The sequence below is a fragment of the Massilia alkalitolerans DSM 17462 genome (assembly GCF_000427785.1).
GTDB classification, from domain to species: Bacteria; Pseudomonadota; Gammaproteobacteria; order Burkholderiales; family Burkholderiaceae_D; genus Telluria; species Telluria alkalitolerans.
On record NZ_ATYR01000006.1, the window covers coordinates 113,179 to 227,306 of the forward strand.

Sequence of the window (114,128 nt, forward strand, 5' to 3'; positions counted from 1 at the left end):
GGCGGCTACTTCATGATCGGCGTCAAGGAGCACGAGGCGACCGTCCACGTGCTGAACGATGCACTGCAGCGCAATGCCGACATCCTGGCGCTCGGCGTCCAGGAATCATTATGGGACATGAATACCGAGGCGGCGCGCGCGCTGGTTGATTCCTTCGTACGCGACCCCACCATCGTGCGCGTCGAAGTGCACGACCTGGCACAGGCCAAATTCATCAAGCGCGACAGTCCAGTACCTTCAGGTGCGCACTTGTACCGCACCGAGCGCGAAGTGGTAGTGCGCGGCCAGAAGATCGGTCACGTGGTGATCGAGATGAGCGACCATCATTTTCAGGACGAGCTGCGCGCCAAGCAACGCAACTATGCGCTGGTGCTGGCGATCCAGCTGGGCGTGTCGCTGCTCCTGATCGCGCTCCTGATCCGGCGCCGCCTGCTGTCGCCGCTGCGCACCCTCACCGGTTTCTCCGACCGGCTGGCCCGCGGCGATTTCGATACCCCGCTGGCGCTGCCGGTCGACGACGAGCTGGGGCGCCTGGGCGGCCAGATGGAGCGCATGCGCACGGCGATCGGCCAGCTGTTCGCCGACATCGGCCGGCGCGAGGAGCAGTTCCGGACCATCGTCGCCCAGGTGCCGGGCGCCGTGTTCCGTGCGCGCCCGGGCGGGCACATCGACTTCGTCAGCGAGGCCATCGAGGAGATATCGGGCTACCCGGCCGAGCGCTTCATGCTGGCCACCACCGACGACTGGGCCAACATCATCCATCCCGAGGACCGCCGCATGCAGCGCCATGCGGCGAAGGACGCGCTGGCGGCCGGCAGTGCTTACGAGATCGAATACCGCATCATCGACGCCGGCGGCATCGAGCGCTGGGTGCTCGAGAGCGGCCAGCCGCAGGGCGAGTGGGGCAGCGAGGAATTCCGGGTCGACGGCATCATCTACGACATCAGCGAGCGCAAGCATGACGAAATGCGCATCGAGGCCCTGCTCACCGAGCAGGGTGCGATCCTGGACAACGTCATGTTCGGCGTGCTGTTCGTGCGCGAGCGCCGCATCGTCTCGGCCAACCGGCGCGCCGAGGCGCTGTTCGGCTACGGCGAGGCCGAGCTGGCGGGCCGGTCGACCGAGCTCCTGTTCCCGGGGCGCGCCGAATACGAGCGCCTGTGGCTGGAACAGTATCCGAAGATCGCGGGCGGTCTGGATGCCGGCGAGGAGATCCAGTTCCGGCGCCGCGACGGTAGCAGCTTCTGGCTCCTGGTGAGCGGCTGCGCGCTGGACAGCGCGCGCCCGAACGAGGGCAGCATCTGGGTGTTCGCCGACATCACCGAGCGCAAGCAGGCCGAGGAAAAGCTGCGCCTGTCAGCCACGGTGCTCGAGCACATCGCCGATGCCGTCACGGTGCTCGACGTGCACGGCCGCATCCGCGCCATCAATCCCGCCTTCACCCAGATCACCGGCTACACGGAAATGGAAGCGCTCGGCCAGCAATCGAGCCTGACGCGCCCCGGCGGCGACGACGAGCCGTTCTACCGGCAGATGTGGCAGGACCTGCTGGAGGCCGGCTTCTGGCGCGGCGAGCGCTGGGAGAAGCGCAAGAACGGCGAGGCCTACCTGGAGTGGCTGACGGTATCGAGCGTGCGCGACGACGATGACCAGGTCACGCACTACGTCTGCGTGTTCAGCGACATCACCGAGGTCAAGGAGTCGCAGGACAAGCTCGACCACCTGGCCCACCACGATCCGCTCACCGCGCTGCCGAACCGGCTGCTGTTCCACGACCGCCTGCAGCATGCGATGGTCCGCTGCGCGCGCGCAGGCCAGCAGCTGGCGGTGCTGTTCATCGACCTGGACCGCTTCAAGAACGTCAACGACACCCTCGGCCACCACGTGGGCGACCTGCTCCTCAAGCAGGTCGCCGGGCAGCTGACCGCCTGCCTGCGCGAGGGCGATACGCTGGCGCGCCTGGGCGGCGACGAATTCATCGTGCTGCTGGAAGACGTCGGCGGTCCAGGCGCCGCCCACGTGGCCGAGAAGCTGATGGCCCTGTTCGAGCAGCCGCTCACCGTGTCGGGCTACGAACTGTTCGTCACCGGCAGCGTCGGCATCAGCCTGTTCCCGCAGGATGCGACCGACCTGAACATGTTGATCCGCAACGCCGATGTCGCCATGTACCAGGCCAAGGCGCGCGGCCGCAACGGCTACCAGTTCTACGCGCCCTCGATGAGCGGCGAGGGCGCCATGCGCCTGCGCCTGGAGTCGCTGCTGCGCCGCGCGATCGAGAAGGGCGAGATCTTCCTCGAGTACCAGCCCCAGGTCGAGATCGACACCGGGCGCCTGGTCGGCGTCGAAGCCCTGGTGCGCTGGGACAGCCCGGAACTGGGCAGGGTGGCGCCGGTGCGCTTCATCCCGGTGGCCGAGGACACCGGCTTCATCAGCCAGCTGGGCCAGTGGGTGCTGGCCGAGGCCTGTTCCCAGATGCGGCGCTGGGACCGGGCCGGCCTGTCGGTGCCGAAGATGGCGGTCAACCTGTCGGTGCGCCAGTTCGAGCGCGGCAGCATCGCGCCGGTGGTGGCCGCGGTGCTGCAGGAAACCGGCCTGGCAGCGGCACGGCTGCAGCTGGAGGTGACCGAGTCGGTCATCATGAACACGTCCGACGCGCTGCAGCACATCAACGACCTGCGTGCGGTCGGCGTCGGGCTGGCGATCGACGATTTCGGCACCGGCTATTCCTCGCTGGCCTACCTGAGCCAGCTGCCGGTGCAGACCCTGAAGATCGACCGCAGCTTCATCCAGGACATCCTGGTCGACGCCAACGACGAGGCGATCGCGGTGGCCGTCATCCAGCTCGGCAAGAGCCTGAACCTGTCGGTAGTGGCCGAGGGCGTGGAAAACGAAGAACAGGCCGCCTTCCTGCTGCGGCACGGCTGCCGCCAGGCCCAGGGCTACCTCTACAGCCGGCCGGTCGCGGCTGGCGATATACTGTCGCGCTGGGGGCGGACACAAGCACATGGACACGATCGATCGAACCAAGAAGCCGGCGCAGCCGAAGGAAGCGACGCCTGAGAAAGGCCGCAAGCCCACACGCGGGCGCCGCCGTTTCCTGCTGGGCGGCCTGCTCGCCGGCGGCGCCATGCTGGTCGGCTGGGGCGTGCAGCCGCCGCGCCAGCGCCTGCATGCATCGCGCCCGCTGGCGCTGGGCGGCGACACGGTCGGCCTGAACGGCTGGATCGCCATCGCGCCCGACGGCGCGGTCTCGGTGGTGGTGCCGCGCAGCGAGATGGGGCAGGGCGTGCATACCGCGCTGCCGATGCTGGTGGCCGAGGAGCTCGACCTGCCCTTGTCCAGCGTGCGCATCGCACAGGCCCCGATCGACAAGATCTTCGCCAACCTCACGGTGCTGCGCGAGAACCTGCCTTTCCACCCCGACGACAGCGGCAGCACGCGCCAGGGCGCGCAGTGGCTGATGGCCAAGCTCGGACGCGAGCTGGGCATCATGTTCACCGGCGGCTCGACCAGCGTCAAGGATGCCTGGCTGCCGATGCGCGAGGCCGGCGCGGTGGCGCGCGCCATGCTGCTCAAGGCGGCGGCAGAACAGTGGAAGGCGCCGGTCGCACGCCTGCGTACCGAGGACGGTTTCGTCCTGCATCCCGACGGGCGCCGCGCCGGCTACGGCGCGCTGGCGCCTCATGCGGCGCGGGTCGGCGCCGGCATCGGGGCCGGCGACGTGCGCCTGAAGGAGCCGCGCGACTTCCGCCTGATCGGCCAGCCCGCGGGGCGCCTGGACAGCCGCGCCAAGGCCGACGGCAGCGCGCGCTTCGGCATCGATGCGCGCGTGCCCGGCATGGTGTACGCGGCCGTGAAGATGGCGCCGGTGATCGGCGCCACCCTCACCAAGCACGAAGGCAAGGCGGTGGAGTCCATGCCCGGCGTGCTGCAGGTGGTGCCGATGCCGGGCCTGATGGACGAACGCAGCGGCCTCGGCGTGGGCGTGGCCGTGGTGGCCACCAGCTGGTGGCAGGCGCACCAGGCCGTGCAGGCGCTCCCGGTCACGTGGCAGGTCGGCGACAGCAGCAGGCTCTCCAGCGAATCCGTGTTCGAGGACTTCGAGCGCGCCCTCGAGGACGAAAGCGGCTACGTCTACCATGAGGCGGGCAGCCAGGACGTGGACGGGGTGGCGCTCACGGTGACGGCCGAGTACCGTGCGCCTTATCTCGCGCATGCGGCCATGGAGCCGGTCAACTGCACCGCCCAGGTCGAGTACGTCCAGGGGCGCGCCAGGGTGCGCCTGTGGGCCTCGACCCAGGTGCCGAGCATCGCGGTGGACGTGGCGGCGCGCGTGGCCGGCGTCGAGCGCGAGGACGTGAGCATCGAGGTGCTGCTGCTGGGCGGCGGCTTCGGACGCCGGCTGGAAGCCGACATGGTGGCGCAGGCGGTGACGGTCGCCATCGCCATGCACGGGAAACCGGTCCAGCTCATCTGGAGCCGGGAGGACGACACCACCCACGACGTCTACCGCCCGGCAGCGCTGGCGCGCTTCCGCGCCCACCTCGACGCCAGGGGGGAGATCCTGGCCTGGGACAATAAATCCGCCAGCGGCGCCATCGGCCACCAGTACTTCCCGCGCAACCTCGGGCTGCCGGGCGTGGGGCCGGACAAGACCACGGCCGAAGGCGAATACGACATGCAGTATGCGATCGCCAACCAGCGCATCGCCCACGTGATCGTCGACAGTCCTGTGCCGCTCGGCTACTGGCGCTCGGTCGGGCATTCGCACAATGCCTTCTTCAAGGAGGCTTTTCTGGACGAGGTGGGGCATGCCGCGGGGCGCGACCCGGTCGCATTGCGGCGCGCGCTCCTGCGTGGGCACCCGGGCGCGCTCGCGACCCTGGACGCCGCGGTGGCCAAGGCGGGCCAGCCGGCGGCAGGGCGCGCGCATGGCGTGGCGCTGCACCGGTCCTTCGGCAGCACGGTGGCCCAGGTGGCCGAGGTCTCGGTCGAAGGCAAGCAGATCCGCGTGCATCGCGTGGTGTGCGCGATCGACTGCGGCCTGGCGGTGAACCCGAATATCATCGCCCAGCAGGTGGAGTCCGGCGTGCTGTTCGGGCTGTCGGCCGCGCTGCACGGGGAGATCACGATCAAGGATGGGCGGGTGGAGCAGTCGAATTTCGGCGACTATCCGGTCGTGCGCATGAGCGAGGCGCCGGTGGTGGAAGCCATCGTGATGCCCAGCATGGCGCATCCGGAAGGCGTGGGCGAGCCGGCGGTGCCGCCGGTCGCGCCGGCGGTGGCGGCGGCTGTGTTCAAGCTGACCGGGCAGCGGCTGCGCAGCCTGCCGCTGCGTTTATCTTAATTAAGTACCGAGCAGGACCCGCAGGTTGCAGTCGCGCTGCCAGGTGCGGCGTTCCTCGCTGGACGCGGCCAGGCGCGCCAGTTCTTCCGGCGTGGTCTCGGCCTGGGCCTGCACCAGGCGGTCGGCCACGGCGCCGTCGGGCAGCATGGTGCCGAAGAACGCGACCGTGTCGCCGCGCTGCACCAGCAGGGTCGGGAAGTTTTCCACGTCGAGGTCGCCCACGATGTCGGCCTGGTCCTCGATGTCGATCCAGACGAAGGTCTTGTCGAGGTGGCGCAGGGCCAGTTCCTCGAAGGTGGCGCGGTAGGACGAGCAGGTGCCGCACCAGGCGGCGCACAGGCAGGCGACCGTCAGGGCGTCGCCCGCTATCGCGGCGGCGATGTGCTCGCGGTTGTCGGAATCCAGGGTCAGGCTTTGCATGAGCCGGATTGTACCGTGTGTTCACGGGGGAATGTGCGCTCCAGGCCCCCGGCCGTGGCCAGGCCCCCGGCCGAGCAGGTAAAATACCGGCATGTCCACGATTCTCGCCATTGAAACCTCGTCCGAGCTCGCCTCCTGCGCGCTATTGAACGGGGACCACGTCATCGCCCGTTCCACCGCCGGCGTGCGCACCCATTCGCAATCGGTCCTGCCGATGGTGCAGGAATTGCTGCGCGAAGCCGGCTTGGGCCTGTCCGACTGCGACGCGATCGCCTTCGGCGCCGGCCCCGGCTCCTTCACCGGCGTACGCACCGCCTGCGGCGTGGCCCAGGGCCTGGCCTTCGGCGCGAATCTCCTGGTGTTGCCGCTGGTGACGCTGGAGGCGATGGCCGAAGCCTGCCGCGCCCGTACCGGGGCGAACGAGGTGCTGGCGGTGCTGGACGCGCGCATGGGCGAAGTCTACTGGGCACAGTACCGGCACGATGCCGCGCGCGGCGCCTGGATCGAGGTCGCCGCGCCGGCGCTGTGCGCCCCGCAAGATCTGGCGCCGCTGCCGGCCGCGGGCCTGGCCGCCTGCGGCAACGGGTTCTCGGCTTACCCGGAAGCGTTTGCCGGCAAGGCCTTCGCGGAGGGCGCGCTGGACGACATCCTGCCGCACGCGCGCGAACTGGCGCTGCTGGGCGCACCGGCCCTGGCCGCCGGCCTGGGCGTGCCGCCGGCCCAGGCCCAGCCGCTCTACCTGCGCAACAAGGTGGCCTACACCAGCGCCGAGCGCCAGGCCATCAATGCCGCGAAGGCCGGGGCATGACGGTCGTGCAAGAGCTCTCCAGCTTGACGTTCGCGCCGATGCTGGCTGCCGACGTGGACGAGGTGCATGCGCTCGAATGCAGCGTGTTCCCGCATCCCTGGAGCCGCGCCAACTTCAGCGAGTCGCTCGCCAGCGGCTATGACGCCTGGACCGCGCGCGACGCGCAAGGCCAGCTGGCCGGCTACTACCTGCTCATGTATGCGGTCGACGAGGCCCACCTGCTCGACGTGGCGGTGGCTGCCGGACGCCAGGGCCGGGGGCTGGGGCGCCACCTGCTGGAGCGGATCGGCGCGCGCGCCCGCGAGCAGGGCATGGCGTCCATCTTGCTCGAGGTGCGCCCGTCCAACGAGCGCGCGCTCGCCGTCTACCGCCGCTACGGCTACCGCGAGATCGGCCGCCGCAAGGGCTACTATCCGGCGCACGGCGGGCAGCGCGAGGATGCCATCGTGATGAGGATCGATTTGTGAACCGCGCAGTGAAGCACATCGGTGACCGCGACGCGGCCTTCCTGGCCGAGATGGGCATCGGCCCGCTCTGGAGTTTGCGCGCCGCGCCGGAGGCGCCGGTAGAAGCGGCGCCGCAAGCCGAGCCGGAACCCGCGCCGGCCGTGCTGGCGCAAGCTGCGCCGTCGGCGCCGGCGCCGGCCCAGCCCTTGGCGCCGCCCCCGATGCCGCGCCAGGTCGCCGAACCGGCGGCCCGCCAGGCATGGACGCCGCCGCCGCGTGAGGACAGCGCCTGGGGCGTCGAGCCCGAACCGGAACGCCTTGACGTCTCCAGCATGGACTGGACCGCCCTGCGCCAGGCCGTCGCCAGTTGCCGCCATTGCAGCGCCTGCAGCGAAGGCCGCAAGCCGGTGTTTGGCGCCGGCGCGCGCCAGGCGCGCTGGCTGGTCGCCGCCGGCACCGCCAGCGCGGCGGACGAAAAGGCCGGCCAGCCGCTGACCGGCGAGCCGGGCAAGCTGCTCGACAACATGCTGGCGGCGGTCGGCATGTCGCGCGAGGCCGATGTCTATGTGACTCCGCTGGTGAAATGCCGTCCCGCCAACGCCAAGGGCGGCGACCGCGCCCCGACCCCGGAAGAAGTGGCGGCCTGCCGCCCCTTCCTGGAGCGCGAGCGCGAACTGACGGGGGCCGGCCTGGTGCTGACCCTGGGCCAGGTGGCCATCGACGGCCTGCTCGGCAAGCCGCTTTCCGAACCGCTGGCCGGTTCGCGCGGCAAGGTCCACCGGCTCGGCGAGGTGCCTCTGGTGGCGACCCTGCATCCGGGCGAACTGCTGCGGCGCGGGGCCGACAAGGCGCTGGCCTGGGCGGACCTGTGCCGGGCCAGGGCGGCAGCAGATGGACGCGCCGGCTGACACCTACCAGCAAGGCTTCCACCGCCGCTGGGGCCACCTGCGGCGCGCCCGGGTGCGGGCGCTGGCCTGGCTGCTCGACGCGCCCGACCTGCTCGATGCGAACGATCCGCAGTGGGCCGGCCGCATCGCCACCGTCGGACCGGTAGGGCCGGATGTCGCCGACTGGCTCAAACGCCTCGACTACGATCCCACCTTGCTCGACGAAGCGCTGGGCGCGAAGATGCATACGCGCCTCGGCCTGTATGCCGAAAAGCTGATGGCCTTCTATTTCGAGCAGCATGGACGCCTGGTCGCCCACGGCCTGCAGGTGCGCGCCAGCCGCAACGACACCATCGGCGAATTCGACTTCCTGCTGGAAGACGGGCCGGATGCGGTCGAGCACATCGAGTTCGCGACGAAATTTTATCTATTGGATGGGGAAGGGGGGCAGCAATTCGATGCCCTGGTCGGCCCCAACCTGGCCGACAGCCTGGGCCTCAAGATGCGCAAGGTCTTCGAGCGCCAGCTCAGCCTGGGCGGGCATCCGGCTGCGCAGGCCCTGCTGCCGCGGCCGGTGTCGCGGGCGCGTGCGCTGGTCAAGGGCTGGCTGTTCTATCCGTCCGGTTCCTGGCCCGCGATGCGCGGGATCGCCGCCGGCCACTGCCGCGGCTTCTGGTGCGCGCTGGACGAGATCGAGGGCCTGGCCGGGGAGGAATTCCTGATGCTGCCGCGCCTGCAGTGGCTGGCGCCGTTTCGCGCCGCCTCGGCCACCTGGATGCTGAACCGCGCCCAACTGCATGCCGAGCTGTCGGCCCAGTTCGAGACCTCGTCCACGCCGGTGCTGGTCGCGGCGGTGCGCCATACGCCGGGGCAGATCGAGGAGATCGAGCGCGGCTTCATCGTGCCGAACGACTGGCGCGAACGCGCCGCGGCGCGCAGGATGGTGAAGACGGTTTAGCGGTGATACGTATCACATATGCTTTAGTGCTCTGTGATACGTAGGATGAATCAGTGTTTTTCCTCGCCGATCAGCGCCAGCGAATCGTGCTCGCGCTGGTTGGCCGCATGGCGGCGTCCGATGAAGTACATGATGCCTGCCACCGACAGGCCGAACATGACGATGATGATGTCCAGGTCCAGGTTCAGCGTGATCATGATGGCGTACAGGGCCAGCATGGTCAGGATCGACAGGTTCTCGTTGAAGTTCTGCACCGCGATCGAGTGGCCGGCGCTCATCAATACGTGGCCGCGGTGCTGCAGCAGCGCATTCATCGGCACCACGAAGAAGCCCGACAGGAAGCCGATCAGGGCCAGCAGCGGGTAGGCCAGGTTCACCGTGGTCACGAAGACCATGCTGCACACGACCAGGCCCATGATGATCCCGAGCGGGATCACGGTGAGCGATTTGCGCAGCGGGATCATGCGCGCCGCCATCGCCGCGCCCAGCGCGACGCCGATCGCGACCACGCCGATCAGGTTGGTGGCCTTGTCCAGCGGCATGTGCAGCGAGCGCTCGGCCCATTTCAGCACGATGAACTGCAGGGTCGCGCCGGCGCCCCAGAACAGGGTGGTGACGGCCAGCGAGATCTGGCCCAGCTTGTCGCGCCACAGGGTGGCCGAGCAGTTGGCGAAGTCGGCGATCAGCTTGGCCGGGTTGCGCTCCTGGTGCTCGTAGCGGGCGCCGGTATCGGGAATGCGCAGGTTGAACAGGGCCGCCAGGATGTAGACGCCGACCACCACCGCCATCGCCGCTTCGGCGCCGGTGCTCACGCCCGGCAGGTCCAGGCCAAGGAGGAAGTTGGAGCCGCGCTCGCTCACCAGGGTGCCGCCGGCCACGGTGCCGAGGATGATCGACATGACGGTTAGGCCTTCGATCCAGCCGTTGGCGGGAACGAGCTTCTCGGGCGGCAGCAGTTCGGTCAGGATGCCGTACTTGGCGGGCGAGTAGACCGCCGCGCCGAAGCCGACCACGGCATAGGCGAGCAGGGGGTGCACGCTCAGGAACATCAGCGCGCAGCCGGAAATCTTGATCAGGTTCGCGATGAACATCACGCGCCCCTTGGGCAGCGAATCGGCGAAGGCGCCGACGAAAGCGGCCAGCAGCACGTAGAACAGGACGAATGACAGCTTCAGCAGTGGTGTCAGCGAAGCCGGGGCGTTCATCGACGTCAGCAGACTGATTGCGACAAAGAGGAGCGCATTGTCTGCCAGCGACGAGAAGAACTGCGCCGCCATGATGGTATAAAAGCCACGATTCATTCGAAAAGAGTAAAAACTGGTTCGAGTTGCTTTATACCATGAATGCCCCTTGCGCCAAAAGAAAACCCGGCATGTCAAAAGCGCTGCCGCGCCCGGTCCGGTAAAATAGACCCTTTCCCGCACCGCGGCCAATTCGCCGGTTTTCGCCATGCCACGCCCGCTTTCCGCCACCATCCACCTCGACTCGATGCAGCACAACCTGCAGCGCGCGCGCATGGAAGCGCCGCATGCGAAGATCTGGGCGGTCGTCAAGGCCAACGCCTACGGACACGGGCTGGAGCGCGGCATGCGCGGCTTCGCCCAGGCCGACGGCCTGGCCCTGGTCGAGACCGAAGGCGCCCTGTGGCTGCGGCAGAATGGCTGGACCAAGCCGATCCTGCTGCTCGAGGGGATCTTCGACGCCTCGGATGTGCCGATGCTGGCCGAGCACAACATCAATAGCGCGGTGCATAACATCGAGCAGATCAAGATGCTGGAATACACCCGGCATTTCCGCCCGATCGACGTGCACCTGAAGATGAATACGGGGATGAACCGCCTGGGCTTCACGCCAGGCGAGTACGAGGCGGCCTACCGGCGCCTGCGCGCCATCCCCGACGTGCGCCACATCACCCACATGACCCACTTCGCCAATGCCGACGAGCTGGAACACCCGCACCTGACCATCGCCGAGCAGGTGCGCCGCTTCCAGTATGGCGCGGGCGAGCTGCCGGGCGAGCGCAGCCTGTCGAATTCCGGCGGGGTGCTGCACCAGGGCGAGCTCGGCGAGGCCCTGAAGAACGACTGGGTCCGCCCCGGCATCATGCTGTACGGCGGCACCCCGGGCGGCCGCTCGGCCCTCGATTATGGCCTGCTGCCGACCATGACCCTGCGCTCCGAGGTCATCGGCATCCAGCACATCGAGGCCGGGGACACGGTCGGCTACGGCAGCCGCTTCGAGGCGACCGGCCCGATGACGATCGGCGTGGTGGCCTGCGGCTATGCCGACGGCTACCCGCGCCATGCGCCGCACGGCACGCAGGTCGTCGTGGACGGCGTGCGCACCACGCTGGTGGGCCGGGTCTCGATGGACATGATGACGGTCGATCTGACCCCGGTCGCCAATGCCAGGGTCGGCAGCAAGGTGACGCTCTGGGGCGACGGCCTGCCGATCGACGAGGTGGCTCACGCCGCCGGCACGATCGGCTATGAACTGATGTGCGCACTCGCCCCGCGGGTGCGCGTCCTGGAAGGAAGAATGGGAACCGATGGCTAAGACACGCACCTCTTATGTTTGCAGCGAGTGCGGCGCGACCTCCGCCCGCTGGTCCGGTCAGTGTCCGGACTGCAAGGCATGGAACACGATGGTCGAAACCGTCGCCGAGCCGCAGGGCGTGAACCGCATGTCGCAGACCGCGCACAAGGCGCTGGCGCAGACCGCGCCGGTGCTGTCCCTGAAGGACATCGATGCCCTGGACGTGCCGCGCTTCGGCACCGGCATCGAGGAATTCGACCGCGTGCTGGGCGGCGGCCTCGTGGCCGGCGGCGTGGTGCTGATCGGCGGCGACCCCGGCATCGGCAAGTCGACCCTGCTGCTGCAGGCGCTGGCCAACCTGGCGGCGACCCGCAACACTTTATATGTGAGCGGCGAGGAATCGGGCGCCCAGATCGCGCTGCGCGCGCGCCGCCTGTCGGTGGATTCGGCCGAGCTCAAGCTGCAGGCCGAGATCCAGCTGGAAAAGATCCTCGGCACGCTGGCCGACCTGAAACCCGAAGTGGCGGTGATCGACTCGATCCAGACCCTGTATTCGGACGCGCTCACCTCGGCCCCGGGCTCGGTTGCCCAGGTGCGCGAATGCGCGGCCCAGCTCACCCGGGTGGCCAAGCAGACCGGCGTGACCATCATCCTGGTCGGCCACGTGACCAAGGAGGGCGCGCTGGCCGGTCCGCGCGTGCTCGAGCACATCGTCGATACCGTGCTCTATTTTGAAGGCGACACCCAGAGCAGCTTCCGCCTGGTGCGCGCCATCAAGAACCGCTTCGGCGCGGTGAACGAGCTGGGTGTGTTCGCCATGACGGAAAAGGGGTTGAAGGGCGTCTCGAACCCCTCGGCGCTGTTCCTGTCGCAGCACGACAGCCAGGTGCCGGGTTCCTGCGTGATGGTGACCCAGGAGGGCACGCGCCCGCTGCTGGTCGAGATCCAGGCCCTGGTCGACGCCAGCCACTTGCCGAATGCACGTCGACTGTCGGTCGGCCTGGAGCAGAATCGCCTGGCAATGCTGCTCGCGGTGCTGCACCGCCATGCCGGTATCGCGGCTTTCGACCAGGACGTGTTCATCAATGCGGTGGGCGGGGTGAAGATCACCGAGCCGGCGGCCGACCTGGCCGTGCTCCTGGCGATCAATTCGTCGATGCGCAACAAACCGCTGCCGCGCGGGCTGGTGGTGTTCGGCGAAGTCGGCCTGGCCGGCGAAATCCGGCCGGCGCCGCGCGGGCAGGAGCGCCTGCGCGAAGCGGCCAAGCTGGGCTTCTCGATCGCGGTGATCCCGAAAGGGAACGTGCCCAAGCAGAAGATCGAGGGCATGACCATCATCGCTGTCGAGCGCATCGACCAGGCCTTCACCAAGCTGCGGGAGCTCGACTGAGTACTTATAATACTGCCTGGCTCATCCTTAATAGTGTCTAACGTGTTCAACGAACAAAGAAAATCCGAACGCAAGGTGCTGCGCGTGCGTGCGCGCGTGGCCATGGAAGGCACGGCGCCCGTCAGCGGCCGCACCAGCGATCTCGGCGCCAATGGCGTCAGCATCAACCTGCCGGACCCGCTGCTGGTCGGGCAGACCGGCCAGCTCAGCTTCGACCTGCTGGTCGACGGCAACATCGTGCCCATCAGCGCCCGCGCCAAGGCGCTGTATTGCATTTTCAGCAATGGCGAATTCAAGGTCGGCTTCCAGTTCCTGCACCTGGAACTGGCGGCGATGACGGCGGTGGCACGCTTTTTACGCTGATCGGATCAGGCGCCACAATACAAAGCGGCGAGCGCCCATTGGGCCTCGCCGCTTTTTCGCCGTATGACATGACCCGGTGATCCGGGTCGACACTATTCGTGATAGTGATCGTGCAGCTTTTCCGAGCCCCCACGGATCTCTTGCCAGATCTCGAAGGCGACCAGCCCGGCCAGGCCGCTGAGTATGCCAAACACCATAACGCTGAACATAAACACTAACGCTTTTCAGCATCCCCTCCCTGTGAAGAACACACTTCCAGCTTAGCAGAGGGCGGCGTATTTACAAGGGCGCAGGTTGGCCGGGCAGATGAATAATTTCATATCGTCCGGCAGTGTGTGACAGGACTGCCGGACTGCGGCAAGATAGCGCCACCGGCTGGATTATTACATCTGTCATCAACTTGTCATATTCGGCCAGTAGACTTCGCAGCGTCAATGAAACGGGACCCGTCCCGGACCTCTCTAAAGGATCCATCATGCGCATGAAGCATCTGTTCGTCTCCGTCGCCATCGCCGCCTCCAGCATCGCTGCCAGCGCCCAGGCCGCCAATATCACCGGCGCCGGCGCGACCTTCCCCTACCCGGTCTACGCGAAATGGGCCGAGCTGTACCAGAAGGCATCGGGCATCGGCCTGAACTACCAGTCGGTCGGTTCGGGCGCGGGCATCAAGCAGATCAAGGCCAGGACCGTGAACTTCGGCGCCTCCGACATGCCGCTGCCGGCCGCCGAGCTGAACGCCGCCGGCCTGTTCCAGTTCCCGGCCATCATGGGTGGCGTGGTCCCGATCATCAACCTGCCGGGCGTGGCCCCGGGCCAGGTGCGCCTCTCGGGCGCCGTTCTCGCCGACATCTACCTGGGCAAGATCACCAAGTGGAACGCGCCGCAGATCGCCGCGCTGAACCCGGGCGTCAAGCTCCCTGGCGACGACATCACCGTGGTGCGCCGCGCCGACAGCTCGGGCACCTCGTTCCTGTTCACCGACTACCTGGCGCAGGTCAGCCCGGAATGGAAGTCGAAGATCGGCGCCGGCACCGCGGTGAAGTGGGCGGTGGGCGTGGGCGGCAAGGGCAATGAGGGCGTGGCCGCCAACGTGCAGCGCATCAAGGGCTCGATCGGCTACGTCGAGTGGGCCTACGCCAAGAAAAACCGCATGCAGCACACCCAGCTGCAGAACAAGGACGGCGTCTTCCTGCAACCGAGCGACGACGCCTTCAAGGCTGCCGCCGCCGGCGCCAACTGGGCCGGCACCCCGGGCTTCGCCGTGGTGCTGACCAACCAGGCGGGCAAGGCGAGCTGGCCGATCACCGGCGCCTCCTACATCCTGATGCACAAGACCCAGCCGAACGCCGCGACCGCCAAGGAAGTGCTGAAGTTCTTCGACTGGGCCTACAAGAACGGCGGCGCCGCAGCCAGCGACCTGGACTACGTGCCGATGCCGGACAGCGTGACCAAGCTGGTGCAGGATGCCTGGCGCGCCAACCTGAAGGACGCTGCTGGCAAGGCGGTCTGGTAAATCACCCTCGATAAGAAGCGCCAGGGGAAGGGCCGGCAGATTCCGGCCCTTCCGTTTGCCAGAAAGATTGACAAAAATCTATGAGCGTACAACCATCCGCCACGCTGCAGGACCTGGCCGATCCGGCAGCGGTCGATGCAGCCCACCAGTCCGAGGCACTGCGCAAGACCATGCGCAAGCAGCGCATGCAGGACTTCTTCTTCCACAAGATCACGCTGCTGTTCGCGGCTTCGGTCCTCCTGGTGCTGGTCGGGATCATCGTCTCGCTCGCCATCGGCGCGGCGCCGGCTTTCAAGGAGTTCGGCGCCGGCTTCATTTCACGCGTGGAATGGGATCCGGTGGGCGACCAGTTCGGCGCCATGATCGCGATCTGGGGCACGCTCGCCACCTCGATCATCGCCTTGGCGGTGGCCTTCCCGATCAGCTTCGGCATCGCCCTGTTCCTGACCGAGATCTGCCCGGTGTGGCTGCGCCGCCCGATGGGCACCGCGGTCGAGCTGCTGGCCGGCGTGCCTTCCATCATCTACGGCATGTGGGGCCTGTTCGTGTTCGCGCCGCTGTTCGCCGACCACGTCCAGCCGCTGCTGAAAAATACCATCGGCCAGCTGCCGGTGATCGGCCAGCTGTTCCAGGGCCCGACCATGGGCATCGGCATCCTGACCGCCGGCCTGATCCTGGCAATCATGATCATCCCCTTTATTGCCTCGGTGATGCGCGACGTGTTCGAGATCGTCCCCACCGTCCTCAAGGAATCGGCGTATGGCCTCGGCTGCACCAAGTGGGAAGTCGTGCGCAAGGTGGTGCTGCCCTATACCCGCAACGGCGTGGTGGGCGGCGTCATGCTGGGCCTGGGCCGCGCGCTGGGCGAGACCATGGCCGTCACTTTTGTGATCGGCAATGCCCATGACCTGTCCTGGTCGCTATTCTCGGCCGGTAACTCGATTTCCTCGACCCTCGCCAACGAATTCGCCGAGGCCGCCACGCCGCTGCACTCGTCCTCGCTGTTCGCCCTGGCCCTGATCCTGTTCGCCATCACCTTCATCGTGCTGTCGGCAGCCAAGCTGATGCTGGTCGGGATGAACCGCAAGGAAGGCACCAAATAATGACTACCACTGCAAAGAACCCGGTCTACCGCAGGCGCCTGCTGGCGCACCGCGTCGGCATCGTCCTGTCGATCCTGGCCATGGGCATCGGCCTGGCCTTCCTGGCCTGGATCCTGGCGACCCTCCTGATCAACGGCCTCGGCGCGCTGTCGTGGAACATGTTCACGGCCGATACCCCGGCCCCGGGCAGCGAAGGCGGCGGCCTGCGCAACGCCATCGTCGGCAGCCTGATGATGGTCGGCCTGTCGACCGCGGTCAGCACCCCGATCGGCATCCTGGCCGGCATCTACCTGGCCGAATACGGCGAGAACAACCGCTTCGCCCAGGTGACGCGTTTTGTCACCGACATCATGCTGTCGGCGCCCTCGATCGTGATCGGCCTGTTCGTCTACGCGCTCTACGTCGCCAACGTGCAGCACTTCTCGGGCTATGCCGGCAGTATCGCGCTCTCGCTGATCGCGATTCCGGTGGTGGTGCGCACCACCGACAACATGCTGCGCCTGGTGCCGAACAGCCTGCTCGAGGCGGCCTACGCCCTGGGCGCCCCCCACTGGAAGGTGGCGATGACGGTGCGCCTGCGCGCCGTGAAGGCCGGCGTCGTCACCGGCGTGCTGCTGGCCGTGGCCCGCATTTCGGGCGAAACCGCGCCGCTGCTGTTCACCGCCCTGAACAACCAGTTCTACAGCAACGACATGAACGCGCCGATGGCCAACCTGCCGGTGGTGATCTTCCAGTTCGCGATGAGCCCCTATGACGACTGGCGTTCGCTGGCCTGGGGCGGCGCGCTGCTGGTGACCTTTACCGTGCTGCTGCTGAACATCCTGTCGCGGACCCTGTTCAGCCAGAAGACTCCGCGCTAATCTACCTTTAAAAAGTGATGACCCAAGCTATGCAAAACCAGGTGCCGACCGCTGCCAAAAGCAAAACGATCGAGATCTCCGGCCTGAACTTCTTCTACGGTAAGACGCAGAGCCTGAAAGACGTGTCGCTCGACATCCACGACAAGCAGGTCACGGCCTTCATCGGGCCCTCGGGCTGCGGCAAGTCGACCCTGCTGCGTACCCTGAACCGCATGTACGATCTGTATCCGGGGCAGCGTGCGGAAGGGTCGATTCAATACCGAGGCCGCAATATTCTCGAACCGGGCGTCGACGTGAACATGCTGCGCGCCAAGGTCGGCATGGTGTTCCAGAAGCCGACCCCGTTCCCGATGTCGATCTACGACAACATCGCCTTCGGCGTGCGCCTGTACGAGAACCTCTCGAAAGGCGAAATGGACGAGCGCGTCGAATGGGCGCTCAAGAAAGCGGCCCTGTGGGAGGAAGCCAAGGACAAGCTGAACAAGAGCGGCCTGTCGCTGTCCGGCGGCCAGCAGCAGCGCCTGTGCATCGCCCGCGGCGTTGCGGTGAAGCCGGACGTGCTGCTGCTGGACGAGCCGACCTCGGCGCTGGACCCGATCTCGACCGCCAAGATCGAGGAACTGATCAGCGAACTGAAGCGGGACTACACGATCACCATCGTGACCCACAACATGCAGCAGGCCGCGCGCTGTTCCGACTATACCGCCTACATGTATCTTGGCGAGCTGGTCGAATTCGGCGAAACTGACCAGATCTTCATGAATCCGGGCCGTAAAGAGACGCAGGATTACATCACGGGCCGTTTCGGTTAAGGTTTTTCGGTTATACCTAAAAGATTAACAGGGCCTCGTGCAAGCGTAGCGAGCGGAAGGAGTGGTGTCCGAGAAGCGCAGCCGTACTTACGGTACGGCGAGCATCGCAGGGCGCCAATCCGACGCGCAGTAGCTTGCGCGAGGTCCCACCACAGGAGAGTTTTATGACGGGCGAGCATTCATCCAAGCAGTACGACCAGGAGCTGGAAGCGATTCGTTCCAAGGTCCTGCTGATGGGCGGCATGGTGGAAACCGCGTTCGACGAGGCGATGGAAGCCTTCCGCGCCGGCGATGCGGCGCGCGCCGAGCGCGTGATCGCCGACGACCACGCGGTCAACCAGCTCGAAGTGCAGCTCGACGACGCCTGCAGCCACCTGATCGTGCGCCGCCAGCCGACCGCGAACGACCTGCGCACCGTGATGGCGACCATCAAGGTCATCACCGACCTGGAACGCATCGGCGACGAGGCCACCAAGATCGCGCGCAGCACCAAGAGCCTGCACGAACGCGGCGGCGGCTCCTTCGCCCACTACGACACCGTGCGCACCATCGCGCGCGCCGCCTCGGACATGCTGCACGGCGCGCTGGATGCCTTCGCGCGCCTGGACGGCAAGCAGGCACTGGAACTGATCGCGGCCGACGAAGTAATCAACCACGAGTTCCGCACCATCATGCGCAACGTGATCACCTTCATGATGGAAGACCCGCGCACGATCTCGTCGGCGCTGGACACGCTGTGGGTGGCCAAGGCCATCGAGCGCATCGGCGACCACGCCAAGAACATCGCCGAATACGTCATCTACGTGGTGGAAGGCCGCGACATCCGCCACAGCAAGCCGGCACCGACCGAACAGGCGGGCGTCTAAGCATGGCGGACAACACGAGCGTCCTGGTGGTCGAAGACGAACCCGCGATCGTCGAGCTGGTGAAGTATTCGCTGCGCGAAGCGGGCTGGGACATCCGCAGCGCCGACACCGTGGGCAGCGCCTGGGACAGCATCACGCGCGGCAAGCCCGACCTGGTGCTGCTGGACTGGATGCTGCCCGACCAGAGCGGCCTGCGCCTGCTGTCGCGCCTGCGCGGCGACCGCGATTTCCAGGAAATCCCGGTCATCATGCTGACCGCCAAGAGCATGGAAGAAGACAAGCTGGCCGGCCTGAACACGGGCGCCGACGACTACGTCACCAAGCCGTTCTCGCCGCGCGAACTGCTGGCCCGGAGCCGCGCGCTGCTGCGCCGCAAGAGCCCGCACCTGGCCGAGGCGCCGCTGCGCGCCGGGACCGTGGTGCTGGACCCGAACAGCTGCACCGTGACGGTCGAGAACCAGCAGATCGAGATCGGCAATGCCGAATACAAGCTGCTCAAGTTCCTGCTGGCGCACCGCGAGCGCGTGTTCTCGCGCGCCCAGCTGCTCGACAAGGTATGGGGCGACCATGCCGTGATCGAGGAGCGCACGGTGGACGTGCATGTGCTGCGGCTGCGCAAGGCGCTCAGGAGCGCCGATGGCCTGATCCGCACCGTGCGCAGCGTCGGCTACATGCTGTCCGAGAAGTAAAGGGCTTCGATGCGCTCGATGAATCCGAAGCTGCTGTTCTGGGTGCCGGCGATCCTGCGCCTGGGCCTGCTGTTCGCCGTGGCCGGCATCGTCTGGTGGATGGCGAGCCTGGTCGAGGCCCTGGTCTTCGCCCTGGCGGCGCTGGTGATCGCGCTGTTCGTCCAGTTGCGCTACCTGCACGAGCTGGGCGAATGGCTGGACGACCCGCACTCGAGCCGGCTGCCGGACGGCTGGGGCGCCTGGACCGACGTGTTCGCGCGCCTGTACCGCCTGCGGCGCGAGGACGAGCGCCTCCAGGCCGAGATGGCCGAATGGCTGGCGCGCTTCCGCCAGGCCATGCAGATGCTGCCGGAAGGCGTGGCGATCATGGACGACGTCCTGTTCCTCGAATGGTGCAACGAGGCGGCCGAGCGCCACCTGGGCCTGACCATGGCGCGCGACAAGGGCCTGCGCGTGACCAACCTGGTGCGCCACCCCGAATTCATCGACTACGTGATCCTGGGCCGCTACGAGCAGCCGCTCACCTTGTCCTTCCGCGGCCGCAAGCTCGAGTGCCGCATCATCCCGTTCGAAAACCGGCGCCAGATCCTGGTCACGCACGACGCCACCGATACCGAGCGCATCGAAGCGATGCGCCGCGACTTCATCGCCAACGCCTCGCACGAGCTGCGCACGCCGCTGACGGTGATCGTCGGCTTCCTCGAGATCGCGATGTCCGATCCGGGCCTGGACGTGGCCACGCGCACCGCGCACCTGGAGCTGATGACCGAGCAGGCGCACCGCATGCAGCGCCTGATCGGCGACATGCTGACCCTGTCGCGCCTGGAGTCGGACGAGTTCCCGTTCAAGCGCGAGCGGGTGGACATGCGCGCGCTGGTCGACTCGGTGGCGGCCGAAGCGCGCGCCCTGTCGGGCGGCCGGCACGGGGTCGAGGTCGTGTTCGACGGACCGGACGTGATGGGCAGCCTGGAAGAGCTGCGCAGCGCCTTTGCCAACCTGGCGTCGAATGCGGTGCGCTACTCGCCGAACGGCGGCAGCATCCGGCTGGCCTGGAGCCGTGGACCGGACGATCTGCGCTTCACGGTGACGGACAGCGGCATCGGGATCGAGCCGATCCATATCTCACGGCTGACCGAGCGCTTCTACCGGGTCGACAAGAGCCGTTCGCGCGAGACCCAGGGAACGGGACTGGGGCTGGCGATCGTCAAGCACGTGCTGCTGCGCCACGGCGGGCGACTGCAGATCAGTTCGGTGCCGGGGCAGGGCAGTACCTTCACGGCGGTGTTGCCGAATACCTCGCTGCCGGGTTAAGCCATGGGGGCAGAGTCGCAACTCGACTCTGCCCCGCATTGCTGTGGTCGCGGTACAATCGTGCTTCGTTCCCTCAAGCACCCCATATGTTCTCTCGCCGTAGCTCCCTGATCGCCTGCGCCGCGCTGTTCCTGAGCGCCTGCGGCAGCACCCCGACCCAGCCTCCCGCAACACCCGTTGCCCAGCAGGTGACGCCGCCCCCGCCGCCACGTAAAGTGAAGATCGGCCTGGCCCTCGGCGGCGGCGCCGCCCGCGGCTTCGCCCACATCGGCGTCATCAAGGCGCTCGAAGCCCAGGGCATCGTGCCCGAGATCGTGGTCGGTACCAGTGCCGGCTCGGTGGTCGGCTCCCTGTATGCCTCCGGCCTGAACGGCTTCGCGCTGCAAAAGACCGCGCTGGCCATGGACGAGGCCACGATCTCCGACTGGGCGCTGCCGCTGTTCGGCAAGTCGACCGGTGTGCTCAAGGGCGAGGCGCTGCAGAGCTACATCAACAAGGCGGTCAACAACGTGCCGATGGAGCGCCTGAAGATCCGCTTCGGCGCCGTCGCCACCGACCTCAAGACCGGCCAGCCGATCCTGTTCAACAAGGGCAATACCGGCATGGCCGTGCGCGCCTCCTCGGCGGTGCCGAGCGTGTTCCAGCCGGTGAAGATCGGCGCCAAGACCTATGTCGACGGCGGCCTGGTCGCGCCGGTGCCGGTCAAGTTCGCCAAGGACATGGGCGCCGAGTTCATCATCGCGGTGAACATCTCCAGCGCCACCGAAGGTGCCGCCACCGCCAGCTCGCTTGACGTCCTGATGCAGACCTTCAGCATCATGGGTCAGCGCCTGAATCACTTCGAGCTGAAGGAAGCCGACATCGTCATCACGCCGAACCTCGGCAACATGGGCAGCGCCGACTTCAGCAACCGCAACCTGGCGATCCTCGCCGGCGAGCAGGCGGCGGCAGCCGTCATGCCGCAGATCAAGGCCAAGCTCAAGGCCAAGCAGCAAGGACAATAAAGGAACCAAGATGAACACCAAGCCTTATCTTACCCTCGAAGACGTCAAGAAGATCGCCCTAGGGGCCGAAGCCGAAGCGCTGCGCAACAACTGGGCGGTGGCGTTTGCCATCGTCGACGATGGCGGACACCTGCTGTGGTTCCAGCGCCTCGACGGCGTGCCGCCGATCTCCTCGCACCTTGCTCCCGCCAAGGCCCGCACCGCAGCGCTGGGACGCCGCGAGTCGCGCATCTACGAAGAGATCATCAACAACGGCCGCGTGTCCTTCCTGTCGGCGCCGGAACTGGAAGGCATGCTGGAAGGTGGCGTGCCGGTGGTGGTCGACGGCCACGTGATCGGTGCGGTGGGCGTGTCGGGCGTGAAGTCGACCGAGGACGCGCAGATCGCCAAAGCCGGCATCGCAGCCCTGACCGGCGAATAAGCGCCGAACTTGTCACTTTGCTGCGAGGAGAGGGCACCTGCGGGTGCCCTTTCTTTTTATTTCGCAAAAGCAGCAAAACATGGTTTGCGCGCCGCTTTCGCTCACGTTTCGGCAAAATCGGCGCCACTTTTGTAGAATTGCTGCATTGCCGAATAGGTCGATTCCGCGCTATAATTCGGAAGTTTAACCATTCACACATTTGCCGTAGCGCCTACCCACCATCCCTCATTCAACTAGATGTCCAGCTACCGGCAGGCAGTCTCCGCCCGGGTTTGTTGGATGCCGGTCTGACGTGGCGAAGCTACGGTAACTTTATTGGGAGTTACCCTTGCCGCCATTTTTTTCTGGCCCAGCCGTCCCGGCCATCCTGGCCCTCGCTGACGGAACGATTTTCAAAGGAGTTTCCATTGGAGCCACCGGTCACACGACCGGCGAAGTGGTGTTCAACACCGCGATTACCGGCTACCAGGAAATCCTCACCGACCCCAGCTATTCGCGTCAGATCGTTACCCTGACGTACCCGCACATCGGCAACTACGGCGTCAACCCGGCCGACGTCGAGGCCTCCAAGGTCCACGCCGCCGGCCTGATCATCCGTGACCTGCCGCTGCTGGCATCGAATTTCCGTTCCACCCAGTCGCTGTCGGACTACCTGAAGCAAGAAAACGTGGTCGCCATCGCCGGCATCGACACCCGCAAGCTGACCCGCATCCTGCGCGAGAAGGGCGCGCAAGCCGGCGCCATCCTCACCGGCATCCAGGGCAAGGAGCCGCTGGAAACCCAGGCGCTGGAACTGGCGCGTTCCTTCCCGGGCCTGGCGGGCATGGACCTGGCCAAGGTCGTGTCCGTGAAAGAACCCTATGTGTTCACCGAGACCGAGTGGAAGCTCGGCGAAGGCTTCGGCAAGCAGGACAATCCCCAATACCACGTGGTCGCCTTTGACTACGGCGTCAAGCGCAACATCCTGCGCATGCTGGCCGAGCGCGGCTGCAAGGTGACCGTGCTGCCGGCCCAGGCGACCGCCGCCGACGCGCTGGCGCTCAATCCTGACGGCATCTTCCTGGCCAACGGTCCGGGCGACCCCGAGCCTTGCGACTATGCGATCAAGGCAAGCGCGGAGCTGATCGAGAAGGGCATCCCGACTTTCGGCATCTGCCTCGGCCACCAGATCATGGCGCTGGCCTCCGGCGCCAAGACCATGAAGATGAAGTTCGGCCACCATGGCGCCAACCACCCGGTGCAGGATCTGGATTCGAAGAAGGTCCTGATCACCTCGCAGAACCACGGCTTCGCGGTCGACCCGGAGACCCTCCCGGCCAACTGCCGCGTCACCCACGTGTCGCTGTTCGACGGTTCGTTGCAGGGCTTCGAGCGTACCGACAAGCCAGCCTTCTGCTTCCAGGGCCACCCGGAAGCCTCGCCCGGCCCGACCGACGTCGCCTACCTGTTTGACCGCTTCATCGGCCTGATGCAAGCAGCGGAGAAAAAGTAAATGCCAAAACGTAGTGATATCAAAAGCATCCTGATCATCGGCGCGGGGCCGATCGTCATCGGCCAGGCGGTCGAATTCGACTACTCGGGCGCCCAGGCCTGCAAGGCCTTGCGCGAGGAAGGCTACAAGGTCATCCTGGTCAACTCGAACCCGGCGACCATCATGACCGACCCGGAAACGGCGGACGTCACCTACATCGAGCCGATCACCTGGAAGGTCGTCGAGCGCATCATCGCCAAGGAGCGTCCGGACGCGATCCTGCCGACCATGGGCGGCCAGACCGCGCTGAACTGCGCGCTCGACCTGCACCACAACGGCGTGCTGGAAAAATACAAGGTCGAGCTGATCGGCGCGACCCCGGAAGCGATCGACAAGGCCGAGGACCGTTCCAAGTTCAAGGATGCGATGACCAAGATCGGCCTCGGTTCGGCGCGCTCGGGCGTGGCGCACTCGATGGAAGAGTCGTGGGCGGTGCAGCGCGAGCTGGGCTTCCCGACCATCATCCGTCCGTCCTTCACCATGGGCGGCAGTGGCGGCGGCATCGCCTATAACGAAGAAGAATTCGAAGCGATCTGCAAGCGCGGCCTGGAAGCCTCGCCGACCAACGAACTGCTGATCGAAGAGTCCCTGCTCGGCTGGAAAGAGTACGAGATGGAAGTCGTCCGCGACAAGAAGGACAACTGCATCATCATCTGCTCGATCGAAAACCTGGATCCGATGGGCGTCCACACCGGCGACTCGATCACCGTCGCGCCGGCGCAGACGCTGACCGACAAGGAATACCAGATCATGCGCAACGCGTCGATCAACGTGCTGCGCGAGATCGGCGTCGACACCGGCGGCTCGAACGTGCAGTTCGCGATCAACCCGAAGGACGGCCGCATGATCGTCATCGAGATGAACCCGCGCGTGTCGCGTTCCTCGGCGCTGGCCTCGAAAGCCACCGGCTTCCCGATCGCCAAGGTGGCGGCCAAGCTGGCAGTGGGCTTCACGCTGGACGAGCTGCGCAACGAGATCACCGGCGGCGCGACCCCGGCCAGTTTTGAACCGTCGATCGATTACGTCGTCACCAAGATCCCGCGCTTCACGTTTGAAAAATTCCCGACCGCGGACAAGCACCTGACGACCCAGATGAAATCGGTGGGCGAGGTGATGGCCATGGGCCGCACCTTCCAGGAATCCTTCCAGAAGGCCCTGCGCGGCCTGGAAGTGGGCGTGGACGGCCTGAACGAGAAGACCCGCGACCGCGAGAAGATCGAAGAGGAACTCGGCGAGCCGGGCCCGGAGCGCATCTGGTACGTGGGTGACGCATTCGCCCAGGGCTTCACCCTGGAAGAGGTGCACAACCTGACCAAGATCGATCCGTGGTTCCTGGTGCAGATCAAGGAGATCGTCGACATCGAGCTGTGGCTGGATCACCAGAAGCTCGAGAGCCTGGACAAGCCGCTGCTGTACAAGCTGAAGCAGAAGGGCTTCTCGGACCGCCGCCTGGCCTTCCTGATGCAGACCACGCCGCAAGCCGTGCGCGCGCGCCGCCATGAGCTGGGCATTCGTCCGGTGTACAAGCGCGTCGACACCTGCGCCGCCGAGTTCGCGACCAACACGGCCTACATGTACTCGACCTACGACGAGGAGTGCGAGTCCAACCCGACCGACAAGAAGAAGATCATGGTGCTGGGCGGTGGCCCGAACCGTATCGGCCAGGGCATCGAATTCGACTACTGCTGCGTGCACGCGGCCCTCGCGATGCGCGAGGACGGCTACGAGACCATCATGGTCAACTGCAACCCGGAGACCGTGTCGACCGACTACGACACCTCGGACCGCCTGTACTTCGAATCGCTGACCCTGGAAGACGTGCTGGAAATCGTCGACCTGGAAAAGCCGGAAGGCGTGATCGTCCAGTACGGCGGCCAGACCCCGCTGAAGCTGGCGCTCGACCTCGAAGCCAACGGCGTGCCGATCATCGGCACCTCGCCGGACATGATCGACGCGGCCGAAGACCGCGAGCGCTTCCAGCAGCTGCTGCAAAAGCTCGGCCTGCGCCAGCCGCCGAACCGCACCGCGCGCACCGAAGCCGACGCCCTGGCGCTGGCCGACGAGATCGGCTACCCGCTGGTGGTGCGTCCGTCCTACGTGCTGGGCGGCCGCGCCATGGAGATCGTCCACGAGCAGCGCGACCTCGAGCGCTACATGCGCGAAGCGGTCAAGGTCTCGCACGATTCCCCGGTGCTGCTGGACCGCTTCCTGAACGACGCCATCGAAGTCGACGTCGACTGCATCTCGGACGGCGAAGCCACCTTCATCGGCGGCGTGATGGAGCACATCGAACAGGCCGGCGTGCACTCGGGCGACTCGGCCTGCTCGCTGCCGCCGTACTCGCTGTCGCCGGAAACCATCGCCGAGCTGAAGCACCAGACCTCGCTGATGGCCAAGGCCCTGAACGTGGTCGGCCTGATGAACGTGCAGTTCGCGATCCAGCAGTCGGAAGAGGGCGGCAAGACCGTGGATACCGTCTTTGTTCTGGAAGTGAACCCGCGCGCATCGCGCACCGTGCCTTTCGTGTCGAAGGCGACCGGCCTGCAGCTGGCCAAGATCGCAGCGCGCTGCATGGTGGGCCAGACCCTGGCCCAGCAGGGCATCACCAAGGAGGTGACCCCGCCGTTCTACAGCGTCAAGGAAGTCGTGTTCCCGTTCGTGAAGTTCCCGGGCGTCGATACCATCCTCGGCCCGGAAATGAAGTCGACCGGCGAAGTGATGGGCGTGGGCGAGACCTTCGGCGAAGCTTTCGTGAAGTCGCAGCTGGCGGCCGGCATCAACCTGCCGACCAAGGGCACGGTTTTCCTGTCGGTGAAGGGTGCGGACAAGCCGCGCGCCGTCTCCGTGGCGCGCGAACTGGTGGCGCTGGGCTTCTCGCTGGTGGCCACCAAGGGCACCGCGGCCGTCATCGAAGCGGCCGGCATCCCGGTGCGCCAGGTGAACAAGGTGCTGGAAGGCCGTCCGCACGTGGTCGACATGATCAAGAACCGCGAAATCGTCATGGTGGTGAACACCGTGGAAGAGAAGCGTTCGGCGATCACCGACTCGCGCACCATCCGTACCTCGGCCCTGCAGTCGCGCGTGGTCACCTATACGACCATCGCCGGCGCGGAAGCCGCGATCGAGGGCATGCGTCACCTGGACGAGCTGCGCGTCTACGATTTACAAGGTCTCCATAAAACCTTAAACTAAGCAGCACGTAGTACCAACGCAACCACAGAGCTCGCGCGGCAAGCGTCGCGCGCCTCTGTGGTTTTGGTTTGGTACGTCCAATCACGAAACAACGTAGAGCGACATGAACACTACCGTACCACTGACCAAATACGGCGCCGAACTCCTGAAGGAAGAGCTGCACCAGCTCAAGACCAAGGAGCGCCGTAACGTGATCGATGCGATCGCCGAAGCGCGCTCGCACGGCGACCTGTCGGAAAATGCCGAATACGATGCAGCGAAAGAGCGCCAGGCCTTCGTCGAAGGCCGCATCGCGGAACTCGAGGGCAAGCTGAGCGCCGCCCAGATCATCGATCCGGCCACGCTGGATGCGGAAGGCCGCGTCGTGTTCGCCTCGACCGTGGACCTGGAAGACCTGGAAAACGGCCAGAAGGTGAGCTACCAGATCGTCGGCCTCGACGAAGCCGACATCAAGCTGAACAAGGTGTCGGTGACCTCGCCGATCGCCCGCGCCCTGATCGGCAAGTATGCCGGCGACGTGGTGGAAGTGCAGGCCCCGTCGGGCCCGCGCGAATACGAAATCCTCGAAGTCCGCTACGTCTGATGCCGGACAGCCGTCCCGCAGCGCCGTCCCGATCCGCTTCCCGCGTTTCCCGTATCGCAGCCGCCCGGCTGCTGGTGGCGGTGCTGTGGGCGGGGACGCTGTGGGCGCTCGGTTATATCGCGGCGCCGGCGGTGTTCGCGGCGGTGCCTGGTGCGGTGGCTGGCGATGTCGTCGCCGTTCTGTTGCACCGCCTGGGCTGGGTCTCGCTCGGCTGTGCGGCCGCGATGCTGGTGCTGGTGCGACTGTCCGGCGATCTCGATGCCGGACGGCGGCGCTTATTGAACCTGCTGGTGCTGGCGATGCTGGCCTGCGCGCTGGTGATGTGGATTGGACTGCAGCCGGGCATGGCGCAGATGCGCGAACTGGCGGGCCCGGGCGGGGTGAGGGCGTCGCCGCACTGGACGCAGTTCGCCGTAATGCATGGGGTGTCGCAGCTGTTCCACGTCATTGAAAGCGTACTTGCTGCGGTGCTGGTGCTCAAGAGCCGCGGACCGTCAGCTTAGAAGGCTGAGGTCAGATCCGATCCGGCACGCGTAAAAAAACCGGGTCGCCCCGGTTTCCGCTCGGCGCGTGCCATCACTTGTTCAGTGAATTCTTCTTGGTGGAAGTCTGACGCGGTTTGGCGCGCTTGATGTTGCCGCCCGCCGTTACGCGCTCGTTTCCTTTCAGCATGACCTTGGTGACGCTCGGCTTCTTGGTGCCGCTGGCGCTGGCCTTGACGATGGTGACTTCACGCATGCCCTTGCCGGCCTTGCTGCTGCGTTCCTTGACGGCTTCCTTCTTCGGACGGTAGAGCACCAGCAGCTTGCCGATGTGCTGGACAGGCGCCGCGTCGAGTTCCGCGCAAATCTGTTCATACATGGCGATGCGGGCTTCGCGGTCGTCGCCGAACACGCGCACCTTGATCAGGCCGTGCGCGTCGAGGCTGGAAGCGATTTCCTTCATGACCGATTCGGTCAGGCCGGATTCGCCGATCATGACGACTGGGTTGAGTCCGTGTGCTTCGGCGCGCAGTGCGCTGCGCTCGGCCGGAGTGAGTTTAAGCATAATAATTTTTTGGATTACCTTTAAAAGCAGTATTCTACGCGAATGGCCAAGAACAAATTAAACAAAAACTGGTTGCATGACCATATTAATGACCCGTACGTCAAATTGGCCCAGAAAGAGGGCTACCGCGCCCGCGCCGCCTACAAGCTCAAGGAAATCGACGAAAGCGAAAAACTGATCAAGCCGGGCCAGGTCATTGTCGACCTCGGCTGCACCCCGGGCAGCTGGGCCCAGTACACCCGGCGCAAGCTGGCCGGCGCAGATGGCGGCGGTATCCGCGGCACCATCATCGGGCTGGACATGCTGCCGATGGAACCCATCGCTGATGTTCAGTATATCCAGGGGGATTTCCGCGAAGAGGAAGTGCTGGCCCAGCTCGACGAGCTGCTGGAGGGGCGCAAGGCCGACCTGGTGCTGTCCGACATGGCCCCGAACCTGTCCGGGATTCCGACCGCCGATGCGGCGCGGATGGAACACTTAATCGACTTGGCAATTGAGTTTTCGCAAATGCACATGAAACCAGGGGGCGCATTGCTGGTGAAGTGCTTTAAAGATATGGGATTTACCCAGATACTGGAAAAGTTTCGTACCGAATTCAAGACCGTCAAGCAGGTCAAACCCAAAGCCAGCCGGGACAAATCCTCGGAAATTTTCCTGCTTGGACGCGGTCTGAAGAATCCAGCAGACTAAAAAGCGAGTCGGATGAGCGTTTTGCTCTTGATATTCGGCGCGGCAACCGCACATCAGCCGCGTGAGGCTGGCTGCGCGACGCTCTGCGTGGCCAGTCTGGCATGAAAAAATGGCATTTCAGCACTATTCCCGTACGTCGCGTGGCGGCGTCGGCTTATTGCGGTTAAAATCGTCATACTGAAATCGGTAGAGATGCAATCCGCATCGGAGGAGTTTTCGTGAATAATATGTTTTCCAAATCCGCCATCTGGGTGGTCGTTGCGCTGCTGTTGTTCATGCTGTTCAAGCAGTTCGACAACCACAGCGTCGCCGGCGGCAGCAAGACCATCGCTTATTCCGAGCTTCTCGATGAGGTGAAGGCGCGTCGCATCAAGGACGTCGTGATCGAGGGCTCCAACATCACCGCGACCCGGAGCGACGACACCAAGGTGCGCGCCACCGCGACCATCCTCGACCGCGGCCTGATCGGCGACCTGCGCGAAAACGGCGTGCGCTTCGACGTGAAGCCGCCGGAGGAGCCTTCGTTCCTGCAGCAGGTGTTCATCTCCTGGTTCCCGATGCTGCTCCTGATCGGCGTGTGGGTCTTCTTCATGCGACAGATGCAGGGCGGCGGCAAGGGCGGCGCGTTCTCCTTCGGCAAGTCGAAGGCGCGCATGCTCGATGAAACCAACAACACCGTCACCTTCGCCGACGTCGCCGGTTGCGACGAAGCGAAAGAAGAAGTGTCGGAAATCGTCGACTTCCTGAAAGACCCGACCAAGTTCCAGAAGCTGGGCGGCCGTATCCCGCGCGGCGTGCTGATGGTCGGTCCGCCGGGTACCGGTAAAACCCTGCTGGCCCGCGCCATCGCCGGCGAAGCCAAGGTGCCGTTCTTCTCGATCTCCGGTTCCGACTTCGTCGAGATGTTCGTCGGCGTCGGTGCGTCGCGCGTTCGCGACATGTTCGAGAACGCCAAGAAGCATTCGCCCTGCATCATCTTCATCGACGAGATCGACGCCGTCGGCCGCCATCGTGGCGCCGGCATGGGCGGCGGCAACGACGAACGTGAACAGACCCTGAACCAGCTGCTGGTCGAGATGGACGGCTTCGAAGCCTCCTCGGGCGTCATCGTGATCGCCGCGACCAACCGCGCCGACGTGCTCGACAAGGCACTGCTGCGTCCGGGCCGTTTCGACCGCCAGGTGATGGTGGGCCTGCCGGACATCCGCGGCCGCGAGCAGATCCTGAACGTGCACATGCGCAAGGTGCCGATTGGTACCGACGTCAAGGCCGACATCCTGGCGCGCGGCACCCCGGGCTTCTCGGGCGCCGACCTGGCCAACCTGGTCAACGAGGCAGCGCTGTTCGCGGCACGCCGCAGCAAGCGCCTGGTCGAGATGATCGACTTCGAAGACGCCAAGGACAAGATCTACATGGGGCCGGAGCGCAAGTCGATGGTCATGCGCGAGGAAGAACGCCGCAACACGGCCTACCACGAGTCGGGCCACGCGGTGATCGCCAAGCTGCTGCCGAAGGCCGACCCGGTGCACAAGGTCACGATCATGCCGCGCGGTTACGCCCTCGGCCTGACCTGGCAGCTGCCTGAACATGACGCCTTGTCCGGTTACAAGGACAAGATGCTGGAAGAAATCTCGATCCTGTTCGGCGGCCGTATCGCCGAAGAGATCTTCGTCGGCCAGATGTCCACCGGCGCGTCGAACGACTTCGCCCGCGCCACCAAGCTGGCCCGTTCGATGGTGACCCGCTTCGGCATGTCCGAGAGCATGGGCGTGATGGTCTACGAAGACAGCGAGAACGAAGGCTTCTTCGGCGGCGCCACCAAGACCATCTCGGAAGCGACGCAGCAGAAGGTCGATGCCGAGATCCGTAACATCCTCGACACGCAGTACGCCCTGGCGCGCCGCCTGTTGGAGGAGAACCGCGACAAGGTCGAGATGATGACCAAGGCGCTGCTCGACTGGGAAACCATCGACGCCGAGCAGATCAACGACATCATGGCCGGCCGCGAGCCGCGCCAGCCGAAAGCCGGCCTGTTGACCAAGCGTAACCCGCCGGGCGACAGCGGTGGTGGCGTGGCGCCGAACGCCACCGCACCGGCCTGATGTGATCGCCTAGTTTTCCCCAAGCAAAAGGCATCCGCTGGATGCCTTTTGTACGTTAACGCCTTCCCAATTCTCACCATGTCCAAGAATTTGCAATGCGGCCAGTACAGCTTCGCGCTGGAAGGCCGGGATGCCGTCCGTCCGGTTGTGATGGGCATCCTCAACGTCACCCCCGATTCCTTCTCCGACGGCGGCCGTTACCAGGGGCTCGAGTTTGCGCTGTCGCATGCCGAGGAAATGATCCGCGACGGCGCCACCATGATCGATATCGGCGGCGAATCGACCCGTCCGGGCTCGCCCAGCGTGCCGGTGGCCGAAGAGCTCGCGCGTGTGCTGCCGACCCTGTATGCGCTGCGCAGCCTCGATTGCGCACTGTCGGTCGATACCTGCAAGCCGGAAGTCATGCGTGAGGCGATCATCGCCGGCGCCGACATGATCAACGACATCAACGGCTTCCGTGCGCCGGGCGCCATCGAGGCGGTGCGCGACAGCGATTGCGGGCTGTGCGTGATGCACATGCAGGCCACGCCGCAGACCATGCAGCAGGCCCCGGCATACCATGACGTCGTGCGCGAGGTGATCGATTTCCTCAGGGAGCGCGTGGATACCCTGGAGCGCGCCGGCATCGCCCGGGACCGCATCTGCATCGATCCGGGCTTCGGCTTCGGCAAGACCGTCGAGCACAACTATGCGTTGCTGCGCCAGTTGGGCCGTATCCGCGACGAGCTCGGCCTGCCGGTGCTGGCCGGGCTGTCGCGCAAGTCCATGGTGGGCGCCGTCACGGGTCGGCCGGTGGAAGAGCGCATGGCGGGCAGCGTCGGCGGGGCATTGGCTGCGGTAGCGCATGGCGCTAAAATTGTGCGTGTGCATGATGTAGCAGAGACGGTTGATGCCTTAAAGGTATGGCTCGCTGGAACTCAAGATTAAAACGCTAAGGTTAAAACCTGGAAAGAGTAAAAGAATGGCACGGAAATATTTCGGTACGGATGGTGTTCGCGGCCTCGTGGGGGTCGCGCCGATTACCCCCGAATTCGTCATGCGCCTCGGCTATGCTGCCGGCACGGTGCTGGCCAAGGGCGGGAAGTCGACCAGCGGCCGTCCGGTCGTCCTGATCGGCAAGGACACCCGTATTTCCGGCTATATGCTGGAAGCTGCGCTGGAAGCGGGCTTCTCGGCGGCGGGCGTGGACGTGATGCTGGCCGGCCCGATGCCGACCCCGGCCATCGCCTACCTGACCCGTGCGCTGCGCCTGCAGGCCGGCGTCGTGATCTCGGCGTCGCACAATCCTTTCCAGGACAACGGTATCAAGTTCTTCTCGCAGCACGGTACCAAGCTGCCGGACGCGGTGGAACTGGAAATCGAAGACGCGATCGACCAGCCGATGGGCTGCGTGCCTTCGGACAAGCTGGGCCGCGCCACCCGCCTGCGCGATGCCCAGGGCCGCTACATCGAGTTCTGCAAGAGCACCTTCCCGAACGAGCTGGACCTGCGCGGCCTCAAGATCGTGGTCGACAGCGCCAACGGCGCGGCCTACAACATCGCCCCGCACGTGTTCCACGAACTGGGCGCCGAAGTCGTGTCGATCGGTGCGACGCCTGACGGCTTCAACATCAACGCCGGGGTCGGCGCCACCGCGCCGAAAGCGCTGTCGGAAGCGGTGGTGGCCAACAAGGCCGACCTCGGTATCGCGCTGGACGGCGACGCCGACCGCCTGATCATGGTCGACGCCACCGGCCGCGTCTACAACGGCGACGAGCTGCTCTACCTGATGGTGCGCGACCGCATGTCGACCGGTCCGGTGGCGGGCGCCGTCGGCACCCTGATGACCAATATGGCGCTGGAAGTGGCGTTCAAGCAGATGGGCGTCGGCTTCGCGCGCGCCAAGGTCGGCGACCGCTACGTGCTGGAAGTGATGCAGGAGCGCGGCTGGCTGTTCGGCGGCGAAAGCTCGGGCCACCTGCTGGCGCTGGACAAGCACACCACCGGCGACGGCATCGTGTCGGCGCTGCAGGTGCTGTCGGCGCTCAAGCGCAGCGGCAAGTCGCTGGCCGACTGCTGCAGCGAACTGACGCTCTACCCCCAGACCCTGATCAACAAGAAGGTCGCGCCGGGCTTCGACTGGACCACGAACCAAGCCGTGGTGGCCGAAAAGGAAGCGGTCGAGCGCGAGCTGGGCGAAACCGGCCGCGTGCTGATCCGCGCCTCGGGCACCGAACCCCTGATCCGTGTCATGGTCGAGGCCAAGGAAGCCGATCTGGCCGAAAACATGGCGCGCCGTATCGCCGACAAGCTGGCCGCCTGAGTTCGTGCGCCCGCAGGGGGCAGCGCAATTTGACGCGCCCTCGTTGCGGGAGTATCATCAGTACCACATCGGAGTGTAGCGCAGCCCGGTAGCGCACCTGGTTTGGGACCAGGGGGTCCAAGGTTCGAATCCTTGTACTCCGACCAAAGCTTCCTCCACGGGCTGTCGTTCGACAGCCCGTTTCATTTCCGGCCGCTTGCGCGTGCCGTCTGAACTGCCCATAGCTCAGTTGGATAGAGCATCAGCCTTCTAAGCTGAGGGTCGCTGGTTCGAACCCAGCTGGGCAGGCCATCCGTCGCGTGACTACTTTTTTTTCGGATCGCATGCTTTTCCTGACTGTTCCCTATGCCGAGAAGGATGAAGCGAAGGCGCTCGGCGCCCGCTGGAATCCCACCAAACGCCGCTGGTATGTCCCCGACGGTGTCGCCGCCGCCCCCTTCGCCAAATGGGCCGGGCAGGGCGCCGACAGCCCACTTGGCGGCGCCGCCGCACCCACGGGCCGCGTCGACAGCTACCAGGGCAAGACCGTGACCGGCACCAACTACGTCGCGCTCGCGCACGACTGCAATCCCTTCGAGGCCTGCCCGCAGTGCACGGCGGCCTTGCTCGGCACCGAGTGGCAGAAGGCGCGCCAGCACCTGGCCGGCCTGGTCGCCAAGCTGTAGTCTCCGCAGGCGGATACAGGCAAGCGAACGCCGTTCGCAGCGCTGCCGTGTTAACGTTCCGGCAGCAGCGCATGCCGTCCCGGGGTGCGCGCTTCCGGAGACCGACCATGCCGTTCGCTCGACTGTTCCAGTACCCACTTTTTTGCGCCCGTCTGTCGATCCTGCTGGCCGCGCTGTGCGTCACGGTCCCGGCCCACGCCGATGCGACCGCCACGCCGGCCCCGGGCGAGTCCTTCCGGCTGCAGCTGGCGGCGGACGGCGCACCGGCGCCGGAAGCGGCGGATGCAAATACGGGCACCGTGCAGTTCATCGGCACGGCCACGGTCATCATCCGCTTCCAGGGCTTCACGATCCTTACCGATCCCAACTTCCTGCACAAGGGCGACCACGTCCATCTCGGCTATGGGCTGACCTCGGAACGCAAGACCAACCCGGCCATCCGCTTCGAAGAACTGCCGCCGATCGACCTGGTCGTGCTGTCGCATTTCCATGGCGACCATTTTGACCAGCTGGTGCAGGAAAAGCTCAACCGCGCCACGCCCATCGTCACCACCAAGGAGGGCGGCGAGCGGCTCAAGCGCCTGGGATTCACGCGCATCTTCGGCCTGAGCAGCTGGGACCGGCTCGAGGTCGGCAAGGGCGCCTCGCGCCTGCGCGTGACGGCCACGCCCGGACGCCACGGCCCGGCGGGCGTCGCGGTGCTGCTGCCCAAGGTGATGGGTTCGGTGCTCGATTTCGGCGCCAATCCAGATGTGCCGGACTACCGCATGTACATCAGCGGCGACACCCTGGTCTACGACGACATCCGCGCCATCCCGCAGCGCTTCCCGAACATCGACCTGGCCTTGCTGCACCTGGGCGGCACCCGCATCCTCGGCGTCGTGAAAGTCACGATGGACGGCAAGGACGGCGTGCGCATGATGCAGGTCGTGCGTCCGAAGAAGACCGTGCCGATCCACTACAACGACTACGACGTGTTCAAGTCGCCGCTCGAGGACTTCGCGCGCGAAGTCAAGGCAGCCGGCCTGGAGAAGGACGTCATCTACCTCGCCCACGGCGAAACCTACACCTTCAGCCGGGTACAGCGCTAGCAGGGCGGGCCGCGCGGGCCCGACCTGCTTCAATCGTGCGCGCTCGCCTTGCTGCTGAGTAAACGCTATGATGCCAGCCTGACAATAATCGCTTTCCGGCCACGGCATGCATCGAGCGCAAGACTCCAGTCCGAACGACCCCCTTGCGCTGCGCGACCGGCGGCTGGTCGCCGGCATTGCGGTCTCGGCGTTGCTGCATGGCCTGCTGTTGTCGCTGCAGTTCGGCGTCCCTGGCTTCGATGCCGGTCCGGGCGGGCCGATCCAGGTCACGCTGGCGCCTCCGCCGCCCCCGCCCGCAGGTCTACCGGAAACGCCCCCTGCGCCGCTGCCGGACTCCGGCGCGGCGCCGCCGCTGCCGCCGCCTGCGGCTCCCGCTGTCGTCGCGCCGCCTGCCAGCGGACTGCGGCTGGTCGACCCGCGTCCCCGGCCGGCCCCGCCCGTGCAGCCGGCACAGGCGGCCAAGCCGAAGCCCAGGCCGAAACCGGCGCGCCGGCCGGCCAGGCTGCGCACGCCGCCGGCACCGCCCCTGATTGCCTCGACGCAGGATGACGCCAGTTTCGCGGTGGCGCCGCCGCCACTGCTGGACATCGAACCGGACCTGCAAGCGGGTGTGCCCGATGGCGAGCCGGAGGCAAAGCCGGAGCCGGACGAGACGGCGATCGCGGCGCGTGTGGAGCAGGACGCCAGGCAGGAAGCCGAGCGCCGGCGCGAAGCAGCAGAGGCCGACGCGGCCCGTATCGCCGCCGCCGAGGAGCAGCGGCGCCTCGATGCCGAAGCCGAACGCTCCCTGCGCGAAGAGCAGGAACGGCTTGCGGCACAGGCGGCGGAACAGGAGCGGCTCGCCGCCCAGCGTGAACGCGCGCTGCTGGCCGAGCGCGAGGCCGCGCAGGTGCAGGAACAACGCCGGGCCGAGCAGCAACAGGCAGACCAGCAGCTGGCCGAGCGCCGCCAGGCCGAGCAGCGCGCCCTCGAACAGCGGCAAGCCGAGCAACTGGCAGCCGAGCAGCGGCAAGCCGAGCAGCTCGCGGCCGAGCGGGCGCGGATCGCCCGCCAGCAAGTGGAGGAGCGCGAGCGTGCTGAAGCCGAACAGCAGCGCCAGGCACAGCTGCGCGAGCGCGACGAGGCATTGGCCCGGCAGGCCGAGCAGCAGCGCGCGGCCGAGCGGCTTGCCGCCGAGCGCCTCGCGGCGGAACAGCTGGCGCGCCGCCAGGCCGAGGCAGCCGAGCGCCAGCGCGCCGAGGAACTGGCGCAGCGCCAGGCCGCCGAAGATGCAGCGCGGCGGCTCGCCGAGGAGGCGGGACGCCGGATCGCGGCCGAGCGCCAGCAGGGATTGCCGGGGCAGGGCAGCGGCAGCCCCGGCCCGGGCGGCCCGGGAAGCGGGCGAAGGGATGGGGCTATGCCGGCGGGCAGCGTGCCCGGCAGCGCCATGGCCAGCCGCGCGCGCGAACTGCTGCGCGGCCTGAACATCCCGAACGTGGCGCCGCCGCCGGCACGGCCGGAGGACGCGCCCGGCGCGCGCCGGGTGCTGGCCGACGGCGCCGAACGCGACGTGCCGCTGCGCCTGTATGTCGACAGCGTACGCCAGAAGCTGGAACGTACCGCGGTCCTCGGCGGCGCCCGGTTCTCGCAGCGCGAGGTCCGGATCGACCCCCTGGTCAGCCTGACGCTGCGCAGCGACGGCAGCGTCGACGACGTGACCATCGTGCGCTCGAGCGGCCGCGCCGACATGGACGATGCGGTACGCCGCTTCGTCCAGCTCAATGCGCGTTACGCCGCCTTCCCGCCGAACGTCGCGGCGCGCTTCGATATCATCGAAATCCGCCGTGTGTGGCGCTTTGCCGACGGTCTGAAGTTACTGGAGGAAATTCGCTGAGCCTTTGCGCAGCCGCTGTTTGATCAGCTACAAAGCCAAGCCTGATGGACACCGTACGCTGGACTGGACCGTTCAAGTATGACGTCTATTTTTGATAGGCAACAATCATGGCTGCGATTTGTTCAGTTGCAATATCGGGTTACCGGCGACTTGTGCTGGTACTGAGCTTTTTCATTCTGCTGCCGGGTTGCACCACCGGCATCCAGTTCGCCGGTAGCGGCCAGGACGGCAGCAGCGATGCGCCGCCCACCGAGATCATCACCGAGCAGCTCATCGAGAGCGAGCGGCGCGCGCTGGCCGAGCTGTCCCGGCAAGACCTCTCGCCGCTCATCGTGGCCAACCCTGCGCCGTACACCATCGGCCAGGGCGACGTGCTGTCGATCGTCGTGTGGGACCACCCGGAGCTCGCCGGCAGCGGCATGACCGCTGCCACCGCCGCCCTCGACAGCGGCACGGCGTCGCCCAGCGCGGTCCAGCCCGGGTTTGCGGTCGATCACATGGGACGCATCCAGTTTCCGCTGATCGGCCTGCTGCACGTCGAGGGCCAGACCGAGGAGCAGGCCAGGGCGCTGCTGACCAAGAAGCTGGCGCGCTACATCGCCCAGCCCAGCCTCACCCTGCGTGTGCAGTCCTACCGCAGCAAGCGGGTCTACATCGACGGCGAAGTCAAGGCCCCCGGCCTGCAGGCCATCAACGACATTCCCATGACCCTGGTCGAGGCGCTGAACCGCGCCGGCGGCATGCTCCCAAGCGCCGACCAGAGCCGCATCATGATCGAACGCGGGCCCAGCCGCTACATGGTCAACCTGCGCGACCTGGTGCAGAAGGGCGTCAACCCCGGCACCGTGCTGCTCCGGCATGGCGACGTGGTGCGTGTCCATTCGCGCGACGAAAGCAAGGTCTTCGTCTCCGGCGAGGTCGTCCAGCCGCGCGCGCTCACCATGCACAACGGCCGCCTGACCCTGAACGAGGCGCTCGGCGAGAGCGGCGGCGTCAGTCCCCTGAGCGGCGATGCGCGCCAGATCTACGTGGTGCGCAAGACGCCCGAGCGAACCCGCGTGTTCCAGCTCGATGCGCGCGTGAGCGGCGCGCTGGCGATGGCCGAATCCTTCGAGCTGCGGCCGAAGGACGTCGTCTACGTCGCCGCATCGCCGCTGGCGAACTGGAACCGTCACCTGAGCCTGTTGTTCCCGGGCGCACTGACCAACGCGGTCGGCGTGACGACCCGTCCCTGAACATCCGATCCCGAGCAAGGCCGCTACCATGAGCAATCCAGCCGACGCCCACCCGCTGACCCACATCTCGCACAGCCCGCCCGTGCTGTCGGTGCCCTTCGACCCGCGGCCGCCCGAGCCCCTGCCGGAAGAGTCTACCGTCGACCTGAAGGGCTATTTCAACACGCTGTACGACAGCCGCTGGCTGATCGGCAGCATCACCGCCTTCATCACCGTGGTGGCGGTCCTGTACGCGCTCGTCGCCAAGCCGGTGTTCGAGGCCAACCTCATGATCCACGTCGAAGAGGAAAGCCCGAACGCGTCCAAGAACATCCTGAGCGAGGCCTCGTCCCTGTTCGAGACCAAGAAGGCGGCCATCGCCGAGATGGAGCTGCTGCGTTCGCGCATGGTGGTGTCGCGGGCGGTCGACAACCTCCAGCTCTACATCGAAGTCCAGCCGAAATACTTCCCGGTGGCCGGCTTCTGGTTCGCCAACCAGAACGCCGGCAACCTGTCCACCCCCGGCCTGTTCGGCTACGGGGGCTACGTCTGGGGCGGCGAGAAGGCGGACGTCTCGGTGTTCGAGGTGCCCGATTCCTGGCTCAACCGCGAATTCGTGCTGACGGCGCGCGCCGGCAACCGCTACCGCTTTTCCGGCGGCGGGCAGCGGCTGGCCTTCGACGGGACGGTGGGACAGCGCTACCGGGTGCCGCTGCCGGACGGCATGCTCGAGATCAAGGTGGACAGCCTGTACGCGAACCCGGGTGCGCGCTTCCGCATCAAGCGCAAGTCGCGCCTGAGTACGATCCAGGCCATCCAGCGTTCGATGGTGATCACCGAGCAGGGCAAGCAGTCGGGCGTGATCGAAGTCAAGCTGCAGGGCGAGAACTCGGCAAGCATCAACAACCTGCTGAGCGAGATCGGGCGCGAGTACATGCGCCAGAACCTGGCGCGCAAGACCGAGGAAGCCGAGAAGTCGCTGGCCTTCCTCAACCAGCAGCTGCCCATCCTGAAGCGCCAGCTGGAACAGTCCGAAGACCGCTACAACCAGTTCCGCAATGCGCACGGCACCGTCGACCTGCGCGAGGAAGCCCGCATGAGTCTGGCGCAAGCGGCGGCGGCGCGCACCCGGCGCATGGAACTCAATCACAAGAAAACCGAGCTGCTGGCGCGCTTCACCGAAGACCATCCGGTGGTGATGGCGATCAACCGCCAGCGCAAGGAAGTCGACGCGGAGATCGATGCCATCGCCAGCCGCATCCGGACGCTGCCGGTGATGGAACAGGACGAAGCGCGCCTGACGCGCGACATCAAGGTCAACACCGACCTGTACACGGCGCTGTCGAACACGGCGCAGCAGCTGCGCCTGATTTCCGTCGGCCGGGTCAGCAACGTGCGCCTGGTCGATGCGCCGATCGCACCGGAAAAACCGATCAAGCCGAACCGCCCCCTGATCGTCGCGATGGCGGTCGTGACCGGGCTGTTCCTCGGCACCCTGATCGCCTTCACCCGCAAGGCCATGCGCGGCGGGATCGACGATCCGCAGAAGATCGAACGGATGCTGCGCGCACGGGTCGTGTACGCCTCGATCCCGCACAGCGTCAACCAGGAAAAGCTGATGCGCAAATCCAAGCCGGACGGCGTGCTGCCGCTACTGGCCCAGATCCTGCCGGAAGACCCGGCGGTCGAGAGCCTGCGCAGCTTCCGCGCGGCGCTGCAGTTCTCGATGCCGCACTTCAAGAACAACGTGGTCATGATGGCGGGCCCGACGCGCGACCTCGGCAAGTCCTTCATTGCCGCGAACTTCGCGGCGGTGATGGCGGCCAGCGGCAAGCGCGTGCTGCTGGTCGATGCCGACATGCGTAACGGGCACCTGCACCGCTACTTCGGCATCGACCGCCGCAAGGGGCTGTCGCGGGCCATCGCCGGCGGCGCTACCGTGGACGAGGTCATCCACCACAACGTGCTGGAGCGGCTCGATTTCATCCCGACCGGCGAATTGCCGACCAACCGGGCCGAATTCCTCCTGCACCTGAACTTCGGCACCCTGCTCGAGACGGTCAGCCCGCAATACGACCTGGTGCTGATCGACGCGCCGCCCTTGCTGGCGGTGGCCGACGCCCTGATCATCGGCGCGCACGCGGGAGCCGTGTTCCTAGTGACCCGCTCCGCCGTGACCACCGAAGGCCAGATCAACGAGTCGATCAAGCGCCTGAACCACGCGGGGATCTCGCCGCGGGGCGTGCTGTTCAACGACATGGCGCTGCGGCTGGGCGACTACAGCTCCCAGTACGGCAACGGACCGCAGCTCGCCTACGTCGCCTGAGCGGCGGCAGCTGCCTGGCAATCAGGATCGATGGGCGCAAGGCGCCCATCGTCATGCTCTCTTCGTCAAGTCGGCGCCTGCGTGCCTTCACGGCCGCCGTTTCCGGCATGCTGCCCGCGCCATCTGATGTCTGAGACCTGACGCGCCCAAGCAAGCGCGCATCATCAGCATGCACCCGCCCGGCATGCCGTCCTGAACACCCCAGGTACGTCAAGACGAAACAGGCTGCAGGCTAGCGTCTGGCGCGCCCAATCGCCTTGAAGCAGCGTCCACCAGGCGCGCAAGCGCGATACGACAGCGGCTAGCTGCGTGCTGCGCGGCTGGCAAGCCAGCTCGGCCACTTGGCCTGTTATCGGGAATATTATTGGGAATACTACCGGCAGAGGGGCCGCGTGGAAAAGGACGGCTGGGATCGCTTGTCCCGGCGTATCACCGGCCTTGCGGCGCGCTGCCGCGCGAAGATCTGCCGCTGGGCTGGCGAGCCAGCCGGGGTATCGACTCGCCTGCATTCCAAGCAGGGCAGGCCACGCGTGTGGTCTTGATGACGGGAGCTTGCTGAGGTGACCTGCAGCGTTCAGGCGAACTTGGCGAGCTTGCGGCGGCCAGAGCTGCGCATGTCGTGGTACGCCGCCGCACTGCAGGCCGCAGGCGGCGCCGTACCCTTTACTCCGAGCCGGTCAGTCCGGCGACAAGGCGACCCGCACCGGTTTCGCGCGCGGGCTCAAGAGCAGGTTCTTCAGGGCATTCCGGATGCGGATGGTATGCCGCTCGAACAGCAGGTAGAACATGTACGCGGCCAGCACCAGGGCGCAGAGGAGGACGACATACCACAGGAAGTCGGTGGCGGCGTTCGGGTCGAGTTGGCCACGGCCGAAGAACTGTTGTCCGAGGTGGCGCATCAGGTAGATGACCGGAACGTGGACGACGTAGAGCGAGAACGAAAACTCCGAGAAGAAAACGGCAACCCGGTTGGTCCGAACATAGGCGGGCGCTGTCGTGTCGACCGCTTGCTGGAACGAGGCCAGCAGGAGCAGGAAGGGAATGCTGCAGATGATGTCCTGCACAAAGGAGGCCGGCACCAGATCGTCGTTGCTGCCCCGCAGCCGGTAATAGACGAACAGCGCCACCGTCACCACCAGCAGCAGCGCCTGGAAGGCCTTGCCGCAGTCGATACGGATGCGCGAGAAGGCGGCGCCGAGGAGCCAGACCGTGAAGTACAGCGAGATCATGTCGCGCAGCGTCGCCAGCAGCAGGATCAGGGCGGCGGCGGCGGCGGCGCGGCGCAGTACGCCGCCGCCGGCGATCACGAGCAGCAGCAGGGGAAACTGGATGTAGTACCAGGTCTCGTGCGCAAGGCTCCACAGCGGATAATTGCCGCCGAACTCAGGCACCGTCACGGTCTGTAGGCCCAACAGGTTGCCGGCGAGCGCGGCCGCCGAGAATTCGTTGCCCGGGTTGAAGTCGATCGGGCCGGGCGCGGCAGCACCGATGACCAGGCCGACGCCCAGGCTCAGCAGCAGGGTCGGCAGCAGGACGGTCCAGAGCCGGGTGAAACGGTCGATCGCATAATGGGCGAGCGCCTGCGGTTTGCCCAAGCGGTTCATCAGGCTGCCGCCCACCAGCCAGCCGCTGATGAGGAAGAACACGACCACGGCCTGGTGGGCGAGACCGGTGATGAAGGCCAGGCCCATGTAGGCAAGCGACGGGTCTTCGAGCGTGCGCAAGCCGGGATAGAGTTCGGCGCGCAGGTGCGCTGCCGCGACCTGCAGGGCGGCCAGGCCGCGCAGGGCGGAAATGAGCAGCGACTGCATCGCGTTCTCGCCGAGGGGTGCCCGTGCTTGCCAATGCATCGAGGGGAAGGAAACCATGTGTCTCTCCATTGGTAGAAAATTGCTAGCCGCATGTGTCCCAGGAATAAGGATGCGCCTTGCCGGACAGCGCCAGCGCGACCTTGATCATCCAGTAACCGACATGCGCTGATTGCATCAGCGAGGCCGACGCGAAGAACAGCAGCACCGCGCACCAGGCTGCGACCGGGCCCGGTACGACGCCGTGCGGTTCGGCCTGGTACACGGTGCCGAGGCTGGCGCAGGCCCCGAGCAGCCAGCCGGCGGCCGCCTCCGCGACCGCATGCTCGTCGTGCCGGACCAGCGCGACGGCCATCACGAGCCCCAGCGCCAGCCCGGCGCCGGCGGCCGCCAGGCCGGCGCGGCGTCCGGCCGGACGGCACAGCAGGTAGCCGAGCACCGGGTACACCGCGGTCACGCCCGCCGCATGGCCGCTGAACGCCTTGAAATCGAGCACCGCAATGTCGATGCCCCAGCCCATGTAGGCGATCTTGCTGCCGCCGACGAGCGCGATGGTCCCCCCGTACAGGAGCGTCCAGGCGGCCGCGGCGCGCCAGGCGCGGGCGGCCAGCAGCCAGGCGCCGGCCGCCACGGCCAGCGGCAGCGTCAGTTCGATGTCGCCGAGGTGCAGCAGCTGCATCGCAAGCCCACCGCTTCAGCGCACGATGGCGGCCAGCGTGTGCGCCAGGATGCGCACATCGCCCCAGAACGTGCGTTCCCGTACGTAGCGCACGTAATAGTCGAGCTTGACCGGCAGCACGGCTTCGACGTAGGCACGTTCAGGATCGGCTGAGCGCGCCAGGATCGCGTTCTCGTCCTTGTAGCGGATGGCGGCCCAGTCGGTAATGCCGGGTGCGACCGACAGCACCAGGCGCCGCTGCTCGGGCGGATAGCAGTCGACGTAGCGCGGCACTTCCGGACGCGGCCCTACCAGGCTCATGCTGCCTTGGACGACGTTCCACAGCTGGGGCAGTTCATCGAGCTTGTAGTGGCGCAGGAAGCGGCCGGCGCGGGTCACGCGCGGATCCGCGCCGACGGTCAGCTGGGGGCCGTCCACGGGACGCTGGCGCATGGTGCGGAACTTGTAGATCGTGAATAGCCGGCCGCCGCGGCCGACACGCTGCTGGCGGTACAGCACCGGCCCCGGCGAATCGAGCCAGATCCAGAGTGCGATCAGGAGCAGCATGGGGGCCAGCAGGAGCAGGCCCGCGCTCGCGCCCAGCAGGTCGAAGGCCCGCTTGCTCATGACAGCAGCTCGTGCAGCGCCGCGACCACCCGGTCCTGGTCGGCGTCCAGCATGCGGGTGTACAGCGGCAGCGAGATCATGGTTTCGTAGCTGGCCTCGGCGACCGGGAAGGCTTCGGGATTCAGGCCGCAGCTGTCGCGCCAGTAGGGCTGGCGGTGGAGGGGAATAAAGTGCACGCTGGTGCCGATGCCGCGTTCCGCCAGTTCGTTGATGAGCGCGTCGCGGTCGATGGGGGCGCCGTCCTGCAGCCGGACCACGTACAGGTGCCAGGCATGGGTGCTGCCGAATGCAGGATGCGCCGGCAACTGCAGCGGCAGCCCGGCCAGGGCTTCGTCGTAGCGGTGCGCCAGCCAGCTGCGGCGCTGCTGGAAGCGGTCGATCTTGCGCAGCTGCTCGATGCCGATCGCCGAGGCGATGTCGGTCAGGTTGTACTTGAAGCCGGCCGCGACCACCTCGTAGAACCAGGCCGGCACCCGCGAGGTGTAGCGGTCGAAGGCGTCGCGGTTGATGCCATGCAGGCGCATGGTGCGCATGCGTGCGGCCAGCTCGGCATCGCGGGTGACCACCATGCCGCCTTCGCCGGTGGTCATGGTCTTGTTGGCATAGAAGCTGAAGACGGTGATGTCGCTGTCGAGGGTGCCTACCAGCCTGCCGTCGAGCCGGGTGGGGAAGGCGTGCGCGGCGTCTTCGATGACGCGCAGGCCATGGCGCGCGGCCAGCGCCAGGATGGCGTCCATGTCGCAGGCCAGGCCGGCATAGTGCACCGGCATCACGGCGCGGGTGCGCGGGGTGATCGCCGCGGCGACGGCGGACGGCGAGATGTTCAGGGTGACGGGATCGACGTCCACCAGCACCGGACGGGCGCCGAGGTAGCGCACGACTTCGGCGGTGGCGGTGAAGGTCATGGTGGGGACGATGACCTCGTCGCCCGGACCGATGCCCACGCTCTCGAGCGCCAGGTGCAGGCCGGCGGTGGCGGAATTGACCGAGATCGCCTGCACGTCGCCGCCCAGGTAGGACTGGAATTCCTGTTCGAAGCGGCGCGTGGTCGGCCCCGTCGTCACCCAGCCGGAACGCAGGCAGGTTTCGACGGCACGGATTTCTTCGTCGCCGATGTCGGGTAGCGCAAAGGGGAGGAAGGTCCGCGGAATGTTGTCGAGCGGATCAGGGTTCGATTGCGCGACAGCCTGTGCCTGTTCAGCCATGGGAAACCTCGTGTGCGAAAGTGGTCAGGAAGCGTTGTCCGAGGACGGGATAAGTCAGGTTGGCCAGGGCGTGGGCGCGGCCGCGCTCGCCCAGCGCGCGCCGTTCGCTTCTGGACAGGGCCAGCAGGGACGCCAGGCCGTCGGCGACAGCGCGCGGATTCTCCGGCGCCACGGTCAGGCCGCAACCCGCCTCCAGCACCGGGTCGTTGCCGGCTTCCACCGCGTGCAGCACCGGGCAGCCGCCCATCATGTAGTCGATCAGTTTGTTCGGCGCGATGCCGAAGCGGTACAGGGGCTGGCGTTGCCAGCCGAGGTAGGCGATGTCGATCAGCGCCATCAGGGCCGGGATCTGGGCCTTCGGGATGGGCGGCGCGAAATACAGGTCCGCAAGGCCGAGCTCGCGTGCGCGCCGCTCGAGCCGGGCCTTCTCGGGCCCATCGCCCACCAGCACGAAGGCCAGCGGCTTGTCCTTGAGGAGGGCGGCGGCATCGAGCAGGGTGTCGAGCGCATTCGCCAGCCCGTGGCTGCCGGCGTAGCCGACCACCGTGCGGCCCTGGGCGCGCAGGCCGGCGAGCAGGGCGTCGAGTTCCTCGGGCAGGGCCGGCGGCGCGACCAGCCATTCGCTTGGGTCGGTGCCGTTCGGGATCACGTGCAGCTTGTGCGGCGCCATGCCGCGCGCCTCGAGATGCTCTCGCACCTTGGGCAGGATCGATACGACCGTATCGGCGTGGCGGCAGGCGTAGTCCTCGGCCGCCTGCAGCAGCCGGATGAAGGGATGGTGGCGCGAGAAGCCGCCCAGTTCCATCGGCGACAGCGGCCACAGGTCATGCACCTCGTGCAGCAGGCGCGCCCGGGCGAGGCGTGCGATCCGGTGCGCCGGCCAGATGTCGAGCGGATAGGTGCTGGAGGCGATCACGACCTGCGGCGCCACTTCGCGCACCAGCGCGGGCGCTTCACGCCACAGGCGCGCCACGAAAGCGGCCATGTTGCGCACCCGCGCCAGGCCGTTGCCGTGGTAGGGCGGCGTGGCGAACCAGGTGTAGTCGATGCCGTCGATGGTTTCGTCGCGCCGGCTGCGTCCCGCCATGCCTGGGGCGCGGGCGCGCACGTGGGCGTGGCTGGCCGCCACGATCCGTACCCGGTGCCCGAGCCGCACCCACTCGCGTGCGAGGTAGTAGGGCCGGTATTCCATGCCGTGGTGGACCGAGCCGGCGTAGTGGTTGATCAGGAGGATGTTCATGGTGGTGTCGGGAAATGCGTCTCAGGCGCGCCAGGCCATTTCTTCGACCAGCCGGCGCACGTTGCAGCGCGTGCTTTCGACCCAGTTGGTTTCCCACTGCACCGGGTGGGTGAGCAGGCAGATGTGCTGGTACTTCCCGAGCGCGTCGAACGGCGACAGCGGGTAGTAGTAGACCGGGTGCTTGCGGTCGCTGATGTAGAGGTCGAAGCAGCGCAGCAGCTCGGCATCGTAGGATTCGCATTCGATGCCGCAGCGGCGGCGCAATGCGTCGTCGCGCAGGAGCTCGTGGTTGATGACCTTCAGGCGGCGGTTGGCGAAATCGCCGTGGCTCGCCACCGTCGTGAGGGGCAAACCTAGGCGCTCGACGATCCGGCTGACGTTGCGGGCGAACAGTTCGCGGATTTCGGGAAAGCGCTGGCGCACCGCCTCGGCACTGCGCAGGCGGTGGCGCTTGGCGAAATCTGCCACTTCTTCGTAGTGGTAGCTGGCCTCGCTGCCGGCGGCCTCGATCTCGCGCATGAAACCGTAGTCCAGTGTGCAGAGCCGGAAGTAATAGCTCGCACGGACGCCATGGCGCGATTCGATGGCGAACATCTTCTTGGCGGTACGCAGGTCGCTGTCGATGTCGTGCCGGTGCACGAAGCTGCGCGGCATGGGATGGCCCTGGGCGCGGTCCTTGTCATGCGACTGGCGGAAGAATTCGCGCACCGACAGCTGGGCATAGCCGGCGCTGGAGACCTCGCGCACGAGGGTGTCGTATTCGCCGAGCCGGCTCGGCATCAGGTAGTCCGCGTAGACGCGGTTGAGCATGGCGTTCATTGCGGGCTCATTGCAAGTGATAGCTGGCGCGGTAAGGGCGGAAGCCCAGGATGGTCTTGAAGTTGCGGAGCCCGGGCTGGGCGCCGAAGAACGTGTCGTACATGACGTAGCGGACCTTGCCGGCGTCGATCAGCCGGCAGATCGCTTCGCTTAGAAGCAGGTGCATGATGCCGTCGTTATTGCGGATTCCCATCATTTGGGAAAACGAGGCGAAATTCCCGTAAACGCCCAGGGTGGCATAGGCGACGAGTTTTCCTTGCGGGCTCAACACGCCCCAATAATGGAAATGTTGTCGACGATCGAAACGCTCCTGCTTTTCCAGGTAGTGCCCGTCCATTTTCCGGCCTTGCCGGACATCGAGGCTGGTATTGATCTCGTGGATATCGTCGACATAATCGTTACGATCGATTTCGCGCACCACATACCCACGGCTGCGGGCCCGCTTGGCGTGATAGCCGCCCTGGTTCTTGCCCTTGATGTGGTCCAGGTAGGCGTCGCGGTTCGGAAAAGGCGCCAGGTCGACCAGGGCGGCGCCAATGGTTTTATGGCGGATGATCTTGAAACGCGGATGTGGTTTCGTGTAATTGCGATACGTCGCCTTGATATCGACCGGATCGATCTGCTGCGAGAAATAGAGCCGCGCACGCGGCAGTTTCATTACCTCGAGAAACGTATTGTAGTGTTGCAAGAACATAGACGCTCTCATATTTCTTTGATAACTAGACAATACGGCCGATGCTGCCGGTCCTTTTTAACCTACGATAAAACCCTGGCTTTGGAATCAATCGATTCAGCGAATTGGATGGGCGGATAGATTGCTTTTTTTAAACAGTTTTTTTCGATGCGGACGGGGAGACTGCAAATCGGCATAAAACGCGATTAATTTGGCTTCTTCGTTTTCCCAGTTGTAGTGGGCGAGGACGGCGTGGCGGCCGTTGGCGCCCATGGCGCGCGCCTGGCGCGGATGGCTGGCAAGGTGGTCGATCGCGGCTGCGATCGCCGCCGGGTCGCGCGGATCGACGCACAGGCCGCAGCGGCTGCCCTCGACGATGTCGCGCCAGAGCGGGAAGTCGGAAGCGATCACCGGGATGCCCGCAGCCATGTATTCGAACATCTTGACCGGCAGGGCGTCACGGTAGCTGGCGGTCGGCAGCAGGGTGACCAGGCCGGCGAAGGCGCGCCCCATGACGCCGGCGATCCCGACCCGGTCGAGGTGGCCGAGCGCATCGACACGGCGCCAGCCGGGGTGGCGCCTGACCTCGGCCTCCAGCTCGGCCTCGGCAAAGCTGCCGGCCAATGCCAGCCGCGCCGGCGAGCGCAGCAGGGCGCATGCCTGGACCAGCTCGCGAACGCCGCGGATCGCGGAGATGCTGCCGACGTAGCAGAAACTGTCACGCACCGGGGCGTCCGATGCCGGCCCCATGAACTCCTCGGCGCGCGGATAGTTGTTGACGTCCACCACCAGGGCATTGTGCGCGGCCAGGCGATCGCGGATGGTCGGGGTCGCCGCCAGCACCCCGTCGAAGCGGCGCAGCGCGCCGGCTTCGAGCATGCCGTAGGCGCGCGACAGCAGGCGTGCGCTGCGCGGCGACAGGTAGGGCTTGTCGAGCAGCTGGTTGGGCACGTCCTCGTGGGCGTCGAACACCACTTTGCGGCCGCCGAGGACGAGGCGCAGGCCGACCGGAATCAGCTCGGGATCGTGCAGCTGGTAGACCTCGGCATCGAGCGCCAGCGCCGCCCGGCCGACCCGGCGGGTGGCGAGCAGCATGCGTTCGCGCCGGCCGGAAGGGCGTCCGACATCGACGATCCGGATGCCGTCGCGGCAGGCGTCGCCGAGGCCGTCGGCCACGACCAGGGAAACCTCATGCCCGTGGCTGGCGAGGCTGCGGCACTGCTTCACGAAGATCCGCGTATCGAAACGCGGATGTGCCGAGCTCAGGTGCACGATGCGTGCCATGTTTCCTCACATACGAAAAAGGCGCGCAGGCGCTTGCGCCAGGACGGCGGCACGGGCAGGGGGCGCGGCGTCGCGAGGATCGGCCTGCCGCACCCCGGCCTCATGCGCCCGACTTTCATGCCGCCTTGTCGCCGGCCTGCTCGGCAACGCGTTCGTCCCGCAGCTGCGCCATTCCGTCGGCCAGCGCCTGCACCACGCGGTGCGCGCTCGGGCGGTCGAGGTAGGGCCCCATCGGCAGGCTCAGCACTTCGTGCGCCAGGCTGGCCGCCACCGGGCAGCCGCCCGGGCTGGCCCACTGTGCATAGGCCGGCTGGCGGTCGATCGGCACCGGGTAGTGCACCGCGGTCGGGATGCCGGCCGCGTGCAGGACTTCCTGCAGCCGTACGCGCCGGGGCACCAGGACCGTGTACTGTGCATACACGCTGGTCCGGTCTGGCCGGCAGCCGACCGGCTCGAGCATATTATCGGGCTCACCCGCGAGCGTGCTCGCGAGCATGTCGTCGTAGCAGGCGGCGGCGCGCTGGCGTTGCTCGATTTCCCATTCGAAACGCTCGAGCTTGGCCAGCACGATGGCGCACTGCAGGGTGTCCATGCGGCCGCCCACGCCGATGCGGGTATGCACGTAGCGGCGCGACTGCCCGTGCACGCGGATTTCGCGCATGGCGGCGGCCAGGGCGTCGTCGCTGGTGAAGATGGCGCCGCCGTCGCCATAGCAGCCGAGCGGCTTGCTGGGGAAGAAGCTGGTGCAGCCGATGGTCGACAGGTTGCAGCTCCTGCGGCCGCGGTAGGTGGCGCCGAAACTCTGGGCCGCATCTTCGATCACGGCCAGGCCGTGGCGCTCGGCGATGGCGTTGATCTCGCCCATGTCGGCCGGCTGGCCGTACAGCGATACCGGAATGATGGCGCGGGTGCGCGGCGTGATGCGCGCCTCGAGCAGGCGGTGGTCGAGGTTGCAAGTGCCGGCCTCGACGTCCACGAACACCGGGGTCGCGCCCAGCAGCACGATCGCTTCGGCGGTGGCGATGAAGGAAAACGGCGTGGTGATGACTTCGTCGCCGGGCTTGATGCCGAGCGCCATCAGCGAGATCACCAGGGCCTCGGTGCCGGAAGACACGGTGATGCAGTGGCGTGCGCCAGTAAAGCCGGCGAGGCGGCCTTCCAGTTCGGCCACTTCCGGCCCCATGATGTACTGGCCGTGCTCGAGGACCGCCCCGATGCGTGCGTTGATCAGCTCGCGGGAAGCGAGGTATTGCGACTTGAGGTCGATGAAATCCATGGGGTCCTCGTCAGGGTTGGAGGGCGGCGCGTTCGAGGTGGCAGGCCCCGTCGTGCAGCACGTACAGGTCGCCGGTGTGGGGGCAGCGGGCTTCGGCTTCGACCTTGCCCCCGGCGGCGGGCAGGGGAAGGTCGAGGCGTTCGCCGAACCGGCTGATCCAGCCGATCTGGCGCGCCGGCACCCCGGCCACCAGGGCAAACGCGGGCACGTCGCGGTTGACGACGGCCCCGGCCGCAACGAAGGCGTATTCGCCGACCGTGACGCCGCACACGATGGTGGCATTGGCGCCGATGGTGGCGCCGCGCCGCACCAGGGTGCGCCGGTATTCGTGCTTGCGGGGCACCGCCGCGCGCGGGTTGTAGACGTTGGTGAACACCATGCTCGGGCCACAGAACACTTCGTCTTCGAGCGTGACGGCGTCATAGATCGAGACATTGTTCTGGACCTTGACCTGGTTGCCGAGCACGACGTCGTTGCCGACATACACGTTCTGGCCCAGCGAGCAGTCTTCGCCGACACGGGCGCCGGCGCAGACGTGGGCGAAGTGCCAGACCCGGGTGCCGTCGCCGAGGGCGGCGCCGTGGTCGACGATGGCGCTGGAATGAATAACGATGGCCATGATCAATACTCCAGCGGCAGGGCGATGCGTTTGCCGTCGCGCGCCGAACGGTAGGCCGCCACCAGCACCTCGAGCGACTTCAGGCCTTCGCGCCCGTCGGTTTCCGGCTCGGCCTCGCCGCGCAGCACCTTGATCACGTTGTCGTAGTAGAGCGGGTGGCCGAAGCCGTAGACCGAGGTGGTCTGGTAGCTGGCTTCCTTGACGCGTTCATCGTCCGGATCGGGCGTGGCGAATTCCCACTGCTGCACCTCGTTGACGGCGACGCCGCCGATGCGTGCGGTGCCGTGCTCGCCGAGGATGGTGATCGAGCCTTCCATGTTGTGCGGGTAGGTCAGCATGGTGACGTTCATCGAACCGAGCGCGCCGTTGCGCCAGCGCACACTGATGACGCCGGTATCCTCGACCTCGATGTCGCGCGCCAGGGTGGCGGTATAGGCCTGCAGGCTCTCCACCGGGCCGACGATCCAGTCGATCAGGTCGACGTAGTGGCTGGCCTGGTTCATGAAGGCGCCGCCGTCGAATTCCCAGGTGCCGCGCCATTTGGCGCTGTTGTAATACTCGTCCGGGCGGGTCCAGAACACGTTCAGGTTGACCATGTAGATGCGCCCGAAGCGTTTCTTTTCCACTGCGCTCTTGAGCAGCTGCAGGGTGGCGTTGCGGCGGTTCTGCTTGACGACGAACAGGCGCACCCCCGCGGCGTCGGCCGCCGCGACCATGGCCTTGCCGTCTTCCCAGCGCGTGGCCATCGGCTTTTCGGTGATGACGTGGCGGCCGGCGCGCGCCACCTGGATCGCCTGCTGGGGGTGCAGCCCGGACGGGGTGCAGAGCACGAAGGCGTCCGCTTCGCACTCGGCCAGCATGCGGTCCAGGCTGCGCCAGGCGCGGGCGCCGGTGGCGCCTGCCGCGCTGTCGAGGGCGCGCGGGTCGACGTCGCACACCCCGACCAGTTCGGCACGGTCATGGTGTTCGCGGATGGCATTCATGTGGTTCTTCGCTATGCGGCCGCAGCCGACCAGGGCGAAGCGGATCTTGCGGTCGAGGATGGCAGGGGGGTAGGAACGCATCGTGTTCTCCGGCTTGTTCGGTGTGTGGTTGCCTTGATTCCGTGACGTGGGGCTGTTGCTGGCCTGGTGCTGCGGGCGAGCCTCAGGCCTTGACGACGTTCGGCAAGCGTTCGATGTAGACGCCGCGGGTGTCGACGATCAGGTTGGCGTACTGGCGCACCAGCTCGTAGTCGAAGGCGCTGTGGGCGGTGGCCACCAGCACCACGTCGTAGGAGGCGATCGCGTTCGGGCTCAGGGGAACGCTGGAGAGCTCGAAGCGGTGCTCGCGCATGCGCGGGAAGACCGGCACGTGCGGGTCGGAGTAGTCGACGGTGGCGCCCTTGCGTCGCAGGATCTCCATCAGGGCCACCGAGGGCGACTCGCGCATGTCCTCGACGTCTTTCTTGTAGGCGATGCCGAGCACCAGCACGCGGCTGCCCATGATCGAACGCCCGCGCTCGTTCAGGGCGTCGGCCACCTTGCTGATCACCCAGTGCGGCATGTCGCTGTTGATCTCGCCGGCCAGTTCGATGAAGCGGGTGTGGACGCCGTATTCGCGCGCCTTCCAGGTAAGGTAGAAAGGGTCGATCGGGATGCAGTGTCCGCCCAGGCCGGGGCCCGGATAGTAGGGCGTGAAGCCGAAGGGCTTGGTGGCGGCGGCGCGGATCACCTCGTGGATGTCGATGCCCATGCGGTCGGCGATGATCTTCATCTCGTTGACCAGGCCGATGTTGACGGCGCGGTGGATGTTCTCGAGCAGCTTGGTCAGTTCGGCCGCGCGGGTCGAGCTGACCGGGACCACGCGGTCCACCGCGGCCCGGTACAGGGCCAGGCCGGCTTCCAGGCATTCCGGGGTGGAGCCGCCGCACACCTTCGGAATGGTGCGGGTCTGGAAATGCGGGTTGCCCGGGTCTTCGCGCTCGGGCGAGAACACCAGGAACAGGTCGCGCCCGACGGTGAAGCCGCGCGACTCCAGGCGCGGGCGCAGTTCTTCCTCGGTGGTGCCGGGATAGGTGGTGCTCTCCAACGACACCACCTGGCCTTCGCGCACATAGGGCAGCAGGGCGCCGACGGTACCGAGCACATAGGACAGGTCGGGCTCGCGGAAGGCGTTCAGCGGGGTCGGTACGCAGATGATCAGGGCGTCGGCCTCGCCGGCGCGGGTGAAGTCGGCGGTGGCTTCGAAGCCGAGCTCGCGCGCCGAGCCGATCGCCCTGGCGTCGATGTGCTTGATGTAGCTCTCCCCGCGGTTCAGGCGTTCGACCTTTTCGGTATCGATGTCGATGCCCAGCACCTTGAAGCCTTGCGCCGCATAGCAGAGGGTCAAGGGCAGGCCGACGTAGCCGAGGCCGACAATGCCGATGACGGCGGTACGGTCCTGCAGCTTGGCCAGCAGCTGCTCCAGGTGAGGGGAGGTGTTCTCGTCGCGCATGTGTTTCCTCGTCGGTGACAGTGGGGGGTACGGGTTCAGATCCGGAACGGCACGAACTTCTTGATCAGGCTCGGCGCTTGGGTATCCGCCACCAGGGGCGGCGCCGTCACCGGCGAGGTGGGCACGTATTCGGCGACGATGGCCTTGACCATCGATTCGATCGTGCCGCGCTCGTGGGTTTCGCAGGCCATCATCAGGCAGGTGATGCAGGTTTCCAGCACACTGGGGCGCAGCGCGCTTTCCTTCATGCGCATGATGCGTGGGTGCTCGCTCGGGAAGACGGTGCCCTCGGTGAGCAGTTCCTCGTGCAGCTTTTCGCCGGGGAACAGGCCAACGAACTGGACCTCGATGTCGCCGCGCGGGTTCTGCGGCGACCGTTCGGTGAGCCCGGACATGGCGATCATGGTGCGGGCCAGGTCGACGATCTTGACCGGCTCGCCCATGTCGAGCACGAACACGTCGCCGCCCTTGGCCATGGCGCCGGCCTGGATCACCAGCTGGGCCGCCTCGGCGATCAGCATGAAATAGCGCGACACCTCGGGGTGGGTGATGGTCAGCGGGCCGCCGCGGGCGATCTGGCGCTGGAACAGGGGGATGACAGAGCCGGACGAACCGAGCACGTTGCCGAAGCGGACCATGCAGAAGGTCGTGTGGGCGCCGTGGCGTACGGCCGCCGCCTGGAAGATCAGCTCGGCGATGCGCTTGCTGGCGCCCATGATGTTCGTCGGGCGTACCGCCTTGTCGCTCGAGATCAGCACGCAGGTTTCGACCTTGTGCTGGGCCGCGGCGCTGGCCACGACCTGGGCGCCGATCACGTTGTTGCGCAGCCCTTCGACGATATTGGCCTCGACCAGGGGCACGTGCTTGTAGGCGGCGGCGTGGTAGATGGTGTTGACCTTGCCGTCGCGCAGGACGCGCTCGACCAGTTCGCTGTTGCAGACCGAACCCAGGTGGGCGTGGATGGCCAGCCCCGGGAAGCGCGCGGCCAGCTCCTGGCGGATGGTGTAGAGCGCGTACTCGGAGTGGTCGAGCAGGTGCAGCTCTAGCGGGGTCAGCGTGACGATCTGGCGGCACAGCTCGCTGCCGATCGACCCGCCGGCGCCGGTGACGAGCACGCTCTTGCCGCGGACGCAGCGGGCGAACAGGTCGAGCCGCGGCGGCACCGGGGCTCGCCCGAGCAGGTCCTCGAACTTGAGTTCGCGGATCGTGCCTTGCGCCGGCGGCCGGTCGTCGGCCAGGTCGACCAGGCGGCTCAGGATCTTGACCGGTACCCCGGCCTGGCCGAGGCGCTGCATGATGTCGCGCAGGCGCTCCGGCGACACCGAGGGCAGGGCGATCACGATCGTGCGGATGCCCTGCGAAGCCACCAGCTCGGCCAGGCGAGCGGTATTGAACACGCGCAGGCCGGCGATGGTGCGTTCGTTCAGGGCGCGCTTGTCGTCGAAGAAGCAGACCGGACGGTATTCGTCGCTGTGGCGCATCGCCTGCACCAGGCGCGCACCGGCATCGCCGGCGCCGTAGACGGCCACCGCATCGGATGCGCCGGCGCGCCGCCCGCCGTGGGCGCGCAGCAGGTTTCGCAGGCCGATACGGGAAATGACGACATACGAGAAAACCACGAACCAGTAAATGGCCAGCGCGCTGCGCGGAAAGCGCGGCTCGTTCATGATGATTAATACGACATACACGCACAAAATGGCGAATGCGAGTGCGGCGCCGGTAAAACTCAATAAACGCTGGTCGATGAAACGAATAACCGCCCGGTATAAATCAGATACCGAAAATGCGGCAATGGTGACCACGGCCACCAGCGCATACGACGCGGGACCAAAATTCTGTGCAAGCTGTAAATCGCCACCCCGTAATATCATCGCGATCAGAAAACAGACCGGCAATGCCAGGAGGTCGCAGCCCACCATCAGGGCGATTTTACTGGTGCGGCTCATCGACACCATCCGTACGCAAAGCTGGCTGAAAAGATCGGATCTGAAATTGGACATGGCAATCCGCTGCGGTTAGGAATTAATGAAAGCCTAGAGAAACTCGGGCGCGGCAATGCATAAAACGAGATAATCCGGTCATTATCCAGAAAGGAAACAAGTAAATAAAAAGAAGTTTTGTAAATTTATTATCAGGCGGCTACTACTAATGGAGTTTGACCTGACTCAACGGCGGCAAGTGAATTAATTCGAAAAGACTTGAAAATGAAAATAGGAAATGAAAATAGGAAATAAATCACCTATTTCATTTCCATTGATTATTTAATTGATGAGCGGAACTGCTGAGCAGACAGGGGCGTGCGCAGGCCACGCGGACGGTCGCCGGCGCGGCAGAAAGAGGAGGGGAAGGGACGACGCGCCGGCAAGGCGGCGCGTCGGAAAGGGCGGAAGCGCCGCCGGCCGGGCCGGCAGCGGGTTCAGGCGCCCGGGCGGCCCGGGCGCGGTTGCGGTGCCATAAGCGGCACCGTGATCTGCTCGTTCAGGCGCAGGAACTTGAAGCCGGCCAGCACCTGGCCAGGCTTGCCCTCGCGCGCATTTCGGGCCTCGCGCTCGGCGGCGCGGGCAATGAAGGAGTCGAACGTCTCTTCGCGCACCTGCGGCGCCTGCGAGTGCAGGAAGCGCCGCTCGCCGTCCGGGCCCAGCACCACCAGGCCGACGTGCGAGGCCCAGTATTCGCCGTTGCGGGTCGAGATCACGTTCACGAAGTCGCCTTCCTGCAGCTGGGCGGCGATCGCCGCCACGCCTTCCTTGGGCACGTAGGCCTGGCGGCTGCTCTCGACCGGGATGTCGCGCACTGTGTTGTGGCGGGTCCGCAGGAAGCGTGCGCGGTCCACCGTCATCGCATACGAGGGGCCGCCTGGTCCGGCCAGCTCGGCGCTGACGTCGGTCACCAGCCAGCGGTTGGCCACGTTCCAGTCCATCTCGGTGTAGTGGTTGCGGGTGGCCACGCCGATCACGCCGTCGCGGTAGCGGATCCGCTGCAGCATCCAGAAGAATTCTTCCCAGGACTGCGACAGGGCCATCGCGTAGGTGTGTTCGGCGAAGACCACGCAGTCGCTTTCCTTCAGGCTGAACAGCGGCAGGTCGTCGTGTACCTCATACGGAAACTCGCCCAGCAGGTGCAGCGAATACGGCTGCCCGAGGTTCTTGCGGCCGATCGCGGCGATCCGCTTGCGCAAGTCGGGTTCGGCCGTGTGGATGTGGGCGATATAGCGGCCCGCTTCCTGCGGCGTCATCTGGTAGATCTGCTTCTGCAGCACGGCGGCCAGCGGCAGCTCGGCTGCCGGCGTGCCCGGCTTGGCGGAAGACTGCGGAGTCGGAGGAGCGCTGGCGCAGCCGGCGAGGGCGGCGCCGGCAAGCAGCAGGCTGCTGAGGCGGATGGCAATAGGCATTTGCAAAAAAGAGACACTTAAGACGATGAAGGTGCAGCCACGCTACTCCTGCGCCCGCGTAAAAGGGAATGAAATTTTGTTCATTCACTATAACTTCATCGACGTTCGAATATGTACATTCCTGGAAGTTATATAAAGGCGAACACAAGTGATTATTCATCAAGCTTGACATCATCAATACTCCCGACCATGGCAGAAAGTTGCCTACCAGTTGCATACCAATAGCTATAATCTCAGGAGAGACGTCATGTTCAAGCAGAAGCCGCTCGCAGCGGCCGTTTCGTTGGCCGTTTGGAGTCTGGCCGCCGCGTCCGCCGTCGCGCAGGACGCACCGTCGGGACAAATCCAGACCGTCGAGGTCACCGGTATTCGCGCCTCGATGGCCAAGTCGCTGGCCGTCAAGCGCGATTCTTCCGCCAACGTCGAGGTGATCACCGCCGAAGACGTGGGCAAGATGCCGGACAAGAACCTGGCAGACTCGCTGCAGCGTCTCGCCGGCGTGGCCGTGCGCACCGACTACGACGAGGCCGAAAAAGTCGCGATGCGCGGCTCCAACCCGGACCATACCCTGATCCTGTTCAACGGTCACACCGTCTCGGGCGGCGACTGGTACTTCGCCGACCAGCTCTCGAGCAGCCGTTCGACCAGCCTGTCGCTGATGCCTTCGACGGTCCTGAACCAGGCTGTCGTCTACAAGACCTCGCAGGCCAACATCGTCGACGGCGGCATGGCCGGCACCATCAACGTGTCCACCCGCAAGCCGCTGGCGCAGAAGGAGCGCCTGACCGGCGTCGTCAACCTCGGCGCCGTGTACTCGCAGCTGCCGAGCAAGGCCGCGCACGACACCAACGCCTCGATCAACTGGAAGAACGAGTCGAACACCTTCGGCTTCATCCTGCAGGGCTTCGCCGAGAAGCGCCACTCGCGCCGCGATTCGGCTTCGCGCTTCGCCTACTCGGGCGGCAGCGGCTGGGATGTGATCAACACCAGCACCATGAAGGGCATCACCGACGAATCCCTGGCCGGCACCGGCTACAAGGCCTCGGACCTGGAAGGCGTGCGCATCCCGGGTTCGATGAGCATGGAATACGTGGAAGGCGTGCGTGACCGCAAGGGCGGCATGTTCTCGGCGCAGTTCAAGCCGAACAACGACCTCGACATGACCATGACCGGCTTCCATTCGGAGATGAAGGCGAATAACTTCGGCCGCCTGAATGCCGGCGCCATGTTCAGCATGCTGCGCGGCCTGGGCGGGGCGCAGGGCGTCGCCACGCCGACCGACTCGAACGGCCAGCGCGTCTACGCGCAGATCAAGAACCCGGTGATCGTCACCGAGCGCACCATGTACGGCCACGAGCTGAAGGTGCTGAAGGCGGCCGACATCGTCTACCCGGCCGGCACCACCCCGCAGTACATCGGCGAGACCGAAGGCGCCTACCGCGACGGCGCCAAGGCCAGCAGCGCCTTCCTCGACCTCGACGTGAAATACCGCGTCAGCCCGGACCTGACGGTCAAGGCGCTGCTGTCGGCCACCAAGGGCGTCGGCGAGACCGCGCTCGACCAGGGCCTGACCTATACCCGCTACGGCACCGGCGTGTCCTATGCGCTGGGCAGCCTGTACGACGCCCCGTTCGTCAAGTGGTATGGTACCGGCCCGAACGTCCCGGGCCGCAACGCCGACGGCAGCGGCTACGTGCTGACCGGCCGCGCCGCCTCGGGCGTGACCACCAACGACCGCGAGAAGAGCATCAACCTTGATGCCGAGTACAAGCTCGACACGACCTACGTCAAGTCGCTCGAGTTCGGCGTGCGCCACGCCGACCACCGCCGCGACAGCGCCCGCCGCTTCCCGCAGCTGCGCAGTGGCGACCTGAACGCCAACGCACCAACCGGCGCCTTCAACTTCCAGCCGATCCCGGCGGACTTCGGCGCCGACCTGGACGGCCCGGCAGGCTGGGACAACACCAGCTGGACCCTGACTCCGGACGCGCTGAAGGCCTATTTCGCGGCCAACTACAAGCCGACCAACTCGGAATGGGAGCGCCGCGTCTCGACCGAACTCGACATGCGCGAGCGCCAGAGCTCCGGCTACCTGATGGCCAACCTGGAAGGCGAACGCTGGTCGGGTAACGTGGGCCTGCGCTACGTGCGCACCCAGGTCAACGCCAACGTGCCGTCGCCGCTCCCGGCAGGCACCTGCCCGCGCACCGAACCGGGCAAGCCGGCGACCACCTGCGCCGCCGTCCCAGGCGCGATCACCACCGCCAGCGACGGCGTGCAGTACTACGACGGCGTGCCGTTCAATCCGCTCGCCGGCGTGATGTACTTCAAGCAGGCCAAGGAAAGCAAGTTCAACAACCTGCTGCCGAGCCTGAACCTGCGCTACGAGCTGACCAAGGACCAGATCCTGCGCTTCGGCGCCAGCAAGACCATCTCGCGCCAGAACTACAACATCCTGGGCGCCGGCTACGGTTCGCCGGCCTGCACCGACGGCTTCTGCCAAGTCACCGGCCCGAACCCGAACCTGGAGCCGCTGTTCGCGAAGAACCTGGACCTTTCGTACGCCTGGTACTTCGCGCGTCGTTCGATGGTGGGCGTGAACCTGTTCGCCTCGAACATCACCGGCTATCCGAAGACCGGCGTGGCCGGCCAGGACACCGTGCAGCTGCTCGACCCGCGTGACAACGTCATCAAGAACTTCGCGGTGAACTCGGCCTCGCAGCAGGGTGCGCGCATCCGCGGCATCGAGCTGATGTACGAGCAGCCGTTCGGCAGTACGCCGTTCGGCTTCACCTCGAACGTCAGCCGTGCCAAGACCGAAGTGGATGACGGCCGTCCGATGGTGGGCGCCTCCGAGTATGCGGCCAACCTGGGCGTGTACTTCGAGAACGACACCGTGTCGGCGCGACTGGTCGCCAACTACCGCAGCGAGTACGTCAACACCTCGACCGCGCCGGCGCCGAACGCCAACAGCCAGGGCCTGTCGACCATCAACGGCATCCTGATGCCGGTGGCGCCGACCATGGCCGCGCCGGTGACCACGCTGGCCTTCAACGCGAGCTACAACCTGCGTCCGGACCTGGTGCTCTCGTTCGATGCGACCAACCTGACCAACGTGAAGCGCGCCTACTACCGCTACAGCGAAGCGGAGCAGCAGAAGCTGGACGTCTCTGGCCGCATCTTCTACCTGAATCTGAAGTACCGCTTCTGATTCCGGCCTAGTCTGATCAAAGGGGAGCTTCGGCTCCCCTTTTTTTATCCGCGGCGCCGCGGGCTTCCACTGGGGCCCGCCGCCCTGTAGGAGACGGCCTATCGAACAATGTGCGGCACCTAACGGTGGGTCCGGCAGCCCATCGTTATCATGGGAACCGTCTGAGTGAGGCACCTGTGCGACAAGCGCACGGTACCGACAGCTCAACAGGTTAGCCGGTCGCCTCGAGGACCGGCACCAATTTCGGGCCACGCCCCAGGCGTCGGCCCCCAACGGAAGTGGAGGTCGCCATGTCCGAGATCAAGCAGCCACCCAAGCACCTGGTTCGTGAATACCTCGAGCGCCGTGCGCGGGACAGCGCACCACCGCCGACGCCGGAGGAAATCCGCCGCCAGCTCGGCTGGGGAATGCTGATGCCCTCCGATCTCAAGATGGGGACCAACCGCTCCTGATCCCGCGCCGCGCCGCGGCTCACCACCGTCCACCAGGAGACACTCATGACCAGAAAGATCGGCAGCAAACACGAGGCACAACACCGCGGCAAGAAGGAGCGCCAGGAGATCCGCCGTACCAACATCGCGCGCGAAGCCGTCAAGATGGCCGAAGCCCGCGCCAAGTACCGCAACCAGGTCAAGGGCCGCCCGCAGATGGACCTGTCGGCATCGGCCTGAGTTTTACCGAAGCAGTTTGCCCAACTGGCCCGCCTCCTCACAGGCGGGCTTTTTTTCGCCTCGCCATTCGCCCGCCGCGCCGCCGTCCGCCGAATACTTCGCCATTCACCGCCGCCATACCGCCATTCACCGAAAGGCGCTTCCACTGCATGTTGCTGTTCCGGTATCGTGTGTCCATACAGTCCACACACGAGGAGTCACGCATCATGCATACCGAAGAAGCGTACCGCTGGCGCAAGCAGGCCGTCCTGGGCCTGGTCCTGATCGCCGTCGGCACCATCATCCTGCTAGACCGCATGTACTACATCGACGCCGGCGCCTACTGGCGCTACTGGCCAATGCTGCTGGTCGTGGTCGGCATCACCCAGACCATCGGCTATCCGAGCCCGCGCGAATTCGGCAGCGGCCTGTGGATGGTCTTCATCGGCCTGTGGCTGTTCGCCTGCTTCAACCATGTATTCGGCCTGACTTTCGGTAACAGCTGGCCACTGTTCATCCTGGCCTGGGGCGTGGAACTGGTGTTCCAGCCACTGGTCGCCCGCCGTTTCGCCCAGCAGCAGTCGGCCCTCAAGGGAATGGAGCATCAACATGAAGGATAATTTCCAGTCGAAGGGCGTCACCAGCCAGGTCGTGCTCGGCCTGCTCGTGATCCTGATGGGCCTGTTGTTTCTGCTCGATAACCTCGACCTCATCGAGATCCGTCGCGTCCTGACGTTCTGGCCGATGGTGTTCATCATCGCCGGCACCGTGAAGCTGTGCGACACCCAGAGCCGCAACGGCCAGCTGCTGGGCGGCGGCCTGATCGGGCTCGGCGTCCTGATGATCCTGGACCGGATGGACATCATCGACTTCAACATCCGTACCCTGTGGCCGCTGTTCCTGATCGGCGCCGGCGCCTTTGTGCTGTACAAGGCCCTGGATGCGCGCCGTTCCGGATCGACGGCGTCGCTGAAGGACGGGGCCGGTCCGGGAAGCGACGTGGTCGACGTGGCCGCCATCCTGGGCGGATTCGAACGCCGCGTCACGACGCAGAACTTCCGCGGCGGCGAGATCACGGCGGTGATGGGCGGCTGCTCGCTCGACATGCGCACCGCCTCGATCCAGGACGAAGCCGTGATCAACGTGTTCGCGTTCTGGGGCGGCGTCACGCTCAAGTGCCCGCCCGACTGGACCGTCGTGCTGCAGGGCACCCCGATCATGGGCGGTTTCGAGGAAAAGACCGCGACCCCGCCGCACAGCCAGAAGCGCCTGATCATCCGCGGCTACGCGATCATGGGCGGCGTCGAGGTACGCAACTGATGGTGCTGGCGCGGCGCGGCAGCGCGCTCTACCTGCTGGCCTGGCTGATGCTGGGCCTGTTGCTGGCAGGGCTGATCAATGCCGCCACCGGCGCGGGGGCCGGCGCCAGCCTGCTGTTCGCGCTGCCGCTCACGCTGTTCTACGCGGTCGCCTGCGGTTTCTCCAGCTACTACCTGTGCCGCGCCTTTCCGCTGGCGCAGCGTCCACTCGGGGCGGTGCTCTCGGTATTCTTTTTCAGCGGCCTGAGCGCGGCGCTGCTGTGGTGCGCGGCGGGCAGTGCCTGGGCTGCCGTGTGCCGGCTGCTGCTGGACGAAGGCGAAGCGGTCGGGTTCACCCGGCCGTTCGCGGCCTTGATGCTGGGGATCGGGATGCTGCTGTACTGGATGACGGCGGTGGCGCAGCTGCTGGCGCTGGAATTCGAGCGCGCGCGCCGCGCCGAGACGCGCGAGCTGGAATCGCGCCTGCTGGCGCAGGACGCGGAGCTGCGCATGCTGCGCACCCAGATCGATCCGCACTTCCTGTTCAACAGCCTGAACTCGATCAGCGCGCTGACGGCGATCGACCCGGGCCGGGCGCGCGACATGACCCTGCAACTGGCGGGCTTCTTCCGCCAGACGCTCGGACTGGAAGCGCACCGCAAGGTGCGCCTGCGTGAGGAGCTGGTGCTGGTCGAGCGCTTCCTGGCGATCGAAGGGGTACGCTTCGGCCCGCGCCTGCGCTTCGAGCACAGTGTGGGCGAGGGTGCGCAGGAATGCCTGCTGCCGCCGATGATCCTGCAGCCGCTGGTGGAGAACGCGGTCAAGCACGGGATCGGCGGACTGCTTGAAGGAGGTAGCATACGCCTGCTTGCCGAGCGCTCCGGTTCGCTGTTGCGGATCCGGGTTGAAAACGATGCGGACCCGGATGAAACGGGAACGAAGGAAGGCAAGGGCATCGGCCTGGTGAACGTGCGCCAGCGCCTGGCGGCGGCCTATGGCAGGGACGGCAGCGTGCACTGGGCACGCGAGGACAATCTATTCCGGGTGGAGTTGGTGCTGCCCGCGGAGACGGAGGAGAAGTAAGCGATGCGAGTACTGATCGTCGACGACGAACACCTGGCGCGCGCGCTGCTGCGCGAATACCTGGCCGGCCATCCGGACATCGAGGTCGTGGGCGAATGCGCGAACGGCTTCGAGGCCGTCAAGGCCATCGGCGAGCTCGATCCGGAGCTGGTCTTCCTCGACATCCAGATGCCCAAGCTGGACGGCTTCGAGGTGGTGGAACTGGCCGGCAGCAAGCCAACCTATATTTTCGCCACCGCCTACGACCAGTACGCGCTGAAGGCCTTCGAGGTGCACGCGATCGACTACCTGCTCAAGCCCTTCAGCCGCGAGCGGCTGGGGCAGGCGCTGGACCATGCGCGCAGCCGCCGGCCGCAGCCGCAGCAGCTGGAGGCGGTGGTGCAGGATGCCGCCCAGCGGCGCGGCTACCTGGAGCGGGTCCTGATCAAGGACGGGGCGCGGGTGCACGTGGTGCCAAGCAGCAGCATCGACTACATCGAGGCGCAGGACGACTACGTGCAGGTGACGGCGGGAGGCAAGGCCTGGCTGAAGAACCAGCGCCTGTCCGAACTCGAGGCCCAGCTCGACCCGCAGGTATTCATCCGCATCCACCGCTCCTACATCGCCAACCTCGGATCGATTGCGCGTATCGAACCGGCCAGCAAGGACAACCATTGCGCCGTGCTGAAGGATGGGACGAAACTGCCGATCAGCCGCAGCGGATACCAGAAGCTGCGCGAGATGATGCGCTAGGGCGCGGCAGCGTCCACTTCCCACCAGGCCGGCAGCAGGGCGCGCACCTCCGGACGACCAAAGCGGTCGTCGATCAGCCAGACCACGCCACGGTCCGTCTCGGTGCGAATCACGCGCCCGGCGGCCTGGACCACCTTCTGCATGCCGGGATAGAGATAGGTGTAGTCGTAGCCGGCCCCGAACATCGCCTGCATCCGCTCGCGCAGCTGCTCGTTCACCGGGTTCACCTGGGGCAGGCCGAGCGTGGCGACGAAAGCCCCGATCAGGCGCTCGCCCGGCAGGTCGATGCCTTCGCCGAAGGAGCCGCCCAATACCGCGAAGCCGACGCCGCGTCCGCCAGGGGTAAAGCGTTCGAGGAAGGCGGCGCGTTCCGGCTCGCTCATGCGCCGCTCCTGGCGCCAGCTGGGGACCTCCGGATGGCGTGCCTGGAGTTCCTCCAGCACCTGCTCCAGGTAATCGAAGCTGCTGAAGAAGGCCAGGTAGTTGCCGGGACGTTCGACATACTGGCGCGCGATCAGGTCCGCGATCGGCCGCAGCGAGGCAGCGCGACGCTGGTAGCGGGTCGAGATGCCGCCCGCGACGTGGACCTCGAGCTGGCTGGCGGAAAACGGCGAGGCGACGTCGGCCCAGGCGGTGTCAAGCGGCATGCCGAGCAGGTCGCAGAAGTAGTGCCAGGGACTGAGGGTGGCCGAGAACAGCGTCACCGAGCGGGCCAGCGCGAAGCGCGGCGCCAGGAAGGGCGCCGGCACCACGTTGCGGATGCTGATGGTCGAATCCTTGATGCCGGCACGCGCCAGGTCGCACAGCGAATGCTCGCCGAAGGATTCGGCCAGGCGCAGGAAGGCCAGGGCGTCGAAATGGAAGCGCTGCAGTTCCGGGTCGAGCGGACCGGGGACCTCCACCAGGAAGTCGTTCACGGTGCTGGTGGCGTTCTGCAGCGCGTCCAGCAGCCTGGCCGGCACCTCGGGCAGGACCTGGTAGGGCGCGGAGGGTAGCGGCGCCTCCTTGTCGACGCCGCTCCAGGCGCGGCCCACCCGCTCCAGGGCCTTCTTGACCACCCCAGGGGCGTTGGCGCGCGCGGCGCGCAGCTGGCCGCGCTCCAGTTCCACGCTGTACATCGCGCGGGCACGCGACACCATGTTGTGGGCTTCGTCGACCAGCACGCTGGTCTTCCAGCCACGTTCCAGCGCCAGCGCGTAGAGCATGGCGCTGCCGTCGAAGTAATAGTTGTAGTCGCCAACCACCATGTCGGCCCAGCGCGCCATTTCGCTGCCGAGGTAGTAGGGGCAGACGGCATGGGCAAGGCCCACTTCGCGCAGGGCGTCGCGGTCCAGCAGGGCCACCCGGGCGGCGGCTGCACGCGCGGCCGGGAGGCGGTCGTAGAAACCCTTCGCCAGCGGGCAGGCGTCGCCCTGGCAGGCCTTGTCCGGATGCTCGCAGGCCTTGTCGCGCGCCGTCAGTTCGAGCACGCGCAGCGGCACTGTGGCGCCGGCGCCGAGGCTGGCGGCGGCATCGAGCGCAAGGCGCCGGCCCGGGGTCTTGGCCGCCAAGAAGAAGACCTTGTCGATGCCCTCTTGCGGCATCGCCCTCAGCACGGGGAACAGGCTGCCGACGGTCTTGCCGATGCCGGTCGGCGCTTGCGCCAGCAGGCAGCGCCCGCTGATGTTGGCGCGGTAGACGTCTTCCGCCAGCTGGCGCTGGCCGGGGCGGAAATCCGTATGCGGAAAGCGCAGTGCGCCCAGTGCCGCATCGCGCGCCGTGCGGTGCGCCGCTTCGCTGGCCGCCCAGTTCGAGAAGCGTTCGCAGAGTTCGGTGAACAGGGCAGCAAGCTCTTGCGCGCTCCGGGTTTCGCGCAGCACGGTTTCCTGGCCGCTGCCGATGTCGTAGTAGACCAGGGCAAGGTTGACGCTGTCCATCCCGAGCTGGCGGCACAGCAGGTGGCCGTAGACCCGCACTTGCGCCCAGTGCAGGTAGCGGTGGTTGTCGGGAATGGCGTCGAACTTGCCGCGGTGGGTCTTGATCTCTTCGATCAGGTTCTGGTCCGGGTCATAGCCGTCGGCGCGCCCGCGCACCTGCAGGTCGCCCCAGCTTCCTTCGAGCGATACCTCGGTGCGGTAGTTTTCGCCGCGCCGGCTTGTTACGACCGCATGGCCATTGATGCCTTCCTGGGCGGTGGGCGAGGGCGTGAAGCGCATGTCGAGGTCGCCCTGCTTGGCGGTGAACTCGCACAGGGCGCGTACCGCGACAGCGTAGCTCAAGCGGCCTGCTCCCACTGGAGGTAGCACACCGACACCGGCATTCCGTGCGTCGAACAGTAGTCGATCCAGCGCAGCTGGTTGTCCTGCAGGCGGTCGCCCGGCCCCTTCACCTCGATCATGGTGTAGCGGCCCTCAAGGGGCCAGAACTGGATCAGGTCGGGAAAGCCCGTGTGGTTGGCCCGGACGTCCGCCAGGATCCGTTCGCACCATTTGCGCAGGTGGTGCGGCGGGATGCAGGCCAGCGCCAGCTCCAGCAGTTCCTCGCTGAGTGTGCCCCAGTAGACGAAAGGCGAGGAGAAGCCCGCTTTCTCGCGGTAGTGGGCGCGGATGGTGTCGCGGTAGCTGCCGTCGTCCAGCCTGGCCAGGCAGGCATCGAACTCGGCCTTGCGGCGCAGGTGGAAGTCCGGGCTGTGCAGGTCGGCCGGGCCGCGGTGGAAGGGGTGGAAGAAGGCGCCGGGAATGGCGGCGAAGACCGCCGGCCAGCACAGCAGGCCGAACAGGGAGTTGGCCAGCGCGTTCTCGACGTAGAACACCGGCGCGTCTTCGCTGGCCAGGTGGTCGCGCACCACGCCCTCGACCCAGCGGTCCTCCACCGGCATGGGCAGGGACAGGTCGAGGCGCTCGACGAGCGGCTTGCGGGCCGGCAGCCTGGCATGCCCGAGGCGGCGCGCCAGGCGCGGCCCGATGCGCATCAATTGCTGGCGCTCGGCCTCGCTCTCCGGCGCGGCCTGGGCCACCTGGAGCAGCGCATAGGCTTCATCGAAGCGCTCGTGCTTTTCGAGCACGCGGATGGCGCGTCCGCGCGCGCCGAGGAAGCGGCAGCGCGCATAGACGGCGTAGGCATTGTCCCAATCCTTGAGCTTTTCAAAACCCTGGCCGATCTGGAACAGCAGCTTCTCGCGCCGGCTCACCAGCCAGTCGTTGTCGAACACATGGGCGGGCAGGTCGCGCAGCACTTCGTCGAGCGGCTCGCCGGCGTAGAAGCGCTCCTTGCAGGCGTGCAGGAGGATGTAATGCTCGACATCGGCGCGCGAGCGGAAACCGCGTGAGGCTTGCGAAATCTCAACCTGCTCGAAGCGGAACATGCCGAGGTCGGACAGCACGAATTCGGTCCAGTCCTGGGCCAGGTTACCGAAGAAAATCAGGCGCAGCCGGTCGCACAGCGGCTTGACCCCGATGCGCAAGGCGAGATCGGCACAGTCGCGGTACCACGCGGAGAACGCCCGGCTGTCGGGGAATTGCTCGCGCAGCGCTTCCAGCTGCTCGCCCTTGCGTGCGTTCCTGTGCGGCAGTTGCGGACCGAAGGCACCGGCGATCTCGGGCTTGGACAGCAGGTCGAACAGCTCGTCGAGCGAGATGACCGGGTCGGCCTCGACCCAGCCGGTGGCAAGCAGGTCGCGCGCGGCCTCGACCGGACAGCCGATCTCGGCATACACCAGCTTGCTGGCGCGGAACAGATTCCCCTTGCGCATGACCATGCGCACGAACAGGGCGCGCGCAGGCTGCGGCAGCGTGGGAAAGGCGGCAAGGAAGGCGAGCTCGTCGTCGACCAGCAGGTCGCGATAGCGCTCGCCGATCCAGTCGAGGACGCGCTGGAAATTATCCAGATAATAAAACTCGTTTTCCAGAACCCTGATCATGTCATGACGCCATACTGTGCTTTCGTACAGTATAGCGCCACGTGAGGGCAATAACCCAGCAGTAAGCCGCTTTTCGGCGGACTTTCAGCCCGGTTGCGGACTTTTCGCCACGCTACTGGCTGGGCGGGCGCGACTGGCAGGCATTGTTCGGGCACAGCAGCTCGGTCATTTGCGAGCCTTCGGGCGCGTGACCGTTGGCGTGCACGATGACGGCCGAGATCAGCGCGACGTCGGCATCGACCGGGGCTTCCGGACTCCTGGCCGGGTTCACGCCACGCGGGGCCTTCGCTGGGGCCGGCTTGACGGCGCTTTTCGCTACCACGACCTGCCTGGACTTCGCCGGTGCGGCCGCCGGGCGGGGAACCGGCCTGGTCTCGGCGGCCGCCGGCGCCGCTGGACGGGCAGGGGCACTCGCCTTCGCCACCGGTCGTGGGGGCACGGCCGCGGGAACGGGGGAGACCGGGGTGGCGCGTGGCGGCGCCATGGATTTTTCCGCGGCGGGCTTTTCCGGCGCCGATTTGAGCAGGCGCAGCGGCGGGACCGCCTCGGCCGGGGGCGCCTGGTCCACGATCAGCGCCGCGCCGGCCGGCTGCGTGTCGGGCGCGGCCGCCGCCGGGGCCATCGCGACCTGCAGGATCGTCGCCGCTCCCGCGGGACTGTCGCCCGGCACCGGGGCACTGCGCCGTGGTGCCTGCTCCGCTTCGGCCAGCACCGATTCCTGCACTTCGGGCCGCAGGCCGTCATTGTTGGCCGCCATCCAGATCAGTGTCCCGGTCAAGGCCAGCGCCAGCATCGCGCTGGCGCCGTACCACGCCAGCCGTATGCCCGAGGTGCCGGCCTTGCGCTTGCGCGCCGGCTCGCGTTCGAGCATCGCCAGGATGCTGTCCTCGCCGGAGGTCGCGGTGCGGCGAGGCGACATCAGGTTCGGACGCATGGACGGGGATTGATTTTCGTCTGTAGGCCGCACGGCATTACTCCTAAGATTGGTTCTCCCAGTTCTGATTAGAAACAATCTTGGAGGAAGCGATGCTGATTTTTCTCGCCCTTCTGTACTTTTGTCTGGCGACCGCTGCAATCTGGCTGGTTCTGTTTCCGAGCGGAAGGGCCCTTCTGGCGCGTGGGCTGTTCATGCTGCGCCAGCGCTGGTCCCGGCGCGCCCTCGGCTGGCAGATCGCCGGCAGCCGCTATGCGGGCACGGTGCGCGGCGAGCTTCCCCGGGATATCCGCGGCAGCATCCTGCGCTTCATCCGGCGCCACCGCATCGCCTGCGCGATCGGGATGCCGGCCATCCTGATTCCCTCGCTGCTGGCGCTGGCCCTGAGCAGCCCCGCCATGCTGCCGGTCTACGAAGGCGAGACGGCCGCGCCCGACGTCCAGGTGGCGGCCCTGCTGCAGGGCGAGCGCCTGGTGCCACCGGTGGCCCTGCCGCCGATGGCCTTTACCACCGCGGAAGTCGAGCTGGTGCGGCCGATGCTGGTGAACGCCAGCCGCAACTGGGGGCTGCTGCATCCGGATTTCAGCCACCGCCTGCTGCTGGCCTTCAAGATCATGAAGGAAAAGCACGGTTACGAAATGGCGCTGCTGGAAGGCTACCGCAGCCCGGCGCGCCAGGACGAGCTGGCAAGGGCCGGCAGCCACGTCACCAACGCGCGCGCTTTCCAGAGCTGGCACCAGTACGGCCTGGCCGCCGATTGCGCCTTCTGGCGCGACGGCAAGCTGGTGATCTCCGAAAAAGACCCCTGGGCCATGCGCGGCTACCAGTTGTACGGCCAGGTAGCCGAGCAGCTCGGCCTGACCTGGGGCGGACGCTGGAAGATGATGGATTTCGGCCACACCGAATTACGCATGCGCGGCGTCATGCAGCGCTAGAGCGTCTAACAATTCCCCCCATGGCCGCGTTGCATCGTCTCGTCGTACTGGCGTACTGCCTTCGTGGTCCGCCACTGCGGCGATGCGCCTTGCCCTGGTGGTTTTGTTAGACGCTCTTGGTGCACGGCCGGGCAACCCTTGCGCCGTCGCAAGTATTGGCCAGCAGTGCCGTGCGAGCATTTCCTTTCGAACACTCCTACAACCCACCATCCTCCCGCCATGGCACGAATCTGGCAGTTACTGACCGACAGCCGAGTGCTGGTCGCGATCGGCGTCGCCGCGCTAGCGGCTTGCCTCTTCATCGGCGCCGACCTGATCGGCATCGACCTCATCTGGGCCCTGATCGTCGGGCTGCTACTGCTTGCCTGTTGGGGCATCTGGTGGGCGATCCGGCGCCACATCCGCACCCGCGCGGCCAGGCAGCTGGGCGAGGCCATCATCCCGGGCGACGACAACGGCGCCGGCGCGACCGGCGAGATGGCGGTGCTGCGCAAGAACATGCTGGAAGCGATCGCCACCATCAAGACCTCCAAGCTTGGCCTGACGCGCGGCGCCGCGGCGCTCTACGAACTGCCCTGGTACATGATCATCGGGAACCCGGCGGCGGGAAAAAGCAGCGCCATCGCGCGCTCGGGCCTGAGCTTCCCGATCCCCGGCAAGGCGCTGCAGGGCGTGGGCGGTACCCGCAACTGCGACTGGTTTTTCACCACCGACGGCATCCTGCTCGACACCGCGGGCCGCTATTCGGTCCAGGACAAGGTTCAGGAAACTGACCGCGCCGAGTGGTTCAGCTTCCTCGACCTGCTGAAAAAACACCGCAGCAAGGCCCCGATCAACGGCATCCTGATCGCCGTCAGCGTGGCCGAGCTGGTGGCCGGACCCACCAGCGCCTCGCACGAACTGGCCAAGAGCCTGCGCACCCGCGTGCAGGAACTCACCGAGCGCCTGGGCGTGCACGCGCCGGTCTACGTGGTCTTCACCAAGGCCGACCTGGTGGCCGGCTTCACCGACTTCTTCGCCGAGACCGAACGGACCGAACGCGAGCGCATCTGGGGCGCCACGCTGCGCTACAACCGGCGCAGCGCCCCCCAGGACGTGCTGGGCTTCTTCGACGAGCATTTCGACGAACTGTACGACGGACTCAAGGAGATGAGCCTGGCGAACATGGGCGCCAACCGCAGCACCCAGATGCGCCCGGGGGTGTTCACCTTCCCGCTCGAATTCGCGGCCATCAAGACGCCGCTGCGCGCCTTTCTCTCCACCCTGTTCGAAGAGAACACCTACCAGTTCAAGCCGGTGTTCCGCGGCTTCTACTTCACCAGCGCCCTGCAGGAAGGCAGCGTGCAGGACCTGTCGAGCAAGCGCGTGGCCAGCCGCTTCGACCTGGCGCTGCGCGAACAGAAGGGCGGGGAGGTCGCCGAGCAGTCCGGCTACTTCCTGCTCGACCTGTTCCGCAAGGTGATCTTTGCCGACAAGGACCTGGTCAAGCGCTATACCAATCCGAGCGCGGCGCGCTGGAAGGTGGCCGCCTTCTTCGGCGCCACCATCCTGCTGGGCGCCGTGCTGGGCGGTTGGAGCTGGTCCTACATGGGCAACCGCCAGCTGGTGGCCAACGTCCAGTCGGACCTCGACAAGGTCGCCAAGCTGCAGGCGGGACGCACCGACCTGCAGTCGCGCCTGGAGGCGCTCGACATCCTGCAGGACCGCATCGAGCAGCTCGACAAGTATCACCAGGAGACGCCGTGGGCGCTGGGCTTCGGCCTGTACCAGGGCGAGGCTTTGGCGCGCAAGCTGCGCGACGAATACTTCGCCGGGGTGCGCGCGGTGATGGTGGAGCCCGTGACCGCGTCGCTGGAATCGATGCTGGCCGAGGTCAACGCGAATGCGGCCCAACTGACGCCTTCGGCCACCCCCGATGCCGCCAGCGCCCACCTCGTGTCCGCACAGGCCTCGCCGCCGGCGGCCGGCGGCCAGTACCAGAGCGTGTCCGCCACCAGCGTGGCCGACGCCTACAACGCCCTCAAGACCTACCTCATGTTGGGCGACAAGCGCCACGCCGAGCCGGGTCACCTGAACGACCAGCTGACCCGCTACTGGCGCACCTGGCTCGAGGCCAACCGCGGCAACATGCCGCGCGAGCAGATGATCCGCAGCGCCGAGCGCCTGTTGACCTTCCACCTGTCGCAGGTGAACGACCCGGCCTGGCCGCAGATGACCCTGAAACTGAGCCTGCTCGACAGCACCCGCGAGCACTTGCGCCGCGTCGTGCGCGGCACCCCGGCGCGCGAACGCGTCTACAACGACATCAAGACCCGCGCCGCGACCCGCTTCCCGGCGGTGACGGTGGCGCGCATCGTCGGCGAACAGGACCAGGGCCTGGTGGCGGGCAGCCACGCGGTGTCGGGCGCGTTCACCCGCCAGGCCTGGAAGGACTATGTGCTGGGCGCGATCCGCGACGCCTCCAGCAGCGAGGCGCAGAGCGCCGACTGGGTACTCAAGACCGTGTCGAAGGACGACCTGACCCTGGAAGGCAGCCCGGAACAGATCCAGAAGGCCCTGATCGAGATGTACAAGGCCGAGTATGCGCGCGAATGGCTGAAGTTCGTGCAGGGCGTGGCGATCGCCGACCTGAAGGGCTTCGAGGGCAGCGTGCAGGCCATGAACCGCCTGGGCGACCCGCAGGCTTCCCCGATCGCCAAGCTGCTGCGCACGATCTACGACGAGACCGTGTGGGACAACCCCGGCGCCGCCGGCGCGGGCCTGTCCAGGACCGAGCGCACGTTTGCGGAGTGGTTCAAGGAAGTCATCCTGCGCCGCGCGCCCTCGGATGCGCGCACGCTGGCCAATGCGGTCGACCCGGGCGCGCTGCTGGGCGGGCCAGCCAATGCGGGCGCGGGACCGATCGGCCGCGAGTTCGCCGGGGTGGCGCGCCTGGTCGGGGTGAAGGAGAAAGATGCGTCGCTCATGACCGGCTACCTCGACGCACTGTCGAAGCTGCGCACCCGCCTGAACGCCCTGAAGAACCAGGGCGACCCGGGCCCCGGCGCCAAGCAGTTCATGCAGCAGACCCTGGAGGGCAACGGTTCCGAGCTGGCCGATGCGCTGCGCTACGTGGACGAGCAGATGCTGACCGGGATGAGCGACGCCCAGAAGGCCGCGCTGCGTCCGCTGCTGGTGCGTCCGCTGACCCAGACCTTCGCCATGATCGTGCTGCCTTCCGAGGCCGAGATCAACAAGACCTGGCAGCTGCAGGTGGTCGAACCCTTCCAGCGCACGCTCGCCACCAAGTATCCCTTCGCCGCCGGCTCCAACGTGCAGGCCACGCCGGGCGAGATCGGCCAGATCTTCGGGCCGGAAGGGCAGGTCGCCAAGTTCGTGAATACCTCCATGGGTCCGCTGGTGGTGAACCGCGGCGGGGTGCTGGCGGCGCGCACCTGGGCCGATATCGGCATCTCGCTGGCGCCGCAGGTGATCTCCAGCTTCCCCGGGTGGATCGCGCCGCTGTCGGCGAATGGCGTGGCCGAGGGAGGCGGGCCGCAGACCGTGTTCCAGATCCTGCCGCAGGCGGCGCCGGGCACGCTCGAGTACACGCTCGACATCGACGGCCAGCAGCTGCGCTACAAGAACACGGCGCCGGCCTGGACCAATATGGTGCACCCCGGACCGCAGGGCGTGGCAGGCGTGCGCATCTCGGCCGTCACCTTTGACGGCCGCAGCGTCGAACTGTTCAACGAGCCGGGCCAGGCCGGCCTGAAACGCATGATCGACGCCGCCCAGAAGAAGAGAAAGGACGGCGGCGTGTTCGAGCTGCGCTGGAGCGCCGCGAACGTCGCGGTGACGGTGGACCTGAAGATCGTCTCGAGCGCGGCGGCCAACGGCAGCGGCGAGCAGGGCCAGGGTTTCCGCGGCCTGCGCCTGCCGACCGCCATCGTCGGACGCGTGCCCGACACGCCGGCGCCGGCGCTGGCCAGCGCGGGCGGGGGCCAGTGATGCGCGGCCCGGCTTCGGAACGGATCGGCTATTTCGGCAAGGTCCCGGCGCGCGCCGATTTCGTCAAGCTGGCCGACGACCCGGCCGCGATCGCCATGCTGGACCGCTGGCTGGCCCAGGTCATGACGCAGCTGGCCCAGGACGCGCGCTGGCGCATCAACTACGACGCCATGCCCGCCGTCAGCTTTGCCCTGGTGGGGCCGGCGCGCCGCCATGCGATCGCCGGCCACCTGCTGGCCAGCCACGACCAGTCGGGACGCCGTTTTCCCTTCCTGGCGGCGCGCACCCATGCGGTACAGGACCCGGCCGCTTTTGTTACGCGCTGCCCGCTGGCCTTCGCGCCGCTGTGGACCTTCCTCGAGACGCGCTGCCCGCGGGTGCTGTGCGAAGCCGATCCCGGCCCGCACCTGCAGGCGATCGCCGACGCTACCGTCGCCCTGGGCGACGCCGAGCCGACGCTGTCGCACCTGCTGGCCAACGGCACCGTCGGTTCGCTCGGCGCGCTGCTGGAGGAACGCCAGTTCGCGCGCATGGTGCTGGCGCTCGGACTGCTGCTGCAGCCGGTGATGCACAGCCAGCCGGCCGAGCTGCACAAGAGCCTGGTGCTGCCGCTGCCGAACGACGCCGGGCAGCGCTACCCGGTGGCCGCGTTCTGGCTGCAGCTGGTGGCGCCATTCCTGCGCCGCTCCAACTTCGACCTGGCGATCTTCATCACGCGCCAGGAGGGGCGGCCGGTGCTGGTGGTCGGCTTCTGCGCCGCCCTGGCCGAGACCCTGCGTGCGCTGGTCGACCCGCTGGTCGGCGCCGAGCAGCAGGTGCGCCTGTCCGACACCGGCTGGATCGACGAGCAGCTCTACATCGACCTCGACGTGCGCTCGCTGGCGAGCTACCTGGCGCAGGCCGACCTGCCGCTCGGGCTGGCGCGCGACATGTTCATGAAGACCTTCATTGGAGCTGGAACGTGAAACCTTTCGCCTTGATCCTTGCCGGCTTGCTTGCCGGCGCCGTCCATGCCCAGCAGGAGGCCCCGGTCGTCGTCAGCGGCACCGTTGCCGACGAAGCGACCAGGGCGGCGCTGCTCGACCGCCTGCGCATCGTCTATGGGGCCTCGCGCGTGGTCGACCAGCTGACGGTCGGCACGGTGGCGGCGCCCGCCAACTGGAACGATTACGTTTCGCGCCTGATCAACCCCAACCTGAAGCTGGTGAGCCGTGGCCAGCTCAAGGTCGAGGGCAGCAATGTCAGCCTGCGCGGCGACGTCGCCAACGAAGAGCAGCGCCAAAGGATCGCCGGCGACATCGCGGCCAGCCTGAACGGAACCTACACGGTCAACAACGGCCTGCGCGTGGCGGTCTCGGAACAGGGCGTGCTGGACGCCGCGCTGGCGAACCGCATCATCGAGTTCGAGTCCGGCAAGGCGACCCTGACCGAATCGGGGATGGCGGTGCTGGACCAGATGAGCGCGGCGATGCAGAAGCTCAGGGGCGTCAAGGTGGAGGTGATCGGGCACACCGACAACGCGGGCTCGCGCGCCGGTAACCTGTCGCTGAGCCAGGCGCGGGCGGAGGCGATCAAGACCTACATCGTCGGGAAAGGTATTGCGGCGGACACGATCGCGGTGTCGGGCGAGGGGCCGGACCGGCCGGTGGCGGACAATCGGACGCCGGAGGGGAAGGCGCGGAATCGGCGGATCGAGTTCAAGGTGATTCAGTAGGTTCTCAAACGAACTTGGGTTCCGGCCTTCGCCGGAACGACGGTCTTGAGGCCAACGGTGTAAGCACGTCGTCCCGGCGCAGGCCGGGACCCAAGTTTACTTGCATACTACGGCAAGGTAATCGTCACATGCGCCGCCTTCGGCGGCAGCTTCACCAGGTCGTTATAGGCCGCCATCTGCGCCCCCGTCTCGTTCGACAGCGCCGTCCGGAAGCCCAGGTAGGCACCCAGTCCCGCCACCATGAACACCGCCCCCAGCACCCACAGCGACAAATCGCTCTGCAGCCGGTTGACCACCTGGTCCGGCCGCTCGGCATGCGGGGCGAAGCCGCGGGTGCGGCCGCGCATGCGGGCGATCTCGTCGCCCAGGCGCGCCACCAGGTAGTCCAGCTTGTCGCGGCCGTCGAGCGCGTAGCGGCCCTGGAAGCCGAGCAGCAGGCACATGTGGAAGACTTCGAGTGCCTCCACGTGCACCTGCCCCTTGGCGCGCAGGTCCTCGAGGCGGTGGAAGAAGTGCTCGCCAGCCAGCTGGTCGCCGAACACGCGCAGCTGCAGGGGGCGGGTTTCCCAGGCTTCGCGCACCTCGTAGGTCGAGCGCAGGATGATCTCGTCCACCGCCGAGCAGAAGGCGTACTTGGCCGCCGTCACGTCCTCGGCCGAGATGCCGAGTCCTTTGGCGTTGCGGTCGACGTCGGCCAGGAAGCCGGTCATGTTGTCGGCAAACGCCACCTTGTCCTGCGGGCCGCAGCCGTTCTTCAGCAGGAACAGGGCGTAGAAGCCCTCGTACATGATGTCCACCAGGCGCTGGGGCGGACGCTCGGTCGCCAACCCGGGTTGCGGCGCCACGCGCCGTTCGACGAAGGCGCTCATGCCGCCACCGCGATCAGTTCCAGGCGCAGGTCGCGGATCCCGTTCGGGACATAGATCGAGATCGCCTGCGATTTCAGCATCGTTTCATACAGCATGCCACGGTTCTCCAGGATGAAATAATAGGTATCGGGCCGCACCGGCACCGCCGCCGGCACTTGGGGCGCGTGCACTAGCTTCACGCCGGGCAGGGCCGACAGCACGAACTTGTCGACGTCTTCCGGCGCGCCCACCTTGAACTGCAGCGGCACCACGTCCACCAGCTGCAGCGCCGGCATGTCGGCCGACACCGCCAGGTAGAGGGTAGTCTGCAGGTTGATGCGTCCCGAATCGAGCGCCCCCAGGTAGTAGGACGGGCGTTCGCGGTTCAGGGCGATCGTGAAATAGCGCGACGAGATCACGGTGTCCAGCAGGTCGCGGATGATGCCGTCCAGGCGCGCGAACTGCGGGCCCGGATCGGCATGCACGTAGGAAGGAAGGTCTTCCAGCCGGTAGCTGCGCGAGTAGGTCATCAGGCCGCCCGCCAGTCCCAGGAGCTCGCCGAACAGGCGTTCCGGATGCAGGTCGCGGTGGCCGAGGTAGTGCGACAGCGCTGCGTAGCCGGTGCTGGCCGTGTGCAACAGCCAGAAGGCCGAGACGTCGCCGCCGCGGATCTCGATCACGTTCTTGCTCGGCTCGCGCATGTGCCCGTACAGGGCGTTGACCTTGGCCAGCAGCTTTTCCATCAGGCGCGCGAGGTTCAGGTGCAGGCCGGGCGCGGCGTCGATCGACAGGCTGGGCGGCACGAAGGACGGGTCGGCCTCGAAGCCGCCGGTGGGTACGCGCCGCAGCCGCAGCAGGGGGAAGCTGTCGTAGGCTTCCAGCGGCTCGGTATCGGCCACCAGCCGCAGCGCCTTGCGCAGGTAGGTGATCGGGGCCTCGGCGGCGCGCGTGTACAGGTCCTGGGTCTCGCGGTCAATGCTGCAGAAGCGCGCGTCGGCCTGGGTGTCACCCTCCGAGGCCGCATTGTCGCCCCAGGCTTTCAGCGCCGGCAGGGCGGCGTGGAAGGTCACCGCTTGCTGCCCGGCCGGCAGCTCGCCCAGGCGCACCTGCAGCGGCAGCGGGTCGCCGTCGGGCGCGCGGTAGACCTCGCCGTCCGGGAACAGCACCGACAGTTCCTCGATCCGCAGCACGTCGTGGCGCAGGGCGTCGTAGTCGACCACCAGCTTGCGCACGCCCCAGGCATAGGGGTGGAGGGCGCAGGCGGTCTGGTTCAGGCGCGCCTCGTGGTAGCGGTCCTGCTGCTGGAAATGCTGGGGCCGCAGGAAAAGTCCCTCGCCCCACAGTAGCTTCGCTGGCATGCTCATCGACATCATCTCCGGCTCAGAAATTCCTAGCTTGGCGGAAACAACGTAGGCTTCATTGACAGCGCACAGAAGATAGCGTCGCCGCCTCGCCGCTGCCGCCGACCGTCATGGCGCAGGCGTGCAGGCCGAGGGTCAGGCCGCTACGCTCGGCGTCGGCCGCCGGCACCGCAGTGCGCCAGCGCCCCTCGGCGGGACGCTGGAACAGCGCGACCACGGCCAGGTAGCCCGCTTCGCGGCCGAGTTTTTCCATGACCTCGTAGCGCTGGCCGGGCACCAGCATGATCTCGCGCACCTCGAGCAGGTCCGGGCCCAGGCTTTCGCGCTCCACCTGCGGGTTGAGGAAGGCGGAATAAGGCGCCTGCTCGAATGCGTCCTTCTGGCGCAGCTTGTACAGGCGCACGGCAAGGGCGATCGGCTGGCCGCGCTTGTCGACGTTCAGCTTCGGCGCGGCGTGCAGGTGCAGCGCCACGCTGCGCGGCGGCTTTTGCGCATCCGGCAGTTCCGGCGGCTTGCGCAGCCCGGTGGCCTCCATGGCCTTGGCCGCGAGTCCGTTGCTGCCGCAGCCGGCCAGGGCGCAGGCCGCCGCCAGGATCGCGAGGGATGAAATTGTTCTCATCGCCATTTCCTTTACTCATCGTTTGCGGGTTCAAGCACGGATTGAAACCCAGTGGCGTGCGAGTGCCGTGATCGCGCGCAAGCGCAAGCCCTGAACGTGTGAAAGAAGGGGAACTCTGCTTTGGTTGACAGTGCGCAACTTCATTGAAACCCGCTTGCGAATAATGGTGGCTGGCTTAACTGTCGTGGAGAAACCAGCATGATGTACAAACGCTTGATGCCCTTGATCCTGGGAGTCGTCGCCCTTGCCGGGTGCGAAACCATCCCGAAAAAAGACACCACCAAATCGACCGCCGCCCTGAGCGAACAGGTCTTTACCGAGGCCGATGCCGCGATCGCGGCGAAACAGGACGAGAAGGCCTACGGCATGATGAAGGCCGCCAGCCGGTCGCACCCGGTCGACAAGCGGCCCTGGGTCAAGATGGCGCAGATCCGCTTCAATGCCGGCGTTTACGGCGACGCGATCACCAATGCGCAGGAGGCGCTGGAGCGCGATCCGGACGATACGGTGGCGCACAGCATCATTGCCGTTAGTGGGCTGCGCGTGGCCAGCAAATCCCTGTCCGACCTCACCCGCAGGAACAACCTGGCCGGCGACGTGAAGAGCGAGGCGCAGGACCTGGCCAAGCTGCTGCGTCAGAGCCTGGGTGAACCTGTGTTGGTCCCCGCGAAAGGCGACACGAGCAAGTCTTCGGCGCCGGCAAGATCGCGGACGTCCACCGCATCGGCCCAACCGGCAGCTCAGACCAAGGCAGCCAGCAACGACAAGGACCCGTTCGCCGGCCTCAAGTAACCCGCGCGGCCGGCCCCGCCGGCCCTTCCATCCCCCCGCAACCTGGAGTCGACATGGCCAAGAGTGAAAGCGTGCAGAAACGCTTGCAGAAGGTGCGCGCGCCGCGCGTGCAGATGACGTATGACGTCGAGATCGGCGACGCCATCGAGAACAAGGAACTGCCCTTCGTCGTCGGCGTGGTGGGCGACTTCGGCAACGACCCCTCGCAGGAGAAAAAGCGCCTGAAGGACAAGAAGTTCGTCAACGTCGACGCCGGCAATTTCGACGAGGTGCTGGGGGCGGTGGCCCCGGTGGCCACCTTCAGGGTGGACAACCACCTGTCGCCCGAGAGCGGCCAGTTCGCGGTGCAGCTGCAGTTCAAGGAGATGGACGACTTCCGGCCGGAGTCGGTGGTGCGCCAGGTGGCGCCGCTCAATGGCTTGCTGGAGGCGCGCACCAAGCTGGCCGACCTGCGCAACAAGCTGGCCGGCAACGACAAGCTCGAAGACATCCTCAGCGAAGTGCTGGGCAATACCGAAAAACTGCAAAGCCTGAAGAAGCAGGGCAAACCTGAAGGGGAGGCATGATGGCGGCAGTCCTCGATACCGCGAAGGCCAACGCAACAGCGGTGGAGCTCGACGCCTCGCTGCTCGACCAGATCGTCGAGCAGAGCCGCGTCGCGAAATCCAGCAGCGAACACGAACGTGCCCGCGACATCATCTCGGAGCTCGTGACCCAGGTGATGCAGGGCACGATGGTCATGTCGAACAACCTGTCGGCCATGATCGACGCCCGCCTGGCCGAGCTGGACCGCATGATCTCGGACCAGTTGTCGGCCGTGATGCACGCGCCCGAGTTCCAGAAGCTGGAACGGAGCTGGACCGGCCTGAACTACCTGGTCAGGAACAGCGCCACCAGCGCCAACCTGCAGATCCGCATGCTCAACGCCAGCAAGCGCGAGCTGGTGAAGGATTTCCAGTCGGCGCTGGAATTCGACCAGAGCAGCATGTTCAAGAAGGTCTACGAAGAGGAATTCGGCAGCTTCGGCGGCGCGCCCTACGGCACCCTGATCGGCGACTTCGAGATCTCGCGCCAGCCCGAGGACGTCTACTTCCTCGAGCAGATGTCGCACGTGGCGGCCGCCAGCCACGCCCCTTTCATCACCTCGGCCTCGCCCGAGCTGTTCGGCATCGACAGCTTCGGCGACCTGGGCAAGCCGCGCGACCTGGCCAAGGTCTTCGACACCGTCGAATACGCCAAGTGGAAGGCGTTCCGGGAGTCGGAAGACGCGCGCTACGTCGGCCTGACCCTGCCGCGCTTCCTGGGGCGCCTGCCTTACCACCCGGCCGACGGCATGACCACCGAAGGCTTCAACTACGTCGAGGACGTGGACGGCAGCGACCACCAGAAGTACTTGTGGTGCAATGCGGCCTACGCGTTTGCCTCCAAGCTGACCAAGGCCTTCGAGGACTACGGCTGGTGCGCGGCGATCCGCGGCGTCGAGGGCGGCGGCCTGGTGGAGAACCTGCCGGCCCACACCTTCAAGACCGACGAGGGCGAGGTGGCGCTCAAGTGCCCGACCGAACTGGCGATCACCGACCGCCGCGAGAAGGAACTGTCGGACCTCGGCTTCATCTCCCTGGTCCACTGCAAGAACACCTCGTACGCGGCCTTCTTCGGCGCCCAGTCGGCGCAGAAGGCGAAGAAGTACAACAACGAGGCGGCCAATGCCAACGCGGTGCTGTCCTCGCAGCTGCAGTACATCTTCGCGGTCTCGCGCATCGCCCATTACATGAAGGCCATGATGCGCGACAAGATCGGCAGCTTCGCCGCCGCCTCGAATGTCGAGGATTACCTCAATCGCTGGTTAACCCAATATGTGCTCCTCGACGACAACGCGAGCCAGGACCAGAAGGCCCAGTTCCCGCTGCGCGAAGCCAGCGTGCAGGTGTCCGAGGTGCCGGGCCGTCCGGGTGTGTACCGCGCGGTGTCCTTCCTGCGTCCCCACTTCCAGCTCGACGAGCTGTCCGTTTCGCTCCGACTGGTCGCGGAGTTGCCCCAATCGACCAATGGCTAAGCAGTCCTTCTTAAACTTGAATGGAGTAGAACATGGCAATTGACGTGTACCTGCAGATCGACGGGATCAAGGGCGAATCGATGGACGACAAGCACAAGGACTGGATCGAGTGCCTGGCCGTGGACTGGGGCGTGAAGCAACCGCGTTCGGCCACCGCATCGACCGGAGGCGGCCACACCGCCGAGCGTTGCGAACACGAGGAGATCACGCTGAAGAAACTGGCCGACCTGTCCTCGCCGATCCTGCTGCAGACCTGCTCGGCCGGCAAGACCATCCCGAAGGCCAAGCTGGAGTTCATGCGCGCCGACGGCCAGGGCGAGCGCATCAAATACTTCGAGATCGAACTGGAGAACGTCCTGATCGGCGCGGTCGAGCCGAGCGTGAAAGAGGGCAGCATCATCCAGGAGCAGGTCGGCCTGAAGTTCTCGAAGATCAAGTGGAAGTACACCCAGCAGAAGATCGGCGGCGGCTCGGGCGGCAACACCTCGGGCGGCTGGGACCTGGCGGCCAACAAGGTCGCCTGACCCCGTCCACGGCCGTCCGGGGGGGCAGACCCGGGCGGCCGGTGCGTGCGCGGCGTACGCGGCCGATGCCGCTGCGCCGCGCGTTTTTTGAACGATCGGAGGAAGCATGAAGGGCTTCAAGCCCGGCCTGCTGGACCGTCTCATGGACGAGCGCCCGGACGCCGCCCGGGGCGCCCCGTTCACGGTCGAGCAGCTCAAGGACAGCGTGGCGCGCGACCTGGAAGCGCTGCTCAATACGCGCCTGCCGTTCGACCCGGCCATCCTCAACGCCTATCCGGAGGCGCGCGGGTCCTTCCTGCATTATGGCTTGCAGGACTTTGCCGGCTACTGCCTCACCAGCAGCCTTGATCGCGCCGCCGTCTGCGCCAGCATCCAGGACGCCATCGAAGCCCACGAGCCGCGCCTGCGCGAAGTCAGCGCCACGCTCGACCTGGTGGCGGGCAGCGTCAACCGCCTCAGCTTCATCATCCATGCCCGCCTCAGCCTGCTGGAGAGCAGCGAGCCGGTGAACTTCAATGCGGTGCTGCAGCCCTCGTCGCTGCACTACGCCGTCAAGCGCAACGGCCGGCCACGCGGCTGAGGCTGCGGCCGGCCCTCTTTACTACAAGGACGCGACACGATGGACATCAATCTCAAGACCCTGATCGGCAAGCTGAACGACACCACCCGCGCCGCCGCCACGCGCGCCGCCTCGATCTGCGTCGGCATGGGGCAGTACGAGGTCGAGATCGAGCACCTGTTCCTGGGCCTGATCGAGCAGCGGGGGTGCGATTTGTGCGTGATCGCGCAGGCTTGCGACATCAGCCTGACGGGCCTGGAGACCGACCTGCGCAACGAGGTCAACCGCTTCGTCACCGGCAGCGCACGCACGCCGGTGTTCTCGCGCCACCTGCCGGTGCTGTTCGAGCATGCGTGGCTGATCGCCTCCCTGGGGACGCCAACTGCGGGCCAGCCGAACCAGATCCGCAGCAGCCACCTGCTGCTGGCGCTGCTCACCGAAGCTTCGCTGTCGCAGCTGGCAATGCGCGCGTCGCCGCTGTTCCGCAAGTTCCCGGTCGACCGCCTGAAGCACGACCTTCAAAAGCTCACGCGCGGCTCAAGCGAGGCGCAGCCGGCGGCGGCGGAGCACGAGGACGCGCCCGGGGACGCGGCTGGGGACATCGCCGGCGGCCCGGCGCGCGCCACCCCGGCGCTCGACCAGTACACCACCTGCCTGACCCAGCGCGCGCGCGACGGCCGGGTCGATCCGGTGATCGGGCGCGATCCCGAGATCCGCCAGGCGATCGACATCCTGATGCGGCGGCGCCAGAACAACCCGATCCTGACCGGCGAGGCAGGCGTCGGCAAGACCGCCGTGGTCGAAGGACTGGCGCTGCGCATCGCCGGGGGCGACGTGCCGGACGTGCTCAAAGGTGTCGAGGTCCACACCCTCGACATGGGCCTGCTGCAGGCCGGGGCGTCCGTGAAAGGCGAGTTCGAGAACCGCCTGAAGAACGTGATCGACGAAGTCAAGAGGAGCCCGCACGCCATCATCCTGTTCATCGACGAGGCCCACACCATGATCGGCGCCGGCGGCACCGCCGGCCAGAACGACGCCGCCAACCTGCTCAAGCCCGCGCTGGCGCGCGGCGAGCTGCGCACCATCGCGGCCACCACCTGGGGCGAATACAAGAAGTATTTCGAGAAGGACGCGGCGCTGGCGCGGCGCTTCCAGGTGATCAAGGTCGAGGAGCCGGACGAACCGACCGCCTGCGCCATGCTGCGCGCCATGGCCCCGCTGATGGAAAGCCACTTCAAGGTGCGCATCTTTGATGACGCCATTACCGAGGCGGTGCGCCTGTCGCACCGCTACATCAGCGGCCGCCAGCTGCCGGACAAGGCGATCAGCGTGCTCGACACCGCCTGCGCCAAGGTGGCGCTGGGTCAGAGCGCGACGCCGGCGGCCCTGGAAGACTGCAGCCGCAGCATCGAGCGCATCGACGCCCAGGTATCAAGCCTGCAGCGCGAAGCGAGCAGCGGCGCCAGCCACGAGGAGAAGCTGGCGCAGCTGCGCCAGCAGCGCGGCGCCCTCGACGACGAACGCATCGGCCTGCAGCAGCGCTGGGACGAGGAGCAAAGAATCGCCCTTGAAATCGGCGAGATGCGTAGCGCGCTCGAAGAAGGCAGGACCCAGGATGCGAGCGAGCTGCGGGCCCGGGTCGAGCGCCTGCGCAGCCTGCAGGGCGAATCGCCGCTGGTGCCGGTGCAGGTGGACGGCCACACGGTGGCGGAGATCGTCGCCAACTGGACCGGCATCCCGCTGGGCCGCATGGTCAAGGACGAGCTGAACACCGTGATGCGGCTGCAGGCCATGCTCGACGAGCGCATCCTGGGCCAGTCGCACGCCAGCCACGCCGTGGCCCAGCGGGTGCGCACGGCGCGCGCCAACCTGGACGATCCGAACAAGCCCAAGGGGGTGTTCCTGTTCGTCGGCACCTCGGGCGTGGGCAAGACCGAGACGGCGCTGGCGCTGGCCGACATCCTGTACGGCGGCGAGCGCAAGCTGGTCACCATCAACATGAGCGAATACCAGGAGGCGCACAGCGTCTCCGGCCTGAAGGGCTCGCCGCCGGGCTATGTCGGCTATGGCGAGGGCGGCGTGCTGACCGAGGCGGTGCGCCGCAATCCCTACAGCGTGGTGCTGCTCGACGAAGTGGAAAAGGCGCACCCGGACGTGATGGAGCTGTTCTTCCAGGTCTTCGACAAGGGCGTGATGGACGACGCCGAAGGGCGCCAGATCGACTTTCGCAACACCATCATCATCCTGACCTCGAACGTGGGCTCGAGCCAGATGATGGCGGCCTGCCTGAACAAGCCACTGAACGAAGTGCCGACGCCGGAGCAGCTGGCCGAGCTGATCCGCCCGCAGCTGATGAAGCACTTCAAGCCGGCTTTCCTGGGACGCCTGGCCGTGGTGCTTTTCTATCCGATCCGCGACGAGGTGCTCACCAACATCATTCGCCTGAAGCTGGACCGCATCAAGGCGCGCGTGATGGACAACCACCGCGCCCGTTTCGAGTACGACGAGGCGCTGGTGTCGGCGGTCCTGAACCGCTGCACCGAGGTCGATTCCGGCGCGCGCAACGTCGACAACATCCTGAACGGCACACTGCTGCCCGAGATCGCGGACAGCGTGCTGGCGCGGATGGCCGAGGGCGGAGCGATCACCCGGGTCAAGGTGGGCGCGACCAAGGCCGGCAAGTTCAAGTACGCGATCGAGTAAGGAGGGCTCATGCTGAACCTTGAAAAACTGCTGATCCCGCTCGGTGCGGACCAGCCCTGCGGCGAGGACCTCGCGTTCTCGCCCGAGTTCGACGCCATCAACCGTGCGCGCCAGGCCGACGACCCCTCGATCGAGCAGGGGGCCTGGGTGACGACGCTGAAGGAAGCCGACTGGAAGTTCGTGTCCAAACGCTGCGCGGAGCTGATCGAAACCCGCAGCAAGGACCTGCAGCTGGCGGTCTGGCTGGCGGAAGCGGGTACCAAAACGAGTGGCTTGCCCAGCCTGGCGGACAGCCTGCGCCTCCTGGGCGCGCTGTGCGAGCGCTACTGGGACAGCGTGCATCCCTTGCCCGACGAGGACGGCCATGAACGCCGCATCGGCAACCTGGCCTGGATCGCGGCGCGCATCGCGCCCCTGGTCAAGGAGGTGCCGCTGGCCGATGGCGTCACCATGATCGCCTGGGAAGCGGCGCGCGGGCGTGGACCGGACAGCGTCGCCGAGCTGGAAGCGGCGCGCATCAGGGCGACGCCGGCGGCGCGCCAAGCGCTGGCGGAGGCGGCCCACGATTGCCTGGCCGCGCTGACGGAACTGGAGCGCGTGGTCGACGAGCGGCTGGGCGCGGATGGTCCCAGCTTCGGCGCCGCGCGTGCGGCGCTGCGCGACTTCGAGGACCTGGCGGCGCCGCCGATCGCGCACCCGGCGCCGACGGCGCAGGCCATGCCGGTGGTGGTGGCCACAGGCAGTCCGCTGCGCGTGCAGGGCGTGGCGGGCGAGGGACCGCTGCAAAGCCGCGAACAGGCGCTGGCCCAGCTGCGCGGCGTGGCCGAGTTCTTCCGCCGCACCGAGCCGCACAGCCCGGTCGCCTACCTGGCCGAGAAGGCGGCGCGCTGGGGCGAGCAGCCACTGCACGCCTGGCTGCGTTCGGTCATCAAGGACGATGCTTCGCTGGCGCGGCTGGAGGAATTGCTGGGAATCGAGACGGAACACTGAGTGGAAGAGGGTTGAAAGAAAATTTCATTCCATGCGTGTAGATGAAATTTTCTTTCGGGAGGGGCCGGCATTGCCGGCCTTCTTGCTTTATTCGGCCTGCTTCTGCGTACCCGGCTGCACCATCGACGTGGCCTTCGCGATCTGCGCTTCCACGGTCTGCACCGCCTGGCGGGTGGCCTGGGTCACCTGTTCGTAACCTTTGAACGCGTTGTCGATGGCGGTCTTGATGATCTCCACGGCGTTCTCCGAGCCCGGCTTGACGTTCTGCGTCACGTCGTAGATGAGCGCCGACAGGGTGCTCTTGGCTTCGGCCACGTGGGTATCGGCGGCCTGGCGGAATTCCTGGTGCATCTCGTCGATGATGGCCTTCAGTTGCTCGCGATATTCCGCAGCGCCGGCTGCGCCCGGCTGCATGCGCGCATGCAGCGCCGCGATGGCGGCCTTCGGGTCGCCGGTACCGGCCAGACCCGCCATCTCCTGGCCCGCCGCGATCGAGCCGGCCATCGAGCTCCTCGCTGCATTCATGTTCAGCGCCACCACCTGCTCCACACCCTTGACCGTCTTGTCGGCCAGGGTATTGAAAGTCTGCATCTGCAGGTCGAACAGGGTCTTGGTGGCGTTGGCGAACTGCTCCGGACTCGTAAACATCGGTGTCTCCTCAGTATTTGAATAATCGGATGAGCTGCGACTTGCACCCCATTATTTAGCAACAATGGGTTTTTCGCAACGCGCGTCCCGATAGGGACCGCCAGATTTTTCCCAGCCCGGACCCAGGGGCGTTTGCGAGCATGCAAGCGTGCCGTTCAATTTGCTGCGCCATTGATAATAGGGCGCCGGACCGGCCAGTGCCGCATGTGCAGCCAGGCCGAGTGCAAGGAGGAGGGTAGCGTGTTTCATGTGCTGTCGAGCTTACCTTGATGGTGGCGCAAGTCAAGCATCGCGTCGATTTTCCTCCTCGCCCCGTCTACGAGCCCTGCCTATGCCACCCGGTTGTAGCGAAACACGATTTCGTAGCGGCTGTCCTCGTCGTCGCTGATGTATTCGCGCCGTTCGCGGTACTGGCCGGGGATCTTGTCGAGCGGCGTCACCCGGACCCTGATCCCTTGCGGCGTCGTATGTTCGCTTGCCGCCGGCAGCGCGACATCCACATTGGTCAGCTCGACCAGGTCCTGGACGCCGGGGCCGATCATGTCCTCGATGATCGGATCGGCCGGCGCCCACAGCGCCACGAAGACGTCGATCGCCACTACCACCGCGGCCGCGATGGCGGCGGCGATCAGGCCCTTGAGGCCGTAGCTGTCCAGCTTCGAGGCAATGCTGCCGGCTTCCTTGAGATGGTCCATCACAAAGGCCAGCTGGTCTTTCAGGATGTCGATGAAGGCGTCGAGCGTGTCCTCGATCTGGCGCTCGAACGCCTCTTCGCCATCGATCTCGAAGCCCCGGATCGACAGCGCGGCGCCCAGGATCGGCGCCTGGTGCGAGAACAGCAGGTGGTCCATGGCGCGCGTCTCGCCGCTGTCGACGTCGCCGAAGCGGATCGGTTCGCCGCCATTGGGCAACTGCGCTTCCCCGGAGCTCAGGTCGGGAAACAGCGGCAGCGCCAGGATCCGGATGCCGACTTCGTCCGAGCCGAACGAGGCGGGCGAAGTCTCGGCCCGTGCGTACAGGCTTTCGCTCCTGATCTCGAAGCGCGCGCTCGAGGGCGTGGCGACGCCGATATATTCGACGTTCGACAGCAGCACGGGGCCGTGGCCGGGGTGGGTGCTGAGGTTGGGCACCGCGACCTGGAAACCGTACACGCCGGGAGCCAGGTCGGCGGGCAGCTGGAAGCTGAGGCGGTCGTGCACGCGGCAATCGAGGATGGGGCGGTCCTGGCCGCCGATGCGCTCGGTGAGCGGTGTCTCGTCGTCGCCGCACACCTGGGCGGGAACTTCGCGCAGCACCGTGCCCGGCGCGTCCTTGGCAAAAAGCCGCACCGTCGCATCGACGCTGGAAAAGTTGACGCCTTCCAGCAGCACGCCCTGGCCCGCCTCGATCTCCAGCATGCGCTGGCAGGCGCCGGCCGCGGTGTTGCCGGGACAGTCGCCCGTCTGCACCTCGCACACCTGCCGCGCTTCGTTGCCTTCCATGATCACGCGGCAACGCTGCTGCAGTTCGGACGGCAGGTACTCGCCCGGGGACAGCGGCGGCGTGTAGCTGCCGGTGCGCAGGCCGTTGACCCGGCAGATCCGCACCAGGGGATCGAAGTTTTCCTCGCCGGGGATGTAGGGCCGCACGCGCACCCGGCCCGGATGCTCCTGCGTCGCACAGGCGGCGTCGTCGAAGGCCTGCACGCCGACGCGGTCCGCGATCTCCTGGGCAAAGCCCAGCGACAGCTGCGCCAGGTCGATCGGCTGGTCGATGGAGGGCAGCAAGCCAGTGGCGAACAGGCGGCTGCGCTCGCCGCCGCTCAGGCTATCGAGCGAATCGCCCGCGCAGGCCAGCACGCGTTTCAATTCCGGCGGCAGGCGGCGCAAGGTGGCGAAGCCGCTCTCCTCGAGCGCATTGGCCGGCGCCTTGCCCGCAAGGTAGCGCCGCGCCAGGTGGAAGAAGGAGGCGCCGAGCGTGCTCGGGACGCGGTTGTTGGCGAGCAGCCGGTCGAGCTTGTTGCGCCGGCTCTGCTTGGGCTTTGCGCCGAGCGACACCGGCACGCAGGCGCCGGGCACGCCGGGCGGACAGGGGTGCTCGCCACCCGGCGGCGCGCATGGCGCCTCGGGCGGCGTGGACGCCGAACAGTTGTAGATGTTGATGGTGCCGCTGCTCTTGATGCGGATGTTGATGGTGCATCCGCCTTCATGCCCGGGCTTGCCGGTATCCGGGGCATTGTTCTTTCTCGATTTCATGATGTAATCTCCGTAAGAGGCGACAAGGGCAGGGGATGGGCCATCAGGCAGGCTCGACACTAGTGACCGTAGCGCGGGATCCGCGCTCGCCCTTGGATTGCGCTCAATGGAGAAGGCATGGGAGGCTACAATCCCATGATTGGATAGGCAACAGGAGATGACAATGCTGCAAGGCGCTACGCTGCTCAATATCGGCGACGCCGCCAGGGCGTCCGGGGTGTCGGCCAAGATGATCCGCCACTACGAAGCGATCGGCCTGCTCAAGGAAGCGAAACGCACCGACGCCGGCTACCGCGTGTATGGCGAAGACGAGGTGCGCGTGCTGCAGTTCATCCATCGCGCCCGTGCGCTCGGTTTTTCGCTGGAGCAGATCGGCAAGCTGCTGAGCCTGTGGCAGGACCGGGGGCGCGCCAGCGCCGACGTGCGCGCCCTGGCGCGCGCCCACATCGATGAGCTCAACCGCAAGATCGCCGAGATGGAAGCCATGCGCCGCACGCTCGAAGCGCTGGCCGCGTCCTGCCATGGCGATGCACGCTCGAGCTGCCCGATCCTCGACGACCTGGCGGCGCACTAGGCCTTCCGTGCCGGCGCCAGGTCGGGAAAGCCGCTGACGCGGTAGCGCGCCGGCCAGGCGCCGGGCACGGGTTCCATCAGGTGGCCGGATGTCGCATGCAGTGCATCCCACGGCAGCATGGGCAGGTCCTGCCCGTGGCTGGACAGGACCACCCTGTCGGTCTTCGGCAGCAGGGCATCGACTCCCCTGGGCCAGACGCAGACGCTGTATTCGCCGCCACCGGCCGCGTCGCGCATCACCTTGTAGCCGGCGACGACGATGTCGATACCCTTCCTTTCATGCAGCGCATCGAGCAGTTCCTTCTGCGCCGCGTAGTCGCCATACAGGTATTGCCGCCCCAGGTGCGCCAGTCCAGCGCGCACGGCGTCATCGTCCGGCACATGCTCGACCGGGCGCCGGTGCTCGTAGCGATACATCAGCGCCGACACCGGGTGTGCCTCGACATCGGCGACCCGCTGCGCCAGCGCGACCATCGCGCGCACGCTTTCCATGTCATTGCCGGACGCCAGCAGCAGCGTCTGGGGCGCCGGAATCATTGCCAGGGGATTGGCGCCGGCAATGCGGTGCGCCAGGTCGGGCAGCAGCAGGCGCGAGGAAGCGTAGACATCGCGCCAGTCGCCCGCGAACACGCGGCGCTCCACCTGGACCACACGGCCGGCCGTGGCGTCGCGCAGATTGTCCATGGCGGCGCCCAGGGCTTCGTCCACACTCACGCCCCATTGCGCCAGTTCTGCCTGACCGATGGGCTGCATCACGTCCGCGTCGTCATGCACCAGCATCAGCACGGTGTCGCTGCTGAACGGCAGGAAGAGGCTGCCCGGTGGGGTGTCGGCGCCAATGAGACGCAGGCATTCGCGCTTCCAGCGTCCGCGCAGCACAGGCATCAGGCGCGTGCGCGCTTCGGCGAAACTGGCGGGAAGGCTCGGCGGTGAAGGCCGCCGGAAGAGATCGAGGAGAGACATGGTAAACGCAAAACGCCGTAAGCCTTTTACAAAGCTTACGGCGTTTTGCGGGACATGCGCGTCTGCGACTTGTCGTCCAAGGTAGAGTTTGGTGCCCACGGAGGGACTCGAACCCCCACACCTCGCGGCACATGGACCTGAACCATGCGCGTCTACCAATTCCGCCACGTGGGCACTGATACTGCTACGACTTCAAAACTTCTTGCGGATTTACATCCGGTAGATGGTGCCCACGGAGGGACTCGAACCCCCACACCTCGCGGCACATGGACCTGAACCATGCGCGTCTACCAATTCCGCCACGTGGGCATTGATACTACGAACTGCTACAACAACATGACAACTTGCGGAAAACTGCTCCGTTAGAGTGGTGCCCACGGAGGGACTCGAACCCCCACACCTCGCGGCACATGGACCTGAACCATGCGCGTCTACCAATTCCGCCACGTGGGCACTGATACTACGAACTGCTACAACAACGATACAACTTACGGAAAACTGCTCCGGTAGAGTGGTGCCCACGGAGGGACTCGAACCCCCACACCTCGCGGCACATGGACCTGAACCATGCGCGTCTACCAATTCCGCCACGTGGGCACTGAACCAACTCTGCTACAATAGCAGGCTTTGTCATTTTTCGCCAGATCAACTTTCGTTGACCGCAGTGCGAAATGCCTCTGCCGCTACTGTTTTTCTCCTGCTGCAGCGAGCTGCGTTGCTGAAGAGACCGAGATTATAGCGGAAGGATTTCAAAAGTCAAAAGCCCAAAGCAAGGTTTTCCTCGGGACGACTTCGAGCACGCTTGGCCGCATATGTTAGGCGAATCGCTCGGCAATCCCTTACACTATGCCTGTCAAGGTGTTAATCAATCCCGGGCACTGCACCGGCAGCGCCGCTACCAAGAGAAACAAGAAAACGATTTGAAGCAACCTACTCATACCATTCCTAGCCGCGAGGAAATCCTCGCCGTCTTTCGCAATGCCAAAGGCCCGCTCGCAGCGAGCGACCTGGTGCGCGCCCTGAAGGTCAAGCCCGCCGCTCAGGAAGTGCTCGGCCGCCGGCTCAACGCCATGGAGCGCGACGGCCAGATCCGCGCCGATGTCGGTGGCAGCTATGTGTTGGCCGACCAGACCGGTTTCATTACCGGCCGCGTCAGCGCGCACCGCGACGGCTACGGCTTCGTCATTCCGGACGAGGGCGGCGGCGACCTGTTCCTGAACGACAAGGAAATGAACAAGGTGCTCAACGGCGACCGCGTGCGCGCACGCGTCACCGGCACCGACCGCCGCGGCCGCCTGGAAGGAACCATCGTCGAAGTGGTCCAGCGCGCCAACACCCACCTGATCGGCCGCCTGCTGAACGAAGGCGGGGTCTGGATCGTCTCGCCGGAAGACGTGCGCATCAGCCAGGACGTGCTGGTGGCGGGCGGCCCGGGCAAGGCCAAGGCAGGGCAGGTGGTCAGCGTCGAACTGATCGAACAGCCCTCGCGCTTCCAGCAGCCCACCGGCCGGATCGTCGAGGTGCTCGGCGAGCTGGACGACCCGGGCATGGAAATCGAAATCGCGGTGCGCAAGTTCGGCGTGCCGCACGTGTTCTCGCCCGCCGCGCTGAAGCAGGCCAACCGCCTGCCGAACGAAGTCGTGGATGCCGACCTGGCCAATCGCGTCGACCTGCGCGACGTGCCCCTGGTGACCATCGACGGCGAAGACGCGCGCGACTTCGACGATGCGGTCTACTGCGAGCCGGTCAAGATCGGCCCTACCAAGGGCTACCGCCTCCTGGTGGCGATCGCCGACGTCAGCCACTACGTCAAACCGAACGACGCGCTCGATACCGATGCGATCGAGCGTAGCACCTCGGTCTATTTCCCGCGCCGCGTGATCCCGATGCTGCCCGAGAAGCTGTCCAACGGCCTGTGTTCGCTGAATCCGGCGGTGGACCGCTGCACCCTGGTGTGCGACATGGTCGTCACCGAGGACGGCGAAGTCACGGCTTACCAGTTCTACCCGGCCGTGATGCACTCGGCCGCGCGCCTGACCTACAACGAAGTCGCCGAGATCCTCGGCAACACGGGCGGCCCCGAAGCACAGCGCAGGCCAGGCATCGTGCCGCACCTGCTGCACCTGAACGAGGTGTTCCGCGCGCTGCTCAAGGCGCGCCAGGAGCGCGGCGCGATCGACTTCGAGACCACCGAGACCTACATCGTCTGCAATGCGGTCGGCAAGATCGAAAAGATCATCCCGCGCACCCGCAACGATGCGCACCGCCTCATCGAGGAATGCATGCTGGCCGCCAACGTGTGCGCGGCCGACCTCCTGATCCGCCACAAGCACCCCGGCACCTTCCGCATCCACGGTACCCCGACCGAAGAAAAGCTGCTGCAGCTGCGCACCTTCCTGAAGCTGGTCGGCCTGAACCTTGGCGGCGGCACCAAGCCGACCGCACGCGACTACGCCGAGGTCATGCAAAAGATCAAGGAGCGCCCGGACGCGGCCCTGCTGCAGACCATGCTGCTGCGCTCGATGCAGCAGGCCGTCTACAGCCCGGACAACGTCGGCCACTTCGGCCTGGCCTACGAGGCCTATGCCCACTTCACCAGCCCGATCCGCCGCTATCCCGACCTGCTGACCCACCGTGCGATCAAGGCCATCCTGCAAGGGAAGAAGTACGAGCCGAAGGGCATCGACCTGGCAGGCCTGAATACGACGCTGTCGAATTCGGCGCGCAAGCAGGCCGCCAAGGACAAGGCGGAAGGCCGCGGCAAGAAGGAGCAGGACCTGACGATCTGGGACGCGCTGGGCGTGCATTGCTCGGCCAACGAGCGCCGCGCCGACGAAGCCTCGCGCGACGTCGAGAACTGGCTGAAGTGCTACTTCATGCAGGACAAGCTGGGCGAGGACTTCACCGGCACCGTGTCCGGCGTGACCCCGTTCGGCATCTTCGTCACGCTCGACCAGCTGTACGTCGAGGGCCTGGTGCACATCAGCGGCCTGGGCACCGACTACTTCCAGTACGACGAGGCGCGCCACGAGCTGCGCGGCGAGCGCAGCGGCCAGGTCTACAAGCTGACCAGCAAGGTCAACGTCAAGGTGGCGAAGGTCGACCTCGAGGCAAGGAAGATCGACCTGGTGCTGGCGGAAAGCACGGAAGGCATTCCGGCCCCGCTCGAGCGGGCCCGCCAGGCCGCGGTCGAGGCGCTCGAGCCGAAGCCGCCGAAGAAGCGCAAGGCCAAGGGCGCGGCGGAGCCGGCGCCGGTGGAAGCGTCGCGCACCACCAGCACGGAGGACGAGGAAGCCGAAGACGAGGACGTCGTCTTCGTGCCGCCGCCACGCGTGCCGCGCAGCGCCCGCACTCCCGCTGCCAAGGGCGCCGCCAAGACCGCAAGCAAAACCGCGTCCAAGACGCCTACCAAGCGCGCCGCCAAGACCAGCGCGCCAAAAACCAAAGCGGTGGCCAAGACCCCCGCCGCCAAAACTAGCAGGAAGAAACAGTAATACATGAAAAATAAAATGTTATTCGGGTTCCACGCGGTGACCTCGCGGCTGCGCCACGAGGCCCAGTCGGTGGAAGAGATCTTCGTCGATGCCGAGCGCAATGACGCCCGCATGAAGGCCTTGATCGCCAGCGCGAAAGAGGCCGGCGTGCGCGTGATGCCGGTCGATGCCGCGCGCCTCGACAAGATCACCGGCACCCGCCGCCACCAGGGCGTGATCGCCTTCGCCAGCCAGCTGGCGCTGGCGCGCAACCTGGACGAGCTGCTGGACGCGATCGAAGGTCCGCCGCTGCTCCTGATCCTGGACGGCATCACCGATCCGCACAACCTGGGCGCCTGCCTGCGCGTGGCCGACGGCGTCGGCGCCCACGCCGTGATCGTCCCGAAGGACCGTGCGGTCGGCCTGAACGCCACCGCCGCCAAGGTGGCGAGCGGCGCGGCCGAGACCGTGCCCTACATCACGGTCACGAACCTGGCGCGCACCATGCGCGAGCTGAAGGACCGCGGCATCTGGCTGATCGGCACCTCGGACGACGCCGACAAGGGTCTGTACGAAGCCGACTTCACCGGCCCGACGGCGCTGGTGATGGGTTCGGAAGGCGAGGGCATGCGCCGCCTGACGCGCGAGACCTGCGATTTGCTGGTCAACATCCCGATGTTCGGCTCGGTCGAGAGCCTGAACGTGTCGGTCGCCTCGGGCGTCTGCCTGTACGAGGCACGCCGCCAGCGCATCGCGCGCGAAGGCTAACTCTGTTCAAGCAAAATTGGGTACCGGCCTTCGCCGGTACGACGGTTTTTAGGGCATTGGTGCACGGACACTCTGCAGTCCGTTATCGTTCGTCATAAAGCCACACTAAGCACGTCATCCCGGCGAAGGCCGGGATCCAATTCCGTAGCTCAGCAATTAGCGCATCGTTCCCCCGCATCACCCCAAGCAAACCCCCGCAACATACGCTACCATCCTCCCCTGGTTTGCGAATTTCCTTATTATGTTTTCCAACTTACGCGACGATATCCAGAGCATCATCCAGCGCGACCCCGCCGCCCGCAACGGCTGGGAAGTCCTGACCTGCTATCCCGGCCTGCACGCCGTGATCATGCACAGCTGGGCGCATGCCTGCTGGAAGCTCGGGCTGAAGTGGATCGGCCGCTTCATTTCCTATGTCGCCCGCATCATCACGGGCATCGAGATCCACCCGGGCGCCACCATCGGGCGCAGGGTCTTCATCGACCACGGCTTCGGCGTGGTCATCGGTGAAACCGCCGTGGTGGGCGACGACTGCACCATCTACCAGGGCGTCACCCTGGGCGGCACCACCCTGGTAGCCGGCACCAAGCGCCACCCGACGCTCGAACGCGGCGTGATCGTCGGCGCCGGCGCCCAGGTGCTGGGCGCCTTCACGGTCGGCGAATACGCCAAGATCGGCTCGAACGCCGTGGTCATCAAGCCGGTCCCGAGCGGCGCCACCGCGGTCGGCAACCCGGCCCACATCATCCGCAAGGAAGACCAGTCCCGCAGCGCCCACCTGTTCGCGGCCTACGGCGTCACGCCCAACGGCGACGACCCGCTGTCGAAAGCCTTGCGCGGCCTGATCGATCACGTGGCGCGCCAGGACGAGCAGATCGAACGCCTCACCAACACCATGCGCGAGGCCGGCCTGTGCTGTCCGAAGGTGGCCGAGGGTGATAAACTCGATTCGGAACAACTGAACCGACTGGTCGACTGAGGAAACGCATGACGAATGAAACGACGGGCACGCCCGACGGCGCTGTATTGGACCCGATGGAAATCCGCGTGCTCGCGGTACTGGCCGAAAAAGAGGCGCTCACGCCGGATAACTACCCGATGTCGGTGAACGCCATCGTCAACGGCTGCAACCAGCTGTCGAGCCGCGATCCGATCATGCAGATGACCGACGAGCTAGTGCAGGACACCCTGCAGCGCCTGATCGAGAAAAAGCTCGTCAGCGCGATCTCACAGGCCGGCGCGCGCGTGGTGAAGTACGAACACCGCATGCGCATCAAGTGGACCCTGGAACAGGACAAGGTGGCGGTGCTGAGCATCCTGATGCTGCGCGGCCTGCAGACCGCCGGCGAGATCCGCACCCGCACCGGCCGCCTGTTCGAGTTCAAGAGCGTGCAGGACGTCGAGGCCGTGCTGCAGTTCCTGATCGACAAATACCCGCCGCTGGTCGCGAAGCTGGACCGCGCGCCGGGTACCAAGGAAGCGCGCTACGGCCACCTGCTGGGCGGCGAGCTGGCCGCCTACGAGCCGCCCGCCGCCGGCGCCGGCCTCGGCGGAGGCGGCGCCAGCCGCGTCGGCCAGCTGGAACAGGAAGTCGCCGCATTGCGCGGCGAGCTCGAGGAACTCAAGGCGCAGTTCGAGGCGTTTCGCCAGCAGTTCCAGTAGCCGGCGCCGCTTCGGCCGGCTCTGCAAACGTCAGTTCGACCAGCGCGTCGTCGCTCCAGCTGGCGTTCCCGATCGGTACCTGGAAGGTATGACCCTTGGCTTCCAGTTTCGCCGAGCGGTTGCCGTCCACCAGCACCGCCCCCAGCAGTGGCTGGTCGCTGCGGAAGGGGAAATGCGCCTTCCTGCTCACGTTCTCCCAGCGGAAGTCCTCGGGGTCGCCGAAGAAGTTGCACCAGTCGGTGCGCAGCAGGATCGTGTTGATGGTCATCACCCAGAAGGCCGGGATCTCCGCCTTGGCCATCGCCACGGTCACCTTGCACTCCAGCCGGAGGTCGCCCAGGCGCCGCTGGTGGGCGGCCAGGCCCGGCGTGCGGATGTCGGGGTCGGTGCGGTAGGCGCGGCGCTTGCGGTTCAGTTCCAGCTCGCTCTCGGCGTCCTCGGCAGCATCAACGCGCGGCACCACGAAGCGCCGGTCGGCGTCGATCGTGATCGGCAGTTGGTAGCCGCCGTCGCCCACCAGGCGGACCGCCAGCGGCTGCGCCGACTCGTCCTTCCCTTGTGGGCGCAGCCGGAAATGCAGCCGTTCGGCCGCCGGCGCCAGCTGCCGGTGCCTGTCGAAAGCATCCAGGCCGGCCAGGATCACCTTGTACTTGCGCACTTCCGGATTGCGCATGGCGTTCACATGCACGGGTTCCAGTTGGCGGACCGGTTTGTCCTCCGCGGCAGCGCTGCCGCAGAGGAGCAGGGCCCCGAGTGCTATCGCTGACAGGGCGCGCACGGAATCAGCCCTCGTCGCGCCAGCGGCGCAGGCGCATGGCGGCGTAGATCATCGCGGCGCCCGCCACGGCGGCGACCCAGGTGCTCGGGTGGCTCAGCGTGGAGTAGGACAGGCCCAGCAGGGTGGTCGGGTCCAGACCGTATTGCTGGTTGATGGTCTCGATGTCGCCGTAGGACAGCCAGATGCCCGGCACCAGCCCGGCCAGGCCGCGCAACACCACTTCCTGGACGAACCAGTCGACGTCGATGACCGAGTTGGACACGTGACCGACGATGATGTTGAACCACTTCAGCAGCAGGGCCACCACCAGCGGCGTGCCGACCGCCCACAGGAAGACCTTGGAGCGCGCCCAGCTCGACACCATCAGCAGCCAGCCCACGGTCGGCAGCGCCCAGATGACGTACAGCGGCAGGAAGGCCAGCAGGTACAAGGGGCCGAGGTACAGGTTCGGCTCCATCAGCACCGGTGCGAACAGGTTGACGCCCTTGCCGGCGGCGCTGATCATGCCCAGCACCAGGAGGGCTATTCCGGTCACCACGCCGATGGCGATCGTGATCAGGGGCGCCACGACCAGCGCGGTGGCGGCTTTCGACAGCACGGTGTCGCGGTCCGACAGCGGCAGCGACTTCCAGAACAGGATGCTGCGGTCGCGGCGGTCGTCGTGCAGGGCGGCCAGGCAGTAGAAGAACACCACCACGGCCAGCACGATGAACAGCGGCGCCGCCAGGCCGAGGTAGCCGGAGGCCGCGACATGCGCGATCTTGTAGCGCAGCGCCGGCGGGATACCCTGGATCGAGACGACGTTGTGGCCATTGATCTGGATGGCTTCGCTGCCGCCGAAAGCCATGGCGTACATGAAGCCGCCGCCCACCAGCAGCAGCATCGCCGCGGCGACCGCGACCGGGGTCCAGAAGAAGGCGCCCTTGTGCTCCCAGAATTCGCGCCGGAGCAGCCATTTCATCGTTTTCATGCGTAGGTTCCTTTCATGGTTGCCACGAACAGGTCGGCAACGCTGGGATTGCGGGTCTCGCCGAGCTGGGCGAGCTGGGCGCGCGACACGCCGCCCGGTGCGCCCGAATCGAACAGCATCACCGACTTGCCGAACACGGTGCGCTTGTCGAGCGGGGCCAGGGCATTGGCGGCATTGAGCTTGTCGGCCGGGACCATCACTTCGGTATAGCGCTCGCCGATCTCTTCCATCGAGGCGGACAGCACGATCTTGCCTTCGCGGATGAACATCAGGTCGGTGAGGATGTGCTCGACTTCCTCCACCTGGTGGGTAGTGATGACGATGGTCTTCTGCTCGTCGAAGTAGTCTTCCAGCAGGTTCTGGTAGAACTGCTTGCGGTACATGATGTCCAGGCCCAGCGTCGGTTCGTCGAGCACAAGCAGCTTGGCGTCGATGGCCATCACCAGCGCCAGGTGCAGCTGGACGATCATGCCCTTCGACATTTCCTTGACCTTCATGGTCGGCCTGAGCTTGGTGTGCGCGATGTAGCGTTCGGCCTTCTCGCGGTTGAAGCGCGGATGCACGCCGGCCACGAAGTCGATCGCGTCCTTCACGCGCAGCCAGCGCGGCAGGATGGCGACGTCGGCGATGAAGCAGACTTCCCTCATCAGGTCGTCGCGCTGGGTGCGCGGGTCGAAGCCCAGCACCGTCAGCTGGCCGTCGAAGGGAATCAGGCCGAGGGCGGCTTTCAGCGTGGTGGTCTTGCCCGAGCCGTTGGGGCCGATCAGGCCGACGATGCGGCCGGCGGGGATGTCGAAATCGATGCCGTCGACGGCGGTACGCTTGCCGTAACGCTTGGTCAGGCCGCGCGCGGAGAGCACGGCGCTCATGCCGAACCTCCCGGGGCCAGTCCTGGGCCGCCCGGGCTGGTGGCGCGCAGCAGCTGCTCCACGTTCAGGCCGAGGCGGCGGATGCGTTCGACCATGGCGGGCCATTCCTCGCGGATGAAGCGCTCGCGTTCGGTGGCCAGCAGTTTCTCGCTTGCTCCTTCGGTGACGTACATGCCAATTCCCCTTCGTTTTTCTACCAGGTTCTCGTCGACCAGCTCCTGGTAAGCCTTGGAGACGGTGATCGGATTCAGTTGATATTCGGCCGCGATCTGGCGGACCGAGGGCAGGGCGTCGCCGGCTTTCAAAATGCCGTCGAGCATCATGCCCACCACCCGCTCCTTGAGCTGGCGGTAAATGGGTGTGTTGTCATTCCAGCCGACTGTCATGTCCAGTCCTCCTCGGTCGTAGTGCTGCATGGTTCATCTGTCTCTCCCTCGTTTATGCTGATTGGGTGATGTGTTGAAGTGGTGTTGTAGTGAAGTATAACAGCGACTCGATAAATGTAAACATGCATATCGAACAAAAACGCGGGCGCGGCTTTTTAGTCCACTTTGGTAGGATGGGGGATGGATGAAGGAAGGAGGAAAGAATGCTGACGTGCCCGAACTGTGGCGTCTCGCCGCTGACGCATGCGATCAGGGAAATGCACTACACCTACAAGGGGCAGAGCACGAGGATTCCGGACGTCGTCGTCGAGCATTGCGCCGGCTGCAAGGAAGTGATGTTCGCGCAGGGCGAGCACGACCATTATGGAGAACTGGTCGCGGCCTTCCGCAAGGGGGTGGATGCGCAGGAGCTCAAGACGATCCGGGCGATGCGCAAGGGGCTGGGACTGACCCTGCAGAAGGCGGACGAATTGTTCGGCGACGAGGCGGGGGATTTTGCACGTTTCGAGTCGGGCGAGGCGCATGCGCCGGTGGCGCTGGTAAAGCTATTGCGGCTGCTGGGCAAGCACCCTGAGCTGTTAGATGAAGTTCGTTAAATCGTGGCGCGTCAGCGTGCCGTCCTGTGCCAGCTCGATCCAGCCGCCACGCTTTGGCTCGGCATCCAGCTCCCAGTCCGGCAGCACGTAGCGCAGCCTGCCGCCGGTCTCATGCACGGCCGGCCGGTGCGTGTGGCCATGGATGATGACCGGGGCCTCGGCTGCATCGAACAGCGCCTCCACGCTCGAGGACGCCACATCCATGATCTCGTAGGATTTGCCGGCCTGCGCCTCGCGGCTGCCTTCGCGCAGCCCGGCGATGATCGCCTTGCGCTGGGCCAGGGGCATGCCGAGGAACTGCTGCTGCCATTCGCGGTCGCGGACCTGGGCGCGGAAGGCCATGTACTTGAGGTCGGCGGTGCACTGCGCGTCGCCATGTACCAGTGCGATACGTTTTCCGAAGGCAGCGATCACGTGCGGCTCTTCCAGCAGGCTGAGCCCGGCCGCTTCGGCAAAGCCCGGCCCGACGAGGAAATCGCGGTTGCCGGCAAGCCAGTACACGGCGGTGCCGCCATCGCTCACGGCGCGGATGGCCTGGACGACGTGCTGGTGGAAAGGCTCGGCAAGATCGTCGTCGCCGGCCCAGTATTCGAAGATATCGCCGAGCAGGTAGAGCCGCTCGGCGTGGGTCGCACGCTCGGCCAGGAAGCGGAAGAAGGCGTCGGCCGTGCGTGGATGCGAGGCCTGCAGGTGCAGGTCCGAGATAAACAGCGCGAACGTGCGCGCAAGGGTGGTCATTGGATCGTTGGGACTTGCCGCCCTGCGCGCACTGCGTTCATCAGATGACTTCGACCTTCTCGATGACGACCGGGTCGACCGGCACGTCCGAGTGCATGCCGCTGCGGGTGGTCTTCACGCCGTTGATCTGGTCGACGATGTCCTGGCCTTCGGTGACCTTGCCGAACACGGCGTAGCCCCAGCCGTCCTGGCCCGGATAGTTCAGGAAGGCATTGTCCTTGGTGTTGATGAAGAACTGGGCCGATGCCGAGTGCGGCGCCGAGGTGCGGGCCATGGCGATGGTGTACTTGTCGTTCTTCAGGCCGTTCTTGGCTTCGTTCTCGACGGTCGCATCGGTGGCTTTCTGCTTCATGCCCGGTTCGAAGCCGCCGCCCTGGATCATGAAGTCCTTGATCACGCGGTGGAAGATGGTGTTGCTGAAATGACCCTTGTTGACGTAGTCGATAAAGTTGGCAACGGTCTTCGGGGCCTTGTCGGCGTCCAGTTCGACGGTGATGTTGCCCATATTGGTGGTCATGCGAACGCTGGTCATGTGCTGTCCTGTTGAGTTGGTTATTGTTAATGCGGCAAACGCATCCGCTATTTTACAAGCTTGTCGCCCTTGAGCACGCTTACCGACTTAATGAAGATCGGCGTCACCGGCACATTCTGCATGCCGCGCACGTCGTCCACCATCACGCCCTTGATCTTGTCCACGACTTCCTGCCCCTTCACGACCTTGCCGAAGACGGTATAGCCCGAGCCTTTGTAGAACGGATGGTCGATGCCCGAATTGTCGGCAACGTTGATGAAGAACTGCGAGGTGGCCGAATCCGGATGGTCTTCGCGCGCCATCGAAATGGTGTACGGCTGGTTCGACAGGCCGTTGTTCGATTCGTTCTTGACCGGCTTGTTGGTCTTGCGGCCCTCGAACTTCTCGTTCATGCCGCCGGCCTGGATCATGAAGCCGTCGATCACCCGGTGGAAGATGGTGCCCTTGTAGAATCCCTGCTTCACGTACTGCATGAAGTTGGCCACTGTCTTCGGCGCCCGTTCCTCGTCGAGCTGGACCACGATGTCGCCCATCGTGGTCTTGATCGACACCTGCGGACCCTTGACGACCGGCGCCGCGGGCGCGGCATCCTGGGGAGCGTCGGTGGTGGTTTCCTGTGGCGCGCCCAGGGCGGCGCCGGAAAGGAGCAGGGCGCCGGCGCCCAGGGCGATGCCCTTGAGCAGCGAACGGCGGAAGGCGGTGGTCATTGTCTGGGCTCTCCTCTGATGGATACCGCGCAATGCGGTGTCAAGTGTTTTCCCGAAAAATAAAGCTGAACCATATGCGGCCAGCCGGGATTTTAACAATGCTATACTTTGCGCAGAACGTCCCATTCTATCAAAGAAGAACAACACCCGAGGGTACAGACGATCTCGCCGCAATTCCCGCCGTGCCGGCACAGCTGGTTTTGCCCCGATCCTCTCCCTCACCAGAATACACCCATGAGCCAACTCAAGATTTACAACACGCTCGCGCGTGACAAGCAGGTATTTGTTCCGATGGAAGCCGGCAAGGTCGGCATGTATGTGTGCGGCATGACCGTGTACGACTACTGCCATATCGGTCACGCGCGGATGATGATGGCTTTCGACGTGATCTATCGCTGGCTGATGGCCTCGGGCTACGAGGTCAAGTACGTCCGCAACATCACCGACATCGACGACAAGATCATCAAGCGCGCCGTCGAGAACGGCGAGACCATCGGCCAGCTGGTCGAGCGCAACGTGAAGTACATGGACGAGGACATCGGCGCCCTGGGCATGCTGCCGCCGACCGTGGTGCCGCGCGCCACCGAGTACGTGCCGCAGATGCTGTCGATCATCGAGCAGCTCGAATCGAAAGGCCTGGCCTACAGGAGCGAGGACGGCGACGTGAACTACGCCGTGCGCGGCTTCGAAGGCTACGGCAAGCTGTCCGGCAAGTCGCTCGACGACCTGCGCGCCGGCGAGCGCGTCGACGTCAACAGCGGCAAGCGCGACCCGCTCGACTTCGTGCTGTGGAAGGCCGCCAAGGAAACCGAACCGGCCGAAGCCAAGTGGGATTCCAAGTGGGGCAAGGGCCGTCCGGGCTGGCACATCGAATGCTCGGCCATGTCCTGCGCCACCCTGGGCCAGCATTTCGACATCCATGGCGGCGGCGCCGACCTGCAGTTCCCGCACCACGAGAACGAGATCGCCCAGTCCGAAGGCGCGTTCGGCGGCAACATGGTCAACTACTGGATCCACAACGGCTTCGTGCGCGTGGACAACGAGAAGATGTCCAAGTCGCTGGGCAATTTCTTCACCATTCGCGACGTGCTCAAGAAGTACGACGCCGAAGTCGTTCGCTTCTTCATCCTGCGTGCTCACTACCGCAGCCCGCTGAACTATTCGGATGCCCACATCGACGACGCCAAGGGCGCGCTGACCCGCCTGTACACGGCGCTGTCGACCGTCGACATCGGGCTTGATACCCCGGCCGTGGACTGGGATGAAGCCCATGCCGTGCGCTTCCGCGAAGCGATGGACGACGACTTCAACACCCCGCTGGCCGTGGCCGAGCTGTTCGACCTGGCGAGCGAAGTCAACCGCAGCAAGTCGCTGGACGCCGCGCGCCAGCTCAAGGCACTGGCCGGCGTGCTGGGCATCCTCGAACGCGCGCCGCAAGCCTTCCTGCAAGGCGGCAGCGAAAGCGGGGACGCGAGCATCGATGACGCGATCGCGCGCCGCGCGGCCGCCAAGAAAGCCCGCAACTTTGCCGAAGCGGACGCCATCCGCGCCGAACTGACTGCCGCCGGGATCATCCTGGAAGACAAGCCGGACGGAACGACGACCTGGCGCCGCGCATAATGGCCGCCGACAAGGACACATCCGCGGCCATGGAGCCGCAGGGAGAGCTCGCCGTCCCGATCTACTGGGCGGAAGCGAAGGCCGCGCTGATCGCGCGCGACCGCATCATGGCCAAGCTGATCCCCCAGATCGGCGACCTGCACCTGCGTGGCCAGCCCGACCCCTTCACCACCCTGGCACGTTCGATCGTGGGCCAGCAGGTGACCCCGAAAGCGGCCGACGCGGCCTGGGCCAAGCTGCTGGCGATCTGCCCGAAGCTCTCGCCGGCCCAGGTGCTCAAGGCCGGCGCCGTCGAGCTGGCCGGCTGCGGACTGTCCAAGCGCAAGACCGAATACATCCTCGACCTGGCCGACAGTTTCAAGGCCAAGCGTGTCCATGCCGACCTGTGGTCGCAGATGGACGACGAGGCCGTCATCGCCGAACTGGTCCAGATCCGCGGCATCAGCCGCTGGACAGCGGAGATGTTTTTGATATTTAATCTGCTCCGTCCAAACGTGCTGCCGCTCGACGATCCCGGCCTGATCCAGGGAATCAGCCAGAATTATTTCTCTGGCGAACCTGTTTCTCGCAGCGATGCGCGCGAAGTGGCGGCGAACTGGGAGCCCTGGCGTACGGTGGCAACCTGGTATTTATGGCGTAGTCTCGATCCGGTATCCGGTTCGGGTACGGTAGAATAACGCCCACAACAGGGGCCCACGAGGCCCGGTGCATGCTGCGCGAACGGAAACGCTGCGGCCACGAAATAATCCGGAGGTACAATGACTAAAACAACTTTCCTCAATTTTGAGCAGCCGATCGCCGAGCTGGATTCCAAGATTGAAGAGCTGCGTTTCGTGCAAGACGATTCCGCCGTCGACATCTCCGAGGAGATCGACCGCCTGGCCAAGAAGAGCCAGCAGCTCACCAAGGACATCTACGCCAAGCTGACCCCGTGGCAGGTGTCGCAGATCGCCCGCCACCCGCAACGTCCATACACGATGGACTACGTGAACGCGATCTTCACCGACTTCCACGAACTGCACGGCGATCGTACGTTTGCCGACGACCAGTCGATCATGGGCGGCCTGGCCCGCTTCAATGGCCAGGCCTGCATGGTCATCGGCCACCAGAAGGGCCGCGACACCAAGGAACGCGCGATGCGCAACTTCGGCATGCCGCGTCCCGAAGGCTATCGCAAGGCCATGCGCCTGATGAAGCTGGCGGAAAAGTTCGGCCTGCCGATCTTCACGTTTGTTGATACCCCAGGAGCGTTCCCGGGCATCGACGCCGAAGAGCGCGGCCAGTCGGAAGCGATCGGCCACAACCTGTACGTCATGGCCGAGCTGAAAGTGCCACTGATCGCCACTATCATCGGCGAGGGCGGTTCGGGCGGCGCGCTGGCGATCGCCGTCGGCGACGCGGTGCTGATGCTGCAATACTCGACCTATTCGGTGATCTCGCCGGAAGGCTGCGCCTCGATCCTGTGGAAGACCTCGGAGCGCGCCAGCGACGCCGCCGACGCCCTGGGCCTGACCGCGCACCGCCTGAAGGCCATCGGCCTGATCGACAAGATCGTCAACGAGCCGCTCGGCGGCGCGCACCGCGATCCGAAGCAGATGGCCCAGCTGCTCAAGCGCGCACTGGCCGATACCCTGCGCCAGTTCCAGGGCATGAAGACCAAGGACCTGCTCGACGCCCGTCACGCAAAGCTGATGGCTTACGGCAAGTTCAAGGAAACACTGCCGCGCGAAGAGTGAGTTCCACCCGTGCCGGGCAAGTCCCGGTGATCTTCGCGCAGGCCGCAAGCAGCCTGCGCGAAACGTATTCTCCCACCTCCATTGCGCTTGCCTGCAGCGGCGGCCTCGATTCGATGGCCCTGCTGCGGCTTGCCCACGCCTGGGCTGCCGAGCAGGGCATCGTCCTGCATGCCTTCCACGTCCATCACGGGCTGAGCCCGAATGCCGATGCCTGGCTGGCGCATTGCCGCGAGGCCTGCGCGGCGCTCGGCATCGCCTTCGACCACCGCCATGTCGAGGTCGTCAAGGGCAAGGACGGCATCGAGTCGGCCGCACGCAAGCTGCGCTACCGCGCGCTGGGCGAGATGTGCCTCGCCCACGGCGTGCCGCTCCTGCTCACCGCCCACCACCTCGACGACCAGGCCGAAACGGTCCTGCTCCAGCTGCTGCGCGGCTCCGGCCCGGCCGGGCTGTCGGGCATGGACGCGGCCAATCGCGCGCCCAACCTGCTGGGCGACCCGGAACTGGTCATGGCGCGTCCGCTGCTGCCGCTGTCGCGCGCCCAGCTCGAAGACTACGTGCGTGCCGAAGGCCTGAGCTGGGTCGAGGATGAATCGAACAGCGATCCGCGCTATGCCCGCAACGCCTTGCGCCACGCGGTGATGCCGGCGCTGGCAGCCAGCTTCCCGGGTTACCAGGCGCGGCTGGCGCGCGGGGCGGCGCACGTGCAGTCGGCCCAGCGCATCCTGGATGAAGTCGCCGGGCAGGACCTGGCCGCCTGCCTCGACGGCGAGGCGGTTGACTTGTCGTGCGTGCAGAAACTCAGCCGCGATCGAGCCGACAACATGCTGCGCCACCTGTTCCATGCGCGCGGCCTGGCGATGCCCTCGACCGCCTGGCTGGCCGAGATGGTGTCCCAGCTGTTCTCGGCGCGCGAGGATGCGCAATTGAAAGTGACGCACCCGGGCTGCGATATCCGCCGCCACCGCGGCAAGCTCTACCTCACGCCAAAGCTGCCGGAGCTTGCCGGCATGCGCGACCCCGACGATATCGGCGTCCTGGTCAAGGAGGGCCAGCGCTTCCGCTGGAACGGGGAGCCCTCGCTGGACTTTCCTGCCTATGGCGGCGCGCTCCATTTCGACCGGGTCGCGCTCGACCTGGTCGCGCAAGACGCCGCGCCGGAGGGTTTCGATCCGGCCTGGCTGCGCAGCCAGCTTCTCACCATCGACTTCCGCCAGGGCGGGGAACGCCTCAAGCCCGCCGCCAACCGTCCGACCCGCGGACTGAAGGCGCATTACCAGGCCCTTGGCGTGCCGGCCTGGGAGCGCGAGCGTGCGCCGCTGGTGTGGGCGGACCGCGAGCTGCTGTTTGCCGCCGGCATCGGCATGGATTGCCACCACCTGAGCGCAGGGGAGGGCGAGCGCATCGCACTGCGCTGGGTGCCCCAAGCTGTCTAGACTTTTTTTTCTATACGAAAACGGTATTACTTTATTTTGTTTTCGTATAGCTTTTTCTCCCGACCGTCTTGTGATACTGCGCTGCAGCATGCTAGAGTAAAGGTCCCCTTTTGATCTTTCAACAAGCTGGAACCCTCCCTGATATGGCTTTAATTGTCCACAAGTATGGCGGGACGTCGATGGGCTCGACGGACCGTATCAAGAATGTCGCGGCCCGCGTGGCGAAGTGGCATGATGCCGGCCACCAGATCGTCGTGGTGCCTTCCGCGATGTCCGGTGAAACCAACCGCCTGATTGCGCTGGCCAAGGAAATCATGCCGCAACCGGACCCGCGCGAACTGGACATGATTGCCTCGACCGGCGAGCAGGTCTCGGTCGGCCTGCTGGCGATGGCGCTGCTGGCCATCGGCAAGGACGCGGTCTCGTACACCGGCTGGCAGGCGGGTATCCGCACCGATTCCTCGTTCACCAAGGCGCGCATCCAGTCGATCGACGACACCCGCGTGCGCGGTGATCTCGAAGCCGGCAAGATCGTCATCATCACGGGTTTCCAGGGCATGGACGAAGATGGCAACATCTCGACGCTGGGCCGTGGCGGTTCGGACACCTCGGCCGTGGCGATCGCCGCCGCGCTGAAGGCCGACGAGTGCCTGATCTACACCGACGTGGACGGCGTCTACACGACCGATCCGCGCGTGGTGCACGAGGCGCGCCGCCTGAACAAGATCACCTTCGAGGAAATGCTCGAACTGGCCTCGCTGGGCTCGAAAGTGCTGCAGACGCGTTCGGTCGAATTCGCAGGTAACTACCAGGTCCCGACGCGCGTGCTGTCGTCGCTGACCGATCCCCTGATGCCGCTGGACGAAGAAGCGAAGTCCGGCACCCTGATTTCGTTTGAGGAAGAAAGCAATATGGAACAAGCCGTCATCTCCGGTATCGCCTTCAATCGCGATGAAGCCAAGATCACCGTCCTGGGCGTGCCGGACAAGCCGGGCGTGGCCTTCCACATCCTCGGTCCGATCGCCGAAGCGAACGTCGAAGTCGACATGATCATCCAGAACCAGTCGGTGGACGGCAAGACCGACTTCACCTTCACCGTCTCGCGCGGCGACTACGCGAGGGCGATGGGCGTGCTGGAAGAGCAGCGCGAACAGCTCGGCGCGGCCAAGATCCTGGGCGATGCGAAAGTGTCGAAGGTGTCGGCCGTGGGCGTCGGCATGCGCAGCCACGTCGGCGTGGCCTCGCAGATGTTCCGCACGCTGTCGGAAGAGGGCATCAACATCATGATGATCTCGACCTCGGAGATCAAGATCTCGGTGCTGATCGACGAGAAATACATGGAACTGGCCGTGCGCGCCCTGCACAAGGCTTTTAACCTCGAGCAAGCTTAACAATTTTCAAAATTTTTGGGCGTGCGTCCTTGACGCAACGTGCACCAGCCCTTAAGATGCGTGCACTCAGCGCTGACTGACACACAAGTCGGAACTGATTGGAGGCGTGGCCGAGTGGCCGAAGGCACTTCCCTGCTAAGGAAGCATATGGGCTTAAACCTGTATCGTGGGTTCGAATCCCACCGCCTCCGCCAAGTTATAAATAAGAAAGCCACCGCAAGGTGGCTTTTTTATTTGTAACGTCGGCGGAGGCGAGGAAAGCGCCTGCGCGCTTTCCGCGTGGGATTCGAAGCGCGTCCGCCTGCAGGCGGCGCGGCGGCCTGCGGAACGCAGGCGAATCGCCACTTTGCGCCCGCAAGGCGGGCGCCCCGCGAGCGCAGCTCGCGTCCTGTTCCCACTTTAAAAAGGCTTGCGTACACGCGGACACCCTAACAATCGCACGGCACCCCCACCGGCATCCCCAAGGTCTCCACCGTCGCAATCGTCGTCGAAAACGGCAGCGCAAACGAAAACGGAATCAGCGAGAACAAGGGCACGTAAGGCACGGGGTCGCACTCATCCGCCCCCCCACCCGGCATGCAGATGCGAACCCGTACCAGCCGAATGCAGCGCGCGCCCTCCATGTCCTGCGCGCAGTTGACGCGGTTCTCCAGCGGACTGGCGGGCAGAGCTGCCCCGAGCGATACGGGAATGTTGGAGTTCGCGGGAAGCCGCAGGTAGTCGATCCTGACGTGGCGATCCGAGATCGGATCGCCCATCAGCAGAACGCCCGGTGTGGTCCGGAAAATCGCCAGCTCACGGACATCCTGCATGGCGCCCTCGTTGCTGAAGTCCGTATTCACCGCCAGCGCCGCGGCCCGGCGCGTTACTTCCTGCAGGGTATTGCAGAGGTACATTGCACGTGCAAGCTCAACGATGCCGAAAAACAGGATGAAGAAGATCAGCGCCACCACGGCGAATTCAACCGCGGCCCCGCCGAGTTGCCTCACTGGTAACCGGTAACACATGCGGGTTCTGTTAGTTGTTGTCATGATATAGCTCAACCTGCGTTCCTAACGTCTGCTCGGGAACCAGCCCGGCGAACTCTCCGTAGAGGGAGGTGGCGGTCGCCGTCCTGGTCATGAAGAACTTGCCTATGCCGAGTACGCTTGCTTTGTTGTCGGTGACGGGGCAAGCCAACAGGGGCAGGTTCAGGACGCGCCGGCCCCGAGTACTCTTGTTGCTTGTCGCCGGCGCCCTGTAGAACGTCGACCCGCTCTTGTATGAATACGGCGTGGGCGTGGCCGCATCGGACGGATAGGGCGTGGCCGTGGAGGGTTTCGGCTTACCGGCATACAGGGTCTCCCACGCCTTGGTGTCGAAGGTCGCATAGCCCCCCGCCGGTTCCGGATCGCCCAGGTCCTCATACGATTCATACTTCACCGCCTTGGCATACGACCACAGCGGCCCCCAGTGGGCGGCCGTGGTGCCAGTGGGTGCGCTGTCCGGTCCCGCGATCGTCCAGCGTCTTTCCGTGGTCTCCAGGCGTTTTGCCGCTTGTCCCTCCGGTTGTACGCTCATCCATGGCGAGCCGCCGTCGTAGGTGTATTCCTTGATGTTCGCATCGGCCGGCGCCGTACGGGCGTCACACGGGACCCGCGGCGTGGTGCTGTAGGAACCGAAGCGGGAATTCAGATGGTAGTAAAGGCTGGACATCGGAAAGGAAGACGACACGACCACTTTCCCGCCAGTCAGCCTGGTCATCGCCATCGTCCCTGTGCAAACGAAGGGGGCAAGGGTATCGACATTGGTGATGGGCGCAGTGCCTGGCAGAGGATTGACCGTAAAGGTCTGTCCAGCGGTCGACCCGGGCCGGTTGAGGTCCAGCAAGTTGTAACTGATGCCGCGCCGAAAACCAAGTTCCTCGAGTTCGCCGTTGTGATCGCGGCGAGCCTCATCGCGCATGGCGCAGATGCCCAGCGGTGTCACGCTGATCGCCGCGCGTCCCGCGATTGCGCGGGCGCTGGACGCAGCGATCTCGGAGTCTGCAAACAAATGCAGGAAAGATGCTTTCACCTCGCCGTAGTCGGTGTCGAGGTCGCGCGTGTCCACTTTCACGAACAGCAGTGTCCCGGCGTCCGCCTTCGCCTCCGCCGCGCCTCGCCAGGGTCCACCTGGGCCGCTCCCGAACGCGATCGCACGGTCCAGCGGGCCCACTGTCTTCATGCCGTACTGGAAGCTGGCCTTCCAGTTCGTGAACGACATGACGGTCGTTATCGCATCCAGGGCACGCTGGACCCCCTGTTCGGTGCCGTCGAGCTGATTCGCGGCCGCCAACGCGGCCGCATCTGCCAGGTTCTGCAGCTCCATCTTGCGGTTGTGGACTCGGGAAATGTCGAGTGCCAGCGCGAAGAAGGCGATAATAATGACGAGCGCTCCCGCGAACATGATCGCAATTGCTCCGGACTCGCGCACGGTAAGCCGTGGAGTGCGATGCCGCCTCCACACTCCGCGTGCTGTGCTGTCATCCACCTCCATGCGTCTCTCCTGGCCTGACGCGATTGCCTGAATATCTAGGCTTGCGACATTTGTGAAAAGTTGATGCGGGTCAATCGCTCCTGGCGCTAGCGCCCTGCGTAAGGGAGCACGACTTTGCTTTTCAAAACGAAGTTGGAATTACCAAGATACAGCGCAATTAATTCTGGAAAGACATCGTTGCGAAGGCTTACCTCCACGCTGACCCGGACGGTTTCCGGACGAGTGACGTTGCACAGGGCGTCGTCGCAAAACAGCAGAATGGTGATCCCTTCCGCCCACGGGGCGATGTCCATCAGCTCCTGCTGCGCTATCCATCGGGCGACCGCTGGATAGCGTGGCTCGTTGAATGCTCCGCCACCCGTTCGTATCTCGGCTTGCGTGGCAGTCGAGAGAAATCGCGCGGCATCGTGCGCAGCCTTCTGCGTTGCGCTGTAAGCCCAGAACAGGCGCGCGAAGAACAGCATCAAGGTGAGAAGCATGACGAGAACAGGCAGAATGAATGCCATTTCGACGGCAACACTTCCCGTTTCCGTTTTGCGGAACAGCCGCGGCCACGTTTTCATCGCTTCCCTTTCCAGAGCCCTTCGCCTGTTTCGATTCTAGACACCGAATTTTTGAGGCAATTGACATAGGACATTGCGCCAACACATCATGACTCCGCTGCAGCAGGCTGGGTCGCAACATCGTCACGTCCGGCTTTCGCCCGGCGCTCGGCACGGCGCCGCTTGTCGGTCCTGACCAGCAAGGCGCAGCAGGCACATAACCAGAATACCCAGCAGCCCAGCGGAAGCAACATGGTGTTGAGGTCCTGGTAAGCCAGCGCGATCGGGAGAAACAAACCGCTCAATGTAAGGGCGCTGCACAGGAGAACGTGGTCGCGGGCGAACGCCAAGCGTGACCACGGCGCAAGGCACAGGCATGCGGCTAGCAGTCCGAACAGGAGCAGGGCGCCGCTCAGGAACAGCATGCCGAGGAACGCGCCGAGGACAAACAGGAACAGGGCGGGCAGCAGCGCCCGTGCAAATCCCCTGGACGCAGGGTTTGCTCCACCCGCCTTGCCCGGCGCGCCGGCCGAGGCGCGCGGCAGCGCAAGGACGGTCAGGATCGATCCGGGCAGCGCATTGAGGGCATGGGCGTACCAGCTTGCTCCCACGATAATGGCCCATGCTTCGAGAAGCGCCCATCCTGCTAGGGAGAAGACCAGGATGATGAAACAATAGTCGGCTTGTTGCGTTGGCTGCGCGTCGTTCGACACCATGCATGTCCTCTCGCGGTCGATCCGGGAACAGGCCAGGCTGCGTCGACCCGGCCGCTGAAGGGTGATTCCTCAAGTCTGGCCCCCGGGAATTCTTTCCGCAAATAAAGCATTCGGAGAGTTGAGGTGCATCAGCAGGGCACGGGGCCCGCTCAGGCGTGGCCGATCCCGGCGCTGCTGTAGGTGCGTTCGAACTCCCAGATCGGTACGGGCCGGCCCAGCAGGTAGCCCTGCAGCGTTCCACAGCCCCCGCCGACCAGGAAGCTGCGCTGCGCCTCATGCTCGACCCCCTCGGCCACGATGTCGAGCTTGAGCTTGCGCGCCAGGGCGATGATGGCTTCGACGATCGGTGCGGCATCCGGATCGAGATGCACGTCGTGCACGAAGGAGCGGTCGATCTTCAGGGCGCTCAAGGGGAAGCGCTTGAGGTAGGCGAGCGAGGAGTAACCGGTGCCGAAATCGTCCAGCGAAAAATGCACGCCCTGCTTGCACAGCGCGCGCATCCGCTCGATGACATCGGCAACGTTGCGGGCCAGCACGCTTTCGGTCAGTTCCAGGCACAGCTTGTCGGGTGGTGCGCCGGTTTCGAGCAGGGCGCCGGCCACGCGCCCGGTGAAATCGGCACTGTGCAGCTGGTGCGCGCTGATGTTGACCGCAAGCTCGAGTTTGCCGAGCGTGCGGTCCGCACGCCAGCGTGCCAGGGCGCGGCAGCTTTCATCGAGCACGTACTGGCCCAGCGGCACGATCAGGCCGGAGGATTCCGCCACGCCGATGAAGTCGTCGGGGACGAGCAGCGCGCCGTCGGCGCGGCGCCAGCGCACCAGCACCTCGGCGCCGACCAGGCGGCCAGCGCTGGAGAACTGCGGCTGGCAGTACAGCACGAACTCGCGCGCCGACAAGCCTTCGCGCAGGGCGTGCTCGAGCGCCGCCTGGTGCTCGGCCGAGGCCTGCATGCCGGGGTCAAAAAAGCGCGCCGTATTGCGTCCTTCCGACTTGGCGCGGTACATGGCCAGGTCGGCCTGCTTGAGGATGGTGTCGAGATCGGTTGCGCCGCCGTCGAACAGCGCGACGCCCATGCTCGGCGTGCTCAGGAACAGCCTGCCGTCCAGGTAATAGGGCTGGACCAGAGAGCTTTGCAGTTTTTCCACGACATGCTGGGCCTCCGAGACCGCCTCCCGGGATTCCTCCGCCAGGTCTTCCAGCACCAGCACGAATTCGTCCCCGCCCAGGCGCGCCAGTTGGTCGCAGTGGCGCACCGTGTGGCGCAGGCGTTCCGCCACCTGGCGCAGCAGCATGTCGCCGAAGTCATGGCCCATGGTGTCGTTGAGCAGCTTGAAGTTGTCCAGGTCGAGGAAGATCACGGCCCCGAAACAGCCCGAGCGCTGGCTGCGCGCCAGCGCCTTGTCCAGCTCCTCGACCAGCAGGCGCCGGTTCGGCAGGCCGGTGAGGTGGTCGAAATTAGCGAGCTCGTAGATGCGCTGCTCGGCCTGTTTGCGCTCGGTGAGGTCGGTATTGGTGCCGGAGACGCGCAGGGCCTGCCCCCTGGCGTCGCGCGTGACGAAACCGCGCGACAGCACCGGCACGTAATGCCCGTCACGATGGCGCAGGCGCCACTCGACGCTATAGGTTTCGCGGTCCCCCTCCAACAGGTCCTTCCAGAAGCGAAGCAGCTCGGGCCGGTCCTCAGGGTGCATCAGCTCCAGCCACAGGTCCGTATGGCAGCCGAGTTCGTCGGGCTGGTAGCCGAGCATGGTCCACCAGCGCTGGGAATAATGGATCTCGTCCTCGACGAGATCGTAATCCCAGTACGCATCGGTCGAGCCCAGCAGGACAAGGCGCAGCCGCTCCTCGGATTTCTGCAGGCTTTGCTCGGCCTCCTTCAGCGCGGTGCAGTCGGTGAAGCACACGACCACCCGGCGCAATACGCCCTGCTCGTCGCGTTCCGGATAGGCGTTACAGATCAGCCAGCGTACCGGGTCTGCTTCGGTGTCGCGGATACCGAGCACTTGCTGGGACAGCTGGCGGCCGGTGCGCAGCACTATGTTGACGGGAAACTGCTTCGCTTGCATGGGGCTGCCGTCGGCACAAAACATTTGCCAGGATTTGCCGTCCGAGCCCGTGCCGCGCAACTGCGCCAGGCTGCGCCCGATGAGCTCGCAGGCAAGACGGTTGGCGTGCAGGATGCGGCCGTCGACGTCATGCACGACGACGCCCGCCGGCAGATGTTCGAGCAGGTCGTCGAGCCGGCGCTGAAGATCCGCGGCAGTACTGGAAGTCATGATGACAGCTGAACTGGAGTGGTCGTGTTTACGCGCGATGGTAGCACGACGCTCCATAACAGGGCAGCACGGACATCCGTGTCCCAGGCCACTATCCGGCCAGTATCCCCTCGATGGCTGCGATGTCCGCCTCCGCCAGTTCCGGCATCGAGGCCGCGCGCACCGCCTCGACGACCTGCGAGGGCCTGCTCGCGCCGATCAGCGCCGACGTGACCGCCGGCTGGCGCAGCACCCAGCGCAGCGCCAGTTGCGCCAGCGACTGTTCGCGCTGCTGCGCGAAGGCATTCAAGGCCCGCGAGATGTTCAGGCGCTCGTCCGTGAGGTGTTCCTTGCGCAGGAAGCCCGCGCTGCCCGCGGCGCGCGAGTCGCCGGGCAGCCCATCGCCCAGGTAGCGGTCGGTGAGCAGGCCCTGCGCCAGCGGAGAAAAGGCGACCGCGCCGATGCCTTCCTGCGCCAGCACCGGCAGCAGGTCGGTCTCCACCTGGCGTACGAACATGCTGTAGCGCGACTGGTTGACGATGCAGGCCGTGCCCAGCCGGCGCAGCTCGGCGGCTGCCAGGCGCGTCTGTTCGCCCGGGTAGTTCGAGATGCCGGCGTAGAGGGCGCGTCCGCTGCGCACGATGTAGTCGAGCGCCGCCATGGTCTCTTCGATCGGCGTGCTTGGGTCGGGCCGGTG

At 66.0% G+C, this 114,128-nt stretch carries 101 protein-coding genes and 7 tRNA genes (2 of these 108 only partly in view); 64 read left to right on the plus strand and 44 right to left on the minus strand.

Going from position 1 to position 114,128, the window contains the following annotated elements; genetic code table 11:
- Together YWC_RS0108565 and YWC_RS0108570 are read left to right on the plus strand one after the other, a co-directional pair.
- On the plus strand, positions 1-3,060 hold the 3' portion of the coding sequence (locus YWC_RS0108565; protein ID WP_027864995.1) for a bifunctional diguanylate cyclase/phosphodiesterase. 123 nt of this gene lie to the left of the window's left edge; only the last 3,060 of its 3,183 coding nucleotides appear in the window; its start codon lies off the left edge, out of view; its stop codon occupies positions 3,058-3,060.
- Positions 3,005-5,347 carry a xanthine dehydrogenase family protein molybdopterin-binding subunit gene (locus tag YWC_RS0108570; protein ID WP_084416361.1) on the plus strand — a complete coding sequence of 781 codons (2,343 nt, stop codon included), beginning with the start codon at positions 3,005-3,007 and terminating at the stop codon, positions 5,345-5,347. The genes YWC_RS0108565 and YWC_RS0108570 overlap by 56 nt, the downstream gene beginning before the upstream one ends.
- Here the strand turns inward: YWC_RS0108570 and YWC_RS0108575 are convergent, their stop codons facing one another.
- The gene (locus tag YWC_RS0108575; RefSeq protein ID WP_027864997.1) at positions 5,348-5,767 is read right to left on the minus strand and encodes a thioredoxin family protein; all 420 of its coding nucleotides are present in this window, start codon (positions 5,765-5,767) and stop codon (positions 5,348-5,350) included.
- Positions 5,768-5,858: 91 nt separating this feature from the next.
- On the opposite strand from YWC_RS0108575, the gene tsaB reads away from it, so the two are divergent.
- Genes tsaB through YWC_RS0108595 form a run of 4 tightly spaced genes read left to right on the plus strand, consistent with a single transcriptional unit; the run spans position 5,859 to position 8,866 of the window.
- A complete protein-coding gene (tsaB, locus tag YWC_RS0108580; protein WP_027864998.1) occupies positions 5,859-6,575 on the plus strand; it encodes a tRNA (adenosine(37)-N6)-threonylcarbamoyltransferase complex dimerization subunit type 1 TsaB in 717 nt (238 codons plus the stop codon).
- Positions 6,572-7,042, plus strand: a complete 471-nt coding sequence (rimI, locus tag YWC_RS0108585) for a ribosomal protein S18-alanine N-acetyltransferase (protein WP_027864999.1) — start codon at positions 6,572-6,574, stop codon at positions 7,040-7,042. Before tsaB ends, rimI begins: the two co-directional genes overlap by 4 nt.
- Positions 7,039-7,929, plus strand: a complete 891-nt coding sequence (locus YWC_RS0108590; RefSeq protein WP_229413052.1) for a uracil-DNA glycosylase — start codon at positions 7,039-7,041, stop codon at positions 7,927-7,929. Before rimI ends, YWC_RS0108590 begins: the two co-directional genes overlap by 4 nt.
- A complete protein-coding gene (locus YWC_RS0108595) occupies positions 7,913-8,866 on the plus strand; it encodes a DUF1853 family protein (protein ID WP_027865001.1) in 954 nt (317 codons plus the stop codon). Before YWC_RS0108590 ends, YWC_RS0108595 begins: the two co-directional genes overlap by 17 nt.
- Positions 8,867-8,916: 50 nt before the next feature.
- Here YWC_RS0108595 and lplT read toward each other — a convergent pair whose 3' ends face one another.
- Entirely contained in the window at positions 8,917-10,167 is a 1,251-nt protein-coding gene (gene lplT, locus YWC_RS0108600) for a lysophospholipid transporter LplT (protein ID WP_027865002.1), read from the minus strand.
- Positions 10,168-10,315: 148 nt separating this feature from the next.
- On the opposite strand from lplT, the gene alr reads away from it, so the two are divergent.
- The 16 genes from alr to YWC_RS0108685 all read left to right on the plus strand — a co-directional run bounded on the left by alr (position 10,316) and on the right by YWC_RS0108685 (position 27,542).
- Positions 10,316-11,422 carry an alanine racemase gene (gene alr, locus YWC_RS0108605; RefSeq protein WP_027865003.1) on the plus strand — a complete coding sequence of 369 codons (1,107 nt, stop codon included), beginning with the start codon at positions 10,316-10,318 and terminating at the stop codon, positions 11,420-11,422.
- Complete coding sequence (gene radA / locus YWC_RS0108610) at positions 11,415-12,791, plus strand: DNA repair protein RadA (protein WP_027865004.1); 1,377 nt, start codon at positions 11,415-11,417, stop codon at positions 12,789-12,791. Before alr ends, radA begins: the two co-directional genes overlap by 8 nt.
- Positions 12,792-12,833: 42 nt before the next feature.
- Complete coding sequence (locus YWC_RS0108615) at positions 12,834-13,154, plus strand: PilZ domain-containing protein (RefSeq protein ID WP_036213757.1); 321 nt, start codon at positions 12,834-12,836, stop codon at positions 13,152-13,154.
- Between the two features lie 475 nt (positions 13,155-13,629).
- Positions 13,630-14,667: a phosphate ABC transporter substrate-binding protein PstS gene (gene pstS / locus YWC_RS0108625; RefSeq protein WP_027865006.1), complete on the plus strand. Its 1,038-nt coding sequence runs from the start codon at positions 13,630-13,632 to the stop codon at positions 14,665-14,667.
- Between the two features lie 80 nt (positions 14,668-14,747).
- Positions 14,748-15,770 (plus strand): phosphate ABC transporter permease subunit PstC, encoded by a 1,023-nt coding sequence (gene pstC / locus YWC_RS0108630; protein ID WP_051306333.1) that lies wholly within the window; start codon positions 14,748-14,750, stop codon positions 15,768-15,770.
- Positions 15,770-16,630, plus strand: coding sequence for a phosphate ABC transporter permease PstA (gene pstA, locus YWC_RS0108635; RefSeq protein ID WP_036213759.1), 861 nt, complete (start codon positions 15,770-15,772; stop codon positions 16,628-16,630). Before pstC ends, pstA begins: the two co-directional genes overlap by 1 nt.
- Positions 16,631-16,647: 17 nt before the next feature.
- Positions 16,648-17,442 (plus strand): phosphate ABC transporter ATP-binding protein PstB, encoded by a 795-nt coding sequence (pstB, locus tag YWC_RS0108640; protein WP_036213761.1) that lies wholly within the window; start codon positions 16,648-16,650, stop codon positions 17,440-17,442.
- A gap of 164 nt (positions 17,443-17,606) precedes the next feature.
- The gene (gene phoU, locus YWC_RS0108645) at positions 17,607-18,308 is read left to right on the plus strand and encodes a phosphate signaling complex protein PhoU (protein WP_027865010.1); all 702 of its coding nucleotides are present in this window, start codon (positions 17,607-17,609) and stop codon (positions 18,306-18,308) included.
- A 2-nt stretch (positions 18,309-18,310) separates the two neighbouring features.
- Positions 18,311-18,997, plus strand: a complete 687-nt coding sequence (locus YWC_RS0108650; RefSeq protein ID WP_027865011.1) for a response regulator — start codon at positions 18,311-18,313, stop codon at positions 18,995-18,997.
- Positions 18,998-19,015: 18 nt separating this feature from the next.
- Positions 19,016-20,308, plus strand: a complete 1,293-nt coding sequence (gene phoR / locus YWC_RS0108655) for a phosphate regulon sensor histidine kinase PhoR (RefSeq protein WP_027865012.1) — start codon at positions 19,016-19,018, stop codon at positions 20,306-20,308.
- 86 nt (positions 20,309-20,394) lie between these two features.
- A complete protein-coding gene (locus YWC_RS0108660) occupies positions 20,395-21,312 on the plus strand; it encodes a patatin-like phospholipase family protein (protein ID WP_027865013.1) in 918 nt (305 codons plus the stop codon).
- 10 nt (positions 21,313-21,322) lie between these two features.
- Positions 21,323-21,733, plus strand: coding sequence for a GlcG/HbpS family heme-binding protein (locus YWC_RS0108665; protein ID WP_027865014.1), 411 nt, complete (start codon positions 21,323-21,325; stop codon positions 21,731-21,733).
- Between the two features lie 328 nt (positions 21,734-22,061).
- Entirely contained in the window at positions 22,062-23,225 is a 1,164-nt protein-coding gene (gene carA / locus YWC_RS0108670; RefSeq protein WP_027865015.1) for a glutamine-hydrolyzing carbamoyl-phosphate synthase small subunit, read from the plus strand.
- Complete coding sequence (gene carB, locus YWC_RS0108675) at positions 23,226-26,456, plus strand: carbamoyl-phosphate synthase large subunit (RefSeq protein WP_027865016.1); 3,231 nt, start codon at positions 23,226-23,228, stop codon at positions 26,454-26,456.
- Positions 26,457-26,559: 103 nt separating this feature from the next.
- Entirely contained in the window at positions 26,560-27,039 is a 480-nt protein-coding gene (gene greA / locus YWC_RS0108680; protein WP_027865017.1) for a transcription elongation factor GreA, read from the plus strand.
- Entirely contained in the window at positions 27,039-27,542 is a 504-nt protein-coding gene (locus tag YWC_RS0108685; RefSeq protein ID WP_051306334.1) for a DUF4149 domain-containing protein, read from the plus strand. Before greA ends, YWC_RS0108685 begins: the two co-directional genes overlap by 1 nt.
- Positions 27,543-27,615: 73 nt before the next feature.
- On the opposite strand, the gene yhbY is transcribed toward YWC_RS0108685, so the two are convergent.
- Positions 27,616-28,086, minus strand: coding sequence for a ribosome assembly RNA-binding protein YhbY (gene yhbY / locus YWC_RS0108690; RefSeq protein ID WP_027865019.1), 471 nt, complete (start codon positions 28,084-28,086; stop codon positions 27,616-27,618).
- 42 nt (positions 28,087-28,128) lie between these two features.
- On the opposite strand from yhbY, the gene YWC_RS0108695 reads away from it, so the two are divergent.
- The 11 genes from YWC_RS0108695 (at position 28,129) to YWC_RS0108745 (ending at position 40,349) form a co-directional block, all read left to right on the plus strand.
- Positions 28,129-28,776 carry an RlmE family RNA methyltransferase gene (locus tag YWC_RS0108695; protein WP_027865020.1) on the plus strand — a complete coding sequence of 216 codons (648 nt, stop codon included), beginning with the start codon at positions 28,129-28,131 and terminating at the stop codon, positions 28,774-28,776.
- Positions 28,777-28,994: 218 nt separating this feature from the next.
- Positions 28,995-30,878: an ATP-dependent zinc metalloprotease FtsH gene (ftsH, locus tag YWC_RS0108700; RefSeq protein WP_027865021.1), complete on the plus strand. Its 1,884-nt coding sequence runs from the start codon at positions 28,995-28,997 to the stop codon at positions 30,876-30,878.
- Positions 30,879-30,956: 78 nt separating this feature from the next.
- Positions 30,957-31,805 (plus strand): dihydropteroate synthase, encoded by an 849-nt coding sequence (folP, locus tag YWC_RS0108705; RefSeq protein ID WP_027865022.1) that lies wholly within the window; start codon positions 30,957-30,959, stop codon positions 31,803-31,805.
- A gap of 34 nt (positions 31,806-31,839) precedes the next feature.
- On the plus strand, positions 31,840-33,180 hold the full coding sequence (glmM, locus tag YWC_RS0108710) for a phosphoglucosamine mutase (RefSeq protein WP_027865023.1): 1,341 nt from the start codon (positions 31,840-31,842) through the stop codon (positions 33,178-33,180).
- Positions 33,181-33,249: 69 nt separating this feature from the next.
- Positions 33,250-33,326, plus strand: a tRNA-Pro gene (locus tag YWC_RS0108715).
- 68 nt (positions 33,327-33,394) lie between these two features.
- Positions 33,395-33,471: transfer RNA gene (locus YWC_RS0108720), tRNA-Arg, on the plus strand.
- 32 nt (positions 33,472-33,503) lie between these two features.
- A complete protein-coding gene (locus tag YWC_RS0108725) occupies positions 33,504-33,845 on the plus strand; it encodes a DUF5710 domain-containing protein (RefSeq protein ID WP_027865024.1) in 342 nt (113 codons plus the stop codon).
- Between the two features lie 107 nt (positions 33,846-33,952).
- On the plus strand, positions 33,953-34,936 hold the full coding sequence (locus tag YWC_RS0108730) for an MBL fold metallo-hydrolase (RefSeq protein ID WP_027865025.1): 984 nt from the start codon (positions 33,953-33,955) through the stop codon (positions 34,934-34,936).
- A gap of 106 nt (positions 34,937-35,042) precedes the next feature.
- Positions 35,043-36,809, plus strand: a complete 1,767-nt coding sequence (locus YWC_RS31525) for a TonB family protein (RefSeq protein WP_051306335.1) — start codon at positions 35,043-35,045, stop codon at positions 36,807-36,809.
- Between the two features lie 152 nt (positions 36,810-36,961).
- Positions 36,962-38,044 (plus strand): polysaccharide biosynthesis/export family protein, encoded by a 1,083-nt coding sequence (locus YWC_RS28810; protein ID WP_229413053.1) that lies wholly within the window; start codon positions 36,962-36,964, stop codon positions 38,042-38,044.
- A gap of 28 nt (positions 38,045-38,072) precedes the next feature.
- Complete coding sequence (locus YWC_RS0108745) at positions 38,073-40,349, plus strand: polysaccharide biosynthesis tyrosine autokinase (protein WP_027865026.1); 2,277 nt, start codon at positions 38,073-38,075, stop codon at positions 40,347-40,349.
- A 677-nt stretch (positions 40,350-41,026) separates the two neighbouring features.
- On the opposite strand, the gene YWC_RS31530 is transcribed toward YWC_RS0108745, so the two are convergent.
- The 13 genes from YWC_RS31530 to YWC_RS0108810 form a co-directional block, all read right to left on the minus strand.
- Complete coding sequence (locus YWC_RS31530; protein ID WP_169728099.1) at positions 41,027-42,217, minus strand: acyltransferase family protein; 1,191 nt, start codon at positions 42,215-42,217, stop codon at positions 41,027-41,029.
- A 25-nt stretch (positions 42,218-42,242) separates the two neighbouring features.
- Entirely contained in the window at positions 42,243-42,836 is a 594-nt protein-coding gene (locus YWC_RS28820) for a hypothetical protein (protein WP_051306336.1), read from the minus strand.
- 15 nt (positions 42,837-42,851) lie between these two features.
- A complete protein-coding gene (locus tag YWC_RS0108760; RefSeq protein WP_027865028.1) occupies positions 42,852-43,442 on the minus strand; it encodes a sugar transferase in 591 nt (196 codons plus the stop codon).
- Positions 43,439-44,647 (minus strand): DegT/DnrJ/EryC1/StrS family aminotransferase, encoded by a 1,209-nt coding sequence (locus YWC_RS0108765; protein ID WP_084416363.1) that lies wholly within the window; start codon positions 44,645-44,647, stop codon positions 43,439-43,441. Before YWC_RS0108765 ends, YWC_RS0108760 begins: the two co-directional genes overlap by 4 nt.
- On the minus strand, positions 44,640-45,887 hold the full coding sequence (locus YWC_RS0108770) for a glycosyltransferase family 4 protein (RefSeq protein WP_027865030.1): 1,248 nt from the start codon (positions 45,885-45,887) through the stop codon (positions 44,640-44,642). The genes YWC_RS0108765 and YWC_RS0108770 overlap by 8 nt, the downstream gene beginning before the upstream one ends.
- A gap of 21 nt (positions 45,888-45,908) precedes the next feature.
- Complete coding sequence (locus tag YWC_RS0108775; RefSeq protein ID WP_027865031.1) at positions 45,909-46,706, minus strand: polysaccharide deacetylase family protein; 798 nt, start codon at positions 46,704-46,706, stop codon at positions 45,909-45,911.
- A 7-nt stretch (positions 46,707-46,713) separates the two neighbouring features.
- A complete protein-coding gene (locus YWC_RS0108780) occupies positions 46,714-47,364 on the minus strand; it encodes a hypothetical protein (RefSeq protein ID WP_229413054.1) in 651 nt (216 codons plus the stop codon).
- 132 nt (positions 47,365-47,496) lie between these two features.
- Complete coding sequence (locus YWC_RS28825; protein ID WP_051306337.1) at positions 47,497-48,663, minus strand: glycosyltransferase; 1,167 nt, start codon at positions 48,661-48,663, stop codon at positions 47,497-47,499.
- A 115-nt stretch (positions 48,664-48,778) separates the two neighbouring features.
- Positions 48,779-49,939 (minus strand): DegT/DnrJ/EryC1/StrS family aminotransferase, encoded by a 1,161-nt coding sequence (locus tag YWC_RS28830; RefSeq protein ID WP_051306338.1) that lies wholly within the window; start codon positions 49,937-49,939, stop codon positions 48,779-48,781.
- Positions 49,940-49,949: 10 nt separating this feature from the next.
- The gene (locus tag YWC_RS0108795) at positions 49,950-50,558 is read right to left on the minus strand and encodes an acyltransferase (RefSeq protein WP_027865033.1); all 609 of its coding nucleotides are present in this window, start codon (positions 50,556-50,558) and stop codon (positions 49,950-49,952) included.
- A 2-nt stretch (positions 50,559-50,560) separates the two neighbouring features.
- Positions 50,561-51,622 carry a Gfo/Idh/MocA family protein gene (locus YWC_RS0108800; RefSeq protein WP_027865034.1) on the minus strand — a complete coding sequence of 354 codons (1,062 nt, stop codon included), beginning with the start codon at positions 51,620-51,622 and terminating at the stop codon, positions 50,561-50,563.
- Positions 51,623-51,704: 82 nt separating this feature from the next.
- A complete protein-coding gene (locus YWC_RS0108805) occupies positions 51,705-53,033 on the minus strand; it encodes a nucleotide sugar dehydrogenase (protein WP_036213769.1) in 1,329 nt (442 codons plus the stop codon).
- A 35-nt stretch (positions 53,034-53,068) separates the two neighbouring features.
- A complete protein-coding gene (locus YWC_RS0108810; protein WP_371846163.1) occupies positions 53,069-54,700 on the minus strand; it encodes a polysaccharide biosynthesis protein in 1,632 nt (543 codons plus the stop codon).
- Here YWC_RS0108810 and YWC_RS34170 point away from each other — a divergent pair.
- The gene (locus tag YWC_RS34170; RefSeq protein WP_371846165.1) at positions 54,663-55,052 is read left to right on the plus strand and encodes a hypothetical protein; all 390 of its coding nucleotides are present in this window, start codon (positions 54,663-54,665) and stop codon (positions 55,050-55,052) included. The two genes, YWC_RS0108810 and YWC_RS34170, sit on opposite strands and share 38 nt — an antisense overlap.
- 397 nt (positions 55,053-55,449) lie before the next feature.
- Here YWC_RS34170 and YWC_RS0108815 read toward each other — a convergent pair whose 3' ends face one another.
- A complete protein-coding gene (locus tag YWC_RS0108815; RefSeq protein ID WP_169728100.1) occupies positions 55,450-56,424 on the minus strand; it encodes an N-acetylmuramoyl-L-alanine amidase-like domain-containing protein in 975 nt (324 codons plus the stop codon).
- A 247-nt stretch (positions 56,425-56,671) separates the two neighbouring features.
- On the opposite strand from YWC_RS0108815, the gene YWC_RS0108820 reads away from it, so the two are divergent.
- From YWC_RS0108820 to YWC_RS0108855, 7 genes are all read left to right on the plus strand, one after another.
- Positions 56,672-59,635, plus strand: coding sequence for a TonB-dependent receptor (locus YWC_RS0108820; RefSeq protein WP_027865038.1), 2,964 nt, complete (start codon positions 56,672-56,674; stop codon positions 59,633-59,635).
- A gap of 290 nt (positions 59,636-59,925) precedes the next feature.
- Positions 59,926-60,087, plus strand: a complete 162-nt coding sequence (locus YWC_RS33315) for a hypothetical protein (protein WP_169728101.1) — start codon at positions 59,926-59,928, stop codon at positions 60,085-60,087.
- A 45-nt stretch (positions 60,088-60,132) separates the two neighbouring features.
- Complete coding sequence (locus tag YWC_RS33320) at positions 60,133-60,306, plus strand: hypothetical protein (RefSeq protein ID WP_169728102.1); 174 nt, start codon at positions 60,133-60,135, stop codon at positions 60,304-60,306.
- A 206-nt stretch (positions 60,307-60,512) separates the two neighbouring features.
- A complete protein-coding gene (locus YWC_RS0108840; RefSeq protein ID WP_027865039.1) occupies positions 60,513-60,905 on the plus strand; it encodes a LiaF transmembrane domain-containing protein in 393 nt (130 codons plus the stop codon).
- Positions 60,895-61,605: a LiaI-LiaF-like domain-containing protein gene (locus tag YWC_RS0108845; RefSeq protein WP_027865040.1), complete on the plus strand. Its 711-nt coding sequence runs from the start codon at positions 60,895-60,897 to the stop codon at positions 61,603-61,605. The genes YWC_RS0108840 and YWC_RS0108845 overlap by 11 nt, the downstream gene beginning before the upstream one ends.
- On the plus strand, positions 61,605-62,666 hold the full coding sequence (locus YWC_RS0108850; protein ID WP_027865041.1) for a sensor histidine kinase: 1,062 nt from the start codon (positions 61,605-61,607) through the stop codon (positions 62,664-62,666). Before YWC_RS0108845 ends, YWC_RS0108850 begins: the two co-directional genes overlap by 1 nt.
- 3 nt (positions 62,667-62,669) lie before the next feature.
- The gene (locus tag YWC_RS0108855) at positions 62,670-63,398 is read left to right on the plus strand and encodes a LytR/AlgR family response regulator transcription factor (protein ID WP_027865042.1); all 729 of its coding nucleotides are present in this window, start codon (positions 62,670-62,672) and stop codon (positions 63,396-63,398) included.
- Here YWC_RS0108855 and YWC_RS0108860 read toward each other — a convergent pair.
- From YWC_RS0108860 to YWC_RS31535, 3 genes are all read right to left on the minus strand, one after another.
- Positions 63,395-65,656, minus strand: a complete 2,262-nt coding sequence (locus YWC_RS0108860) for an ATP-dependent DNA helicase (RefSeq protein ID WP_051306350.1) — start codon at positions 65,654-65,656, stop codon at positions 63,395-63,397. The genes YWC_RS0108855 and YWC_RS0108860 overlap by 4 nt on opposite strands.
- Positions 65,653-67,296, minus strand: a complete 1,644-nt coding sequence (locus YWC_RS0108865) for a VRR-NUC domain-containing protein (RefSeq protein WP_027865044.1) — start codon at positions 67,294-67,296, stop codon at positions 65,653-65,655. The genes YWC_RS0108860 and YWC_RS0108865 overlap by 4 nt, the downstream gene beginning before the upstream one ends.
- A 112-nt stretch (positions 67,297-67,408) precedes the next feature.
- Entirely contained in the window at positions 67,409-68,230 is an 822-nt protein-coding gene (locus YWC_RS31535) for a hypothetical protein (protein WP_027865045.1), read from the minus strand.
- 92 nt (positions 68,231-68,322) lie between these two features.
- Between YWC_RS31535 and YWC_RS0108875 the strand changes: the two genes are divergently transcribed.
- The 4 genes from YWC_RS0108875 to YWC_RS0108890 all read left to right on the plus strand — a co-directional run bounded on the left by YWC_RS0108875 (position 68,323) and on the right by YWC_RS0108890 (position 74,869).
- Positions 68,323-69,165, plus strand: a complete 843-nt coding sequence (locus tag YWC_RS0108875; protein WP_027865046.1) for a M15 family metallopeptidase — start codon at positions 68,323-68,325, stop codon at positions 69,163-69,165.
- 219 nt (positions 69,166-69,384) lie between these two features.
- On the plus strand, positions 69,385-73,155 hold the full coding sequence (gene tssM, locus YWC_RS0108880) for a type VI secretion system membrane subunit TssM (protein ID WP_027865047.1): 3,771 nt from the start codon (positions 69,385-69,387) through the stop codon (positions 73,153-73,155).
- Entirely contained in the window at positions 73,155-74,120 is a 966-nt protein-coding gene (gene tagF, locus YWC_RS0108885) for a type VI secretion system-associated protein TagF (RefSeq protein WP_027865048.1), read from the plus strand. The genes tssM and tagF overlap by 1 nt, the downstream gene beginning before the upstream one ends.
- A complete protein-coding gene (locus tag YWC_RS0108890) occupies positions 74,117-74,869 on the plus strand; it encodes an OmpA family protein (RefSeq protein ID WP_036213779.1) in 753 nt (250 codons plus the stop codon). The genes tagF and YWC_RS0108890 overlap by 4 nt, the downstream gene beginning before the upstream one ends.
- 107 nt (positions 74,870-74,976) lie before the next feature.
- Here the strand turns inward: YWC_RS0108890 and icmH are convergent, their stop codons facing one another.
- The 3 genes from icmH to tssJ are packed head-to-tail and all read right to left on the minus strand — an operon-like array spanning position 74,977 to position 77,697.
- Positions 74,977-75,738, minus strand: coding sequence for a type IVB secretion system protein IcmH/DotU (icmH, locus tag YWC_RS0108895; RefSeq protein ID WP_027865050.1), 762 nt, complete (start codon positions 75,736-75,738; stop codon positions 74,977-74,979).
- Positions 75,735-77,081, minus strand: coding sequence for a type VI secretion system baseplate subunit TssK (tssK, locus tag YWC_RS0108900; RefSeq protein WP_027865051.1), 1,347 nt, complete (start codon positions 77,079-77,081; stop codon positions 75,735-75,737). Before tssK ends, icmH begins: the two co-directional genes overlap by 4 nt.
- A 52-nt stretch (positions 77,082-77,133) precedes the next feature.
- The gene (tssJ, locus tag YWC_RS0108905) at positions 77,134-77,697 is read right to left on the minus strand and encodes a type VI secretion system lipoprotein TssJ (RefSeq protein WP_027865052.1); all 564 of its coding nucleotides are present in this window, start codon (positions 77,695-77,697) and stop codon (positions 77,134-77,136) included.
- 198 nt (positions 77,698-77,895) lie between these two features.
- On the opposite strand from tssJ, the gene YWC_RS28840 reads away from it, so the two are divergent.
- From YWC_RS28840 to tssA, 7 genes are all read left to right on the plus strand, one after another.
- Positions 77,896-78,489 (plus strand): tetratricopeptide repeat protein, encoded by a 594-nt coding sequence (locus YWC_RS28840; RefSeq protein ID WP_036213785.1) that lies wholly within the window; start codon positions 77,896-77,898, stop codon positions 78,487-78,489.
- 53 nt (positions 78,490-78,542) lie between these two features.
- Positions 78,543-79,055 (plus strand): type VI secretion system contractile sheath small subunit, encoded by a 513-nt coding sequence (gene tssB / locus YWC_RS0108915; protein ID WP_027865053.1) that lies wholly within the window; start codon positions 78,543-78,545, stop codon positions 79,053-79,055.
- The gene (gene tssC / locus YWC_RS0108920; RefSeq protein WP_027865054.1) at positions 79,055-80,545 is read left to right on the plus strand and encodes a type VI secretion system contractile sheath large subunit; all 1,491 of its coding nucleotides are present in this window, start codon (positions 79,055-79,057) and stop codon (positions 80,543-80,545) included. The genes tssB and tssC overlap by 1 nt, the downstream gene beginning before the upstream one ends.
- 32 nt (positions 80,546-80,577) lie before the next feature.
- Entirely contained in the window at positions 80,578-81,069 is a 492-nt protein-coding gene (locus YWC_RS0108925) for an Hcp family type VI secretion system effector (RefSeq protein ID WP_027865055.1), read from the plus strand.
- A gap of 106 nt (positions 81,070-81,175) precedes the next feature.
- A complete protein-coding gene (gene tssE / locus YWC_RS0108930; protein WP_027865056.1) occupies positions 81,176-81,649 on the plus strand; it encodes a type VI secretion system baseplate subunit TssE in 474 nt (157 codons plus the stop codon).
- A 39-nt stretch (positions 81,650-81,688) separates the two neighbouring features.
- The gene (gene tssH / locus YWC_RS0108935) at positions 81,689-84,331 is read left to right on the plus strand and encodes a type VI secretion system ATPase TssH (protein WP_027865057.1); all 2,643 of its coding nucleotides are present in this window, start codon (positions 81,689-81,691) and stop codon (positions 84,329-84,331) included.
- A gap of 9 nt (positions 84,332-84,340) precedes the next feature.
- Entirely contained in the window at positions 84,341-85,321 is a 981-nt protein-coding gene (gene tssA, locus YWC_RS0108940) for a type VI secretion system protein TssA (RefSeq protein ID WP_027865058.1), read from the plus strand.
- An 87-nt stretch (positions 85,322-85,408) separates the two neighbouring features.
- On the opposite strand, the gene phaP is transcribed toward tssA, so the two are convergent.
- The 3 genes from phaP to YWC_RS0108950 form a co-directional block, all read right to left on the minus strand.
- Positions 85,409-85,969 (minus strand): TIGR01841 family phasin, encoded by a 561-nt coding sequence (gene phaP / locus YWC_RS0108945; protein ID WP_027865059.1) that lies wholly within the window; start codon positions 85,967-85,969, stop codon positions 85,409-85,411.
- A gap of 51 nt (positions 85,970-86,020) precedes the next feature.
- Positions 86,021-86,218, minus strand: a complete 198-nt coding sequence (locus tag YWC_RS32005) for a hypothetical protein (RefSeq protein WP_084416364.1) — start codon at positions 86,216-86,218, stop codon at positions 86,021-86,023.
- 80 nt (positions 86,219-86,298) lie between these two features.
- The gene (locus YWC_RS0108950; protein ID WP_027865060.1) at positions 86,299-88,203 is read right to left on the minus strand and encodes a hypothetical protein; all 1,905 of its coding nucleotides are present in this window, start codon (positions 88,201-88,203) and stop codon (positions 86,299-86,301) included.
- Positions 88,204-88,366: 163 nt separating this feature from the next.
- On the opposite strand from YWC_RS0108950, the gene cueR reads away from it, so the two are divergent.
- Entirely contained in the window at positions 88,367-88,777 is a 411-nt protein-coding gene (gene cueR / locus YWC_RS0108955; RefSeq protein ID WP_036213787.1) for a Cu(I)-responsive transcriptional regulator, read from the plus strand.
- Here the strand turns inward: cueR and YWC_RS28845 are convergent.
- The 5 genes from YWC_RS28845 to YWC_RS0108980 form a co-directional block, all read right to left on the minus strand.
- Positions 88,774-89,739 carry a DUF1444 domain-containing protein gene (locus YWC_RS28845; RefSeq protein ID WP_156923571.1) on the minus strand — a complete coding sequence of 322 codons (966 nt, stop codon included), beginning with the start codon at positions 89,737-89,739 and terminating at the stop codon, positions 88,774-88,776. The genes cueR and YWC_RS28845 overlap by 4 nt on opposite strands.
- Positions 89,740-89,828: 89 nt before the next feature.
- A tRNA-Leu gene (locus tag YWC_RS0108965) sits at positions 89,829-89,913 on the minus strand.
- Positions 89,914-89,963: 50 nt separating this feature from the next.
- Positions 89,964-90,048, minus strand: a tRNA-Leu gene (locus YWC_RS0108970).
- A 59-nt stretch (positions 90,049-90,107) separates the two neighbouring features.
- Positions 90,108-90,192, minus strand: a tRNA-Leu gene (locus YWC_RS0108975).
- Positions 90,193-90,251: 59 nt separating this feature from the next.
- A tRNA-Leu gene (locus tag YWC_RS0108980) sits at positions 90,252-90,336 on the minus strand.
- 323 nt (positions 90,337-90,659) lie between these two features.
- On the opposite strand from YWC_RS0108980, the gene rnr reads away from it, so the two are divergent.
- From rnr to YWC_RS0109000, 4 genes are all read left to right on the plus strand, one after another.
- Positions 90,660-93,233, plus strand: a complete 2,574-nt coding sequence (gene rnr / locus YWC_RS0108985; RefSeq protein WP_027865062.1) for a ribonuclease R — start codon at positions 90,660-90,662, stop codon at positions 93,231-93,233.
- Between the two features lie 3 nt (positions 93,234-93,236).
- The gene (rlmB, locus tag YWC_RS0108990) at positions 93,237-93,980 is read left to right on the plus strand and encodes a 23S rRNA (guanosine(2251)-2'-O)-methyltransferase RlmB (RefSeq protein WP_027865063.1); all 744 of its coding nucleotides are present in this window, start codon (positions 93,237-93,239) and stop codon (positions 93,978-93,980) included.
- A 241-nt stretch (positions 93,981-94,221) separates the two neighbouring features.
- Positions 94,222-94,959 carry a serine O-acetyltransferase gene (gene cysE / locus YWC_RS0108995; RefSeq protein WP_027865064.1) on the plus strand — a complete coding sequence of 246 codons (738 nt, stop codon included), beginning with the start codon at positions 94,222-94,224 and terminating at the stop codon, positions 94,957-94,959.
- An 8-nt stretch (positions 94,960-94,967) separates the two neighbouring features.
- A complete protein-coding gene (locus YWC_RS0109000; protein ID WP_027865065.1) occupies positions 94,968-95,642 on the plus strand; it encodes a YceH family protein in 675 nt (224 codons plus the stop codon).
- Here YWC_RS0109000 and YWC_RS0109005 read toward each other — a convergent pair.
- From YWC_RS0109005 to YWC_RS0109020, 4 genes are all read right to left on the minus strand, one after another.
- Positions 95,602-96,315 (minus strand): hypothetical protein, encoded by a 714-nt coding sequence (locus tag YWC_RS0109005; protein ID WP_229413056.1) that lies wholly within the window; start codon positions 96,313-96,315, stop codon positions 95,602-95,604. The two genes, YWC_RS0109000 and YWC_RS0109005, sit on opposite strands and share 41 nt — an antisense overlap.
- Before the next feature lie 109 nt (positions 96,316-96,424).
- Complete coding sequence (locus YWC_RS0109010; protein WP_027865067.1) at positions 96,425-97,390, minus strand: hypothetical protein; 966 nt, start codon at positions 97,388-97,390, stop codon at positions 96,425-96,427.
- Positions 97,387-98,259, minus strand: coding sequence for an ABC transporter ATP-binding protein (locus tag YWC_RS0109015; RefSeq protein ID WP_027865068.1), 873 nt, complete (start codon positions 98,257-98,259; stop codon positions 97,387-97,389). Before YWC_RS0109015 ends, YWC_RS0109010 begins: the two co-directional genes overlap by 4 nt.
- Positions 98,256-98,645, minus strand: a complete 390-nt coding sequence (locus YWC_RS0109020; protein WP_027865069.1) for a GntR family transcriptional regulator — start codon at positions 98,643-98,645, stop codon at positions 98,256-98,258. Before YWC_RS0109020 ends, YWC_RS0109015 begins: the two co-directional genes overlap by 4 nt.
- Positions 98,646-98,848: 203 nt before the next feature.
- Between YWC_RS0109020 and YWC_RS0109025 the strand changes: the two genes are divergently transcribed.
- Entirely contained in the window at positions 98,849-99,241 is a 393-nt protein-coding gene (locus YWC_RS0109025; RefSeq protein ID WP_051306340.1) for a type II TA system antitoxin MqsA family protein, read from the plus strand.
- Here the strand turns inward: YWC_RS0109025 and YWC_RS0109030 are convergent.
- The 3 genes from YWC_RS0109030 to YWC_RS0109040 are packed head-to-tail and all read right to left on the minus strand — an operon-like array spanning position 99,224 to position 101,218.
- Positions 99,224-99,979 carry a UDP-2,3-diacylglucosamine diphosphatase gene (locus tag YWC_RS0109030; RefSeq protein ID WP_027865071.1) on the minus strand — a complete coding sequence of 252 codons (756 nt, stop codon included), beginning with the start codon at positions 99,977-99,979 and terminating at the stop codon, positions 99,224-99,226. The two genes, YWC_RS0109025 and YWC_RS0109030, sit on opposite strands and share 18 nt — an antisense overlap.
- 40 nt (positions 99,980-100,019) lie before the next feature.
- Positions 100,020-100,511 carry a peptidylprolyl isomerase gene (locus tag YWC_RS0109035; RefSeq protein WP_027865072.1) on the minus strand — a complete coding sequence of 164 codons (492 nt, stop codon included), beginning with the start codon at positions 100,509-100,511 and terminating at the stop codon, positions 100,020-100,022.
- A gap of 47 nt (positions 100,512-100,558) precedes the next feature.
- Positions 100,559-101,218 (minus strand): peptidylprolyl isomerase, encoded by a 660-nt coding sequence (locus YWC_RS0109040; RefSeq protein WP_027865073.1) that lies wholly within the window; start codon positions 101,216-101,218, stop codon positions 100,559-100,561.
- 234 nt (positions 101,219-101,452) lie between these two features.
- Between YWC_RS0109040 and cysS the strand changes: the two genes are divergently transcribed.
- The 6 genes from cysS (at position 101,453) to YWC_RS0109070 (ending at position 107,595) form a co-directional block, all read left to right on the plus strand.
- Positions 101,453-102,838 carry a cysteine--tRNA ligase gene (gene cysS, locus YWC_RS0109045; RefSeq protein WP_027865074.1) on the plus strand — a complete coding sequence of 462 codons (1,386 nt, stop codon included), beginning with the start codon at positions 101,453-101,455 and terminating at the stop codon, positions 102,836-102,838.
- On the plus strand, positions 102,838-103,515 hold the full coding sequence (locus YWC_RS0109050) for a DNA-3-methyladenine glycosylase family protein (protein ID WP_027865075.1): 678 nt from the start codon (positions 102,838-102,840) through the stop codon (positions 103,513-103,515). The genes cysS and YWC_RS0109050 overlap by 1 nt, the downstream gene beginning before the upstream one ends.
- 81 nt (positions 103,516-103,596) lie before the next feature.
- Positions 103,597-104,574 carry an acetyl-CoA carboxylase carboxyltransferase subunit alpha gene (locus YWC_RS0109055; RefSeq protein WP_027865076.1) on the plus strand — a complete coding sequence of 326 codons (978 nt, stop codon included), beginning with the start codon at positions 103,597-103,599 and terminating at the stop codon, positions 104,572-104,574.
- Positions 104,571-106,010, plus strand: coding sequence for a tRNA lysidine(34) synthetase TilS (tilS, locus tag YWC_RS0109060; RefSeq protein ID WP_027865077.1), 1,440 nt, complete (start codon positions 104,571-104,573; stop codon positions 106,008-106,010). Before YWC_RS0109055 ends, tilS begins: the two co-directional genes overlap by 4 nt.
- Before the next feature lie 143 nt (positions 106,011-106,153).
- A complete protein-coding gene (locus YWC_RS0109065; RefSeq protein ID WP_027865078.1) occupies positions 106,154-107,401 on the plus strand; it encodes an aspartate kinase in 1,248 nt (415 codons plus the stop codon).
- A 100-nt stretch (positions 107,402-107,501) separates the two neighbouring features.
- Positions 107,502-107,595 (plus strand) — tRNA-Ser (locus YWC_RS0109070).
- A gap of 234 nt (positions 107,596-107,829) precedes the next feature.
- Here YWC_RS0109070 and YWC_RS0109075 read toward each other — a convergent pair.
- From YWC_RS0109075 to YWC_RS0109100, 6 genes are all read right to left on the minus strand, one after another.
- Positions 107,830-108,444, minus strand: coding sequence for a TadE/TadG family type IV pilus assembly protein (locus YWC_RS0109075; RefSeq protein WP_229413057.1), 615 nt, complete (start codon positions 108,442-108,444; stop codon positions 107,830-107,832).
- A complete protein-coding gene (locus YWC_RS0109080) occupies positions 108,419-109,918 on the minus strand; it encodes a pilus assembly protein TadG-related protein (protein WP_051306341.1) in 1,500 nt (499 codons plus the stop codon). Before YWC_RS0109080 ends, YWC_RS0109075 begins: the two co-directional genes overlap by 26 nt.
- 86 nt (positions 109,919-110,004) lie before the next feature.
- Entirely contained in the window at positions 110,005-110,481 is a 477-nt protein-coding gene (locus tag YWC_RS28850; protein WP_036213798.1) for a TadE/TadG family type IV pilus assembly protein, read from the minus strand.
- Between the two features lie 86 nt (positions 110,482-110,567).
- Positions 110,568-111,176 carry a hypothetical protein gene (locus tag YWC_RS0109090; protein ID WP_027865081.1) on the minus strand — a complete coding sequence of 203 codons (609 nt, stop codon included), beginning with the start codon at positions 111,174-111,176 and terminating at the stop codon, positions 110,568-110,570.
- A gap of 149 nt (positions 111,177-111,325) precedes the next feature.
- Positions 111,326-113,452, minus strand: coding sequence for a putative bifunctional diguanylate cyclase/phosphodiesterase (locus tag YWC_RS28855; RefSeq protein ID WP_051306342.1), 2,127 nt, complete (start codon positions 113,450-113,452; stop codon positions 111,326-111,328).
- Positions 113,453-113,543: 91 nt separating this feature from the next.
- Positions 113,544-114,128 carry the 3' portion of an aldo/keto reductase gene (locus tag YWC_RS0109100; protein ID WP_027865082.1) on the minus strand. Its footprint extends 411 nt past the window's final position, so the window shows 585 of its 996 coding nt (coding positions 412-996); the start codon falls outside the window, past its right edge — the gene reads right to left on this strand; its stop codon occupies positions 113,544-113,546.

Coding starts and splice junctions, on each gene's coding strand:
- YWC_RS0108570 (WP_084416361.1), top strand. CDS start 3,005: ATGGACACGATCGATCGAACCAAGAAGCCGGCGCAGCCGAAGGAAGCG.
- YWC_RS0108575 (WP_027864997.1), bottom strand. CDS start 5,767: ATGCAAAGCCTGACCCTGGATTCCGACAACCGCGAGCACATCGCCGCC.
- tsaB (WP_027864998.1), top strand. CDS start 5,859: ATGTCCACGATTCTCGCCATTGAAACCTCGTCCGAGCTCGCCTCCTGC.
- rimI (WP_027864999.1), top strand. CDS start 6,572: ATGACGGTCGTGCAAGAGCTCTCCAGCTTGACGTTCGCGCCGATGCTG.
- YWC_RS0108595 (WP_027865001.1), top strand. CDS start 7,913: ATGGACGCGCCGGCTGACACCTACCAGCAAGGCTTCCACCGCCGCTGG.
- lplT (WP_027865002.1), bottom strand. CDS start 10,167: ATGAATCGTGGCTTTTATACCATCATGGCGGCGCAGTTCTTCTCGTCG.
- alr (WP_027865003.1), top strand. CDS start 10,316: ATGCCACGCCCGCTTTCCGCCACCATCCACCTCGACTCGATGCAGCAC.
- radA (WP_027865004.1), top strand. CDS start 11,415: ATGGCTAAGACACGCACCTCTTATGTTTGCAGCGAGTGCGGCGCGACC.
- pstS (WP_027865006.1), top strand. CDS start 13,630: ATGCGCATGAAGCATCTGTTCGTCTCCGTCGCCATCGCCGCCTCCAGC.
- pstC (WP_051306333.1), top strand. CDS start 14,748: ATGAGCGTACAACCATCCGCCACGCTGCAGGACCTGGCCGATCCGGCA.
- pstA (WP_036213759.1), top strand. CDS start 15,770: ATGACTACCACTGCAAAGAACCCGGTCTACCGCAGGCGCCTGCTGGCG.
- pstB (WP_036213761.1), top strand. CDS start 16,648: ATGACCCAAGCTATGCAAAACCAGGTGCCGACCGCTGCCAAAAGCAAA.
- phoU (WP_027865010.1), top strand. CDS start 17,607: ATGACGGGCGAGCATTCATCCAAGCAGTACGACCAGGAGCTGGAAGCG.
- YWC_RS0108650 (WP_027865011.1), top strand. CDS start 18,311: ATGGCGGACAACACGAGCGTCCTGGTGGTCGAAGACGAACCCGCGATC.
- phoR (WP_027865012.1), top strand. CDS start 19,016: ATGAATCCGAAGCTGCTGTTCTGGGTGCCGGCGATCCTGCGCCTGGGC.
- YWC_RS0108660 (WP_027865013.1), top strand. CDS start 20,395: ATGTTCTCTCGCCGTAGCTCCCTGATCGCCTGCGCCGCGCTGTTCCTG.
- YWC_RS0108665 (WP_027865014.1), top strand. CDS start 21,323: ATGAACACCAAGCCTTATCTTACCCTCGAAGACGTCAAGAAGATCGCC.
- carB (WP_027865016.1), top strand. CDS start 23,226: ATGCCAAAACGTAGTGATATCAAAAGCATCCTGATCATCGGCGCGGGG.
- greA (WP_027865017.1), top strand. CDS start 26,560: ATGAACACTACCGTACCACTGACCAAATACGGCGCCGAACTCCTGAAG.
- YWC_RS0108685 (WP_051306334.1), top strand. CDS start 27,039: ATGCCGGACAGCCGTCCCGCAGCGCCGTCCCGATCCGCTTCCCGCGTT.
- yhbY (WP_027865019.1), bottom strand. CDS start 28,086: ATGCTTAAACTCACTCCGGCCGAGCGCAGCGCACTGCGCGCCGAAGCA.
- YWC_RS0108695 (WP_027865020.1), top strand. CDS start 28,129: ATGGCCAAGAACAAATTAAACAAAAACTGGTTGCATGACCATATTAAT.
- folP (WP_027865022.1), top strand. CDS start 30,957: ATGTCCAAGAATTTGCAATGCGGCCAGTACAGCTTCGCGCTGGAAGGC.
- glmM (WP_027865023.1), top strand. CDS start 31,840: ATGGCACGGAAATATTTCGGTACGGATGGTGTTCGCGGCCTCGTGGGG.
- YWC_RS0108725 (WP_027865024.1), top strand. CDS start 33,504: ATGCTTTTCCTGACTGTTCCCTATGCCGAGAAGGATGAAGCGAAGGCG.
- YWC_RS0108730 (WP_027865025.1), top strand. CDS start 33,953: ATGCCGTTCGCTCGACTGTTCCAGTACCCACTTTTTTGCGCCCGTCTG.
- YWC_RS31525 (WP_051306335.1), top strand. CDS start 35,043: ATGCATCGAGCGCAAGACTCCAGTCCGAACGACCCCCTTGCGCTGCGC.
- YWC_RS0108745 (WP_027865026.1), top strand. CDS start 38,073: ATGAGCAATCCAGCCGACGCCCACCCGCTGACCCACATCTCGCACAGC.
- YWC_RS31530 (WP_169728099.1), bottom strand. CDS start 42,217: ATGGTTTCCTTCCCCTCGATGCATTGGCAAGCACGGGCACCCCTCGGC.
- YWC_RS28820 (WP_051306336.1), bottom strand. CDS start 42,836: ATGCAGCTGCTGCACCTCGGCGACATCGAACTGACGCTGCCGCTGGCC.
- YWC_RS0108760 (WP_027865028.1), bottom strand. CDS start 43,442: ATGAGCAAGCGGGCCTTCGACCTGCTGGGCGCGAGCGCGGGCCTGCTC.
- YWC_RS0108765 (WP_084416363.1), bottom strand. CDS start 44,647: ATGGCTGAACAGGCACAGGCTGTCGCGCAATCGAACCCTGATCCGCTC.
- YWC_RS0108770 (WP_027865030.1), bottom strand. CDS start 45,887: ATGAACATCCTCCTGATCAACCACTACGCCGGCTCGGTCCACCACGGC.
- YWC_RS0108775 (WP_027865031.1), bottom strand. CDS start 46,706: ATGAACGCCATGCTCAACCGCGTCTACGCGGACTACCTGATGCCGAGC.
- YWC_RS0108780 (WP_229413054.1), bottom strand. CDS start 47,364: ATGAAACTGCCGCGTGCGCGGCTCTATTTCTCGCAGCAGATCGATCCG.
- YWC_RS28825 (WP_051306337.1), bottom strand. CDS start 48,663: ATGGCACGCATCGTGCACCTGAGCTCGGCACATCCGCGTTTCGATACG.
- YWC_RS28830 (WP_051306338.1), bottom strand. CDS start 49,939: ATGGATTTCATCGACCTCAAGTCGCAATACCTCGCTTCCCGCGAGCTG.
- YWC_RS0108795 (WP_027865033.1), bottom strand. CDS start 50,558: ATGGCCATCGTTATTCATTCCAGCGCCATCGTCGACCACGGCGCCGCC.
- YWC_RS0108800 (WP_027865034.1), bottom strand. CDS start 51,622: ATGCGTTCCTACCCCCCTGCCATCCTCGACCGCAAGATCCGCTTCGCC.
- YWC_RS0108805 (WP_036213769.1), bottom strand. CDS start 53,033: ATGCGCGACGAGAACACCTCCCCTCACCTGGAGCAGCTGCTGGCCAAG.
- YWC_RS34170 (WP_371846165.1), top strand. CDS start 54,663: ATGGCCAGCGCGCTGCGCGGAAAGCGCGGCTCGTTCATGATGATTAAT.
- YWC_RS0108810 (WP_371846163.1), bottom strand. CDS start 54,700: ATGAACGAGCCGCGCTTTCCGCGCAGCGCGCTGGCCATTTACTGGTTC.
- YWC_RS0108815 (WP_169728100.1), bottom strand. CDS start 56,424: ATGCCTATTGCCATCCGCCTCAGCAGCCTGCTGCTTGCCGGCGCCGCC.
- YWC_RS0108820 (WP_027865038.1), top strand. CDS start 56,672: ATGTTCAAGCAGAAGCCGCTCGCAGCGGCCGTTTCGTTGGCCGTTTGG.
- YWC_RS33315 (WP_169728101.1), top strand. CDS start 59,926: ATGTCCGAGATCAAGCAGCCACCCAAGCACCTGGTTCGTGAATACCTC.
- YWC_RS33320 (WP_169728102.1), top strand. CDS start 60,133: ATGACCAGAAAGATCGGCAGCAAACACGAGGCACAACACCGCGGCAAG.
- YWC_RS0108840 (WP_027865039.1), top strand. CDS start 60,513: ATGCATACCGAAGAAGCGTACCGCTGGCGCAAGCAGGCCGTCCTGGGC.
- YWC_RS0108845 (WP_027865040.1), top strand. CDS start 60,895: ATGAAGGATAATTTCCAGTCGAAGGGCGTCACCAGCCAGGTCGTGCTC.
- YWC_RS0108850 (WP_027865041.1), top strand. CDS start 61,605: ATGGTGCTGGCGCGGCGCGGCAGCGCGCTCTACCTGCTGGCCTGGCTG.
- YWC_RS0108855 (WP_027865042.1), top strand. CDS start 62,670: ATGCGAGTACTGATCGTCGACGACGAACACCTGGCGCGCGCGCTGCTG.
- YWC_RS0108865 (WP_027865044.1), bottom strand. CDS start 67,296: ATGATCAGGGTTCTGGAAAACGAGTTTTATTATCTGGATAATTTCCAG.
- YWC_RS31535 (WP_027865045.1), bottom strand. CDS start 68,230: ATGCGTCCGAACCTGATGTCGCCTCGCCGCACCGCGACCTCCGGCGAG.
- YWC_RS0108875 (WP_027865046.1), top strand. CDS start 68,323: ATGCTGATTTTTCTCGCCCTTCTGTACTTTTGTCTGGCGACCGCTGCA.
- tssM (WP_027865047.1), top strand. CDS start 69,385: ATGGCACGAATCTGGCAGTTACTGACCGACAGCCGAGTGCTGGTCGCG.
- tagF (WP_027865048.1), top strand. CDS start 73,155: ATGCGCGGCCCGGCTTCGGAACGGATCGGCTATTTCGGCAAGGTCCCG.
- icmH (WP_027865050.1), bottom strand. CDS start 75,738: ATGAGCGCCTTCGTCGAACGGCGCGTGGCGCCGCAACCCGGGTTGGCG.
- tssK (WP_027865051.1), bottom strand. CDS start 77,081: ATGAGCATGCCAGCGAAGCTACTGTGGGGCGAGGGACTTTTCCTGCGG.
- tssJ (WP_027865052.1), bottom strand. CDS start 77,697: ATGAGAACAATTTCATCCCTCGCGATCCTGGCGGCGGCCTGCGCCCTG.
- YWC_RS28840 (WP_036213785.1), top strand. CDS start 77,896: ATGATGTACAAACGCTTGATGCCCTTGATCCTGGGAGTCGTCGCCCTT.
- tssB (WP_027865053.1), top strand. CDS start 78,543: ATGGCCAAGAGTGAAAGCGTGCAGAAACGCTTGCAGAAGGTGCGCGCG.
- tssC (WP_027865054.1), top strand. CDS start 79,055: ATGGCGGCAGTCCTCGATACCGCGAAGGCCAACGCAACAGCGGTGGAG.
- YWC_RS0108925 (WP_027865055.1), top strand. CDS start 80,578: ATGGCAATTGACGTGTACCTGCAGATCGACGGGATCAAGGGCGAATCG.
- tssE (WP_027865056.1), top strand. CDS start 81,176: ATGAAGGGCTTCAAGCCCGGCCTGCTGGACCGTCTCATGGACGAGCGC.
- tssH (WP_027865057.1), top strand. CDS start 81,689: ATGGACATCAATCTCAAGACCCTGATCGGCAAGCTGAACGACACCACC.
- tssA (WP_027865058.1), top strand. CDS start 84,341: ATGCTGAACCTTGAAAAACTGCTGATCCCGCTCGGTGCGGACCAGCCC.
- phaP (WP_027865059.1), bottom strand. CDS start 85,969: ATGTTTACGAGTCCGGAGCAGTTCGCCAACGCCACCAAGACCCTGTTC.
- YWC_RS32005 (WP_084416364.1), bottom strand. CDS start 86,218: ATGAAACACGCTACCCTCCTCCTTGCACTCGGCCTGGCTGCACATGCG.
- YWC_RS0108950 (WP_027865060.1), bottom strand. CDS start 88,203: ATGAAATCGAGAAAGAACAATGCCCCGGATACCGGCAAGCCCGGGCAT.
- cueR (WP_036213787.1), top strand. CDS start 88,367: ATGCTGCAAGGCGCTACGCTGCTCAATATCGGCGACGCCGCCAGGGCG.
- YWC_RS28845 (WP_156923571.1), bottom strand. CDS start 89,739: ATGTCTCTCCTCGATCTCTTCCGGCGGCCTTCACCGCCGAGCCTTCCC.
- rlmB (WP_027865063.1), top strand. CDS start 93,237: ATGAAAAATAAAATGTTATTCGGGTTCCACGCGGTGACCTCGCGGCTG.
- cysE (WP_027865064.1), top strand. CDS start 94,222: ATGTTTTCCAACTTACGCGACGATATCCAGAGCATCATCCAGCGCGAC.
- YWC_RS0109000 (WP_027865065.1), top strand. CDS start 94,968: ATGACGAATGAAACGACGGGCACGCCCGACGGCGCTGTATTGGACCCG.
- YWC_RS0109005 (WP_229413056.1), bottom strand. CDS start 96,315: ATGCGCAATCCGGAAGTGCGCAAGTACAAGGTGATCCTGGCCGGCCTG.
- YWC_RS0109010 (WP_027865067.1), bottom strand. CDS start 97,390: ATGAAAACGATGAAATGGCTGCTCCGGCGCGAATTCTGGGAGCACAAG.
- YWC_RS0109015 (WP_027865068.1), bottom strand. CDS start 98,259: ATGAGCGCCGTGCTCTCCGCGCGCGGCCTGACCAAGCGTTACGGCAAG.
- YWC_RS0109020 (WP_027865069.1), bottom strand. CDS start 98,645: ATGACAGTCGGCTGGAATGACAACACACCCATTTACCGCCAGCTCAAG.
- YWC_RS0109025 (WP_051306340.1), top strand. CDS start 98,849: ATGCTGACGTGCCCGAACTGTGGCGTCTCGCCGCTGACGCATGCGATC.
- YWC_RS0109030 (WP_027865071.1), bottom strand. CDS start 99,979: ATGACCACCCTTGCGCGCACGTTCGCGCTGTTTATCTCGGACCTGCAC.
- YWC_RS0109035 (WP_027865072.1), bottom strand. CDS start 100,511: ATGACCAGCGTTCGCATGACCACCAATATGGGCAACATCACCGTCGAA.
- YWC_RS0109040 (WP_027865073.1), bottom strand. CDS start 101,218: ATGACCACCGCCTTCCGCCGTTCGCTGCTCAAGGGCATCGCCCTGGGC.
- cysS (WP_027865074.1), top strand. CDS start 101,453: ATGAGCCAACTCAAGATTTACAACACGCTCGCGCGTGACAAGCAGGTA.
- YWC_RS0109050 (WP_027865075.1), top strand. CDS start 102,838: ATGGCCGCCGACAAGGACACATCCGCGGCCATGGAGCCGCAGGGAGAG.
- YWC_RS0109055 (WP_027865076.1), top strand. CDS start 103,597: ATGACTAAAACAACTTTCCTCAATTTTGAGCAGCCGATCGCCGAGCTG.
- YWC_RS0109065 (WP_027865078.1), top strand. CDS start 106,154: ATGGCTTTAATTGTCCACAAGTATGGCGGGACGTCGATGGGCTCGACG.
- YWC_RS0109080 (WP_051306341.1), bottom strand. CDS start 109,918: ATGGAGGTGGATGACAGCACAGCACGCGGAGTGTGGAGGCGGCATCGC.
- YWC_RS28850 (WP_036213798.1), bottom strand. CDS start 110,481: ATGAAAACGTGGCCGCGGCTGTTCCGCAAAACGGAAACGGGAAGTGTT.
- YWC_RS0109090 (WP_027865081.1), bottom strand. CDS start 111,176: ATGGTGTCGAACGACGCGCAGCCAACGCAACAAGCCGACTATTGTTTC.
- YWC_RS28855 (WP_051306342.1), bottom strand. CDS start 113,452: ATGACTTCCAGTACTGCCGCGGATCTTCAGCGCCGGCTCGACGACCTG.